The organism is Ruegeria sp. YTSC230, from assembly GCF_059609665.1.
Genome location: NZ_JBXWMC010000001.1, coordinates 741,652 through 839,258 on the forward strand (window position 1 = coordinate 741,652; position 97,607 = coordinate 839,258).

Consider the following 97,607-nt stretch of genomic DNA (forward strand, 5'->3'; position numbering starts at 1 on the left):
ATTCACATCGCGTTCGACCTTTTGAATCTCATCCCCGCTCAGCGCCTTGGAATGGCTAAAGTCAAAGCGCAACCGGTCGGCCGCGTTCAGCGAGCCGCGCTGTGCAACATGATCGCCCAGCGTTTCACGCAACGCCTCGTGCAGCAGGTGCGTGGCCGAGTGGTTTGCGCGAATTGCCGTGCGCCGCGCGTGGTCGACCTCAAGCTCGACCGCGTCACCTTTGGACAAAGCGCCCTGATCAACGGTCACTTTGTGGGCATAGATTTTGCCATCGGCGAATTTTCTGGTGTCTTCGACCCGCGCCATGTCATCGCGTTCTTCAAGACGACGGATTTCGCCAGTATCACCGATCTGACCGCCAGCTTCGCCATAAAACGGCGTCTGGTTGACAATCACCCAACCGGATCCGCCCTTTTCAATTGTGTCGACCAATGCACCATCGACCACCAAAGCGGCAATCTGCCCTTCGGCCTTTTCCGTGTCATAGCCCAGAAAATCCGTAGCTCCGGCAGTATCCAGCACATCAAACCACACTGCCTGATCTGCAGCCTCACCCGAACCGGCCCATGCCGCACGGGCCTTGGCTTTTTGTTCGGCCATGGCCGCGTCGAATCCGTCCGTGTCCACGGAGCGACCCTTTTCGCGCAGGGCATCCTGCGTCAGGTCCAGTGGGAATCCATACGTGTCGTACAATTTGAATGCCGCATCACCCGGAAGCGCCGCGCCCTCGGGCAAGCCTGCAACTTCATCATCCAGGAGTTTCAGACCACGATCGAGGGTTTGCTTAAACCGCGTTTCCTCCAACAGCAGCGTCTCTTCGATCAACGGCTGCGCCTGTCCCAACTCGGTGTATTGCGCTCCCATCAGCTGCACCAGACTTGGCACCAGCTGATACATAACCGGATCTTTCGCCCCCAGAAGATGCGCATGACGCATAGCACGACGCATGATCCGGCGCAGCACATAGCCACGCCCGTCATTGGACGGCATCACGCCATCAGCGATCAGGAAGGATGTCGCGCGCAGGTGGTCCGCAATTACCCGGTGGTGCACATTCTGGTCGCCATAGGGGTCAACCCCGGTGGCATGAGCAGACGCTTCGATCAATGTCTTGAACAGGTCGGTGTCATAGTTGTCATGGCTGCCCTGCAACAGCGCGCCAATCCGTTCCAGCCCCATGCCGGTGTCGATCGACTGCATGTCGAGTTCGACCATCGAGCCGTCCTCGAATTGCTCGTTCTGCATGAAAACGATGTTCCAGATTTCAATGAACCGGTCGCCGTCTTCGTCGGGCGATCCCGGAGGACCACCCCAGATGTGATCGCCATGGTCGTAGAAAATCTCGGTACACGGTCCACACGGACCAGTCGGACCCATCTGCCAGAAATTGTCGCTAGTGGCGATGCGGATAATCCGGTCTTCGGGAACGCCGACCTTTTTCCAGATCTCGAACGCCTCGTCATCCGTGTGATACACCGTTGCCAACAGGCGGTTCTTGTCGATGCCGAATTCCTTGGTGATCAACTCCCACGCAAACGGAATCGCCTCGTGTTTGAAGTAATTGCCGAAGGAAAAGTTGCCCAGCATTTCAAAGAAGGTGTGGTGCCGCGCGGTATAACCAACGTTATCGAGGTCATTGTGCTTACCGCCGGCGCGCACGCATTTCTGTGCCGTCGTGGCGCGCTGATAATCACGGGTTTCAACACCGGTAAACAGGTTCTTGAACTGCACCATGCCCGAGTTCACGAACATCAATGTCGGGTCATTGCGCGGAACCAGCGGGCTGGACGCGACAATTTCATGCCCCTGTTTGGCAAAATAATTCAGAAAGGTTGAGCGGATATCATTCAGCGTGGGCATATGGCTCTCTCGGCGCGCAATCTCAGTGTTCTAAAATGGTTTATCCCCGTCCCAAAGGATAGTCCACAAAGATAAACCGGCCTTATTTTTGAAGGGCTAGAAAACCCGTCAACAAGATCCGTACACACCAATAGTACAAGGTCACCGTATGCAGAACGAGTTAAGGCGGCCACGCGGACCGCCTAGTTTCGAGTATTCTCAATTCTTGCAAAACCGGGGGATTTTTGCGGCCCCCAATTGGGCTGTTACGCCTCGAGGATGTCATCTTCCTCGGCAGAACCGGGTGGCATGTCGAACTCCAGGCCGTGCGCGGCCCGAATCTTGTCTTCGATATCCAGCGCAATGCGGCTGTTGTCGCGCAGGTATTGCTTGGCATTCTCACGCCCCTGCCCGATCCGTTCGTCGCCATAGCTGAACCACGAGCCCGATTTCTCGACCACTCCAGCCTTGACGCCGAGATCCAGCAACTCACCCATCTTGCTGATGCCTTCGCCATACATGATGTCGAATTCCACTTGCTTGAAGGGCGGCGCCACCTTGTTCTTGACCACCTTGACGCGCGTCTGGTTGCCGACAACCTCATCACGATCTTTGATCGCGCCGATGCGGCGAATATCCAAACGAACCGAGCTGTAGAATTTAAGCGCGTTACCACCAGTCGTGGTTTCGGGGCTGCCGAACATAACGCCGATTTTCATGCGGATCTGGTTGATAAAGATCACCATGCAATTCGAGCGGCTGATTGAGCCTGTCAGTTTACGCATCGCCTGGCTCATCAATCGGGCCTGCACGCCAACACTGCTGTCGCCCATGTCGCCTTCGAGTTCCGATTTCGGCGTCAAAGCCGCAACTGAGTCGACGACAACCATATTCACAGCGCCCGAACGCACCAGCGTATCGGTGATCTCAAGCGCTTGTTCACCGGTGTCAGGCTGCGAGATCAACAGTTCATCAAGATCGACGCCCAGCTTACGGGCATATTGTGGGTCCAGCGCGTGTTCGGCATCCACGAATGCGCACACACCGCCACGTTTTTGCTGTTCTGCAATGCAATGCAGCGTCAGCGTGGTCTTGCCCGAGCTTTCCGGGCCATAAATCTCAACAATCCGACCCATCGGCAGACCACCAATACCCAGCGCGATATCCAGGCCCAAAGACCCGGTCGAGCTTGCATCGATGTCCTGCTTGGCATCCTCGCCCAGCTTCATGATCGAGCCTTTGCCGAACTGCCGTTCGATTTGCGCCAGCGCGCTATCAAGCGCCTTTTGCTTGTCTGCGTTTTTCTTGTCGCTCATTGTCAGAAGATCCGCCATTGTCCTGTCGCCTTCTCTTTTGTCACACCCATGATCGGGCGGCAATCACTGCTTTGTTCGCCTCTTGTTCCTTATGGGACCAAAAAGAGAACATTTCAACTAAAACTTACAATACTTACTGTTCAGCAATTGTGTTAAAGAGTCGTTTACGCCAATCTGCGACTACTAAATTAGGCGGCGAAGGGCGAATAAATGCTTGTTTTCTATAAGGAACGCCTTGCGTTTCTGGCAGTTCCAAAAACAGGCAGCACAGCCTATCACACTGCCCTGAGCGCGCGGGCCGACTTTGTCGTCACCGGCCCGCCCGAATTGAAACATGCGCCTGTTCGCCGTTATGACAGGTTTTTTCAAAACATTTTTCGCAAAATGTATGACACCGAAATGGAAATCATGGCCGTCGTGCGCGAACCTATCGACTGGCTCGGCAGTTGGTACAAATACCGCAGCCGGGACGACCGCATTGGGCACCCGCATTCAACCCGCGACCTGAGCTTTGATGATTTTGTTCAGGGTTACATGCAAAACCCCCGCCCGGAATTCGCAGATGTCGGCAGTCAGAGCCAGTTTTTCCGCACCCGAAACAACGGTTTCGGTGCGACGCATGTTTTTAAATACGAAAATCAAGATAAGATACTGAACTTTCTTCAGGACCGGTTGAACATGGAAATCACCCTGCAGCGCGAGAATGTCTCACCAAAGCGCGACCTATTCTTGTCGCCGGAAACGGAAAAGAAGTTCCGCAAGCACCACGCCGAGGAGTTTTCCTGCCACGACGCGGCGCGTTAGTCAGTTCAGTTGGTTAAACACAGCCTCGGTCAACTGCGTCAAAGAGAATGGCTTGGGCAAAAAGGTGGAATTCGCAATCTCAGGGCCTGAATCGCCAAAGGCGCCTTCGGTATAGCCAGACATAAAGATCACCCGCACATCCGAGCGGGTCTCCATCGCTTTGCGCACCCAGGTTGGCCCATCCATGCCGGGCATAACTACGTCTGTCACGAAAGCATCCACATGCACCGACCCATCCTCCAGCAGGTGCAGCGCCTCTTCGGCGGACCCGGATTCGAGCACGGTGTAGCCCTTCAATCGCAATGCACGCGTGGCAAAGGCCCGGACCGGGGCCTCATCCTCGACCAGAAGAACCACGCCTTCACCCTGCCGGGACGTCGGGTTTTCCGGAAGGCTGGCGATATCCTGCTTGATTTTCTGCGGTGTGGTTGAAACCGGCAGATACACGGTAAATTCGGTTCCCTTGCCCTGAATGCTATCGACAAAGATGAACCCTCCGGTCTGCTTGACGATGCCGTAGACCGTCGACAATCCAAGTCCAGTCCCCTCACCGGTGCGCTTGGTGGTATAGAATGGCTCGAAAACTTTTTGCAGCTTGTCTGTTGGGATGCCCGTGCCACTGTCGATCACTTTAACGGTGACGTATTCGCCGGGTTGTACCGTTGCCCGGTCCCGCTGGAGCGGTTCGGTCAGAGACACAACTTCGGTCTCGATACGTACCTCGCCACCTTCAGGCATCGCGTCCCGTGCGTTCACGACCAGGTTCATAAAGACCTGTTCGAGCTGCCTTTTGTCTGCGCGCACAGGCTTAAGCACGGGATCATGGCTTAACGTCAAACGAACCTTTTCGCTGACCAAGCGGTTCAAAAGATGGATCAGATCAGAGATCGTATCCCGGAGGTCCAAAACCTCGGGCTGCAGGGTCTGCTGTCGCGAGAATGCGAGAAGTTGACTGACCAACGCCGCGGCCCGGTTTGCGTTCTGGTTGATCTGAACCAGGTCACCATAGTTCGGATCATTCTGATCATGCCGCAGCAGCAATAGATCGCAATGCCCAGAAATCGCAGTCAGAAGATTGTTAAAATCATGCGCCACGCCGCCCGCCAATTGCCCGACGGCCTGCATCTTTTGCCCCTGCACGAACTGAGCTTCCAGTGTCTTCAACTCGGTCGCATCATTCACGACAGCGATCAGACAAATCTGTCCCTTGCACGTCACTCGGTTCAGCGTGACCTGCACGAAAACCTCTTTATCCTGTCGTGACAGGCGCAGAAATTCCGACCGGGGAACGGCATTCTCTTCGGTCGCGATGCGGGTCAACCAATCCAGAATGGGATAGCCCAGCCCGTGCATGATTTCGGCCACGTTCGACTTGCCCGGCTGGATCTCTCCGATCAGCTTAATCGCCATCCGGTTCGCATCCAAAATTTCGCCTTCGGGGGACAAACACATCACCGGCACGGGCAGTTCAGCGAATGGGGCATCGCCACCGGATGGGCCCGCAGATTTCATCGGCAACAAAAGCAGATCACGCACAGTGCCTGAGCGAGACAGCTCGGACACGGTCACAGGCACTTGCCCGTCCGAAGTTTCCGCCAGCGAGATTTCACCCGGTTGCGGGATGTCATTGGGAAATATCTTACCCATAACGTCGGGCCTGTGACCGATCATGGCCTCTGCCATTCCGTTCACACGCAGAATTGCCCCGTTGCGACCCTCTGTCAGCACTGGGACAGGGGCGTCATCCCATTGCCCGTCTTCATCCAGATGGAACCGCCAGCAGAATACATCCTGCCCCACGCTGAACACCGAGATCGGGATTGTCGAACCAACGGTCACGATATCTTCGCGGGCGCGTTCGTGGATTTCCGCGATAGATTGCAGGCGCAGCAGGATCGCTGCGGGATTAGCGAATCTGGATTTCAGGCAATGCTGTAATCGCGCACCCGGAAAAGCACTTATCTGCGCCCTTGCTCGTGTGTTCGCGCTCAGAATATCGCCATTTGCGTTGGCGATCACTGTCGGACACAAGTCCTGTTCAGTGAATACAGCCATCACTTCTGCCGAACTACGCGCCGTCCGGTCGGCCGTAAACCCCCGAAAAACAACCAGAAGACCTGCGGACAACAATGACACACCAGCAACAACAAGACCCGTATTCCAAGCGGTAGGCAAAACGTCTGTCACCGGTGTTAAACTCAGCAATGCGCCCAAAACAACGAGTGGCACAAGGCGCGAGAAGGCCGGTGTTTTTCGCGAGGTCGGCTCAGAAAAGATCTCTGCAATGTCGGACATTAACAACTCAGGTCAAAAGGCTTTGTCACACTCAGCCCGAATTTGGTTAACGCCCCCTTAAGGACAGCGGAAACTTCTACCTAAGGTTGTTATTCAATGACGCGCTATCGCGTCAAGTGCGACGTAAAGAACCCGTCTGCACCGTGTGTCACAAGCCACGACTTTCGCAGCGTTTCGGTCCAATCAGGATTCAGTTTCAGAAATCCGTCGACAATTTCGCCGTTTTCATCATCCAACATGGAACAGGTCGCATAGGCCAGAATTCCACCCGGTCCAACCAGTTGAGCGGCGGAATTCAGGATGTCGGACTGAAGTACATTCAGCGCGTTCAACCCCTCTTCGGACAGCGCCCACTTGCCTGCCGGGGCACGCCGCCACGAACCGCTGCCCGAGCATGGCGCATCCGTCAGGACAATATCGAACGGAGCCTGACGGGCCACATCTTCCGGCTGCAGGCAGGTTACACCCACACCAGCCCGTTTTGCCCGCGTCGGCAGATCGCGCATGCGCCCTGCGTTCACATCATGCGCAAAGACCTCGACACCCGAATGGGCCGCCAGAGCCAGCGACTTGCCGCCACCGCCTGCGCAATAATCCAGAACACGCAGACCTGGCTGGAGATCGAGCGCTGCAACGACGGCTTGGCTGGCTGCGTCCTGCAATTCAACCAGACCTTCGGAATAGGCGCGGCTTTGGGCAACTTTTCGGGCCCCTTCAGTGACCTCTAGGGCGGTTTCACACGCCGGATGGTGCTGCGCGCTGATTCCGTCAGCACTCAAAGCAGCATCCGCACCAGCCCGATCGGTTTTGGCAAGGTTAGCCCGCAAATGAACAGGTGCACGGGTTTGCAATACCTGTGCCGCCGCCTCTGCTTGATCCCCTAGCGAGGTTTGAAAACGCGGCCAGAGCCATTCGGGGATGTCGCACCGCTCGGCACCCGAGCCGAACGCGCGCGGCGCATCGGCGGCGGTTAACGGCTCCGGCGTATATCGTTCGCCTGTAAACAGCGTCTCTGGATCACCGCCGTTTGACCGGATCGAACCGATCATCAGCCCGCGCCCGGTTTCTGCCCCGCCCAAGGCCGAGAACGACCGTTTGCAACGCAACGCTTCGAACACGTGATCGCGCACGGCGGCACGGTCTTTCGAGCCCGCAAACCGGCTTCGGCGCGCCCACCCCGTCAAAGCCTTTTCAACCGGAGCCCCTGCGAGGATATCATCAAGGATTTCAATCGAAGCCTGAACGCGCGCTGCTGGGGTCATAGGATACTTCCGATTTCTTTGCTAAGCCCAAAAAACGCAAAACGGCGCCCGCGTTGGGGCGCCGTGCTGCAAACTCTGTTGCGTCACATTACCCGGTAGTTCGGGCTTTCACGCGTGATCTGAACGTCATGCACATGGCTTTCTTTCAGGCCAGCGCCGGTGATTTTGACGAAGTTACAGTTCTTGCGCATTTCTTCGACCGTGGCACAGCCGGTATAGCCCATCGCTGCGCGCAGGCCGCCAACCAGCTGGTGAACCACCGCACTGGCCGATCCCTTGTAGGGCACCTGCCCTTCGATCCCTTCGGGAACCAGCTTGTCGCTGGCTGCGTCTTTCTGGAAATAGCGATCCGCCGACCCGCGTGCCATGGCGCCAAGGCTGCCCATTCCGCGATAAGATTTGAACGAACGGCCCTGGTACAGGATCACCTCACCCGGGCTTTCATCCGTTCCCGCGATCATCGAGCCAACCATTGCACAGGACGCGCCTGCCGCAATGGCCTTGGCGAAATCGCCTGAGAATTTGATGCCACCATCAGCGATTACGGGAACATCCCCGGCAGCCGTCGCGCAGTCCATGATCGCCGTCAGTTGGGGTACGCCGACGCCTGCCACCATTCGGGTTGTGCAGATGGAGCCCGGCCCGATGCCAACCTTGATTGCATCCGCTCCGGCATCGATCAGCGCCTTGGTGGCCTCGCTCGTCGCTACATTGCCCGCAATGATCTGGACCTCGTTCGAGAGTGTCTTGACCCGCCGCACCGCGTCCAGAACGCCCTGCGAATGCCCATGAGCAGTGTCGACCACGATGATATCAACGCCCGAATCCACCAACTGCTCGGACCGTTCGAAACCAGAATCACCAACAGAAGTCGCCGCAGCGACTCGCAGGCGTCCCAGCCGGTCCTTACAGGCGGTCGGGTTCAGCACGGCTTGCTCGGTATCTTTCAGGGTCAGCAGGCCTGTCAGCTTGCCCTCACCATCGACCACCAGCAGTTTTTCGATCCGGCGGGCTTTCATAAGGCTCTTGGCCTCCTCCAGATCTGCAGGTTCCTGCAGCATCGCCAGATTGTCCGAAGTCATCATCACGTGAACTGGCGTCTCGTCCGAGGTCGCAAAGCGCATGTCGCGATTGGTCAGGATACCCACGACACGACCGCTTTCATCGACGACCGGAAAGCCGGTAAAGTTATAGCGCTGCACCAGCGCCTTCGCGTCCGCCAGCGTCTGGTTCACGCTCAGCGTGACCGGGTTGTACACGATGCCCGACTCAAACCGCTTCACGCGACGAATTTCTCGGGCTTGCTCTTCGACAGTCAGGTTCTTGTGAACAACGCCGATACCGCCTGCCTGCGCCATTGCGATGGCCATGCGCGCCTCGGTCACCGTGTCCATAGCCGAGCTGAGCAGCGGGATGTTCATCGTAATTTCACGCGTCACACGCGTGGCCGTATCCGCCGTCGCCGGCAGCACCGACGAGGACGCCGGAACCAATAAAACATCGTCAAAGGTAAGTGCCTCACGAATCTGCATCTGTTAACCCCATGCAAAAGCCCGTTTGGCGGTGACCCTATTACATGGATTTAACCTAAGGAAAAGCCCCTGACCTAAACTAGTTTCCCTTCGCTGTCCGATACTGCGGCAAAAAACGACGCAAGACGTTCAAAACGTGCCGCTGAATGGCCTTTCCCTTTGCGCACAAACCCATATCTTGCCGGGCATACGTGCGAATACAAAAGGCAGGCCAAAAATGACCACCGACCCCCTTGTTGTCTTTACTCCGTCAGGCAAACGCGGGCATTTCCCCGTGGGTACCCCGGTTCTGACTGCTGCACGGCAGTTGGGTGTGGATCTGGATTCGGTCTGCGGCGGCCGTGGGATTTGTTCGAAATGTCAGATCACACCCAGCTATGGCGAGTTTCCTAAACACGGCGTAACAGCATCCGAGAACGCGCTGAGCGAATGGAACGCGGTCGAACAGCGTTACGATGACAAACGCGGTTTGAAATCGGGCCGTCGCCTGGGCTGTCAGGCGACAGTTCAGGGAGACATCGTGATCGATGTCCCACCCGAAAGCCAGGTCCACCGTCAGGTTGTTCGCAAGGCCGCCACCGCGCGGGCCATTACGATGGACCCGGCAACCCGGCTGTATTTCGTAGTGGTAGAAGAGCCCGACATGCACTCGCCAACAGGCGATCTGGAACGGCTGGAACGCGCGCTGCGCGAGCAGTGGAACATTGACGCCATCACCGCCGATCTTTCGCTGATGTCCAAGCTGCAGCCCGTCCTGCGCAAGGGCAAATGGGAGGTCACTGTTGCCCTCCAAAAAGGCCACAAGGATGAAGCGGCGCGCGTGGTCGAAATCTGGCCCGGATTGCATGAACATGGGCTTTATGGTCTGGCCATCGACCTCGGCTCGACCACAATTGCGGCGCACCTGACCGATCTGGAGACCGGCGAGGTCAAAGCGTCCTCGGGCCTGATGAACCCGCAGATCCGCTTTGGCGAAGACCTTATGAGCCGCGTTTCATACTCGATGATGAACCCCGGCGGTGATCAGGAGATGACCAAAGCCGTACGAGAGGCGATCAACGATTTGACCACCTCAATTTCTGAGGAAGCCGGGATTAGTTCCGAGCTGATCGTGGAAACGGTTTTCGTCTGTAACCCGGTGATGCACCATCTGCTGCTGGGTCTGGACCCGGTTGAGTTGGGTCAGGCCCCCTTTGCCTTGGCAACCTCGGAAAGCATGTCCCTGCCTGCGCGTGAGATGGACCTGACAAATATGAACCCGCGCGCGCAGGTCTACATCTTGCCGTGCATTGCGGGCCACGTCGGCGCCGACTGCGCCGCGGTGGCACTGTCGGAGGAACCGGGAAAGTCCGAAGACCTTGTGCTTATCGTGGACGTGGGCACCAACGCTGAAATCCTGCTGGGCAATACCAGCCGAGTCTTGGCGTGTTCCTCACCCACCGGCCCGGCATTCGAAGGCGCGCAGATCAGTTCCGGCCAGCGTGCCGCCCCCGGGGCGATTGAGCGCATCGAAATCGACCCTGTCACCAAGGAACCGCGCTTTCGCGTGATCGGGTCCGAAAAATGGTCCGACGAGGAAGGCTTTGATCAAGAGATTGCCACAAGCGGCATTACCGGCATCTGTGGCTCGGGCATTATCGAAGCGGTCGCCGAAATGCGCGTCGCCGGATTGCTGGACGAAAGCGGCTTGATCGGGTCTGCAGACCAGACCGGCACGCCTCGTTGTGTACCCGAAGGTCGCACCCACGCCTATCTGATCCACGACGCCAGCGCCGAAGGCGGTCCGCGCATCACGGTCACGCAGGGCGATATCCGCGCCATCCAGCTGGCCAAATCCGCGCTCTATGCCGGTGCACGCCTGTTGATGGATGAAATGAACGTCGACACGGTGGATCGCGTTGTGCTGGCCGGGGCGTTCGGCGCGCATATTTCGACCAAGCACGCGATGGTTCTGGGTATGATCCCCGATGCGCCCTTGAACAAAGTCTCAAGTGCAGGCAACGCGGCTGGCACCGGTGCGCGGATTGCCTTGTGCAACATTGGTGCCCGGTCCGAGATTGAGCGTGTCGTGCGTGAGATCACCAAGGTCGAAACGGCCATTGAGCCGAAATTTCAGGACCATTTCGTTGCTGCCAATGCCATCCCGCACAAGACGGATCCGTTCCCGGAATTGTCGCAAGTGGTCACTCTGCCCTCGCCCTCCTTCAATGCCGGTGGTGGAGAAGAAGGCTCTGGTCGCAGACGGCGCAGGCGGTCATAGTCACCCCTGACATAAGGGAGGCGACATGCAGATCGCAAACGAGGAACAGGCGGAATATTGGGGGAAATCCCCGTCTGGAGCAAAATGGCTGACCTATGAGGACCAGCTGGATCAACTGATGGCCCCGGTCCTTGATCTGGTGCTGGAACGTGCCGGATTAAAACCCGGCATGCGTGTTCTGGATATCGGCTGTGGTACGGGTGCAAGCGCGATCGCCGCCGCACATTCCGTGGGGCCAGAAGGCCACGTTCTGGCTGCAGATGTCTCGCAGCCATTTCTGGACCGCGCATCGGCACGGGCATCCGATGCCGGATCGCAAAACATCACCTTCCAGTTCGCCGACGCCCAGACCTACGCCTTTGAAGCAGCGGACCGAGACACCATGATCTCGCGATTTGGGGTCATGTTTTTTGAGGATACGGTTGCCGCCTTTACCAACATGACCCGCGCGCTAAAGCCCGGCGGCACGATGACCTTTGCCGCCTGGGGGCCATTGCCCGGAAACCCATGGTTCAGAATGCCCCATATCGCGGCCTCGGAACGGCTGGGCACGCCGCCCAAGGTCGACCGGAATGCACCGGGCCCCTTGGCGTTTCATGATCGTGAGCGTGTTACCGGGTTGCTGGAAAAGGCAGGTCTAAGCAATATTCGTGCCGATTCTGTTAACCTTATGTTGGACTTTCAAGGCTCTTTGCTGGATTGCGCCGCCTTGTGTACCCGTGTTGGCCCCGCCGCCCGTGTTATTACCCATTTCGACGGTAAACCCGAAGACGTGACTGCGATCCAACACGCCGTCGCCGAAGCGTTTCACCCCTTTGCCAAAAATGGTGCGGTGCACATCCCGGCTGATATCAACCTATTTCAGGCGCGTCGCCCGGAGTAAATGACCACAGACGTAACCACGCCCAAAGCGCTGATTTCTAAGCTTTTCCGATGGCAAACTGAGTTCTGGAGCGGGTAGCGGGAATCGAACCCGCGCGTTCAGCTTGGGAAGCTGACAGGCTACCATTACATCATACCCGCCGCGTTTTTCACCGATATCACCAGAGGCTTATCGACTTCAAGAACCCATCATCGGAAAAGCGGCATCGCCTTGTTCCGTCCTGACACACCCCAACCTTCGAACAGGACAACGCACCTGGCTCCGTGAAATAGAAAAATCTTCTGCCTCAACGCCAGTTGCGCTTGCAGATCGACCAGCTCCTCGAAATTTTCTTTTTTCCCAAACGCTTGCTTAAGTCAGCGTCTGCCTGTGTTGGGCGATGATGTTGGCTCATCTTCGTACGTGACGACTATCGCGATATCGCCACTAATCTAGCGATCTTGTCAGGTTCCGGCGGCGATCAGCACCAATACGAAAAAAGGCCGGACACATGGTCCGGCCTTTTTTCTCTAGAAGTGATTGGATCATGCGCGACGACGACGCCCGCCACCACGACGGCCACCAACAGCGCCCGCTGCGCCGGCCTCTTCCGGGGATTTGTTGAACCGGATCCACTCACCACCATGCGGGTCATTATTGGTCAGCAGGTTGGCGGCACGGATGGCTTCCATTTCCTTACCGGCACGCGGTTTGGTCGAACCCAGACCGAACAGCTGACAGAAGGTTTCGTCATCCATGTCCGCAGGCAAAATGATCCCCTTGGCTTCGACCTCGGCCTTTTTCTCGGCCAGCTTTTTGGGACCCACAGGCAGCGCCACCGGGTTCATGATTGCCGACGTCATGCCTGCGCCCATTGCCATCGGCAGGAACGCATTGTTGATCCCGTGGCGGTTTGGCAGACCAAAGGACACGTTCGAAGCACCGCAAGTGGTGTTTACGCCCAGTTCTTCGCGCAGGCGACGGACCAGCGCAAAAACCTGCTGCCCAGCGGTCGCCATTGCACCGATGGGCATCACCAGCGGGTCAACGACGATGTCATGCGCCGGGATACCGAAATCGGCGGCCCGCTCAACAATCTTCTTGGCCACTTCGAAGCGCACATCGGGATCTTCGGAAATACCGGTGTCATCGTTCGAGATCGCAACAACCGGCACGTTGTATTTTTTGACCAGCGGCAGAACCAGTTCCAGACGATCTTCTTCGCCGGTGACCGAGTTCAGCAACGGACGGCCCTCAGCAGCTTCAAGACCAGCTTCCAGAGCGCCGGGAACGGACGAGTCGACACAAAGCGGCACGTCAACCAGACCCTGCACCAGCTCGACGATCTTGCGCATCAGTGGTGGTTCGGTCTCGTTCGGGTTGGGGTTCGAGTTGTAGACAACTCCTGCGTTGATATCCAGAACGGTTGCGCCTGCAGCAACCTGCGCCAGCGCGTCTTTCTCGACAGTCGAGAAATCGCCGGCTTCCAGCTCGGCCGCCAGTTTCTTACGGCCCGTCGGATTGATCCGCTCACCGATCACGCAGAACGGTTCGTCAAAGCCCAGAACAGCAGTTTTTGTTTTTGATTCTACGACTGTACGCGTCATGTCCGTTCCTTAGGAGTTTGCAGGCTTTGCCGAAGCGCCGCCGTTATTGATGGCCCAGTTGGCGTTGGTCTTGATGCCGCCAAGCGGGAAGAAGTGTACGTTGGTGATGTTGAAATCCGGGTTGGCCGCCTTGTGGTTGGCCAGCTCAGTCACAACATCGGTCGGCTCATAAGGCAGCAACAGCTTGGAGACATCCATGGCGCGCTTCTGCAGAACTTTCAGCGATGGGCCAACGCCGCATGCAATAGCGAATTTGATCAGGGTCTGCAGCTTTGCCGGACCTGCGATACCGATGTGGATCGGCAAGTCGATACCCGCTTCTTTCAGGCTGTCGGCCCATGCGATGATCGGCTTGGCGTCAAAGGCAAACTGGGTTGCCAGCGCCATTTCGGCATCGGTAGTTTCGTTGAATTTCTGCTTCCAACGCAGCGCGTCGTCAACATTTTTAGTCGAGCCATCCGGGTCAATGTCTTTGTTGCCCTCGGGATGGCCCGCGACGTGCAGACGCTTAAAGCCCGCCTTGTCGAACAGACCGGTTTCCAGCAGCTGCATCGAGCTGTCGAAATCACCATGCGGAGTCGTGACACCACCGGCTAGCAGCAGCGCCTGATCAACGCCTGCCTCGCCCTGATACATCGAGATCCAGTTTTCCAAAGTCGCCGCATCCTTGATGATCCGCGCCGGGAAGTGCGGCATCACTGGATAGCCTTCGTCGGCGATCCGCTTGGCGGTTTTGACCATATCCTCGATGGGCGTGCCTTCGATATGAGCAATGTAAACGCGGGTGCCTTCTGGCAGCAGCGCGCGGAAATCTTCGACCTTTTCGGCGGTGCGCGGCATCACCTCGATCGAATAGCCTTGCAAAAAGGCTTCGACGGTCGGGTTTACAGGGCCGTTTTCGACCGCATCACGTTTCTTGAAGTTCAGCAAAGCCATTGCGGCCTCCCATAGATGTCTCGGGCTCATGCCCAACCGTCATTGGCGATCAGGGCTTTGATGCGGTCCTGATCGTATTCTGTTTCCAAACGCGTGGCTTCGGCCTCGGCAATCTCGGACGGGTCGCCGTCGACTGCAAAGGGGGCCGCCTTGCGCCACTCGGCCAGATAGGCATCGCTATCCTTGGCGTTCACCTTCATGGCCGCGCGGTCGATGGCTTGTTCGAACCGTTCCTCCAATTGCCGCTTTGCGCCACGACGGCCTTTGCCGACGATGACTTGGGCGGGAATATCGCGCCAGTAAACAATGGTGACGTCAGGCATTGCGTTTGATTCCTCCTAACCAGATGGACCGGTTCTAAACGTCTATGTGGGGGCAAGTCGGTCGATTTTCGACACACGGCGCATTTCCAGCGACGTTTTTGCCCGTGATGGGATACCGGGGTTGTAACGAAGACTGAACCAAACGCGCATATCAAAATTCTCATCACTTTAATGAGCGTCTTGCACGACGCAATCGCCCGACCTATGGTCGGGGTAACTCGAAAATCGGAGGGCGTTTAATATGGCGCCCAAGCGTCCCAAAGGTGCGGGCGCGTTCCCGAAGGCGGTCGAAAGCCCCGCGCCGGCAAGACCCGATCCAGATGCGTTGTATGCGGCGCTGGATTTGGGAACCAATAGTTGCCGCATGTTGATAGCCCAGCCCAAGGGCAGCGGCTTCCATGTGGTCGACAGCTTTTCCAAATCCGTGCAGTTGGGCGCGGGTTTGGAACGAACCGGACGGTTGTCTCGGTCCTCCATGGCGCGCACCATTCAGGCGCTGCGCATCTGTCAGCAAAAGCTGAAACGCAACAAGGTCAGACGCATGCGTCTGGTCGCGACCGAGGCGTGCAGGCGTGCCAAAAACTCACGCGAATTTATCCGGCAGGTAAAACGCGAAACCGGACTGACGCTTGAGATCATCCAACCCGAGGAAGAGGCGCGCTTGGCCGTGATCTCCTGCGCGCCGCTGGTGTCCACCAAGACCGACCAATTGCTGGTCGTGGATATTGGTGGCGGATCAACAGAACTGGTGTGGATCGACATCTCATCGGTGCCGCGCCGGGACCGTCCAGCGGCGATCATGCGGTTGCATCACGGGTTTCACACCACAGATAGCCCCTTCCCCGCGGCAAAAGTCGTCGACTGGATCAGCGTTCCTCTGGGTGTTGCAACGCTGCGCGACCAGTTCAACGACGTCGAAGACGACTCCGCCCGTTTTGCCTTGATGAGCTGGTTTTTCGAAGAGAACCTTGCCGATTTCGCGCCTTACAAGGACGAACAGGCACGCTTGGGGTTCCAGATCGTCGGCACCAGCGGCACGGTTACAACCGTTGCAGCCTCACACCTTGGGCTCAAGCGCTATGACCGGACCAAGGTCGATGGTTTGCGCATGACAAGCGATCAGATTGACAAAGTCATACGAGGGTATCTAGAACTCGGCCCTCAGGGTCGCCGACGTGATCCCCGGATTGGGGATGACCGGCAGGCGCTGATCATGTCCGGCTCGGCCATTTTGCAGGCGCTGTTAAGATGCTGGCCCACCGACCGCCTTTCCGTGGCGGACCGGGGGCTGCGCGAAGGCCTGCTTTATGCGCAGATGAGCGCGGACGGCGTACTGGAAGACGGACCGTTCTGATGGCGAAGACACCAAGTGGCAAAAACAACTCGGGGCGCGGGCAGCGTGACCTGAAGGTCAAGGTAAAGACTGCACGCGGGCGTAAGCTCAGCTCGACCCGTTGGCTCGAGCGGCAGCTGAACGACCCCTATGTGAAACGTGCGCAGGTCGAAGGGTACCGTGGGCGCGCAGCGTTTAAGATATTGGAGCTGGACGAAAAGTACCGGTTCCTCGTGCCGGGTGCACGTGTCGTCGACCTGGGCTGTGCGCCGGGTGGATGGTTGCAAGTCGCGGTCAAACGAGTGAACGCGCTGGGCGAACGTTCCGGCAAGCGGATCGGCACAGTTCTGGGTGTCGACCTGCAAGAGGTCGAACCGGTCGCAGGTGCCGAGGCACATGTGCTGGACTTCATGGAAGACGATGCCGACGACAAAGTCAAAGAGTGGCTGGGCGGCAAGGCTGACGTGGTGATGTCCGACATGGCCGCGTCGTCATCTGGGCACAAACAAACCGACCACATGCGCATCATGGCTCTGTGCGAAACGGCGGCCTATTTCGCCTTTGACGTACTGGAAGAAGGCGGCACGTTTGTTGCCAAGGTTCTGGCCGGTGGCGCCGAAGGCGATCTGCAAAAGCTGCTGAAGCAGAAATTCGACAAAGTTGCGAATGTGAAACCACCCGCGTCGCGTTCGGACAGTTCCGAGAAGTTCGTTGTCGCAACCGGGTTCCGGGGCTAGATCAGTCGTCCAGCGAAATCCGATCCTCTGTCAGCACCTGTTCGCGCAGTGAAGCGGCGGCAATACCTTGTATCAACAACGCTTGGCCGTGATTGATGTATTCCGGTGGTCGGGCCCGCAATTCCTCGATCCGTTGCGACAAAGCCAGTGGCTTTTTGAGCTTGGACGTGTGGACCGGTTTGAGAAACATGTGTCACCTATAAGCTGGGGCAATTCTTGCCTCAGCTTGATCGGTAACTGTAAAATTTGCCGGGAAAATGACGGAAACCGGGCCAAGCCGTGCCGTTTCAGCGGCCCAGTTGCTGCTTCAACTGCAAAAGGTTTGGGTCCTCTGGGATGATCTCTAACCCCTGCTCCAGAACATCGCGTGCGGCCTGAGGCCCACGATTGATCTGCGCCAGCTGCACCAGCATTGGCCATGCTTCGGCGCGTTGCGGGTCAAGGGTAACCACCTCTTGAAACGCCCGCTCAGCCGCTAGCGCATTGCGGAACGTTAGGGCCATCCCGCCAAGCACAAGATGCGTTTCAGGAAAATCCAGTCGGTTGGAAATCGCCGACTGCCACTCGGACATGCCCTGCCCCGACAATTGCTGTTGTTCCGCAGTCAGGGCCTGAGGCGGAATGTTCAGAAACTCTTTTGCCGCCGAAATGCGGACGTTTCTCAACGGGTCGGACAGCAGCGGCTCAAGCCGTTGAACTTGATCGGGCAAACTGGCCTGACGCTGCAGCGGAGCCGCATTTGCCCGAACCAAAGCGTCTTCGTCCACCAACAGCTCTGCAGTTCTGGCCGCCACATCTGCGGACCCAAAAGATTGCAGCAGATAGGCAGCCGTGGCGCGCACGATGCCGGGTTGCTTAGGGTCGGTTGCGATGTCCAGTAGCTCGTCTGGCCCATCCGCACGACCAAGCGTTGCTGCTTGAAAGGCCGATCCAAAATGCGGTTCTCGATGCGCGCTGTCAGGAAACCAGCCTTCGATCTGTTGGGCGGCCCATGTCTGATCCTGATCCGAATGGCAATCCGTACAGGCATCCTGCCCCAGCCCCAAATCGGGACGAGGTACACGGAAACTGTGATCGCGCCTGCCGTCGACACCCATATAGACACGCTCGATCATATGGCAGGACTTGCACTGCGCACCCTCGCTATTCTCTGGGTGATTGTGATGTTCCGGCACGTCGTACTCTTTGGCAGCCAGGGTTGGAAACTTGGGATTCGCGGCAGGCGAGTGACACTGCGTACACACCCCGTTTCCATCTGCCCTCAGACCTGCGCTATGCGGCTCGTGACAATCCATGCAACCCACGCCGCGGTCATACATCTTGGATTGCAGGAACGAGCCGTACACATAGACTTCATCCAAAATCTGACCGTCCGGGTGGTACAATCCCGGACGCAGGACCGCCAGATTGTAGGCGTCATGATAGGGCGTTCCGGGCAGCGGGTTGCCATCTCCATGCGCCTCACGACGGGAATGACACCCGGCGCATTGCTGAATCTCGGCCTCGGTCTGGCCTTTACCCCAATCCATCAGGAACCCGGTGTCGCCAAGACCCTGCGGCAGGCTTTGCCCCCCGACCCACTCGATATGCGCAGAACCCGGGCCATGGCAGCTTTCGCACCCTACGCCGATCTCGGCCTGTACCGAGTCGTATGTTCTGGTTTCAGCGTTGTACTGTTTCTCAAAACCGGTCGCATGACATTCCGCACACCGCGCATTCCAGTTCTTGTAGGGTCCGGTCCAGTGCAACCCGTCGTCAGGGGGTAAGTCCTGATCGGGATAGAGGTGAAACCACTGCTTGTTTTCGGTATCCCAAACAACATCAAAGCTCTGTAACCGGCCGGGTTCTGTTTCGAACAAGTATTGCTGCAACGGCTCAATGCCGACGACGGAATGTACGCCGTATTCGGTGCTCACCCCGTCTTTTTCCGTGACTTTTGCGCTCAGCTCGTCTTCGGTGTCGGTGAATTCCACTGTCATTCCGTCATGGTCGAACCGCGTTCCGTCAAAATCGGCAACTACAGCCCCGTCTTCAACCTCGGTCCAGGCCAGCGCGTGGTGGGAATTGGACCATGCCGCCGCCTCGTCCTTGTGGCAATCGGCACATTGATCCGACCCAACATAGGCTGGAGCCTGGCCAAAGGCGGCCACAGGAACAAACAGCCCGACACACAACGCCAGAAATTTCACTGAGAACCCCGATCCTGATTGTCTTCCAGATCCATCAAAGCGCCGTTGTACTCGGCGCCAAGGATCAGAATTGCCGCGCACAGGTACAAAAAGATCAGCGCCGCCATGACGCCAGCCAAACCTGCATACGTGGCGCTGTAGCTGGCGAATTGCGCGATGTAGATCGAGAACCCCCACCCGCCGGCCGCCCACAAGGCCAACGTCAGAACAACGCCCGGCAGAATTTGCATCAGCTTGTGCCGCCGCGTCGGCAGGATCAGATGTGCTAACAGGACAGTGCCAGCCGGAACCGCAACCGTGAAGGTCCAGCGCAACCTGTCCACCGACAACCAGTCCGACACGTTCACATCAGTCTTTTCGCTTACCAATTGAGTGTATGCGGGCAAAACAACTTCGACCGCGGCAATGGCCAAAATGGCAACGCCACCAACGATCACGAGCCCCAGGCACAGCAATCGGGTTTTCCAGAACGGCCAGACGTCCCTGTCGTGATATGCTTGGTTCATGGCCGCGCGAACCGCCAGGACACCGTTTGAGGCAAAGAAGATCGCTAACAGACCACCCAGCGTTATAACGCCCGAGCCGGATTCCTGCAGGACGGCCCGCAATTCAGCCACGATTGGCCCCGCGACGTCTTTGGGCCACGCCCCGAACACAAGCTCGATCAGTTCATCGGTGACATAGCCCTGGGACAACGACCCCGCCAAAGCCACTGTGAACAACACAAATGGAAACAAGGCCATCATCAGAGACATGGCGACGTGGCTGCTCATCACGAACCCGTTTTTGTTGTTGAACCGCACTACGGCCAGCCACAGGGCTTGAACCGGTCTACCAACGAAAGGAATCACACGTGCGCTCATGCGCTCAGCCTAACCCGCCTCTCCTTTGCTCTGAAATGGCAAATCCCTTCAGAACGTAAATTATCTCGCCCAAATATTTGGGCACATTGCAGAATCTCGCCCAGCGGTGCAGGATCATCTTCCAGAGCGACCACCAATCGTTGTAACGTGCCACGCGGCATCACAGGCGGGCTAAGCAATGACTTTGGAACCTGATCAGAACACGGGCAGCCCGCGACTGAGGCTATCGGTTGTCCGGGACACGACAATTGTTGCCACATTGATTGTGCTGGGACTTTACGCGGGCTCAGCATTCTTGATCCCGCTGACTATGGCTTTGTTAATCAATGTTTTGATTATCGCGCTGAGCGACCGGGTAATCTCAATGGCGCGGGTGCCCGTGTGGTTGGCCAACATCGCCGCTGTTACAGTTGTTTTGGCTGGCTTGTTCGTGATCATGTACATCCTCGGCAGTCAGGCGACGCAGTTCGCCCGATCCATCAGCACGTATGAAACCCAATTCGACGGCGCCGTGAACCGGGTCACGGGGCTGGTTGGCAATGACGTCACCACGTTTATCCGTGACAATCTGGTCAGTATCGACATGTCCTATGTCGCGCGCGTGTTGCTCAGCAGTGCAACATCGTTGCTGAACCAGTTTTTCCTGATCAGCCTGTACGTGGCCTTCCTGATGGCCGAGCGTCTGGCGTTTCGCAAAAAGATACAACTGGCGGCGGGCAATCCCGAAACCGGGGCGGAATTCACCACAATTCTGGATGCGATCACCGACAGCCTGCAGCGCTATGTCGGGGTAAAAACCTTCATCAGCCTGGTCACGGCGGGCATCAGTTACTCGGTCTTCAAGGCGCTTGGGCTTGAATACGCCGAAACATGGGCCGTGCTGACTTTTGCGCTGAACTTCATCCCGTCTATCGGTTCGATCATCGCCGTAATCTTTCCGGCCATGATTGCCCTCGTTCAATATGAAACGATCGGGCCTTTCCTGATCATCGTGTTCGGTTGCGGCACCATCCAGTTTCTGATCGGCAATTTTGTTGACCCTGCCTTGCTGGGCCGGTCGCTGAACATGTCTACGTTTCTGGTGATCCTCGCGCTAACGTTCTGGACAACCGTTTGGGGGCTGATCGGTGCATTCCTGAGTGTTCCTTTGACTGTCTGCATTCTGATCATCTTCAGCCACATTCCTGCCCTTAGGCCAGTGGCTATTCTGATGTCTCTTGATGGCCGCCTTGGTGATGACAACGCACCCGCACGGACCCAATAATCTGTGCAAAACCCGATCTTCATAGGGTCCGAGATCTATCGCCATTCGACCTATGGTTCAAAACACCCGCTGGCTATCCCGCGCGTCTCCACCGTCATGGACCTGTGCCGCGCGCTGGGCTGGATCAATTCGGAAAATTACAGGGTCAGCCCCCGCGCAAAACCCGGCGCGCTGCACCGCTTTCACACGCCGGACTACATAGATGCGCTGCAGGCCGCGGAAAGAGCTCAAAGCGTCTCGGATGATGTACGCTCGACCTATGCGCTGGGCACGCTGTCCAACCCGGTATTCCCAGAGATGTACAGACGCCCCGCCACTGCGGCCGGAGGATCAATGTTGGGCGCTGAACTGATCCGCGATGGCGGCATCGTTTACAACCCTGCGGGCGGAACACATCACGGCCTGCCCGACCGTGCCAATGGGTTTTGTTATCTGAACGACCCGGTTTTGGCGATCCTGACACTGTTGCGAATGGGCCTGGACCGGATTGTCTACGTCGATATCGACGCCCATCACTGCGACGGGGTCGAGGCCGCCTTTCAGGGTTTGGAAACGGTTCGGATGATTTCCATTCATGAAGGCCGACGGTGGCCGTTCACCGGCAAGCTTGATGATGATGCAGGCGGCGCGGCGTTTAACCTTCCGGTGTCCAGAAACCTCAACGATGATGAATTTGGCGCCATTCTCGACCAGCTGATCCTGCCCGCGGCTGAGGCCTTCAAACCGCAAGCCCTTGTCCTGCAATGCGGCGCCGATGCGGTTGCCGAGGACCCGCTGTCGCGCCTGGCGCTGTCCAACAATTCTCACTGGAAAGCCGTCGCCGCACTGAAAGGTCTTGCGCCCCGCGTTCTGGTCCTGGGCGGAGGCGGTTATAACCCGTGGTCAGTTGGCCGCTTGTGGACTGGTGTTTGGGCCACCTTGAACGACTTCGACATCCCCGAAATGCTGGAGGCGGACGCGCAAGCCATCCTCGACGCATTGACCTGGAACCGGGCAGCTGGCCGAAATCCTCCGATTCACTGGCTTCGAACGCTGCGCGACGCGCCAAATCACGGACCTATCCGACCAGAACTGAAGGAAGATTTGCGCCGACTGACCGCGCGGATTTCACAGTAGATCGGCGAAATAAAGGCTGCTAACATACCGCTGTTACGACACATTTTCTAATTTCCGCACAAAATCACAAAGTCAGTTTGGAAAATTGACGTCGATTGGACCCACCAAATGAATGCACTTAATCAGATAAATGATCTCAAAGCCCGAATGGGACAATCCATTATCGGACAGACTGACGTGATCGACCGCCTTCTGATCGGGATGTTGGCCAACGGAAACTTGCTGATCGAAGGGCTTCCCGGTTTGGCCAAGACCCGCGCGGTCAAGGCAATGGCCCGCAACCTGGATGCACGTTTCAGCCGGATTCAGTTCACTCCGGATCTGCTGCCATCGGACGTCACCGGGACCGAGGTGTTTCAGCAGACCGATGACGGTGGCACATTCCGGTTCGAGCCAGGCCCCATCTTCGCCAATATCGTTCTCGCGGACGAGATCAACCGCGCCCCCGCCAAAGTTCAGGCTGCGTTGCTTGAAGCGATGGAGGAACGGCAGGTAACCGTCTCAGGAACCACACATAAAATGGAACCGCTGTTTATTGTGATGGCGACCCAGAACCCGATTGAACAGGAAGGCACCTATCCATTGCCCGAAGCGCAAATGGACCGGTTCCTGATGCATGTTCAGATCACCTACCCGCCGGTCGAGGATGAGGTTGAGGTGATCCGTTTGGTCCGAGGCGAAGAAATCGCTGCGGGCAAAGGCGCATCCAAGGAAACACCGCCGGCAATCCCTCGGGACGCTGTATTTGCGGCACGGGCCGAAATCGGCCAGATCCACGTATCCGACGCAATGGACCGCTACATGGCCGATCTGGTGCAGGCCACGAGAACGCCCGGCGCGCTCAGTGAAAAACTGGCCAGCTGGATCGACATCGGTGCCAGCCCGCGCGCCTCGCTTGCCTTGGACAAATGCGGTCGCGCGCATGCCTGGATGAACCAGCGCGATTATGTCGACCCGGCAGATATTCGCGCCATCGCACATGATGTATTCCGCCACCGCATCACCCTGAGCTTCGAGGCACAAGGCAGCGCCAAATCTGCGGATGATGTGATTTCGGAAATCCTGCAGCTTGTTGCGCTGCCCTGAATCAAAGGAACGCCGCGTGTCCCAGACCGCCGCATATCCCGACGACCCACGCATACACGTTGATGCGGACCACCTTTTAAAGCTGGGTTCAAAGTCCCGCGCGATCAGCCTGCTGCCCCGCCAACCTGCCCATTCGATCCTAAACGGCCGGCATGCCTCACGCTTGCGCGGGCGCGGTCTGAATTTTGAAGAACTGCGTAACTACTTGCCCGGGGATGACATCCGTACCATCGACTGGAAAGTGACCGCGCGCACCGGAGAGCCCCATGTTAGGGTCTATACCGAGGAACGCGACCGCCCCGCCCTTTTACTTGTGGACCAGCGCGTTTCGATGTTTTTCGGCACGCAAGTCTACATGAAATCGGTCATCGCGGCCGAAGCCGCGGCGATCTCTGCACACCGGGTGCTGGGGCAAGGCGACCGGGTCGGCGGGATCGTCTTTGGCGATTCCGATGTGGCAGAACACCGACCCCAACGCCGACCCGCTGCCCTGACACGGTTCCTGTCATCCGTGGGCGCGCTGAATTCAAACCTACGCGCAACGTTGCGGGATGAGCCAACCGTGGCGTTGAATGATGTGCTGAAGCAGGCCGCGCGGATCGCGAATACCAATACTTTGGTGTGCGTCTTTTCCGATTTCGATGGGCTGAATGAGGTGTCAGAGAAACTACTTAGCAGACTTTCTGCCTCGAATGATCTGATATTGTTCAATATTTCTGATCCCAGTTCGCGTGAACTTACCCCGAACCTTCGGCTTACGGTGTCCGATGGCGACCGCCAGATTGAACTCGACAGCTCGGACCCCGATTTGTCGCACCGAATAAGAACAGCGCTGGAAGATCGACTTGCCCAGCTACAGACGTGGTCGCGCCGCTATGGATTTCCCGTAGTACCGCTGACCACGGCGGAGCCGACGCTCGACCAGTTGCTCAAGCTATTTGGTCATCCCGGAGGCCGAAGATGAGCGTCGATGTCGAAGGCAAATCACTGGTTGACCTGCTGGACATGCTGGAACCTGCCCCGGTGCCCGAGCCTATTTCCATGATGCCGCAGACCTGGGGATGGGGCGTTTTGGCCTTAATCCTTGCTGGGATTATCATCCTTGGCGTTTACGCCTTTCTTCGCCACCGACAGTTTAATGCATACCGACGTGAAGCGTTGATCGAATTGGCCGCGTCAGACAACAACGCCGCAAAGATAGCCGAAATACTCCGCCGCACGGCTCTGATCGCGTATCCACGTCGGACAGTCGCTGCATTGCATGGAGAAGAATGGACCAACTTCCTAAACCAAACCTCTGATAATGTTACCTTTACTGATGGCGCTGGCCGCCAACTTGTGGAAGCTCCATACAGAGATGTAAAAGCCGATCCTGATCTGGAAATCCTCGCGCGAAATTGGATCAAGTCCCATAAGCGGGAAAGGACAGCGTGATGTTCTCCTTTGCCGCGCCTTGGGTTTTCCTCCTGCTCCCGTTGCCATTTTTAGTGTATCGACTTGCCCCACCGTATCGCGAAAAAAGCAGCTCGATCCGTATCCCATTCTTTCGCCATGTCGCACTGGCCGCTGGGGTTGAACCCAAGTCAGGATCCGTCATTCCCCACCGAGCACGGTTTCAGGCCGCCGCAATCGCATTGATCTGGCTTTTTCTAGTGGCTGCCATGGCCCGCCCGGAAAAACTTGGTGAACCATTGGTTATCGAAAAGTCGGCGCGCGACGTGGTGCTTGCCTTGGACATTTCAGGATCAATGGACCAGCGGGACTTCACAACAACGGACGGCGCTCCAAAGCAACGACTGGCCGCGGTTAAGGATGTGCTGCGTCAATTTATTGCCGAACGCCAAGGCGACCGGATGGCTTTGATCATCTTTGGTACTCAGGCCTTTGTTCAAGCCCCTTTCACCGAAGATCTGAACAGTTTGAATGGGTTCCTGGATCAAACTCAAGTTGGCATGGCCGGTCCCAATACCGCGTTGGGGGATGCAATTGGTCTGGGCATACGCACCTTTGACTCCAGCGAGGTCGACCAGCGCCTGATGATCGTTTTAAGCGACGGGGCGGATACGTCCAGCCGCATGACGCCGGTAAACGCCGCAGCAATCGCGGCCGAGAAAGGCGTCGTCATCTACACGATCGGCGTTGGTGATCCAGACGCCTCGGGCGAGGACCGGGTGGATCTGGATGCCTTGAAGGACATTGCAGACCGTACGGGCGGCGAATACTTTTTTGCAGACGACGAAGAGGCATTGGCTGACACATACGCACGCATTGACGAACTCAATCCCCGCGTCGTGGAAACACAAAGCTATAGACCACGTGAAAGCCTTGCACATTACCCGCTTGCGTTGGCATTGCTGACAATGCTCGTCACTATGACCGGTCAACTTGTAATCCAGCGGCGCCGAGGTGCAGCATGAGCGACGCGTTGGCGGATTTCCATTTCTTGCGAGCCTCTTGGCTGCTGTTCCTCATCCCTATTGCGATACTCTGGTGGGTGATGCGGCCCAAACCCAATTCGCACTCCCAATCCATAACCGGCATCGCGCCGCACCTTGCCGCCGCCCTGACCCTGGGGGCAGAAAACAAGAAGCGTGTGTACCCGATAGACGTCGCGATGATCGCAGCAATCTTTGTCACCTTAGCCGCGGCCGGACCGACATGGTCACGGGCCCCGAACCCTTTGGTCGCGGACACGGCACCGCTGGTAATAGCACTGAAGGTCACGGACAGTATGGAGGACCCGGACCTGCCACCATCCCGGCTGGATCGGGCCAAGTTCAAAGTGACTGATCTTATCAATGCGCGTGTCGGAGCACAGACGGCGTTGATTGCCTACGCCGGAACCCCACACAGCGTTGCGCCCCTGACCGAAGACGCCAACATCCTGCGCCCGCTTTTGGAGGGCCTCGCGCCAGCAGTCATGCCAAAACAAGGGGATGCAGCCGCAGATGCACTGACCCTTGCCGAAACGATCCTGAACGACAGTGATACACCCGGCGCAGTTTTGTTTGTTCTGGACGATCTGGACCCGTCTCAACTCTCTGCTTTTGAGAACACGACCGTACCGGTGTTTTTTCTGACAATGCTGCCGAACGGTCAAAACATCGCTCAGTTAAACGACCTGAGGACCGCGACGGTCGTGCCGTTCTCTAACGATGAACGTGATATCAATCGCTTAGAGCGTCAAATTCAATCCGCTTACACTGCGGCGCTGGACGACGATGATCGATTGGACTGGCAGGACAGAGGGTGGATGTTGGCCTGGCCCGCCGCGTTTTTGTCGTTGCTTTGGTTCCGGCGCGGTTGGGTGATCCGTTTGTTGTTGCTGGCTGTGATTTTTGGGGCTCCATCAGGACCCGCAAAAGCCGATGGTTGGCGAGATTGGTTCCTGACCCCGGATCAACAGGGGCAGATTGCGATGAGCCAGAAACGCTACGCTCAGGCGGCAGAGCTGTTTGGAGACCCATATCACAAGGGGTATGCGCAGCTGAAAGCAGGTCAGTACGCCGAAGCCGCGGCAGTCTTTGCCGAACTGGACACACCCGAGGCCGCCTTTTCCGAGGGAATGGCGCGCATTCGAAACCGCGAGTACAGGCCGGCCATAGCAGCGTTTGAAACAGCTTTGGAGCGTCGACCAGACTGGTCCGAAGCGCAGCACAACCTGGAAGTTTCCAAAGCCATCCTCGACTTCGTTGAAACAACTCGGGAGCAGTCGGACACAGGCGAAGAAGCGGGCATCGGGGCCGATGACACAGTCTTTGACAATGAAGCCGGGCGCGGCGAGGACACGACCATTCAGGCCCCGACCGAAGGTGCGCAGGCTATGTCTGCCGATCAGTGGATCAGCACGATCGACACAGATATGCAGGACTTTCTGCGAAATCGATTCCTGTTGGAAAATCAGGAGCAGCAGCAATGAGATACCTCATATTCCTCATGCTGTTTTTCCCGCTACAACTGGGGGCGCAGACAGGTGTTCAACCGCAGGTCACAGCCGAGGCACCTACCGATCCGGTTACTGTCGGGCAACCGGCAATCGTACGGATAAAGGTACTTGTCCCCACATTCATGCCGTCCCCGCCGGTGTTTCCGTCGCTCGAACAAGAGAACCTGCTTGTTCGCCTGCCTGAGCGTGCTTCCGGCCCAATCAGCGAAACTGTGGATGGCGAGACCTGGTCCGGTGTTCAACGCAGCTACCGTCTGTATCCGCTTCAGGCTGGGCCGATTGAATTCGGCAAGCAAGAGGTTGTGGTGACCTTTGCCGATCCCGAAACGAATGCTCCAACGACGGTCAGTGTTCCCTTGCCCGAAATGGCCTTGAACGCCGTTGTACCAGAGGGCGCTCGCGATTTGGACCCGCTGATCCTGGCCACGGGGTTCACGGTCGACCAGCAGATCGACGGATCAACCGAAATGGAAAACGGGGGTGCCATCACTCGACGCCTGACTGCCAAAATTACCGGCACGACGCCCCTTCTGGTGCCTGAATTGATCCCCGACATGCAGGACGCGCTTCTGAGCGCCTATCCGAAAGAGCCGCGTTTTACCGAACGCGAGGACCGGGGTGTTCTGTCTGGCCAGCGCGTTGATGAGATCGTCTATCTTGCGCAACAAGGTGGCCAGACCCAACTGCAGCCTATCACGATCCGGTGGTACAATCTGGACACCAATCAGGTTGAGAAAATTGATGTCGACGCGGTTGATCTAACGCTTGCTCCACCGAAGTGGCAGCCACCGGATGCGGATACGATTTTCAGGTTGCTTGCCTTGGCGGCCGCGTTGACGCTGGTTCTGTGGGCTCTGGCGCGGTTCCTTGGTCCGCGTGTCACAAGTTTGAAACAGGCGCGGCACGACAAATACCAAAGATCCTCTGACTATGCGCTGTATGCGTTGACTAAAGCCTTGCAAACGCGTGATTTATCAAAGTCTTATTCTGCCTTAGAGATGTGGAAACTGCGCAGCGACACCCCCGACAAGGCAATTGGTCTGGAAAACCAACTGGCTATGATCGGGGCCGCAAGATACTCATCCCGCACCGGCTCAAGCCCCAAGAATTGGGCTGCGGCATTGTCCGAACTCAAGGGTATGAAACAGGCGAAACACCGCGCTCGGAACCCGTTACCGCCGCTTAACCCGTAAGGTCAGCACTGGCAGGCGGCGATCAACTTGCGCCTATCCTTAAGCCGTACGCGGCCATACCCAAGCTCGATCAATCCCAGCTCGGCCAGGTTGTGCAGTTTACGGTGCAATGTCGGCAGCGATACGGCCACCATTTCGGCCAGTTCATCCTGTGACACGACGATCCACCCATCGGATTTTGAGGCCCCTTCATCCAGGTGCAAAAGGCGCAGAACCAACCGTTTTTCCGCTCCGGTCACTGCCAGATTTGCCATGATGCGCAGCGCAGTTTGCATGTTCTCATGCGATAAAGCATAGAAATCTCGAACATATTCGGGATTGTCACGAACAAGTCGGTCCAGGCGCCGAGACGGAAAAAACAATGCTCGCGTTTTCTGTGTCGCAACAACACTTACCAGTCGGTTGGACTCGGCTAACAACGCAAGATCACCGATCCAGAACCCGCCACCCTGCCTGTGGACAACGAAGTCCTGCCCGTCATCCGCAGGTGCAGTGATTTGAACGGAACCCTCTAGAACCGCAAAGACCCCGTTGGCGGGATCTCCGTAGTTATACAGCGCCTCACCCTCATCGAAAGATTTTGCGACCCCACATGCAAGCAAATCCGATTGAAAGCTTGCGCCTCGCGCCCCGAACCACCCTGAGGCAAGCAGTACCTGTCGGTCACGCGGATTTTCAAACATTAGTATTCATCAATCTCATCATATGATAGGTTTCCGAGCATTGTCATAGCCTAAGGTAAGGCTATTCGATTCTCGACGTAATGTGAATTTTTCCTACCGGGAATCAATACGTTGTTGGCGGAAAAGATAGTCGCCGCCATCAATTACTTTTAGATCAACGGATCATTAAGATCCGGCCAATTCAGGAGTAGACCATGTCACCACCCCTATTGATTACAGATAGTTGGCGCGGCACATTGCGCAAATTCGCCGTAGCTACTGTCGCGGTTGCGCTGGCCCTGCCCGCCTGGGCCCAGGATCAAAAGCCCAATATTCTTGTGATCTGGGGCGACGACATCGGACAATCCAATATCTCGGCCTATACGATGGGCCTGATGGGATACCAAACGCCGAACATCGACCGCGTCGCGAATGAGGGCATGATATTCACCGACTATTATGGTGAGCAATCCTGCACCGCCGGTCGATCATCTTATATCATGGGCCAATCGGTATTCCGCACGGGCCTGTCAAAGGTCGGTCTGCCGGGTGCAAAAGAAGGTATGCAGGTCGAGGACCCGACCATTGCCGGTCTCCTGAAAGCTCACGGCTATGCAACAGGTCAATTTGGTAAAAACCACCTGGGCGATCGGGACGAAATGCTTCCGACCAATCATGGTTTCGATGAGTTTTTCGGCAATCTCTATCACTTGAATGCAGAGGAAGAGCCCGAGAACGAAGACTATCCCCAAAACGCTGAATTCCGCGAGCGGTTCGGTCCGCGTGGGGTCATCAAATCCAGTTCCGATGGCATGATCGAAGACACCGGCCCGCTTACCAAAAAGCGGATGGAAACCGTGGATGACGAAACAGTTGCGGCCGCGCTCGACTTCATCACGCGCAAAACCGAAGAAGGCGTACCGTGGTTTGTCTGGTGGTCGGGCACTCGGATGCATTTCCGTACGCATGTCAAAGACGAAATGCGTACAAAGGCTGACGAAATTGCCGGCAAGCATATGGACGAGTACCAAGCGGGTATGATCGAGCATGACATGCACATCGGTCAATTCCTTGCTCTGCTGGATGAACTGGGGATCGCAGACAATACCATCGTTCATTATTCCACCGACAATGGCCCTCATATGAACACTTGGCCAGATGCGGCCATGACGCCGTTCCGGGGTGAAAAGAACACCAACTACGAAGGTGGGTGGCGCGTGCCATCCATGGTACGTTGGCCCGGTAACATTGAGGCCGGTTCGGTCAGCAATGAAATCATGCATCACATGGATTGGTTGCCAACTTATCTGGCGGTCGCCGGAAATCCGGACATCAAGGAGCAACTTCTGGAAGGGATCACCGTTGCCGAAGTGGGCGGCGGACGAGACTACAAAGTGCATCTCGATGGATACAATTTCCTGCCATACCTGACCGGTGAGGCCGAAGAAGGCCCACGGCACGAGATTTTCTACTTCTCGGATGATGGTGATTTGACTGCGCTGCGCTATGACGATTGGAAGGCCGTGTTCCTCGAGCACCGCTATCCGCAGACTCTGCGCGCCTGGGCCGAACCCTGGACCGAACTGCGCATTCCATTGCTGTTCAACCTGCGCCGCGATCCCTACGAGCGGGCCAATATCACCTCGAACACCTATTGGGACTGGTACATTGACCGAGTCTACCTGCTGTTGCCAGCGGCTGAATATGTAGGCCAGTTCCTTGATACTTTCGAAGAGTTCCCACCGCGGCAGAAGCCCGGTAGCTTTACGATTGGCGATGCCAAGGACAAGATCTTCAGTCAGGTTGGATCGAAGTAAAACCGAAAAAGCAGAACCCGCAGTACCCATCTGGCACTGCGGGTTTTTTTGATTTGTTTGCAGCATTTTTATTGCCGCAAGATGCGTCAAAGGTAATGAACCATGACACGAACACTCTCTGCTCTTGCTGTGGCAGTCGCTCTGAACAGTTTCGGAAATTTCACCGCGTCAGCGGACCCGCTGCCCTCTTGGGCGGAATCGGATTCGCGGGACCGCATTATCGAGTTTGTCGCCGCCGTGACCGACCCACAGCGCCCTGAATACGTGACGCCGGCAGAAAGGATCGCCGTTTTCGACAATGACGGCACGCTTTGGGCCGAACAGCCTGTGTATTTTCAACTGATCTTTGCTATGGACCGGCTGGCTCAGATGGCCGGTGATGACCCTTCGATCCTGACTACGCCCGTTTTGCAGGCCGCTGCGACAGGCGATCTGAAGACGGTCGCGGAAGGTGGTCATGATGCCTTGATCGAGGTGTTGAATGCCTCTCATTCCGGCGTCACGGTCGACGAGTTCCAAAGCGCCGTCGCCGACTGGCTGGAAACCGCTCGGCACCCGGAAACAGAGCTGCCCTATGACCAGATGACCTATCAGCCGATGGTCGAGTTACTGCGGTATCTGCGAGACGAAGGGTTCAAGACCTACATCGTCTCAGGCGGTGGGGTGCACTTTATGCGCGTCTTCGCCGAAGACGCCTATGGCATTCCGCCCGAACAGATTCTGGGTACATACATGGACACCACTTATGACAGCGCGGACGGTGGACCGGTCATTACCAAAGCTGATGGCATCGCTTTTGTGGACGACAAGGAAGGCAAACCGATCAACATTGAGCGGACGATCGGTAGACGCCCGATTCTGGCTGGGGGAAATTCGGATGGCGACTTTGCCATGTTGGAATGGACCACCGCAGGCGATGGGCCACGGTTGGGTGTTTTGATTCACCATACCGATGCAGAACGTGAATGGGCCTATGACCGGGAAAGCCCAATCGGCAAACTTGTCGATGGACTGGACAAAGGGCCAGACATGGGTTGGGTGATTGTAGATATGGCGCAAGACTGGTCGCGCATCTACACTGGGGCGAACTGAACCACCACGGAGCCCGATAACCCTATGTGGACACTGCTTGTTTCCGCCTTCGTCTTTGCGCTTTACACAACAGCAGTATTCTTTTCTGTGCGCGCGGCCCAAACCGCGCGGACACCTCAGGGCGCGGTCGGTTGGGTGGTCTTTCTGATCTCGGCCCCGATGTTTGGCGTGCCGCTTTACCTGTTTTTGGGACACCATAGATTTCGGGGCTACCGTATCGCGCGCAAGGAAAGCCAGCGCGTGGTTCAGGGGATCAAGACCTTCGCCGACTACTCAACCCCCGATGCCGACAAATTGCTTATCAACCCCAAACCGTTCGAGGCGCTGGCGCATATGCCCGTGTCGCGCGGCAACGGGGCAGAGTTGCTGGTGGATGGGCAGACCACCTTTGATGCGATTTTTGAGGCCATCGACGCGGCCAAGACTTACGTTCTGATCCAGTTCTACATCGTACGCGCCGATGCGTTGGGTCAGAAACTGAAAGACAAGCTGATCGAAGCAGCCAAACGCGGTGTCAGCGTCCGGTTCATGATGGATGCCGTAGGCAGCTACGCCCTACCCAAGGACTACATCGAAGAGATGCGCGAGGCCGGTATCGCCGTTTCGGATCCACATGAACAACGCGGACCAAAATTCCGTTTCCAGTTGAACTACCGCAACCACCGCAAAACCGTTGTTATCGATGGCGAAACGGGATTCATCGGTGGTCACAACATCGGGGTCGAGTATCTGGGCCAGGACCCGCATTTCGGACATTGGCGCGATACCCATGTCAGGTTGACCGGTCACATTGTCCGGCAATTGCAGTTGATCTTTATCGAAGACTGGCATTGGGCGCATGAAGAAGATCTGATCGACCAATTGGATTGGGCCGGGTCCGAGGCGGACCAGGACATCAATGCGCTGCTGGTCGCGACAGGCCCCGGCGATGAAACCGAAACCGGGTCGATGATGTTCTTCGCCGCCATCACTGAGGCACGAAACCGGATCTGGATCGCATCGCCGTATTTCGTACCCGACATCGATATCATGACCGCCCTGAAACACGCGGCTTTGCGCGGTGTCGATGTGCGCATTCTTGTTCCAGATGTCATTGATCACCGCTTGCCGTGGCTGGCGGCTTTTGCCTATTTTGATGAAGTTCGCGCCTGTGGTGCACAAGTCCTGCGCTATACGGACGGGTTCATGCATCAAAAGGTCTTCGTTGTGGATGACTCACTGGCCGCAGTAGGCACGACCAATCTGGACAATCGATCATTTCGGTTGAATTTCGAGGCAATGGCCCTGTTCTTTGATCCCCAGACCACAGCCGCAGTCGATGCGATGCTGCAAAAAGACTTTGCCAAAAGCTATGAGCTGACGCGCTATCTGGAACAGCAACCAGTGCACATACGCCTCGGCGCTCCGCTGGCGCGATTATTCTCACCCATCCTTTAGGCCATGAACCTTTCCTGAAACACCCGGGTCATAAGGGCGACCATGTAGGCCGTGGACAACCCAAAGGCCAACAGGCCTGTAACTGCAGCAAAAGTACCGAAAATCCGCAGGTCTTCGCCCAAGACGATGTCGCCGTAGCCAAGCGTTGTGAAGGAAACCAGCGAGAAATACAGCGCCGTGTTCCAGTCGGGCAATACATCGCCGAACACCCAGACGATGGCCCAAATCCAGACCTGAATGGTGTGGGTCGCGACGATAAAGGCCAGCGCGGTAGCAATTGGTCCGGCCGTTGCCAAAATTGCACCTCTGGCTTCCCAACGCTCGATCAGCCTGTTGATGGCCAGCGTGCACATTGTCAGAAGAAAGATTTCGACCAGAAAGCAAAGCCCGAGAAACGTGCTGCCCCAAAGGATCTGCTGTGACAAGGTCATGTTTTCGCATCCTGAATAGTACCGACGACAGATCGCCTCACAATGACCTGCACTTCCGGCTGAGACAACCCGATCACCCATGTTCATAGTGCGGCGAAAGGAACCTATGGCGCGTCAACGCTGGACAGTTGGCGAAACTGTTGCAAATCCTTGTAAAAATGAGGGCGAACATGCTTGTGACATTTGACAAGGTTCAAAAATCCTATCCCGGTGGTCGGCCGGTCCTGCGCGACGTGTCATTGTCGCTGGATCGCGGCCAAACGCTAGCCCTGACCGGCGAAAGCGGCAGCGGTAAAAGCACCCTGCTGAACCTCGCTGCCGCATTGGACACTGTGGACAGCGGGGAAATCACACTGGACGGCGTAGCCCTGTCGCAACTGGATGATCCGGGCCGGGCCGCCCTGCGCCGCACGTCCTTATCGCTGGTGTTTCAGCAATTTAACTTGATCCCATCTTTGACAGCAGGTCAAAACCTGTCGTTTCATGCCCGGTTGGCCGGATGCCACGACCCCGATTGGTGCGCCCATCTGGCCCAGCGGCTGGGCCTTTCCGATCTGCTTGATCGATATCCCGAGAACCTGTCGGGCGGACAACAACAGCGCGTTGCCATCGGTCGTGCCATGGCCGCCCGGCCCAAATTGCTACTGGCGGATGAACCTACGGGAAACCTGGACGAAACCGCCAGCGCCACCGTTCTTGACCTTATGTTGGCTCTTGTTGCGGATACCGGGGCCGCGCTGCTTTTGGTCACCCATTCGCACGAGATTGCGGCCCGTTTGGATCGGCGTGTGCATCTGTCTGGCGGGCTTATCGCATGACGCTGACCGTCATTCAGGCGCTGGCCTCTCATTGGCGGGCACACCGGCTGCAACTGGCGACCCTGCTGATCGGCCTGGCCCTTGCAACCGGTCTTTGGTCGGCGGTGCAGGCCATCAATGCCGAGGCCCGCGCCAGTTATGATCGTGCCGCCGATCAACTGGCACTGGGTCGGTTTGACGAATTGCACAACCCCGCCGGTCCAATCCCCCTGTCGCGTTACGTCGAGCTGAGGCGCGCGGGCTGGCAGGTTGCTGCGGTACTGGAAGGCCCATTGCGGGTTCAGGGTCAGACATTACGGGTCCTTGGCGTTGATATGGTGGCCTATCCCGCCCTGCCCGCCGTCACGCAGATGGAACAAAGCGTCACGCCACCCGACCCTGCCGATATGTTGACCGCGCCGGGGCGATTGCTGACGACCCCGGTTTTGGAGCCGCTATTGGCCGGCCAGACAGGTTTGCCTCCGATCCTGATCAGCGATGCCTTACCGCCCGATCTGATCCTGACCGACATCGGTGTGGCCGAGACGTTACTGAAGAAGTCGGGAGAGATTTCGCACCTGATCATTTTGCCGGATCAGCCCGGTTCAATTCCACCGCTGTCGACTATTGCCCCCGAACTGGAGCGGGTCCCGGCACAGGAACAACTGGATACCGCACAACTGACCGACAGTTTTCACCTGAACCTGTCCGCCTTTGGCCTGCTGTCCTTTGCGGTGGGTCTGTTCATCGTGCACGGAACCGTGGGCCTGGCCTTTGCCCAACGGCGCGGCATGATCCGAACCTTGCGCGCTTTGGGTGTTTCGATGCGACGGCTGGTTTGGCTGATCATGGCTGAGCTTTCCGTGCTGGCGATTGTCGGCGGAATACTCGGTTTGGTGCTTGGCTTTTTCCTCGCAGGCGCGCTGTTGCCGGATGTGGCTGCAAGTTTGCGCGGACTTTACGGCGCACCTGTCAGCGGCCAGATCTCATTGCAACCACAATGGGCACTGTCCGGGTTGGCGATGGCCTTGGGTGGCACTTTTCTGGCCAGCGGACACGCCTTGTATCGCCTATCGCGAATGCCGATTCTAAGCGGCGCAGGCTTACAGGCCTGGCGCAGCGCGGCCTCGGGTAGCTGGGTCGTCGCCCTTGCTGGTGTCGCCGCTATTGTCGGGGGCATTCTGGCCCTGTTGTTGTTCGGCGGGTTGGTCGCCGGCTTCGTCATGGTGGCCGGGTTGTTGGTCGGGTCCGCGTTGGTATTGCCCTATGCCTTGTCGCGCGTCCTGATCCTGTTTCAGCGTTCGGCGAAAGGGCCAATAGCCCAATGGGTCTGGTCGGACATGCGCGCCCAACTGCCCGGCCTGTCCCTGGCGCTGATGGCCCTGTTGCTGGCGCTTGCCGCGAATATTGGCGTGGGCACGATGGTTTCCAGCTTTCGGTTGACCTTTACCGGCTGGCTGGATCAGCGCCTGACATCCGAACTCTACGTTACGGCTGCCACCGATCAGCAGGGTCGGAACATTGCAGAATGGCTGAACCCGCAGGTAGATGCCATCCTGCCGATCCGAAGCGTTGAACTGGCGAAATCGTCGGGGCCTCTGTTTCTCTATGGTATCATCGACGATCAGACTTATCGTGAGAAATGGCCGCTTATCAGTTCTTCGAAACGTGTTTGGGACCGGGTCCACGACGGAACCGCTGTGCTGATCAACGAACAACTTGCCCGCCGGGAAAACCTTTGGCCCGGAGATACTCTGGCCATCACATCCGCTGACACATTGACCATCGCAGGTGTCTATTCGGACTATGGCAACCCAACCGGTCAGGCCATCGTTTCCATGGCCCAACTTGATCAGATCGCGCCCGGCGCTGAGGCGCGCCGGTTTGGCATTCGTGTCGCACCTGATCGGGCCACAGATCTGGCCCAGGCCCTGCGCAACCAGTTCGACCTGCCCCGCCGAGCAGTCGTCCAGCAAGCCGCAATGAAGGCGCAATCCATGCAGGTGTTCGAAAAGACATTCGTTGTGACCTCTGCCTTGAACATCCTGACGCTGGGGGTTGCAGGGTTCGCCATTCTGACCAGTCTGCTGACATTGTGGACCCAGCGCCTGCCCCAGATTGCTCCCATCTGGGCACTTGGCCTGACCCGTGCAGAACTGGCCCGGCTTGAGCTTTTGCGCAGCGTGCTGCTGGCCGCTTTGACCGCCTTGCTGGCTCTGCCGCTGGGGTTGGCTTTGGCGTGGACCTTGCTGACGGTCATCAACGTCGAAGCGTTTGGCTGGAGGCTGCCGATGTACCTGTTCCCTGTCGACTGGGTCTATCTGTTGGGTCTGACCCTGCTTGCGGCAACCGTTGCCGCGGCCCTGCCTGCCGCCCGTTTGCTGCGCCTGCCGCCTGCGGATCTACTGAAGGTGTTTGCCAATGAACGTTAGGATCTGGCTGATCGTCTTGCTGCTGGCCGTGCCGGGCATTGCCCGCGCACAGGGATACGCAGGCCTGGGCGGTTCGGCTGAAGGGTTCACTGTGCCCCAGCCGGAGTATGCGTTTCAATTCCCGCAGGATCATGGCCCCCACCCGGACTACCGGATCGAGTGGTGGTATCTGACAGCAAACCTGAAAGGTGAAGACGGGCGTGATTATGGTATCCAGTGGACGCTGTTTCGGTCGGCCCTGAAACCGCATGAGGTCGAGGGGTGGCAAAGTCCGCAGATATGGATGGGCCATGCTGCGGTGACCACGCCCGACAAACACTATTTTGCGGAGCGTCTGTCGCGCGGCGGCATCGGTCAGGCAGGGGTTACGGCAGCGCCATTCGAGGCGTGGATCGACGAATGGCACATGCGCGGGTCAGACCCAAACGTGGTCAGCCTTTCTGCGAACGGCGCGGATTTCGGCTATGACCTAAAACTCGAAGCCAACGGGCCGTTCGTGTTTCACGGCGAGGACGGATATTCGGTGAAATCCGGCGACGGGCAAGCCAGCTATTACTATTCCCAGCCGTTTTACGAGGTACAAGGCGTTTTGCGGCTGCCAGATGGCGACGTGGCGGTCAACGGGCAAGGCTGGCTGGACCGCGAATGGTCATCACAACCTTTGGCCGCAGATCAAAGCGGCTGGGATTGGTTCTCGCTCAGCTTTGACGATGGCGACAAGATGATGGCTTTTCGGTTACGCGGCGACCGAGGTGATTTCACCGCGGCAACGTGGATCGCCGCCGATGGTACGACGACTGCGATCCCCGATGGTTCGGTCGCGTTCGAGCCGCTGACGACCGCGCCCGTTGCTGGCCGCGACGTACCTGTCAGATGGCGCGTCACATTGCCTGACCGGGATTTGGACGTCGAGGTATCAGCGCTGACACCCAACGCGTGGATGGCCACCCGGTTTGAATACTGGGAAGGTCCCGTCCAGATCAGCGGTAGCCATTCCGGACGGGGATATCTTGAGATGACCGGGTACTGATCCGCCCAATTTTCTTAGCGCACCACGTAGACAGAGACGTCTGAATGCCGCACGACCCGTGCAGCATTCGGGCCCAGCAGATAATCTTTCAAGTCGGGTTTGTGCGCACCGATCACGATCAGATCGCTACCAGCACTGTCCGCAGTTTTCAGGATTTCCTGATAGGCAGTACCCGTCGCGACCACGTGGCGGATCTTTTCATTCCGATCCGCCCCCAGTGTGGACACACACATCTCGGCCAGTTTGGTATGTGCCTCTTCCAGAGCCTTGTCGTGAAAATCACTTTCGAAAAAGCCAGACACCCAGCTTTCTCCGAAATCCGGCAGGACCGTCACCACATCCAGTTGAGCACCTTCCTGATCGGCCAGCTTCGCAGCTTTCTTCAGGACATGCGTATCAAGATCGCCGTTGCTGATATCGACGGCACAGAGAACAGCGTTTGTCATGCGGTCACCTCTTGTCTGGCGGCACGGCCGCGCTGAAGGAAAGCGATCAGTCCCAGCAAGAGCATTGCCGGAATGTAGATCAACTGCTTCGGTGGCTGGCTGGCTGGCAAGCTGACCGAGGTCAGGCGCACGGCCTCATCTCCGTAGTAATCGAAGATATCCAGATCATCCGCGACCGGAGTTCCGAACAGCGGCTCTTCCAGTTTGACCAGGCCGTCTTCTTCAAGCAGCAGCAGGCCCATCGCGTCGACACGCGCTTGCCCACCCTCTTCGCTGCCAACGGGAACGACAACCGTGGTGTCCGTCATCTCAAGCGTGTCAAAGTCCGGCCCGCTGATGACCATACGCACCTCGGTACCCGGAGGCGTTTCGCCGATGGTTTCCACAAAAGCAGCAGGCTCGACCGAGGTAAACGGCGGCGCGATGCGGTTCATGAAGAAGTCGGGCCTGAACAGCGCGAACGCCACCAAGATCAGTGCGATGCTTTCATAGATCCGGCTGCGGGTCAGGAAATAGCCCATTGTGCCGGCCGTGAAGACGAGAATGGCGATTGTCGCAAATATCGCCACCGTTATCCCCTCGACCCACGTCACATCAATCAGCAGCAGGTCCGTGTTGAAGATGAACACGAACGGCAAGGCCACGGTGCGCAGGCTGTAAAAGAACGCGATGAACCCGGTTTTGATTGCGTCACCACCGGATACTGCAGCGGCCGCAAAGCTCGCCAACCCAACCGGCGGGGTCACGTCTGCCATGATCCCAAAGTAAAAGACGAACAGGTGCACTGCGATCAGCGGCACGATAAGTCCGCTTTGCGCACCCAACTCAACAACCACGCCAGCCATCAGCGAACTGACCACAATATAGTTTGCGGTGGTCGGCAGGCCCATGCCCAGGATCAGGCTCAGCAGGCCGACCATAATCAACATCAGGATCAGGTTGCCGCCTGACAGGAACTCAACCAAGTCGGCCATCACTTGTCCGACACCCGTCAGGGTCACAGTGCCCACGATGACGCCGGCTGTTGCCGTGGCCAGCGCGATACCAATCATGTTCCGCGCGCCGTCGATCATGCCCTGCCAAAGGTCAGCGACACCATCAATGAACGTGTTGTAGACGTTGCTTTGCCCGCGGAATATCGCCTTGAGCGGCTTCTGCGTCAGCAGGATCACGAAGAGAAGCGTCGTGGCCCAGAAAGCCGACAGACCCGGTGACTTCTGCTCGATCATCAAGAAGTAGACCAGCACGATAATCGGCAACAGGTAGTGCAGCCCAGCTTTGTAGATGTCGGCAATGACCGGCAAGGTCACTTCTTTGGCGTTTGGATCGTCCGGCTCAAGATCCGGCACCTGAGCGGCCAGATACAGCAATGCCACATAGATGGCACAGATGATCAGGCTGAGGACCAGCCCAGCCGATGACGGCACCCAGTTTGTCACCGCTTCGACCGGGAATTGAGAACCGTAGCACAGCCCGGCAAAGACCAGGAAGAAGGACAACATACCGACAACTGTGCGCGCCAGCTTTACGTCGCGGTCGCCCAGCGTGGGCATGTTCCGCTTCACAGCCTCAAGGTGCACGATGTAGACCAGCGCGATGTAGGAAATCGCGGCAGGCAGGAAGGCGTGGGTGATCACCTCGACATATGAGATGCCCACATATTCGACCATCAGGAAGGCCGCGGCCCCCATCACCGGGGGCATGATTTGCCCGTTCACGGATGAGGCAACCTCGACCGATCCGGCTTGTTCGCTGCTGAACCCAACACGCTTCATCAGCGGTATGGTGAATGTACCCGTTGTCACAACGTTGGCGATGGAAGAACCCGAGATCAGGCCGGTCGCGGCCGAACCCACGACGGCCGCCTTGGCAGGACCACCACGCAGGTGCCCCAAGGCACCGAAAGCCATCTTGATAAAGTAGTTCCCTGCCCCGGCCTTATCCAGCAAGGCCCCGAACAGAACGAACAGGAAAACGAATTTGGTCGAAACCCCAAGCGCGATGCCAAACACGCCCTCGGACGTGATCCACATATGGCTCATCGCCTTTTTCAGGCTTGCGCCTTTCCAGCGAATAACCTCGGGAACCCAATCAGAGGATCCGAAAAACACATATACCAGAAAGATCGTCGCAATGATCGCCATTGCGGGGCCAAGCGCACGACGCGCGGCCTCGAACAACAACAGCAGACCAACCAGGGCGACCCATTTGTCGGTGTCATCCGCAAGACCGCCTGCATCGACGATCTTGTTGTAAAAGAAATAGCCATACAGCGCGACAAACGCGCCCAGCAGCCCCATTATCCAATCCTGAACCGGGATATAGTTGCGCGGGCTTGATTTCAGCGCCGGATAGGCTGCAAAGGCCAGAAACAACGCAAAGGCCAGGTGAAACTGCCGCGCGTTGTTCACAACGCTGCCGGGCAGCACATAGTTCGCAAGTGGCGAGGCCAGGACGACCTGAAAGATCGACCAGATCGCGGCCACCACGGCCAGGAATATCCCGACATTACCGACCGGATTACGTCCACCCGCATCGGATGAGGCCACAAGATCCTGTAGCTCTTCTTCGGATAGCGGACGATTGGATTGTGTGTCGGAACTCATGAAATGTCTCCCCGTCGCGGCCATTTTTGGCCTTCTGAACCACCCGATTTGTTCGGGTTTTGGTTGCAGGGCGCCCGTTGGGCACCCTGCTTTAGGTCTGGCTTACTGAACCCAGCCTTTTTCTTTGTAGTACTTCTCAGCACCCGGATGCAGCGGAGCCGACAGGCCATCTGCAATCATCTCTTCGGGCTTGAGGTTGGCAAACGCAGGGTGCAGCTTTTTGAAGTCGTCGAAGTTTTCAAAGACCGAGCTGACAACCGCATAAACCGCGTCATCCGACACGTCTGCCGAGGTCACGAAGGTCGCGCCAACACCAAAGGTCGAGGTGTCGCCATCCGAACCACGGTACATGCCACCGGGGATCGTCGCAGTGCGGTAGAACGAGTTGTCGTCAACCAGCTTGCTGACGGCGTCGCCGCTGACGTTCACCAGAACCGAGTCACAGGCTGTAGTCGCTTCCTGGATCGAGCCCGACGGGTGACCAACGGTGTAAACCATCGCGTCGATCTGGTTGTCACACAGAGCCGCCGACTGTTCAGCCGCTTTCAGCTCGGTCGCCAGTTCGAAATCGTCGGTGGTCCAACCCATTTCGCCCAGCAGGACTTCCATCGTGCCGCGCTGACCGGAACCGGGGTTACCGATGTTGACGCGCTTGCCCTTCAGGTCCTCGAAGTTGGTGATGCCGGAATCGGCACGTGCAACAACGGTGAACGGTTCGGGGTGTACCGAGAAGACGGCGCGCAGGTTTTCAAAGGGGCCAGCCTCTTCGAATTTCGAGCTGCCGTTATACGCGTGGTACTGCCAGTCCGACTGGGCAACACCAAACTCCAGCTCGCCTTCGCGAATTGTGTTGATGTTGTAGACCGAACCACCAGTCGACTCGACCGAGCAACGCACGCCGTGCTCTTTGCGGCCTTTGTTCACCAGACGGCAGATCGCACCACCGGTCGGATAGTAAACGCCGGTCACGCCGCCGGTACCAATGGTGATAAACTCTTCTGCATAAGCGGCCGGAGCCATAAGAGCAGCGGTAACGACCGCGCCCAGGCTAAGCTTGCTGCTATTTTTCATTTTTGAGAACTCCCAACTCTTATTGTGGATGAGAGACAGTTCAGCGGCCCCCATCCAGGGACCTTGCCGGTACGGCAAGCGAACCCGTCTTGCAACGGGTCAAGCATCTGAAATTTAAAAGTCTCCCAACGCCTTTGACGTTTCATTCAGACACTCCGCTTGTCAACCCCTGCGCGGGGTATGAAGGCCCCGATCCGCAGATGTGAGGAGATTTCCGAAAGTTTCCCCCTTTAACGGGGCGGTTTCGCACAGACCGGCGCCACTGGGCCGGATCATGAACAACCGTGCCAGCTAAATATCCAAAAACACTTTGAAAGTTTGGATTCCGCAACCTAGGTTTGACCTAACGACCCGATGTTTCATGAATTTACGCGGAAGGGTTCTGGACAGTGGACGGAAAATCACCCAGTCCGATGCTTGTGATCGCCCTAGCCCTTAGTGCGGCCATCGCAGTCTGGGGCATTGTTGACCCGCAAGGCTTGGGTCGCATTGCTGCATCGGCGGTTGAGACGCAATTCAACAGCCGCGGCTGGTTCATCATGCTTGAGGTCAGCGGGCTTTTGTTTGTGGTCCTCTTTCTGGCCCTGTCACGATTTGGAGATATCCGCCTTGGCCCTGACACAGCCGAACCAGAGTTTTCAACGACCGCATGGATCGCGATGCTATTCGCCGCAGGAATGGGTGTCGGTCTACTGTTCTATGGCGCAGCCGAGCCGCTGACCCACTACGAAGTGCTGCGTCAATATAATAGCGACGCAGAAGCGGCCAGTTATGCGATGTTCGTGACCTACTTGAACTGGGGGTTCCACGCCTGGGCGATTTACGGAATCGTCGGATTGGTCATCGCCTATTTTGCCTATCGCCGAAATCGCACTTTGTTACTGAGTGCCCCAGTCACCGACGCACTTGGCGAAGCAGGTTGGACAAAAGCGCTGGGGTGGGTTTTCGACTTGCTCTCGATCGTCGCAATTGCCGTCGGGTTGGCGGGCTCAATGGCAATGGGGGTATTTCAGATCCAAACCGGATTGGCAGGCCTGTTGGGTATAGAAACCCCAGGCGTGCTGACTCTGCCCGTTTTTGCCGCGCTTTGTATTGCGTTCATCATACCGTTGCGTCGCGATCTGGGCGACGGAATGGCCCTGTTGTCCAACGCAGCAATGCTGATCGCCGTCGGGATGATGGTCTATCTTCTGGTGCTGGGCCCAACCTCTTATCTGATGGATGGCATCGTTTCCGGATTCGGACGCTATCTGTTCGGTGTCCTACCAGCAGGATTCTCGACCGCAGAATTCTTCGATGACCTGTTGGTCGACTGGTTCCACGGCTGGACGCTGAACTATATGATCTGGTGGCTGGCTTGGTCACCCTTCGTGGGCATTTTCATCGCCCGGATTTCCCGCGGACGCACGATCCGAGAGTTTCTGATCGGAGTCGTCGTCACTCCCACACTGTTCTCTATCCTGTGGTTCGGCGTTTTTGGCGGCTTGGGTTTTTTCGATGCTTTGCGTCAGGACGGAGCCCTATCAGCCGTCAACGCAGAGAACCTCGACGCAACAACATTTGCGTTGCTTGAGCGCTTCCCGCTGGACGGCATCACTAGAATAGCAACAATCCTGGCCGCGTTCCTGTTTGTGGTTACCAGCGTCGTAAGCGCCGGATTCACCCTTGCGATGATAGGGACCGGAGGCGACGACAACCCCTCCCCCCGAATTCGTACGATTTGGGGCATTATCCTTGGCGCGTTAGGGATGGCGATGATTCTGGTGGGCGATATCTCTCTGGTAAGGTCCATAATAGCGCTGTCAGCCATCGCCTTCGTGTTTATCGTGCCAATTCTTGTTGTCTGTCTGTTCAAACGTCTGGCGCAGGAGGACCGATCATGAGTGGCCAACTGATCGACACCGCACTAAACCTAAGCGTTTTCGCCTATATCGGGTTTCTGGCGTGGCTGATCCTGCGACGCAGTAAGTGAGCGCAGGAAATGGAAACAGATTCGGCTTGAACAGCCCAAGTCTGTTCGCTTTTTCCTGAGTTTGCCGGAAAACTCGCTCTAAGAAACTGCCCGCGCGCACCGCGGCACTCAGATTTTCGTCAAGCTTTCCAAGGACCGTCACAAACCCAACGTTTTCGATACCCTGGTCAAAAGTGGCAACATGAGCATTTGAAACGCCAAAAAAGAAAAAACAGAGAGCAGGTTCCCCTTACCCTCTGTTTTTACCTTGGTACCCAAGGCCGGACTCGAACCGGCACGTCCGTTAGGACGGGGGATTTTGAATCCCCTGCGTCTACCATTCCGCCACTTGGGCCACGAACACTGGATTAGCGCTCATAATCGGGAAGGTCCAGAGGCAAAAAACAACCGATATTCAGTTTGTTTTCTTCAGGCACGGTTGACGACCCATCAGGCGCATGGTTTGGCTGACGCAACAAGAGAACGGGATTTTAGCATCTGATGTTGCGATCGCTCTATGACTGGACCATTCGTCTGGCCGAACACCCGCACGCGCTTTGGGCTCTGGCCATTGTGGCATTTGTCGAAAGCTCGTTCTTTCCGATTCCCCCGGACGTTCTGATGATTCCCATGATTCTTGCGCGCCCGTCGCGCGCCTGGCTGATCGCGACCGTTGCCCTGGTGGCTTCGGTGCTGGGGGGCATGCTGGGATATGCGATCGGCGCGTTTTTCTATGAAAGCATCGGCCAACCCATCCTCGAATCCATGGGCAAAGCGCATGCCATGGAAGAGTTCAACACCAAGTTCAATGACTTCGGATTCTGGGCCGTGTTGGGCGCAGGTATTACCCCTTTCCCGTACAAGGTCATCACCATCATGTCCGGCTGGACGGGCATGCCGCTGGGCACATTCATCGCCACGTCGATTTTGGCCCGCGCGCTCAGGTTCTTTGTTGTTGCCGGACTGCTTTGGGGTTTTGGTGAACCCATTCGCAACTTCATCGAAAAGCGTCTGGGGTTTATGTTCACTCTGTTTGTCATCCTGCTGTTCGGTGGGTTCTTAGCGGTGAAGTTCTTATGACACGCAAAAAACTGTTGATCCTGATTGCGGCAGGCGGTTCCGCTGCACTCTTGCTGGGCGCGTGGGCGTTTCAACACCTGGGCGGCATGGCCCCGTGCAAAATGTGCATCTGGCAACGCTACCCCCACGGCGCGGCCGTTCTGATTGGCGTGTTGGCCTTTGCCTTTCCGGGCATCCGCCCCCTGCCCCTTTTGGGTGCAGTTGCTGCGATGGTGACTGCCGGGATTGGCATGTACCACGCAGGTGTCGAGCAGAAATGGTGGGAAGGTCCAACCAGCTGCACGTCGGGTGATATTGGCGGGTTGTCCGCTGAAGAATTGATGGATCAGATCATGTCCGCGCCACTTGTGCGCTGTGATGATATCCCGTGGGAGATGTTCGGCCTGTCGATGGCCGGGTGGAACGCTCTGCTATCTGCTGGCCTGGTTTTGGTCTGGCTGGCCGCGTTCCGTGCGAAATAAGCGTTACTACGCGTCCAGTTCGGCATCCCAATACAGAAAGTCGATCCAACTGTCATGCAGGTGGTTCGGGGGGAACTTGCGTCCGATGTTTCGCAGTGCCTCGGCATCTGGCTGACGCGGCGGTTTGCGCAGCGACATGCCCGCCTGCCGCAGCGACTTCGATCCCTTCCTCAGGTTGCAGGGGCTGCACGCCGCCACAACGTTCTGCCAACTGGTCACACCCCCGGCAGCCCGCGGAACAACATGGTCAAAGGTCAGGTTGTCCCGGCTTCCACAATACTGGCAGCGGAACTCGTCCCTTAAAAATAAATTAAAGCGCGTGAAGGCCACGCGCTTTCTGGGTTTTACATAGTCTTTGAGGACAACGACCGACGGTATTCGGATCTCGGTACTGGGGCTTCGGACGACCTCGTCGTATTCGGCGACGATATCCACCCTGTCCAGCCAGGCCGCCTTGATCGCTTCTTGCCAGGGCCACAGGGACAGTGGGTAATAGGATAAGGGGCGATAATCGGCGTTCAAAACCAATGCCGGATGGTGCTTTAGGGCACCCGGTTCCCTGACAAATTCGGTCCTGAATTCTCCGTCCATATCGGAATCGCTCCTCGCTCTGCTCTGCCCGTTATTGACACCAGAGCGGGGAACACCCGCCCCGGCCTTAACTTAACTATATATCGTGTTAAAACTCTGACAAGCCCTGAGTTTCCACAACATCTCGGGTATTGAGTATGCCTGCTCCGTAACAAAGACGTGACAGTTATCCACAGGTTGCGTTCTCTGCCTCTGGCAGGCTATGGCGGGATCATGAGCTGGTTCATACGATTCAACAAACCCTTCGATGTGTTGCCGCAGTTTACCGACCGGGCAAATGCAGAGACGCCGCGCAGCACTTTGTCGGATTTCATCGACCTGCCCGGTGTGTATCCGGCTGGGCGGCTGGATCGCGACAGCGAGGGCTTGATGCTGCTGACTGACAACGGCCGGCTACAGGCGAAAATATCGGACCCCAAGCACAAGATGCCCAAAACCTATTGGGTTCAGGTGGAAGGTTCACCCGATGCTGCCGCCCTCAAGGCTCTACGCGACGGGATTGATCTGAAGGACGGACCGACGCGCCCGGCCAAGGCCCGGTTGATGGATGAGCCCGAAGACCTATGGCCACGAAACCCACCTATCCGCGTACGCCAAACAGTACCGGACAGCTGGATTGAGCTGACCTTGCGCGAAGGCCGCAACCGGCAGGTTCGACGCATGACGGCAGCGGTCGGCCATCCCACCCTGCGCCTGATCCGCGCTCGGATCGGGGACTATACGCTAGAGGGATTGGCGCCCGGTCAATGGGACAGCCTGACAGCTCCTACATTGGATTCCGCACCGAAGCGCAAACGGGACCGCCGACCGCGCAGGTGACAAAAACGTCCTTTTGTGATAGGGTTAAGGCATGAAAGTCACCCGAAGCACACCATCCCCAGAGGGGATCCTTGAGGCCGCGCTTTATGTTGGTGATCTGGACGCGGCTGAACGATTCTATGGTGAAATACTGGCGTTAGAGTGTATTCAGCGCGTCGCGAACCGGCATGCATTTTTCCGTGTCGGCGGATCGGTGTTGTTGCTGTTCAACGCTGATGAGACGGCAAAACCGCCGGAAAATCCGAACCTGCCGGTCCCACCGCATGGCGCACGCGGGCCCGGTCACGTCTGCATGACTTTATCGCGGACAGAGATAGACGAAATGCGCAAGCATCTGCTGGAGTGGAACATCCCCATAGACGCCGAGTTCGATTGGCCAAGCGGGGCACGATCGCTGTATGTTCGGGACCCCGCCGGAAACTCGGTGGAATTCGCTGAAGGTCACCTGTGGAACTGATCGCTTAGCGCAGCGGTTTCTTTTCTCCCCCGACAATCCGGTAGATGTCACTCGAGATAACGCCCACTTCGCCCAGAATAGCCTGAAACTGGGCCATATGCGGGGCTGCGAAATGCGCCTCGAGCGCGGCCTGATCCTGCCATTCTTCATACACGCGGAACTTGTTGGATTGCCCGAGTATCTGGCTGAATTCATAGATCAGGCAGCCGGACTCTTTTACGGTCTCGGCGACCATTTTCTGTGCGGCCTCAATGGCTTTGTCGACACTATCTAGCGAAACTTCAACCGTTCCGGTGATTATCAACATGTCGTTTCCTTCTTCAATTCAAACCGTTTCGAAATCCTGTCGACTGGCGTTCCGTCTTGCAGAGAAACAGCATAAGTGACCGAGTAGTCGCGGAAACCCATCTTGTCGTAATAGCTAAGCCCCTGCCGGTTGTCGGCCCGGATCGTCGCGTTGAGCGCGCTGAACCCAAGGGCCGCGGCATAGGTCGCGGTTTCAGAGAACAACGCCCGCCCTGCCCCTTTCAACACCGGCTCTCGCCGGGTGAAAGTCGCTATATCCGCGCAATCTTCCGGCAGGTTCTCATTCGTGCCAAGCCATTGAAACCCGGCCACCTCGCCCTGTTCATCAAGGGCAACGTGGCAACAGATTTTGTCTGCGCTATTCAGGTAGACTTGGGCAAACAGCGCCTCAGAAAACGGTGTTTCAAACGCGGTCGTCCCGCCGATGGCTATGATTTCGTTGAGAATTTGGCAGGCAACTGCCACGTCCTCAGGCATCATGGGACGAACCGCGATCATCGCTACAGGCTCAGCTTGTCGCGCATGAAGGCTAGCGCGACACTAAGGCCGTCGGGGGCAATCCCGTGGCCGGTGCCTTTCATGACATGCGCATATACTTCTTTGAAATCTGCAGCCTGCAGTGCTTCGGCAGCTTCGGGCAGAGATTGCGGTGGAACCACATCGTCGGCATCACCATGCACCAAAAGGATCGGCATTCGGCTGACGGTTTCGTCGGGCAGTAGGTCCGGTTCCAACAACCGGCCAGAGAACGCAACAATCCCAGCCACCGGGTCTTCGCGGCGCGGAGCGACGTACAGGCTCATCATCGTACCTTGCGAGAATCCAAACAGAACCACCTGCTCTGGCAGCACATCCTCATCCACCATAAGCGCATCGAGGAAGGCGTTGAAATCGTCGGCGGCCATTTCCATGCCACGGCGTGCTTCTTCTTCGGACGACCCGTCAATCCATGGGATAGGAAACCACTGATATCCGTTGGGCATTCCGGGAATCTGTTCCGGCGCATCGGGTGACACAAACAACGTGTCTGGCAGATGTTCCCCCAGCGGATCGGCCAACCCCAGCAAATCGGCCCCGTTGGCGCCATAGCCGTGCACGAACACCACGACCGAGCGTGTATCGCCCGAAACCGGCTCTTTTCGGAGCGCATTCAAAACCCGTGTCATCTGATCCCTTCTCGTTCTTTTGCCACCCGGTAATAGGCCCACAAAACCCGCGCCGCAACCGACCGCCAAGGCGACCAGGCTTCGGCCATCTGGCGCAGCTGTTTGTCGGTCGGCCGATCGGGCAAATCAAAGAGGATGCGCGCAGCTTCTTGCAGCGCCAGATCGCCCGGCGCGATCACGTCAGCGCGGCCAAGCGAAAACATGGCGTAGATCTCGGCGGTCCAGACGCCAATACCCGACACCTCGGTCAGGATCGCCACTACGTCATCGTTTGAAACGTCCCGCAAGGCTTTGTAGTCGATGCGCGCCTCAGCCAAAGCGCGGGCGTAGCGGATTTTTTGCCGGCTCAACCCAACTGCACGCAGATCATCGTCGGTGGCCCTCATGATTTTGCGCGGGCCGGTCAGTTTCGCATCCTTCAACCGGTTCCAGATCGCATTGGCCGAGGCCACACTCACCTGCTGACTGACTATGGCGCTAAGCAGTTGCGCAAAACCGTCCGGGCGACGGCGCAAGGGCAACGGACCGGTCTGTTCCATCGCATAGGCCATGCGCGGGCAGCTTTCGGCCAGCCACGTCGCGCCTTCTTCCACACAGTCGGGTGTTTCTATGATCCGTCCAACGGACATGTGCTCTCCGGCCTCGATGATCGACTGCACGTTAGGCTGCTTTGCCGCAGATGCAACCCGCTTGTGCACAATCGTTTTCGACATTACGCATGTGCTCATGACGATGACCGCCACCCCCTCCGACAACAGTCAGGCCAAACGGAATGTCGCCGTTCTGGTGGCCGCGCAGGCCTTGCTTGGCGCACAGATGCCGATGATCTTTATCGTCGGTGGGCTGGCCGGCCAATCATTGGCAACCAATCCCTGCCTGGCGACTCTGCCCATATCATTGATCGTCCTTGGCTCAATGCTGGCGGCGACGCCGATCTCGGCCATTATGCAACGCTGGGGTCGCCGTGCTGGATTTCTGGTGGGGGCAACGGCAGGGGCTTGCGGCGGGCTTGTCGGTGCATATGGCTTGTTTCTGGGGTCATTCCCAGTGTTTCTTGCTGGCAGCCTGCTGACCGGCATCTACATGAGCGCGCACGGTTTCTACCGCTTTGCCGCCGCTGACACCGCATCGGACGATTTCCGTCCCAAAGCGATTTCCTACGTCATGGCGGGCGGTCTGGCAGCGGCAATCATCGGGCCTCAGATCGTCAAACTGACCTCGACCGCGTATGTCATCCCTTTTCTCGGCACGTATATCGCTGTTATCGCGGTGAACGTCATTGGCTCGGCCCTGTTCTTTTTCCTCGACATTCCGACCCCGCCCAAGCCTGCGGCTGATGCCCCCAAAGGCCGGTCCCGGATCGAGCTTCTGAAGACGCCGCGTATTGCGGTCGCAATCATCTGCGCCATGGTGTCCTACGCGCTGATGAACCTTGTGATGACGTCGACACCGCTGGCCGTCGTGGGCTGCGGGTTCAGCGCCAATGACGCGGCGGATGTCGTCACCAGCCACGTGTTGGCGATGTACATTCCCAGCTTTTTCACCGGACAATTGATTGCCCGCTTTGGGGTCGAACGGATTGTGGCACTGGGCCTTCTCATACTAGCTGCGGCCGGAGTGGTGGCTTTGCAGGGCGTTGAACTAGGTAACTTCTTTGTCGCGCTGATCCTGCTGGGCATTGGCTGGAACTTTGGTTTTATCGGCGCAACCACCATGTTGGCTGAATCGCACGACGTCAGCGAGCGCGGACGCATGCAGGGGTTGAACGACCTGCTGGTGTTTGGTGGCGTCACGTTTGCCTCACTGGCTTCCGGCGGGCTAATGAACTGTTCTGGCGGCTCTCCAATCGAAGGTTGGACCGCGGTGAACGTCGCGATGATCCCCCTTCTGACTTTGGCGGGCGGCGCGCTTTTGTGGCTGACGATGCGGCCCCGAACGGCCTAATCGTTAAGGTTCAGTATCGGTGCAAAGGCACCTAATTTCTGTGCCTCGGCGATCCCCTCATCAATGTGCTTGCGGTAGATATCCCACATCTGCCGCCTCAGGGTGCGACCTTCGTCTGTAATGCGAAGAACCTTCCCCCGCCCATCCCCAGCTGCAGCATGGCGTGTCAGCAACCCGTCTTCCGCCATCCGTGCGACCTGACGAGAAAAGCTGGACTGATCAAACAGAAGTTGCTGCTCTAGTTGCTTGGGGCGCAGACCGTCCGGCGATCTCTCTAACTCCCACAGAACATCATACCAGTGCAGTCGTGGATATCCGGCTGCCACCAGCGCGCGCTCAGCCCGGGAAAAGATCCGGGTGCGTGTCTGGTTCAGTGCGATCCAAGCCGCCTCTCGTTCTTCAAATCCGCTCATCACGCCTCCGCGAGGATTGTGGTTTTTCTTTGCTCATCATTTTAGATGCATTTACATGTTAATCATCAACCCTGCAAATCAGAGAAATGTCATGAAGCTGTTTACCGCATCTGCCCTCGTTTTGGCACTGGCCACGCCAGCCTTTGCCGAAACCTATCACTTTGATCAAAGTCACACGGAAATCCGGTTCTACTACAACCACGCGGGACTGACCGAACAATCCGGCGAATGGACCGCCGTATCCGGCACCGTCGAGTTTGATCCCGAAAATGTCACCGCAACCAGCGCGGATATCACAATCGACGCCTCAAGTGTCGAAACCGGTTGGGGGCCGCTCAACGATCACCTCAAAAGCGGTGATTTCTTCGACGTCGAGGCTTACCCAAACATCAAATTCGTCTCGACCTCGGCGGTGCAAACCGGTGCAAGCACCCTGCAAATGATCGGAGATTTGACAATCAAGGATCAGACCAAGCCCGCAACGCTTGAGATCGACCTGACCTTCATGGGTGAACATCCCCTGGCTGGATTCTTCGATTACTACAAAGGTGACTGGGTTGCCGTCGAAGCCGATGGCCAACTTTTGCGCAGCGAGTATGGCGTCGGGATGTTTGCCCCGGGAACGTCGGACTTGGTGCAACTGAAAATCTCGGCCGAAATGCGCGCCGGCGGCTGGGAGTAACTACCAGCGCCCCGTTGCCGCCTGCACCATCAATGACAGGCGGCGGCGGATTTCACCCGGCCCAAGGGTTCCTGAGGCGACCTTATCCGGGCGCGCAATGACCTGCTTTAGAACCAATTCGGTTTGCCAACCGGCATGCAGAGCGGCAGCAGCTTTTGCCGAAACCGAGTATCGCTGAGTACGTGCCCGTTTCAACCGCCCGTGCGCTTTTTCAGCCAGACGCTGAACACCCGCAGGCGTTCCATCCAGCAGCGGAATTCGCCCGCGTGCTTCGAGGTCTGGGATGGCGCGCAACCAGTTGGCTACCCCAACGGCATAGCCAAAGTCCCGCACGACATCCTCATCCGCCGACCCCAGCGCCTGTGCCGCTACTACCGTGAGCGTGCCTGCGCTGTGGTTTATGTACGCGTCGAAATGATCTTCGTCCTCGAACGGGTCGCGATAAATATCCCAACGCCTTACAGCCACATATTCATCCATCATCGACGCAAGATGAGGGGACAAGACACGCGACAGCGGTGTGACGACCTCGTGCCGGCGAACAGTCGGACCCTCGGCAATCTCCTGCAAGGCATCGCGCCACCATTGCAGGCGCATCTCGGCAATCATCGGCTCTTGCGTCACCCAGGGTGCCCGGGCGACTTCGATGTTCAGCGCATAAATCGGAAACAACACCGCCCGTGCGGAAACCGGGGCCGCCATGGCAGCCATGAACCGGTCGGGATCGGCCTTGTGTAACAGCGCTGCACAGGCCTTGACGTCATCGTCAAATGGAGCACTCACTCGGCGACTGCCGACTGTGGGCCGCAATCACGCACCAGTTTCCATTGGATCGCGTCCAGCAACGCCTCGAACGAGGCATCGACTATGTTCGCGCTGACGCCAACGGTGGACCACCGGCGACCCTGCCCATCTTCACTGTCGATGATAACGCGGGTTACAGCCTCGGTGCCGCCCTGCGTGATACGCACCTTGAAGTCGACAAGATGCATGTCGTCCAATATCCGCGAGTATTGACCAAGATCCTTGGCCAGCGCCTTGGCCAGCGCGTTCACCGGACCCCGGTCGCCGCCGGACCCATCCAGAGACTCGCTGACCGACAGTTTCTTTTCGCCGTCGACCTTCACCACAACAACGGCCTCGGACAAGCTGACCATTTTGTTGTACTTGTTCTTGCGCCGTTCAACGGTGACCTTGTACCGCTTTACCTCGAAGAACTCGGGCAGTTGACCCAGTTCGTCCCGCGCCAGCAACTCAAAGCTGGCCTGCGCGGTGTCGTAGGAATAACCTTCTGCCTCGCGCAGCTTGATCCGTTCGAGGATGCGGCCCAAGGCCGGGTCACCGGATTCGACCGACAAACCGGCCTCGATCAAGCGCTGGCGCAGGTTCGACTGCCCCGCCTGGTTCGACATCGGAATGATCCGTGTGTTCCCAACCGACGCCGGATCCACATGTTCATAGGTCGTCGGGTCCTTAAGGATCGCGCTGGCATGCAGCCCAGCCTTGTGCGCAAAAGCCGACGCCCCGACATAGGCGGATTGTTTGCTGGGCACCCGGTTCAGGATCTCGTCCAGCATGCGGCTGACGCGGGTCAGACCCGCCAGCGCCTCGACACTGACGCCGATGTCAAAGCTTGATGCATAAGGTTCCTTCAGCAGCAGCGTCGGGATCAATGAGGTTAGGTTCGCATTTCCGCAACGCTCTCCCAATCCGTTCAAGGTTCCCTGAACCTGCCGCGCGCCCGCATCGACAGCCGCCAAAGAACAGGCCACCGCGTTTTCCGTATCGTTGTGGGTATGGATACCCAGCCGGTCCCCCGGCAGGCCCGCCGCGACCATCTCGGACACAATCCGAGACACTTCCGCAGGCAAAGCCCCCCCATTGGTGTCACACAAAACAACCCAGCGCGCACCGGCATCCATCGCGGCCCGACAAACCTCAAGCGCATAGGTTGGATTGTCCTTGTAGCCATCAAAGAAATGCTCGGCATCAAACAGCGCCTCGCGCCCCTGCGCTACGATATGTGCAACAGAGGCACGGACGTTCTCGACATTCTCCTCAAGCGAGATGCCAAGCGCATGGGTCACGTGGTAATCGTGCGACTTTCCCACCAGACAGACCGCCCGCGTACCCGCGTTCATCACCGCCGCTAGAACATCGTCATTCTCTGCCGACCGGCCCGACCGTTTGGTCATCCCAAAGGCGGTCAAACAGGCCGACGTTTTGGGAGCTGCATCGAAAAACGCACTATCCGTCGGGTTCGCCCCCGGCCAGCCGCCCTCGATATAGTCTACGCCTAACTCGTCCAGAGCCTGCGCGATCTGCACCTTCTCAGCGGTCGAGAACTGCACACCCTGTGTCTGCTGCCCATCGCGCAGAGTAGTGTCGTAGAGGTAGAGGCGTTCTTTGGTCATAGCTTGCTCCCGCTGGCGCTCAGTCATCGGTTACGTCTGCTTCACACGACAGGTATTACTAAGATCAGCCAATTCAGACATTCTCCAACTTTGCCGCATCAAAGCCCGCACCGGGCACCAGCTCCACCCCCTCCTTGCTCATGCGAACCTCAACTCCGGCATCTACCAGCAACCCTTTCAACCGATCGACTTCCGAGAAATCCTTGGATTCCATAGCGGCCATCCGCAAGGTTGTCAGGCGATCTGCAAAGCTAGATAGATCGACATCGGGCGTTACCTCCCAACCCCCGAGCTCGGGTGTCAAAAGACCAAGGAATTGCGCACCGCGCAATAATGCTGGTGCGTTTTCGTCTTTGGCAAGGACACGCAGAAAATACATGGCGCTTCCGAAGTTGAGATCATCGCACAAGCTCTCGAAGAAGCGCGTCGGCATCTCTTCTTGTGGCTCAACACCTTCACAGAGTTTGCGCCATTTCCGCAAAGTCCTCTCCGCCTGTGCTCTCTTCTTTTCAGTCCAGTTCATTGGTTTACGATAGTCAGTGCTAAGCAGCACAAAGCGGATCACCTCTCCTGGAACACCCTGTTCCAGTAGATCATGAACGGTGAAGAAATTGCCCAGGGACTTGGACATCTTCTTGCCTTCAACCTGCAACATCTCATTGTGCAACCAGTACCGCGCGAACTCACCGTGCGGATGGGCGCATTTGCTCTGGGCGATCTCGTTTTCATGGTGCGGGAACATCAGGTCGTTTCCGCCACCGTGAATATCAAAGCTCTCGCCCAGCAGCTCATAGCTCATGGCCGAGCATTCGATGTGCCACCCCGGACGACCGCGACCCCAAGGCGAGTCCCACCCCGGCAACTCATCGGTCGAGGGCTTCCACAGCACGAAATCCATCGGGTTCCGCTTGTAAGGCGCAACCTCAACCCGGGCACCGGCGATCATGTCATCCACCGACCGACCAGACAAAGCGCCGTAGTGCTCCTTCCAGCTGTCAACCGCGAACAGAACGTGCCCTTCGGCCGCGTAGGCGTGACCCTTCGCGATCAAATCCTCAATCATCGCAACCATTTGCGCGATGTACTGAGTCGCACGCGGCATCTCGTCGGGCTCAAGCGCGCCCAACGCGCCCATGTCGTGCAGATACCAGCCGATGGTTTCATCTGACCGCTCCTGCACCAACTGCTCCAGCGTGCCCTCAGCGCCCGCTTTCTGGCGTGCCAGCGCGGTCGCGTTGATCTTGTCATCCACGTCGGTGAAATTGCGTACATAGGTCACGTGATCCGCGCCGTAGACATGGCGCAGCAACCGATAGAGCACGTCAAACACCACCACGGGTCGCGCATTGCCCAGATGGGCGCGATCATAGACCGTGGGGCCACAGACATACATCCGCACGTTATCGGCACTAATCGGAACGAAATCCTCTTTCGTCCGTGTCCGGGTGTTGTGCAGTTTGATCGTCGTCATCGGTCGGCTCCTAAAGACAGCAAATGCTTGCGCTTGGCGCGGGCTTAGCAACTTGTCTCAGGGATGAAAACGAAAGAAACCGGCCCGCTTGATAAATCAGCAGGTAATGCAGCAGATAATGATGCAGGTCATACGGTTCATGTCCTTCCCCTAGCATGGACAACGCGTTCAGCCAAGACTTGAGTTCAATCTCAAGGTGACGCACCCTTTCGACCATGAGCCGAGAATTTGTCAATTCCATCTGCCGCACGTTCCCAGGCGCTGACCTTTCCGACCCTTGGGGCGGAGGCCATGATGCCTGGAAGGTTGGCGGTAAGATGTTTGCCTGCATCGGCACTGCCAACGATGGCGTGTCCGTCAAAACGCCTGATATCGAGACAACTCAGATGCTGATCGAAGCAGGCGTCGGTACCAAAGCCCCCTATTTTCATAGCAGCTGGATCCGCCTGCCGTTTGACTGTGACGAGGATGAGATGCGTCATCGGCTGGCCACATCTTACGATCTGGTGCGGTCTACCCTGACGAAAAAAGTACAGTCCACTCTGCCCCCACGAAGCTGATTGACATTTTCCAATGCCTCTGGCCCATTCTGCGCTGAAGACAAGATCGGAGCGTGCCATGAAACTGTCGCAGCGTATCACTCATCTGACCGGAGGTGGCAGTGATGGGTGGGATGTATTTTACCGTGCGCGCCGGATGATCAGTGAAGGGCACGTCATTTCTGAACTCACCATTGGTGAGCATGACATTCGCACGCACCCGACCATTTTGGATGCCATGGATCTATCGGCGCGTCAGGGAAACACCGGCTACGCTGTGGTGCCCGGATCGGATTTGCTGCGCGATACCGTTGCGGCGCGCATTCAGGCCCGCACTGGTCAGAAGACAAGCCGAAATAACGTGTTGATCACTCCGGGCGGCCAATCTGCGCTATTCGCAGCCCACGTAGCGGTGTGCGATCCCGGTGATGTCGGCCTATATCTCGATCCCTACTACGCGACTTACCCCGGCACGATCCGGGGCGCCGGTGCGACAGCCCGCGCCATCCAGACCACCGCCGAGGATGCATTTCAGCCGCGCGCGCAGCAGATCGATGCGGCGGCAGATGGTGCGGTTTCGCTGTTGATCAACAGCCCGAACAACCCCACTGGTGTCGTATATTCCCGCGAGACGCTGAACGGTATCGCAGATGTTTGCCGTGCCCGCGACCTGTGGCTGATCTCGGATGAGGTTTATGACACGCAGGTCTGGGAAGGTGAGCATATCTCACCACGTACCCTGCCCGGAATGGCCGAGCGTACTTTGGTCGTTGGTTCGATGTCCAAGTCGCATGCGATGACCGGGTCCCGATGCGGTTGGGTGGTCGGCCCCGAGGAGGTGATCGCCCATCTCATCAATCTGGCAACGCACACAACTTACGGCGTGCCCGGGTTCATTCAGGACGCCGCCAGTTTTGCTTTGAGCGCGGGTCATGATCTTGAAGAGGAAATCGCCGCTCCGTTCCGGCGTCGTCGCGCGTTGGCGGTCGAGATTCTTGCCACCCAGAACACCATTGGCCTCGTGCCGGCACAGGGTGCAATGTACCTGATGCTGGACGTCCGCGCAGCGGGGCTAAGCGGTGAGGCATTTGCCAACGCATTGCTGGATACACACGCAATTGCCGTCATGCCCGGTGAAAGTTTTGGCACAGCGGCGGCAGGACACGTGCGTGTTGCGATGACAATTGATGACGACCGCTTTGCTGCAGCACTGAGAACGATTTGCAATTTCGCCGCCGTTCTGGCGGAAAGTCACGCGGCAGAATAGACGGCCTTAAAATCGGAAGGTTGTACGCAGGTTGAACACGTTGGCGTCAATATCGCCCTGACTTCGTGTGACGTCGTTAAAATCCTGACGCAAGGCCTCACCGCTGATGACGAAACTGTCGCCGATGGGATAGGCAATTCCGATGCCGTACACTGCGGCGGTGTCATTTTCCGGTGACGCATCCAATCGGGCCGCGCCCACGACGACATAACCCAAGGCCGGTCCGAAATCATAACCCCCGCGCAACTTAAGGCGGGTCAGACTGTCCACGCTGCCTTCACCCTGCCCCAGATCCAGAGAAAGTCGATTGTATTCCAGCTCACCGCCAAGAACGAAATTACCGAAGTCATGGTCATAACCGACAAGCGGGCCAAAAGTCGTGTCGTTTCCGCCAGAATTATTTGGGCCATCAACATCCGCATAACCAAAGCTGAAGCCCGCATACGCCCCCGTCCAATCCTCTGCATACACCGGTGCAGTGCCGATTGTCAGGCAAGTGGTCATGAGGGCCATCAGGGCTTTCATCAACCTCTCCAAAATTCCTTGCAGCGCGCCCACCAAACGATGGGCTTCATCACATAAAACTTGGTCTGCAATCGTTAAAAATCCATTGAGATCACGGACCACTCTTAAATAAGTGATAGAACCTTAACAGATTTTCCCACATTCGGGAAAAAACTTTACCCCACGGCAAGAACGTGATGCCGACAAGGCACAACACTTCGTTTTTGGCCCCTCAGGTCGCAAACAGGACAGATTGTGCGCCTTCGTATTGAGAAAGTTTGCATCACCAATTGAGGACCCGCATGCAAAGTGACGTTTGGAAGATTCGCCTGATCAGCCGTACCATTGGTGCGGATCGCGGGCGTGCCGCACGGGGGCGACCGGTTGTGGTCTGAGTACACTCACCCTGAACGTACTTTTTCGACCGGACCTTAAAATATGAACGAACAAACCCGAAATTCATCGCGCAGCGGCGGTCGTGCCGCGCGCCGTGCGGCCCGTGCCACAGCGCTGCCCGAACATCTGCGCCCGATCCGCCCCGGCATGGAGGGCGGCATGCTGAAAGTGCTGACCCCGGCGCAGATCGAGCGTATTCACCAAGCCGCGCTGACCGCGCTGGAAACCATTGGTCTGGCGGACGCCCCACAAAGCGGGATCGACTATCTTGTGGGCGCTGGCTGTATCTTGGGTGACGACGGGCGTATCCGCTTCCCCCGCGCCTTGGTCGAAGACACGATCGCTAAGGCCAATCGCTCGGTCACCTTGCATTCAAGAGATGGTAACTCCGATCTGGAACTGTCGGGCAACCGCGTCCACTTTGGTACTGCCGGCGCGGCTGTCAGCATGGTTGATGTTCACGGGCAGGAATACCGGGATTCGACACTTCAAGACCTGCACGACGCGTCCCGAATCTGTGAACAACTTGAAAACATTCACTTTGTTCAGCGCCCGATGGTGTGCCGCGACATCGCCGACAACCTCGAGATGGATTTGAACACGGTCTACGCCACCACGTCAGGAACGTTCAAACATATCGGCACGTCCTTCACCGAACCCAGCCATGTTGCCCCCGCGATCGAGATGCTGCACATGATCGCTGGTGGCGAGGATAAGTGGCGTGAACGGCCCTTTATGTCGAACTCGAACTGCTTTGTTGTTCCGCCGATGAAATTCGCAACCGAAAGCTGCGAAGTCATGGAGGAATGCATCAAAGCGGGCATGCCCGTTCTGCTGCTATCGGCCGGAATGGCCGGCGCCACCGCGCCTTCGACAATCGCCGGTGCTATTGCGCAGGCCACCGCCGAATGCCTGGCCGGGTTGGTTTATGTAAACGCCGTAAGTCCGGGCGCTCCCGCGATTTTTGGCACTTGGCCTTTTGGCCTTGATCTGCGTACAGGTGCGATGTCCATCGGGTCTGGCGAACAAGCACTCCTGACAGCGGGCTGCGCCCAAATGCACCACTTCTACGACTTGCCGGGCGGCGCGGCCGCCGGTGCATCGGATGCGAAACTACCCGACATGCAAGCCGGGTGGGAGCAGATGTGCTCGAACGTCATGGCCGGGCTTTCGGGTTTGAACATGGTGTATGAGTCCGCAGGCATGCATGCCTCGCTGCTGGGATTCTGCCATGAAAGCCTGATCCTCAGCGATGATTTAATCGGGCAAGCGCAACGCTGTGTTCGCGGCATCGAAGTGACGGACGAAACGCTGGCACTGGATCAGATGGCCGAAGTCTGTATCGGAGGACCCGGTCACTATCTGGGAACCGATGCAACGCTGAGCCGCATGCAGGCGGACTATGTCTACCCGACTTTTGGCGACCGGTCGTCTCCGAAGGAATGGGTCGAAATTGGCAAGCCCGATTTGATCGAAAAGGCGGTGAAGCGGAAGGAAGAGATTCTCTCGACGCCGTCTCCCGCCAGATTCGATCCGCTTTTGGATGCCGAACTGCGCGGCAGGTTTAACATTTACTTGCCGGCGTAACCCATTGAAATATGGCGGCCCGTGGGGGTACGGGCCGCCGATGCCTTCGCGGGATTAACCGTTGCTGGGCGGTAGCAACCCTGCTTCCTGCGCGATGGCAATTTCATCTGCGTCCAGCGACCCGTCGCCGTTGGCGTCCATCGCCGAGAAACCATCGGCGTCAACCTCGGGCAGAACGGCCTGAACTTCTTCTATGGTCAGAACTCCATCGCCATTGGTATCCGCCGAGGACTGCGCGGCAGCCATCGCCGGCAGGCCCAATACGAATGCGGAAATGATTGCCAGGTTTTGCGGTTTCATTGTGATGCCTCCTAAGTGGTATTTGTGTGTGTTTTCGTCCGGACAGGCACCACAGACACCAAACCGATGAACGTCGTCACCCCAACCCGGCAACACGCGCTGTTTCGCGCCATTCTCCGCGTGTTTGTCCGAGTCGCGTCTGCAATCAACCGCTGGGCGAAACGTACAATCCACGTTTCGGCGGTTCTTGCCCGATGCGCCTGTGCCGTTCCGGCAAGGCCCTGCCTAAATCACCGACTCGGGGGGCAAAAAGAAAGGGGGCCGAAGCCCCCTGTCAGTTTCGCCATCCAGGCTCCATTCGTTGACCGCCCGGTGTTTTGTTTGCCTGCGGCCTGGACGTCGCATGGGACGAGCGCACCCGTCCCGTGAGAGAGTGGGAAAGAGCAAATATTCCGCCCCACCCTGTTCCCGGTCGACACGGGCATGTCGACCGAGTGGACCAAGGCGTATTTGGTAAGTCTCAACGCCTTGCTCCGTGTTCGTCGGGATCGGACGTCCGAGGGGAAACCCTGATCCCTACACCCCGCCTGACGGGGCGTTTTCCTTAGCTACACCCGCTGGTCGCCCCGCAGGTGTTGCACTTCATGCAGGTGCCATTGCGCACCAGCGTGTAATTTCCGCATTCGCCGCAAGGATCGCCCTCGTACCCCTGCATCTTGGCCTTGGTCCGTGCGTCCATCCCCGTGGCAACGGCAGTTTCCGCAACCGGAGCTTCAAATTGCGCGGCCGGTTCTGCCATGCCGTTCACTTCCGGTTGGCCGCTGTTGAACACCACCAGATCCTGCGGCAGACGTTTGCGCAGATATCCGGTCGAGCTGATTTGTTTCAACACCTCCAAGGACTTGGACGCGGCGCTGTCACTGATTTCTGATACGTTGGACAGTCCGTCTTCTTCGCCGCGGCCCAGATCGTCGAAGGTTGCGCCTTCGGGTTTCACATGGGCCAGATCGGTGCGATCCAGATAAGACACGGCCAGTTCGCGGAAGATGTAATCCAGGATCGAGGTCGCGTTCTTGATCGAGTCGTTGCCCTGCACCATTCCCGCCGGTTCAAACTTGGTGAAGGTAAAGGCGTCGACGAATTCTTCCAGCGGCACACCGTATTGCAGGCCAACCGACACTGCGATGGCAAAGTTGTTCATCATCGCCCGGAAGCCAGCGCCTTCCTTATGCATGTCGATGAAGATCTCGCCCAGCTTACCGTCTTCGAACTCACCTGTTCGCAGATAGACCTTGTGGCCACCGACGATCGCTTTCTGGGTGTAACCCTTGCGGCGATGCGGCAGTTTCTCACGATGGCTGCGGATGATTTCCTTGACGACGACCTTCTCAATAACCTTTTCGGCGAGAACGACGGCTTTTTCATGGGCAGTACCGCTCTCCAGCACCTCTGCCGCCTCGTCGTCATCCTCGACCAGTGCGGCTGCCAGCGGCTGCGACAGTTTCGAACCGTCACGATACAGTGCATTGGCCTTCACACCGAGCGACCAGCTGAGCTCATAAGCCTTCTGGCAATCCTCGATGGTCGCGTCATTCGGCATGTTGATCGTTTTGCTGATAGCACCCGAGATGAAGCTTTGGGCCGCGGCCATCATGGTGATGTGGCTATCAACCCCAAGGAAACGCTTACCTTTCTTGCCGCACGGGTTGGCGCAGTCGAAGATCGAATAGTGCTCTTCCTTCAGGTGCGGCGCGCCTTCCAGCGTCATGGTTCCGCAGACATGGTCGTTGGCCGCGTCGATATCCGCCTTGGTAAAGCCCAGATGGCGCAGCAGATCGAAGGTCGGATCATTTAGCTTGGTCGCCGGGATGCCCAGAACGCCGGTGCAGAAATCCTCGCCCAGTGTCCACTGGTTGAAGACGAACCGGATATCAAAGGCGCTTTCCAGTGCGGCATCCACCTTGGCCAGCTCATTTGGGCCAAACCCGTGACCGGTCAGCGAGGTGTGGTTGATCCCCGGCGCGTTGCCGATGGTGCCGTGACCAACCGCGTAACCCACGATCTCTTCAATCTGAGACGAGGAATAGCCCTGCTTTTCCAGCGCCGACGGCACCGAGCGGTTGATAATCTTGAAGTAACCGCCACCCGCGAGCTTTTTGAACTTCACCAGAGCAAAATCCGGCTCAATCCCGGTCGTGTCGCAATCCATCACCAGACCAATGGTGCCGGTGGGCGCGATCACCGTGGCTTGCGCGTTACGATAGCCGTTCTTTTCGCCAAGGCTCAGCGCCTCGTCCCAAGCCGACATCGCCAGATCGACCAGACGCTTGTCCGGGCAGTTGCCATGGTCCAGAGGCACCGGCTTCACGGCCAGTTTCTCATACCCATCGGTCACACCTTGCGAGGCACGGCGGTGGTTGCGGATGACGCGCAGCATGTTGTCTGCGTTGCGCTCATAGCCTTTGAAGGGTCCAAGCTCTCCGGCAATCTCGGCCGAGGTGGCATAGGCCACACCGGTCATGATCGCGGTCAGTGCGCCACAGATCGCCCGACCCTCATCCGAGTCGTAGCTGTAACCCATGTTCATCAGCAGACCGCCGATGTTGGCATAGCCCAGACCCAAGGTGCGGAAATCATAGGACAGTTGCGCGATTTCCTTGGATGGGAACTGCGCCATCGTGACCGAGATTTCCAGCGTCAGGGTCCACAGGCGCGAAGCGTGCATGTAGTCTTCCGCCTGGAACTCACCATCCTTGAGGAAGGTCAGCAGGTTCATCGACGCCAGGTTACAAGCCGTGTCATCAAGGAACATGTATTCCGAGCACGGGTTCGAACCGCGAATCTCACCATCTTTGGGGCATGTGTGCCATTCATTGACGGTGTCGTGGAACTGAATGCCGGGATCGGCACAAGCCCATGCGGCGTGGCCGACTTTTTCCCAAAGGTCGCGTGCCTTGACGGTCTTGGCAACTTTGCCATCGGTGCGGTTGATCAGTTCCCAATCGGCATCTTTCTCAACTGCGGTCAGAAATGCATTGGTCACGCGGATCGAGTTGTTCGAGTTCTGACCCGAGACTGAGCTATAGGCTTCCGAATCCCAGTCCGTATCGTAAGTCGGGAACTCAATGCTGTCGTGACCCTGCTTGGCATAGTCCAGAACGCGCTTGATGTAAGTTTCTGGGATCGCGACCTTTTTGGCTTCGCGAACCGCGTCCTTCAGGGCGTCATTCTTCTTGGGATCATACGCGTCGTCTTGCGCGCCGTCCCATGTGCGGATGGCCTCGAAAATGCCGTTCAGCATCTTCTCGTGCATCTTCGATCCGGCTACGATCGAGGCCACCTTCTGCTCTTCGATCACCTTCCACTCGATGAATTTCTCGATGTCAGGGTGATCAGCATCGACGATTACCATCTTTGCTGCTCGACGGGTTGTTCCGCCTGATTTGATCGCGCCAGCGGCGCGGTCGCCGATCTTGAGAAAGCCCATAAGGCCTGAAGACTTGCCGCCACCCGACAGCGCCTCGCCTTCTGCGCGCAGATGGCTAAAGTTAGTCCCGGTACCCGAGCCGTATTTGAACAGGCGCGCCTCGCGCACCCACAGATCCATGATGCCGCCTTCGTTCACCAGATCATCGTCGACAGACTGGATGAAGCACGCGTGCGGCTGCGGATGTTCATACGCGGATTTCGATTTGGTCAGCTTGCCGGTCTTGTAGTCGACGTAGTGGTGACCTTGCGCGGGACCGTCGATTCCATATGCCCAGTGCAGACCGGTGTTGAACCACTGTGGGCTGTTCGGCGCGGCGCGCTGGGTCGCCAGCATATAGCGCATTTCATCAAAGTAGGCGCGCGCATCCTCTTCCGTCGAGAAGTAACCTCCCTTCCAGCCCCAATAGGCCCAGGCGCCCGCCAGGCGGTCAAAAACCTGCTTTGAAGACGTCTCACCATCGAACTCCGCGTCATCGGCCGGGACCGAGCGCCACAGAAATTCGGGGACGTCTTTCTCTTTTACTTTCTTCAGCTTAGTCGGCACGCCCGCCTTACGGAAATACTTCTGCGCGATGACGTCGCTGGCAACCTGGCTCCAACGCGTGGGCACTTCGATGTTGTCTAGGCGAAAAACGATGGTGCCATCGGGGTTTCGGATCTCAGACGTCGCTGAGACAAAGTCCAGTTCCGCATAAGCGTCCTGCCCCGGTTTCGTAAATTTCCTGTCAATCTTCATGTCCGCACGCCCTAGATTCAATCAACTTGTCTTTCAGCGTCAGGTCCTCAAGACGCGGACCGATCGCCATGCCGTATAAAATTGGGCGCAATAGACCAGCCGCTGCATTCTGCAGCGCAAAACCGATCAAACGGTTGCACGTTACTATGATGTGCTTTCCGACCCTCGCCCTGTGCCCTATTCTAGCTTTGATACCAGATTTTGTGGCAACCCTTCCGGCCCATACAACTTGGCGTATCGACCCATAGATCGTCAACGCCATTTTTAAGTCATTTTTGATATCTTTTGTGTTGACCCATTTCTGACAACTTGCATCCGGACACCCTGTTCTGATTCCTCCACAGGTTCATCCACCGGGTACACGCAGCGATTTCAAAAACCCGCAGGTTAATTAACTGTGTTTCCCGGCACAGTTATCGGAATTTGATAATCTAACGCTAAGATGTCTAAGTTGGATGAGAATCACGAAGCGGTCATTTTGATCCGCGGCGCTGGGTAAACAGCCAGGCGCGATCACACAAAGGGGAGCGGACAGATGTCGTTGTTACGTTTACTTCCGATTCTGGCCCTGATCGTGGCCTGCACACCACAAGATGTGCGCCCTCCGGCACGCAGCGCCCAGTTCGATGATTTCCCCAAAAGGCTGTTCGACACGTTCAAGATAAGCTGCGACGGCCCGGGTGAACGCTTTGAAAGTACCGGGAATCGGGTTTTCGAATGCACCGAACTTCTACCTCCGGACATGACCGCTTTTCTGATTCTCAACTATGACGGTTACCCTCAGGATCTGCCCAAAAGCGTGATGCGGCTGACAACGATCAAGAACAACTCGGGCTACCGTGTCGATGCCGAGCTGTATTTCAACGTCCCACGCAAAAGCGGCCCGTCGGTCAAAGTACCAGTGGAAAGCGAAACGCTGGATAAGGCGCTTGGCGCGCTTTACCAAGCGTTGGGTGGATCACCAACATAAGTGAAAGAAGTGGTCGGGGCGGCAGGATTCGAACCTACGACCCCCTGTACCCAAAACAGGTGCGCTACCAGACTGCGCCACGCCCCGAACCGTGCGCCTTCCTAACCATGCCAATCTGATTTGAAAAGCCCTAACAGGACCAAATTGCAGGACCTTGCGAAAAAATTTCGTGCCGCATGACGGTTCCGGGCTTAATCGAGTAGCGCGCGGCCAGTCCGGCGTTGATTTCGAGAACCGCAAAGACGGAATCGCCACCCTCGATTGGCGTCAGATCACCGGGAATCGCACCTTGGTGGACATGCGTTACCGTACCGGCCCGATCGAGGAAAATGATGTCCAGGGGAATCAGCGTGTTCTTCATCCAGAACACCACGGGCTGCGGCGGGTCAAAAACGAACAGCATGCCCGAACGGTTTGGCAGCGACTCGCGGAACATCAATCCACGCGACCGATCCTGCGGACTAATCGCCAATTCGATATTGAAACGGATCTGCGCCGAGTCGTTCTTGATGTCGATCTGATCAGGCTTACACGCAGCCCAGGTCATCCCGGACCAAAGCAACAAAACCGCTAAAAGACCCGAAAAAAACTTAGGCATGAAACACTCAGTCGTCCAAAGCAGCTTCCCAGGCCAGTACCTGAGCCGCCATACGTCCACGCTTGCCACTGATGACACGCATCGCGAGGGCCTCGCCCGGCTGCAGATCCGACAGACCAGAGCGGCGCAGAACTTCGATATGCAGGAACACATCTTCACCACGGCCAAAAACATTGGCGAACCCAAAGCCTTTGCCTTTGTCGAACCATTTGACTCGCGCGGCCTCTAGCGGGGCAGCGGCGATCTCAACCGGATCAAGCTCGGCAAAATCAGCCAGCATCATCGTGTCCGTCCGCGCGGGCGGATCGACACTGATGACCTCGACCGCCTGAACACCACGGTCCGTGCGATGGGTCATGATTTCTATGCCCGCACCATCTGCGACCGAACTTTGGCCGAAGTTGCGCAACACATTGACGTGCAACAAAATATCCGGACCGCCCTCATCAGACACAACAAATCCGAAGCCCTTTGCAGGGTCAAACCATTTCACGTGTCCACGGACGCGGTACATGTTGTTCAGATCTTCTGGCACGGCGTTCCCATCGCGAAAATTGTCATTTCGTTAAGGGTCCGATGTGTATGGGAATGGCTCGCAAATTCAAGCTGAAAAAACCTTTTGTTTTCGGCTTCTTGCATTTCACGATACGCGAACGTCATGGATTTAACCTCTGTATCTGCCAGTCGGAACCCACTTGATCCCGCTGCCATCGGAACCTGTCGTGCAACCGAAAGGCCCCATCGGCCCAGAATTCGATTTCGGTTGGCACCAGCCGATAGCCGCCCCAAAACGGCGGGCGTGGCGGGTTCGGGCCCAACTTGGCCGTCACCTTGGCCACCTCGGCCATCAGAACCGAGCGACTGCTGAGAGGCTGAGACTGCTTGGACGCCCAGGCCCCCAATCGGCTTTTTAGCGAGCGGGACGCATAATACTCATCCGCCTGCGGCCCGCTTTCTCTGGTTATTGTACCACGAACTCGGATTTGCCGCCGCAGAGATTTCCAATGCATCACAAAAGCAGCTTTTCCAGCGCCGTCCAACTCGGCCGCCTTGGCACTTTCGTAGTTGGTGTAGAACACAAAAGCTGCCGGTTCGATCTCTTTCAGAAGAACCATTCGCACATTCGGCATACCGTCCGAATCGACGGTCGCCAAAGCAATAGCGTCCGGATCGTTCGGTTCATTCTCTTTGGCCTCAGCCAGCCACCGCCCCGCTATTTCAAACGGATCGGTGCCGGCAAATATGCCGCTACGTTCGCTCATTCCCATCCCCTGGAAACTAATAAAGCCCACCCTAGGGCGAGAACCCGCCACGGGCAAGAGCGCGCGGCCTTGATGCAGCGCACCCAATGGCATAAACCATCCCAACATAACGCGAAGACAGGCGGAGAACCAAACATGTCAAATCAGTTGATGGCCGGCAAACGCGGCCTCATCATGGGACTGGCCAATGATAAATCAATCGCATGGGGAATAGCCCGTGCCTTGTCCGAATCCGGAGCAGAGCTGGCTTTTTCTTATCAAGGCGACGCACTTAAGAAACGCGTTGATCCACTGGCGGCACAACTTGGCAGTGAAATTGTTCTGCCCTGCGACGTCAGTGACGAAGAATCGATTGATGCGCTGTTCACATCTCTGGAAGAGAAATGGGGCAAGCTGGACTTTGTTGTTCACGCCATCGGTTTTTCGGACAAGAACGAACTGCGGGGCCGCTACGTCGACACGTCGCGCGCGAACTTCAAACTGACCATGGACGTGTCGGTCTATTCCTTTACCGCTGTGATGCAACGGGCCGAAAAGATGATGTCCGAAGGCGGCAGCGCAGTCACCCTGACCTATTACGGTGCTGAGCAGGTGATGCCGCATTATAATGTGATGGGTGTCGCCAAAGCTGCACTTGAGGCATCGGTCAAATATCTGGCCGAGGATTTGGGCAAGGACGGTATCCGCGTGAACTCGATCTCGGCCGGTCCGATCAAGACGCTGGCCGCCAGCGGCATCGGCGACTTCCGCTATATTATGAAATGGAACGAGTATAACTCGCCCCTGCGTCGCAACGTGACCATCGATGATGTTGGTAAATCGGCACTGTATCTGCTGTCGGACCTCAGCAGCGGTGTAACAGGAGAAAACCTGCACGTGGATTCGGGTTATCACATTGTCGGCATGAAAGCCGTCGACGCACCTGACGTCGAAAAGGGTTAATGACATGAGCGCCAAGGATCGCCTGCCCCACGAAAAAGGGTTTCACATCAGCTGGGATCAGATCCACCGTGATTCCCGCGCCTTGGCCTGGCGTCTGGACGGGCAAGGCCCGGATGACGGCGCATGGCGCGCTGTTGTGGCCATCACCCGTGGCGGTATGGCGCCTGCGATGATCGTCAGCCGCGAGCTGGACATTCGCACCGTCGACACAGTCAGCGTGCGCTCGTACCACCATCAGGACCAAGGCGAAGCCGAGGTGTTGAAAGCCCCCGATGCCCAGCTGATGCGCGACGGCGAAGGTATTCTGATCATCGACGATCTGGTCGACAGCGGCAAAACGCTGGAGCTGGTGCGCGCAATGTACCCCAAGGCGCATTTCGCGACAGTTTACGCCAAGCCCAAGGGTCGTCCGATGGTGGACACGTTCATCACCGAGGTCAGCCAGGACACCTGGATCTTTTTCCCTTGGGATATGGCCCTGCAATATGTCGAGCCCTACCGCGGGACCGACTAAAAGAACCCTCTCAACCCACAAAGAGTGAGGCAAAGCCTTACAAAGGACAGGCCCGTCATGACCCAGTCCCGTACCACCGCGACATTTGCCCCTCCGGTCATGGAGGCGCGGCGCTGGTTGGAGGGGGTGGAGTTTCCTGATGACCGTCCCCTGATCAACGTCAGCCAGGCGGCCCCGGTCGATCCACCGCCCCTGGCGTTGCGCGAAGCGATTGCTAGCTTTGCCGTGACCGAAGACAGCGCCCATCTTTACGGGCCGGTTCTGGGCAATCCTGCCCTGCGATCTGAACTCGCCCTTCAGATCGGGTCGCATTATGACACGCTGGTGTCCAGCGATCAGGTGGCAATCACCTCGGGCTGCAATCAGGCATTTGCGGCTGCGGTCACAGCGATCACCGATCAGGATGACGAGGTGATTGTTCCAACGCCCTGGTACTTTAATCACAAGATGTGGCTGGACATGGCAGGCGTCCGAACCGTGGATCTGCCAACCGATGACGCTCTGCTGCCCGATCCGGACGCAGCCCGTGCTCTGATCACTGACAAAACCCGCGCTATCGTTCTGGTGACCCCGAACAATCCCGGCGGAGTGGAATACCCTGCCCCTTTGGTGCGCGCATTCTTTGATCTTGCGCAAGAGGTCGGCATCCGGCTGATCGTGGACGAAACATATCGGGACTTCGACAGCCGCAGCGGCCCACCGCATGACCTGTTCGCCCAGCCTGACTGGGATCAAACCCTGATCCACCTCTATTCCTTTTCCAAAGCATACAGGCTGACCGGCCACCGTGTCGGCGCGATTGCGACCGGCACTGACCTGCTATCCGAGATTGAAAAGTTTTTGGACACAGTCGCCATCTGCCCAAGCCAGATTGGCCAGCACGCAGCCCTTTGGGGAATGCAGAACCTGTCGCAATGGCTGGCAGGTGAACGGGATGAGATCCTCGACCGCCGCGCCGCAATTGCCGAGCTGTTGCCAAGCCTGACGGACAAGGGTTGGCGGCTGCTGGGTCTGGGCGCTTATTTCGCCTATTTCGAACACCCGTTCGATATCCCATCGGACGAACTGGCCCAACGACTGGTCCCCGAGGCCGGCATCCTGCTGCTGCCCGGCACAATGTTCATGCCCGAAAATGATGCGGCCGGAAAACGTCAGGTTCGTATCGCATTTGCCAATCTGGACCGCGCCGGATTGGGGCAATTGTTCGAACGGCTGGCTGCTCTGTCCTTCTGAGCTTGCTCCCCGACGGTGCGCGTCGTATTCAGGGCCGCAACCGACAGGGCAGTTACCTGCCGACAAAAGCACGAAGAGGGCACAATGGCCGCAGGCGTAAAAAAGTTATCAAAGACCTTTGTCTGGATTCTCATGGGCCTTTTGATGCTCGGACTTGCAGGGTTTGGCGCAACCAGCCTCTCTGGCACCGTGCGTTCGGTGGCCCAAGTCGGGAATGAGGATATCTCGGTTGATGACTATGTCCGCGAGCTGCAGCGCGAAATTCGCGCGGTTGAACAACAGACAGGCCAGCCTTTGCAAATGTCGCAGGCCATTGAATTTGGTCTGGATCGTCTTGCCTTGTCGCGCCTGACGGCTTTAGCAGCGCTGGACAATGAGGTCGGTTTGTTGGGTATCTCGATCGGTGATGAGAACCTGCAGGAAGAAATTGTTGCGATTCCGGCTTTTCAGGGCGTCAACGGCACATTTGACCGCGACGCGTATCAGTTCCAACTGGAACAGGTCGGCATGTCAGACACCGAGTTCGAATCGGACCTGCGCAAGGAAACATCCCGCACAATCGTGCAGAGTGCCGTGGTTAGCGGTGTGAAGATGCCCGAAACCCTCACGCAGGTGTTGACCGACTACGTTGGTGCCCGCCGCAGCTTTACCGTCGCAACTTTGGCGCCTGACGCCCTGCCCGCACCTGTTGCCGCCCCGACCGACGAGCAGGTCCAAACGTTTTATGATGAGAACACCGAGCTGTTCGCCCTGCCGCGCACCAAAAAGCTGACGTATGCGATCCTGTCACCCGAAATGCTGCTCGACGACGTGGAAGTCGACGAGGATTCGGTAAAGCGTTTGTACGAACAGCGCGCAACTGAATTCCAACAGCCCGAGCGTCGCCTAGTTGAACGCCTGACCTTTCCGGATCAAGAAGCAGCACAAACTGCCATGGCTCAGCTAGAGGTCGGCGGAGCAACCTTCGAACAACTGGTTCGGGATCGCCAACTTGAGCTCAGCGATATCGACCTTGGCGACGTCACCCGCGAGGATCTGGGCGAAGCAGCCGATGGTGTCTTTGCTGCCGATCTGGACGCTGTTGTCGGCCCGCTGCCTTCCACCTTCGGACCGGCGCTGTTCCGCATCAATGGCTCGCTTGCCGAAAACAACACGTCGTTTGAAGATGCCGCCCCTGCCCTGCGCGAGGAATTGGCAGCCGATCGCGCCCGCCGCCAGATTGAGGCGCAGGCCGAGGATATCAATGACCTGCTGGCCGGTGGCGCGACTTTGGAAGAACTGACCTCCGAGACCGAAATGGAGTTGGGCCAAATCGACTGGAGCGCGCAAACCGGTGAAGGCGTGGCCGCCTATGACGGGTTCCGCAGCGCGGCCGAAGCCGTACAGGACGGCGACTTCCCCGAGGTTGCGTTCCTCGAGGACGGCTCGATCTTTGCTCTGCGTCTGAACGAGGTTCTCGAACCCCGGCCGGAACCGATTGATTCTGCGCGTGACCGCGTTGTTGCCGCCTGGACCCAGGCCGAAACCAACAAGGCGCTGGAAGAACAGGCAAATGCTGTTCTGGAGCAGGTGCAGACCGATGGTGAGTTTACGGCTACCGGATTGCCGTTCCGCGTCGAAAACGCCCTGACCCGCACGGCCTTTTTGGAAGATGTACCTGCAGACTTCATGACTCAGGTCTTTGAAATGGAGCAAGGTGACCTGCGCGTCATTCCCGGTGCCGGAACCGCGTTTATCGTGCGTCTGGATGAACTGTTGCCACCTGCCGAAACAGATGAGCTGCGTCAGGTCCAAGCGGCCCTTACCGCGCAGCTGGATCAGGCTTTGGCACAGAACATCTTTGATGCGTTTGTCCGCGATGCACAGGTCCGTGCCCGTCCCGTCGTAGATCAGCAGGCCCTGAATGCTGTTCAGGCGAGCTATTAAAAGAGACTGAATATGGCGCTGACCCCCGACTTTGACCGCTTCGCCCGCGCCTATGAGGCAGGCGAGAATCAGGTTGTCTACACACGCTTAGCCGCTGATCTGGACACGCCGGTTTCCTTGATGCTCAAGCTGACAGGCGCGCAGAAAGACGCGTTCATGTTGGAATCGGTTACCGGTGGTGAGGTTCGTGGCCGCTATTCGATCATCGGGATGAAGCCGGACCTGATCTGGCGCTGCCAAGGCGAGACGTCCGCGCTGAACCGTTCGGCCCGGTTCGACCCCGATGCGTTCTCGCCCGAAACGGGCAACCCGATGGATAACCTGCGGGCGCTGCTGGCGGAAAGTAAGATCGACCTGCCGGACGACCTACCCCAAGCCGCAGCCGGGCTGTTTGGCTATCTCGGCTATGACATGGTGCGGCTGGTGGAATACCTGCCTGATGTGAACCCTGATCCGCTCGGCCTGCCTGATGCCATCATGCTCAGACCCTCGGTCATTGCTGTGCTGGACGGCGTCAAGGGCGAGGTCACGGTTGTGTCGCCCGCATGGGTCAGCGAAGGGCAATCGGCCAAGGCTGCTTATGCACAGGCCGCAGAACGTGTTATGGACGCAGTACGCGATCTGGAACGCGCCATGCCCGCCGAAACTCGCGATCTTGGCGATGCGTCCGAGGTCGCGGCACCGGTGTCGAATTTCACCAAATCCGGGTATTTGGAAGCGGTCGAAAAGGCCAAGGAATACATCCGCGCGGGCGACATCTTTCAGGTTGTTCCGGCACAGCGCTGGACTCAGGACTTTCCGCAACCTCCTTTCGCGCTCTATCGTTCGCTTCGGCGCACGAACCCGTCGCCCTTCATGTTCTATTTCAACTTCGGCGGCTTTCAGGTCGTGGGCGCAAGCCCCGAGATTCTGGTCCGCGTTTTCGGAGATGAGGTCACGATCCGCCCCATCGCCGGCACTCGCCCGCGCGGCGCGACCCCCGAAGAGGATAAGGCCAACGAGGTTGATCTGCTGGCCGACAAGAAAGAGTTGGCAGAACATCTGATGCTGCTGGATCTGGGCCGCAACGACACCGGTCGTGTCGCAAAGATCGGCACTGTGCGCCCTACCGAAGAGTTCATCATCGAACGCTACAGCCACGTGATGCACATCGTCTCCAACGTTGTTGGTGAGTTGGCCGAAGACAAAGACGCACTGGATGCCTTCTTTGCCGGAATGCCTGCAGGCACCGTTTCAGGCGCGCCAAAGGTTCGTGCAATGGAGATCATCGACGAGCTCGAGCCCGAAAAGCGCGGCGTTTACGGCGGTGGTGTGGGGTATTTCAGTGCTGGCGGCGACATGGATATGTGTATCGCCCTGCGTACGGCCATCGTGAAAGACCAGAATCTTTATATTCAGGCAGGCGGAGGCGTGGTCTATGACAGCGACCCCGAGGCCGAATTCATGGAAACCGTCCACAAATCGAACGCCATTCGGCGTGCGGCTGCAGACGCGGCCCGATTCACCGGCTCTGGCAACTCTTAAAGAATAGCGGCTGACCTCATGGTCAGCCGTTTTTCATCTTCAGCCTTACTGAGCTTCTTGCGTCATGACCGCTGAAATCGGGGCCATGGCCACGCGGCCACCGCGATCTTCCAGCCCCCATAGCAACAGGGCCGAGATCGTGTCCGGGCGCAGCCGTCCCAACATGACGACAGTTCCCTGCTGACCAGCCCGGAATGCCGCCTGATCCAAGAAACGTCGCATGATCGTGGGGTCCTGGCGGGCACCGTCGATGTCGCGAAAGATGACTCCGGAAGGGATGCCATTGCGAGCGGCCAGTTTCTGGACAGTGTTCAGGCCATTATCCTGGGTGATAAGCCCGCGCCCGGTATCACCGGCAATTGCGGCCACCTGATCGGCCAATTTGCGATTGCCCTGAATGCCGGTTCCCACGCCTTCCAGAATACCAACGGTTTCCGGCAGAGTGTCCAGCCACACAGCCATCGAAACCTCAGCATCTTGTGCGCTGGCCGCCTTGGGCAAGTCGGCAAGGGCCAGAACCTCGAAACCCGCTGCGCGATGGCGGGCCATTTTTTCGGCCGCATCGGGGTCAGACGGGCTGACAGCAAAGCTCAATGGGTATGGGAAGTCCTTCAACGCCTCTGCCCCAAAGGCCCCTTCATCATCAATCAGAATGATCGACATAAGCGGTTTGGCTTCGGGGTTTTCGAATTTGGCGGCATAGGCATCAATTGGCTTACCGGGCAGAAGTATCGCGGGTTGCTCGTCCGCTGAAACCGGCGCGTCATCGCGTTCAGTCAGCGGGACGACTCGTTTACCAACGGTCAGACCGTCAGTATCCGCTTCTTCACCGCCAATCTGTGGGACCGCTGCGATCCGTGGCAGCTTTTTAAGCTGCGGGTCTTCTTCCCCTTCTACAGCGATCGGGTTGTCCTCAAGCGGATCGACCTCGGGCTCCAGGGGTTCGATTGCCGTGGGTTCAGGCTGCGGCTCGGGTTCCGGTTGAACCGCTGCGACCTCGGGCTCGGGCTGAGGTTCTGGTTCGATTTCCGTTTCGGTGACTTCCGGCAACGGCTCTGCGATTTCAGGCTGGGTCTCTGTCACCTCGGGCTGCACCTGTTCCACTTCCGGCTCGGGCAGTATTTCCAGGACTTCGGGCGCGGGCTGCGGCTCAACCTCGGCAATGGTCTCTTCTTGCTTGGGTGCAACCGGCGGTTCCGGCGCGGTTTCCGAGATGATCGGCTCACCTTCGGTGCTGGGCAATGGCTGCAATTGCGCAGGCGACTGCGGCACGACCGGAGCCTCGTTTGATGTGGTTACCTCAACCGTTTCAGGTATTTCGACCCCTTCGACCTGCGTGACGACCTCACTGATCGTCGGCTCAGAGTCTGGCACAGTCTCCACGTCCGCCAGCCCGGCAAGATTGTCCGTTTGATCCCCGGACGCATCAGATGTCACCGGCGCCGCGGTTACCAGATCGGCATCTGCCACCGTCTCAGCCGCTTCGGCGCTGACCTCGGGGGTCGCAGCCGGTGCCGGCTCGGGGGCCTCGGCGTTTACAACCGGTTTCCGGGTCAAAGGGGTATTCAGGGATAGTATCACACCAAGCAGACCAACAACGACCGCCCCTGCGATCATCCCGCCTAAAAATCCGCCCATCTTAACTGCCTCTCGCCTTCATCCTGCTTCGATCGCCTCAACGCCGTTTACCGCGCCTTTGGCCTGCGATTGCGCCCTGAACAGGATGTCCTCTTGACGCTGCCCCGCAAGCCTGAGCATGTATGTCCCGACATTATACCGTGGCCAAGGGCTGTATCGCCAGTCCGAAATGCCCAAGCCGAGACAAGTGCCCAAATGCTGCTGCTGATCGACAACTACGACTCGTTTACCTACAATCTGGTACACTATTTAGGCGAACTTGGCGCCGAAATGGTCATTCGGCGGAATGACGCCCTGGATGTACAAGAAGCCATGGCGATGAACCCTGCAGGAATTCTCCTCAGCCCTGGCCCGTGCGATCCTGATCAGGCCGGTATTTGCCTTGCGCTGACAGAAGCAGCAGCCGAAACAAAGACACCGCTTCTGGGGGTCTGTCTTGGTCATCAGACGATTGGGCAGGTGTTTGGCGGCAATGTTGTCCGCTGCCACGAGATTGTCCACGGCAAGATGGGTATGATGCACCACACCGGTAAAGGCGTGTTCGCTGGCCTGCCCACCCCGTTTGAGGCGACCCGCTATCATTCGCTTATCGTGGATCGGGACACGTTGCCAGATAGCCTTGAGATCACAGCAGAACTGGAAGACGGCACCATCATGGGCCTGCAACACAAAGAATTGCCCATTCACGGCGTACAGTTCCACCCGGAATCAATCGCCTCTGAGCATGGCCACGCTCTGCTCAAGAATTTCCTGTCCGAGATGAAAGTTCCTGCATGAGCGACGCTCTGAAGCCACTGATCGGAGCCGCTGCCGATCGTCCCTTAACGCGTGCCGAGGCTGAACAAGCTTTTAGCATCCTGTTTGATGGCGAAGCCACGCCCAGCCAGATTGGCGGCCTGCTGATGGCGATGCGCACACGCGGTGAAACGGTAGACGAATATGCAGCTGCTGCCGCCGTGATGCGCGCAAAGTGCAACGCGGTGAAAGCACCGGCGGGTGCGATGGATATCGTTGGGACGGGCGGCGACGGTAAAGGCACTCTGAACATTTCAACCGCCACGGCGTTTGTTGTGGCTGGGGCTGGTGTCACTGTCGCCAAACACGGCAATCGAAACCTGAGTTCCAAATCAGGTGCCGCGGACGCCTTGGGACAGCTGGGCATCAACGTTATGGTTGGCCCGCAAACCGTTGAAAAGGCTCTGCAAGAGGTCGGCATCGGCTTTATGATGGCACCCATGCACCATCCTGCGATTGCGCATGTCATGCCCAGCCGGCAAGAGCTTGGGACGCGTACGATTTTCAACATTCTTGGCCCGTTGACCAACCCCGCTGGTGTTCGGCGTCAACTGACCGGTGCGTTCAGTCGCGACCTGATCCGCCCAATGGCGGAAACGTTGGGACTGCTGGGCGCTGAACACGCCTGGTTAGTGCACGGATCAGATGGCACGGATGAGTTGACGATCACCGGCGTAAGCTGGGTCGCCGCGCTGGAAGATGGCGTTGTGAAAGAGGTCGAGCTGCATCCTGAAGACGCAGGGCTGCCGGTCCACCCGTTCGAGGATATCATCGGCGGAACGCCCGAGGAAAACGCCGTGGCCTTCCGCGCCTTGTTGGACGGCGCGCCATCGGCCTACCGCGACGCTGTTCTGTTGAATTCCGCTGCGGCCCTTGTGGTTGCTGGCTCTGCTGATGACTTGAAAGACGGTGCTGCCAAGGCGCGGGAAAGCATCGACAGCGGAAAAGCTAAAGACAAAATCGCGGCCCTGGCCCGAATTACGCAGGAGGCCGCATGACCGAGACGGTTCTGGACAAGATCAAAGCCTATAAACTTGAAGAAGTTGCGGCAGACAAAGCGCAGAAGTCGCTGGAAACGCTTGAAAACGAGGCTCGTAACGCGCCCGAGGTTCGCGGTTTTGCCTATGCGCTTCGAACAGCGGCGCGTCGGGGTTACGGCCTGATTGCCGAGATCAAGAAAGCCAGCCCGTCCAAGGGTCTGATCCGCCCGGATTTCGATCCACCCGCTCTGGCCAAAGCCTATGAGGAAGGCGGCGCTGCGTGTTTATCGGTGCTGACCGACACGCCGAGTTTTCAGGGTGCAAAAGAGTACCTGACCGAAGCCCGCGCTGCCACCGAGCTTCCGGCGCTGCGCAAGGATTTCATGTACGACCCCTATCAAGTGGTCGAAGCGCGTGCTTTGGGCGCAGATTGCATTCTGATCATCATGGCATCGGTCGACGACGCGCAAGCCGCCGAACTGGAGCAGACGGCATTCGACTGGGGTATGGATGTCCTGATCGAAGTTCACGACCAGGAAGAGTTGGAACGTGCAGCCGAGCTAAAAAGCTCACTGATTGGGATAAATAATCGTAATCTCAAGACCTTCGAGACATCTCTTGATACTACCCGGCACCTGTCGAAGCTGGTGCCAGCGGGCCGGATGATCGTCTGCGAAAGCGGTCTGAGCACGCCTGAAGATCTGGCCGATATCGCTCGCTACGGCGCGCGCAGCTTCCTGATCGGTGAAAGCCTGATGCGTCAGGACGACGTAGCAGCAGCCACCCGCCACCTTCTGGCAAGCCCTCTGATCCCCGGAGTCATGTGATGCCCTTGACCCATTTTGATGCTCAGGGACAGGCCCATATGGTCGATGTCTCGGATAAGGAAGTCACCGACCGTGTCGCCGTGGCGGCTGGCCACATCAAAATGGCGCAGGACACCTTTGATCTGATTTCCGAAGGCCGCGCTAAGAAAGGTGATGTTCTGGGCGTGGCACGTCTTGCGGGCATCATGGGCGCAAAGAAAACGCCTGATCTGATCCCTTTGTGTCACCCGCTGCCAGTCACCAAGGTCGCTGTCGAGCTGACGCTGGATCCGGACTTGCCCGGTGTGCAGGTACAGGCCACGGTCAAAACCTCAGGCCAGACTGGGGTCGAGATGGAGGCGCTGACCGCCGTTTCTACGGCTGCCTTGACGGTCTATGACATGACCAAGGCTGTGGACAAAGCCATGGAAATCGGCGACATCCGTGTATTGCTGAAAGACGGCGGGAAATCAGGGCGTTACGAGGCGAAATGATCACTGTCGAAGAGGCTCGCGCACTGCTGTTTGATCTGGTCTCGCCACTGACAAGCGAGACCGTTGCTTTGTCGGACGCGGCGGGCCGTATTCTCGCACAAGATGTCGAGGCCACCCGCGACCAGCCGCCATTTGAAGCGTCCTCGATGGACGGCTACGCGCTGAAATCGACCGAGGTCGAGCTGCACGCCATGTTCAAGGTCATCGGCGAGTCGGCAGCCGGCAACCGCTACACCGGTTGCGTCGGGCCCGGACAGGCGGTGCGCATATTCACTGGTGCCCCGGTTCCCGAAGGTGCTGATTTCGTTGTCATACAAGAAGATACCGAACGTCGCGGCGACCTGATCACAATCTCGGACCTGCCCGGCCCAAAAACGAATATCAGACCTGCGGGCGTCGATTTCAAAGCAGGAACAAAGATCTCGGCCCCCCGTCGTTTGCGCGCAGAAGACATCGCGCTGATGGCGGCGATGAATGTTGCGACCGCTCCAGTGACTCGAAAGCCTGTTGTCGCTCTGATCTCCACCGGTGATGAGCTGGTAATGCCGGGTGAAACCCCCGGCCCCGATCAGATCATCGCATCCAATACGTTTGGCTTGAAAGCACTGTTAGAGGACGTTGGCGCGCACGTCCGCATCCTTCCGGTCGCGCGCGATACGCTCTCATCGCTTGAAACAGCCTTCGGACTGGCCGAAGGAGCAGATCTGGTTGTGACCATCGGCGGCGCATCGGTTGGAGACTACGATCTGGTGTCAGATGTCTCAACCGGGCTGGGAATGGAGCAATCTTTCTACAAGATCCGAATGCGCCCCGGCAAACCCCTGATGGCGGGTCGATTGGGACAAACGGCAATGGTCGGCTTGCCCGGAAATCCTGTCAGTGCAATGGTTTGTGGCTATCTCTTCCTGTTGCCAATGGTGCGTCGGATGTTGGGTGTCGAACAGGTTCTGCCCCCATTGCGAACCGCAAGGCTTGCTGAACCGCTCGGCGAAAACGGTCCGCGTGAGCATTACATGCGGGCTATGCTGGATGAAACCGGCATTCGCGCATGTTCCGATCAGGACAGTTCACTGCTCAGCGTTTTGGCGCAGGCAAATGCTCTGTTGGTGCGGACTCCGCATGACCCCGCCCGACCTGCCGGGGATGAGGTTCATTACCTGCCGATCTAAATCCCGCTCAAATCCGTTGACACAAAACGTGAACATGCGTAGAACAAAAGAAAACGCATGACCGATGAGGTGTGAGCAATGTTGACCAAGAAGCAGTTGGATTTGTTGGAATTCATTCACAAACGCGTTCAGGCGGACGGTGTTCCGCCCAGTTTCGATGAAATGAAGGCCGCGTTGGACCTCAGGTCCAAATCCGGCATCCACAGATTGATTACGGCACTAGAGGAACGCGGGTTCATTCGGCGTCTGGCGCATCGTGCGCGGGCCATTGAAATCGTCAAACTGCCGGAAAGCCTGGGTGGAGAACCCACAGTGGCCTTCAAGCCGCGTGTGATCGAAGGCGACAAGCCTTCCGGTCCCCGCCCCGCGAACTTTGAGCCGGTGACCGTCGATGCGATGGAATTGCCAGTGATGGGCCGCATCGCCGCCGGTGTTCCAATCGAAGCGATCAGCCACGTCTCGCACCGCGTCGCGGTACCCGGAACAATGGTTTCCGGAAAAGGAGAGCACTACGCGCTGGAAGTGCGTGGCGACTCGATGATCGACGCGGGTATCAACGATGGCGACGTGGTGGTAATCCGGGAAACCTCGGTTGCCGACAACGGCGATATCGTTGTTGCTCTTGTCGAAGATCAGGAAGCCACCTTGAAGCGGTTCTTCCGCCGCGGGCAGGCGATTGCGCTTGAGGCCGCGAACCCCGCCTATGAAACCCGCGTTCTGCCGGAAGATAAGGTTAAGGTGCAGGGTCGTCTGGTTGGCCTGATCCGCAGCTACTAAAACTGCTTGGTATCCCGGTTCCCGGATGTGTTCGGGGACCAGAGCCTGTCGCCCATCACCTCTTTAGACGTTGTGATCTTGCCGCCCGACAGGGACAGGCTTCCCGTTTCCAGCAGCCGTTTCGGATCAAAGACTTCACAGCCACCGGACAGTTGCAGCGCCACGGCAGAAATCACGATCTGATCGGCATTGCAGGCACTGATCCCGCGCGCCGCGCGTTTGCCTGTAACGTGCAACACCTCTTTGCCCTGCCAGTTATACCGTTGAATGGTGCCGGAATCATGCGGCCAACGGCTGGCCGCATGCAGCTGATCTGCCCCGTCCCCATCATTTTCCAGCCAGACGGTTGCGACAAACCCGCTTCCCTTTTTCTTACTCAAGGCGCGTCCTTGTTCGGTCATCACGCCAACAAGACCACCACTATCCGCAACCAGTATTTCAGGGCGATTTCCGTGCCCCCATAATATCAACGCCACGGCCATTGGTGCCACCCCAACCCATTTGGCCCGTCCTTGCCACAGCGCAAGCCACAGGCCGCCAAGCGCAATTAGCGGCAGGACAGGGTGCGGCGGGCTGACAACATATCCTTGCGCGCCGTCAAATCCCGATACCCATTGAGAAACCGCAAGAATCCACTCTAAACCCAGCCCCATCACTGCCAGCGGCACCATCTCAAGGCCGAATGGCGACAGCAGTGCTGCCACCACGGCCGAGGGGACGACAACCATGCCCATGACCGGCACCGAAAGCATGTTGGCCAGAAGGCCATAGTGAGACAATGTGTTGAAATGCGCCGCACCAATTGGCGCGGTTGCAAATCCCGCGATAGCCGAGGACATCAGCAGGCCCGCAACAGGTTTCAGCCACTTTGGCCCCGGCATCGGTCCCAATTTACGCAACGCTCCGAACACCGCCACAAGCGCTGTCGTTGCGGCAAAAGACATTTGAAACCCTGGGCTAAGCAAGGTTTCGGGGCGCAGAATGAGCACAATAAGGGCGGCGACTGCAACGGCCCGTAGGGAAATCGCGTGTCTGTCAATCAGAATGGCCATCAACATGACACTTGCCATGACAAAAGCGCGTTCCGTGGCGACGTTTCCCCCAGACAGCAGCAAGTAGATCGTGGCCGAGACCATCGCACAGACAGCCGCCAGTTTGCGCACAGGCAATCTGAGAGCCAGCGCAGGAATGGTTGAGAAAAAAAGCCTGCACATCAAGTAGACGAACCCGGTCAGCAGGCCCATGTGGAGGCCCGAAATCGCCAACAGATGCGCCAGGTTGGATGCGCGTAGTGACTTCAGCGTTTCTTGCCCCATACCGCTGCGATCACCCGTTGTGACGGCGGCCGCAAACCCGCCAATCTCGCCCGGCAGGATCGTGCGGACATGGTGGGAAATCGCCATTCGCCATGCCGTAATGCGGATGCCTTCGGGCTGCGGGGGCGCAGCGATCAGCACCGGAACTCGGGTGTATCCCACGGCCCCCAGCCGTTGAAACCACGCGTGTCGCCGAAAATCGAACCCTCCCGGTTCCACCGGGCCTTGTGGAGGCGACAAATGGGCAGTGGTCATGATCCTTTGGCCGGGCGCTAGTGAGCGTGCGTCGCCGTGCAAGGAAAGCCGGACGCGCTGCGGCCGCCGGTCACCGGGCACATCCCCTATACGCACCCGATCCAGCGTAATCCGCAGCGCATCCGACGCAGAGCGGTCCATGGCTACAACCCGCCCCTCGACCGGGCCGTAATAACGCCAGGACAGGACCGGCTCTGCCACCGTGTGGGCGCGCCCGCCCGCCAGGATAAACCCGGCAGCGATCAGCGCCCCCCCTGTTGTCAACGCAGCCCAGCCAGACGGAAGCCAGTGCACCAAGCCTAAGCAAATCGCGATCACGGCAACGAGGCCTGCATAGACCATCCACCCCGGTTCAAACCGCAGGCTGAAATACAGACCAATACCGACTGCCAGACACACCGGAGACCACTGAAACAAATACCCTGTTTGGTTCAGTAATGCGGTCTCGACCCGTGCCAGAACACGCATGGTTGCCCCCGTCCTTCCGGCTCGTTAGACAGGCGCCAATCTATGCCCGACACGGTTACCAAAAGGTTAATCCACACAATGTCCGATCAGGTCGTCACTCGTTTCGCCCCGTCCCCAACCGGTTTCCTGCATATCGGCGGGGCCCGTACGGCGCTGTTCAATTGGCTTTATGCCCGCGGCCGCGGCGGCAAGTTCCTGTTGCGGATCGAAGACACCGACCGTGAACGTTCGACCCCCGAAGCAACGGCTGCGATCCTGCAAGGGATGGAGTGGCTGGGCCTTGATCACGACGGCGATGTAATCAGTCAATTCGAGGGTGCCGAACGTCACGCCGAAGTGGCGCATCAGTTGCTGGTTGAGGGCAAGGCGTACAAGTGCTTTTCAACGCAGGAAGAGATCTCGGCCTTCCGCGAACAAGCGCGGGCCGAGGGGAAATCGACCCTGTTCCGCAGCCCTTGGCGCGATGCAGAAGCGTCCTCCCATCCGGACGCTCCGTTTGCGATCCGCATCAAGGCGCCTCAGGACGGTACGACGGTAATCCGCGATCAGGTTCAGGGTGACGTGACCATTCGCAACGATCAGTTGGACGACATGATCCTGCTGCGGTCGGACGGCACTCCGGTCTACATGCTTGCAGTTGTGGTCGACGATCACGACATGGGCGTGACCCATGTAATCCGTGGCGACGACCACCTGAACAACGCCGCGCGGCAGATGATGATCTATGAGGCGATGGGCTGGGACGTCCCGGTCTGGGCGCATATCCCTCTGATCCACGGGCCGGATGGTAAAAAGCTGTCCAAGCGCCACGGTGCTTTGGGCGCGCAGGAATATCAGGCCATGGGCTATCCAGCCGCAGGTATGCGCAACTATTTGGCGCGTCTGGGTTGGAGCCACGGCGATGATGAATTCTTTACGGACGCGCAGGCCAAAGAGTGGTTCGATCTTGACGGAATCGGCAAAAGCCCTGCCCGTTTCGACCTGAAAAAACTGGAAAATCTGTGCGGGCAGCATATCGCCATCGCGGATGATGCTGCATTGCGGCAAGAGATCGAAGCCTATCTGGCAGCGGCAAATTTACCTAACCTCACGGAAACACAATCCGGTGATCTGGAACGTGCGATGTATTGCCTCAAGGATCGCGCGCGGATGTTCCCGGAACTTCTTGAAAAAGCTCACTTTGTGTTGACATCTCGGCCAATTGACCCCGATGAAAAGGCTGCAAAAGCGCTGGCCTCAGTATCCGATGGTATACTGAGTGAATTGACGCCGCACGTGCAAAATGCTAGCTGGACGCGAAACGAACTGGAGCAAACCCTAAATTCGTTTGCAGAAGCGAAAGAGGTTAAGTTCGGCAAACTGGCGGGCCCGTTGCGGGCGGTGTTGGCAGGTCGGGCAGTGACGCCTTCAGTTTTTGACATGATGCTTGTGCTGGGGAAGGAAGAAACCCTGGCCCGGCTTTCTGACGCAGCGACGTAAACCCAATCTTCATATTTGGGTAACGCTGCTCCGCTAACACCCGGACTGCGCGCCCGCGCGCAGCCGTTGCCCGCAAGGTCGGACAGCGATTCGACATGCGTAAGAATGAGGAAGGGACACTATGACCGACAGCAATAAAACAGCCACTCTGACAGTCCATGGTGAAACGTACGAGTTGCCGGTTCATTCTCCGACCGCTGGACCTGACGTCATCGACATCCGTAAACTGTACAGCGATGCCGGAGTGTTCACCTACGACCCCGGTTTTACGTCGACCGCAAGCTGTGACAGCACCATTACCTATATTGACGGCGAAAAAGGCGAGCTGCTGCACCGTGGCTATCCGATCGACCAGCTGGCCGGAAAATCGCATTTCCTAGAAGTTTGCTATCTGCTGCTGTACGGAGAGCTGCCGCAAGCCAAAGATCTAGAGCAGTTCGAAACCACCATCACCCGCCACACCATGCTGCACGAACAGATGCAGTATTTCTATCGCGGCTTCCGTCGGGATGCGCACCCGATGGCGATCATGGTGGGTGTCGTTGGCGCAATGTCGGCGTTCTATCACGACTCGACCGACGTATCTGACCCGCATCAGCGCGAGGTCGCCTCGCATCGTCTGATCGCCAAGATGCCGACAATCGCCGCATGGGCCTATAAGTATCACATCGGTCAGCCCTTCGTTTATCCGCGCAACGATCTGGACTACGCGTCCAACTTCCTGCGCATGTGCTTTGCGGTTCCCGCCGAAGAATATGAGGTAAACCCGATCCTCAGCCGTGCGATGGACCGGATCCTGACTTTGCACGCGGATCACGAACAAAACGCGTCTACCTCGACCGTGCGTCTGGCATCTTCGTCGGGCGCCAACCCGTTCGCATGTATCGCGGCGGGCGTGGCCTGCCTTTGGGGCCCTGCCCATGGTGGCGCAAACCAGGCGTGTTTGGAGATGTTGGAAGAGATCGGTTCCGTCGATCGTATTCCGGAATACATCGACCGCGCCAAGGACAAAAACGACCCGTTCCGCCTGATGGGCTTTGGCCACCGCGTCTACAAGAACTTCGACCCGCGCGCGACTGTGATGAAGCAATCAGCCGACGAAGTGCTTGAACTGCTTGGCGTCGAGAACAATCCAAAGCTGCAGGTTGCCAAGGCACTGGAAAAGCAAGCGCTGGAAGATCCGTACTTTGCCGAAAAGAAACTGTTCCCGAACGTGGACTTCTACTCGGGCATCATCCTCGAGGCGATGGGTTTCCCCACCTCAATGTTCACGCCGATCTTCGCGCTGTCGCGCACCGTTGGCTGGGTCAGCCAATGGAAAGAGATGATCGCAGATCCACAGAACAAAATTGGTCGTCCGCGTCAGCTGTATCTGGGCGAAACGACCCGCGATTATGTGGACATCGAAAACCGCTGATAGCCGGTTACAATTTCGAAACGCCCCGGAACCCTGTTCGGGGCGTTTTTTTGTTTTAGAATAATGTCAGTTGATCCCCGGCCTGCGCGGGCCTGGAAAACAGATCACATCGTAGCGGCGGTGTTTTTGTGGCCAACCTCAAACGTTTGACCGCGAGGCTGAACCGCTTGGCCACCAGCCCGGCATACTCACCCTCCCCCCGCATGCGGTGCCCCCAACGCGGGTCATAGTCACGACCACCGTGCATTTCGCGCAGTTTGGACATGACCTTTTCAGCTCGCGCCGGCTCATGCTGATGCAGCCAGGATTGCCACAGCTCAGAGACTTCGCGCGGAAGGCGCAGCATGATCCAGGTTGCGGAATCAGCGCCCGCGTCTCGCCCGGCTTCCAGCATGGATTCCAATTCGTGATCCGTCAGACCCGGTATCAAAGGCGATGTCATGACGCGTACCGGCACTCCTGCATCGGTCAACCGTCGGATCGTCGCCAGCCGTCTTACAGGGGATGGCGCGCGTGGTTCCATACGTCGAGACAAGCCTGGGTCCAAAGTTGTCAACGAAATGCCGACCCGAACCAATCCAAGTTGCGCCATAGGGGTAAGGATATCCAAGTCCCGCTCGATCATCGCACCTTTGGTCACGATTGCGACCGGGTGCTGGAACTCTTGCAAGACCTGCAGGCAAGCCCGTGTGATTTGGTGGTATTTTTCGATCGGCTGATACGGGTCGGTGTTTGTTCCCATCGCAATGGTCGCCACTTTGTACCGGGCTGAGGACAGTTCTTTCCTAAGGACCTCTGCCGCGTTTGGCCGTGCAATCAGCCGGGTTTCAAAATCCAATCCCGGTGACAATCCCAGATAGGCATGTGTCGGGCGGGCAAAACAGTACACGCACCCATGCTCGCACCCGCGATACGGGTTAATCGAGCGGTCAAACGGCAGATCGGGCGATCGGTTGTAGGTGACCACACTGCGCGCTACCTCTTCTCGGACCTCGGTTCTGAGCTGGGGAAGTTCTTCTTCCATCTCCCAGCCATCGTCACAGGCCTCGGTCGCAAAGCGTTCGAATCTGCCTGATTCATTGCTGGCCACGCCGCGGGCCCTTATGTTGAGTGCAGGCATATTTGTTCCCGTTATGTTCTTGCTCATGAATCAATAGACCCTGAATCGCCATGCGACAAGGAAAACTGCGCGAACCGCCCTATTCGCCCCCGATCCTGGACGACCGGTTTTTCCCCGGTTGTGAACAGATTGCAGGATGTTGTTGCAGATAATTCCATCGTGATCGCAAACAATTTGACGTATAGGTCGGTCCCGGAACTGCCAAGGTCGCAATCGTAACAGTCTAACTGCGACGAAATGGCCAAAACGGAAAAAATGCCACCACGGGCCGATGGCCCGCCCAGCACAGGGAAATGCCCCATGTCCGATGAAGAAGACATCGTCCTGTCCGAACTCAACGACGACGAACTTGTCGAGCAGATGTTCGACGATCTTTATGACGGCCTGAAAGAAGAGATCGAAGAAGGTGTGAACATCCTGCTTGAACGCGGATGGACACCATATGACATCCTGACCAAAGCATTGGTCGGTGGCATGACCATCGTGGGCCACGATTTCCGCGACGGCATCCTGTTCGTGCCGGAGGTTTTGCTGGCGGCCAACGCGATGAAAGGTGGGATGACGATCCTCAAGCCGCTGCTGGCCGAAACCGGCGCGCCGCGGGTCGGCAAGATGGTGATCGGCACCGTCAAAGGCGACATCCATGATATTGGCAAAAATCTGGTGTCAATGATGATGGAAGGAGCCGGTTTTGAGGTCGTGGATATTGGCATCAACAACCCGGTCGAAAACTATCTGGAAGCACTGGATTCCGAACAGCCAGACATTCTGGGCATGTCGGCCCTGCTGACCACAACGATGCCCTACATGAAAGTGGTCATCGACACGCTGATCGAACAGGGACGGCGTGAAGATTACATCGTACTGGTTGGCGGTGCCCCTCTGAACGAGGAATTCGGCAAGGCCATCGGCGCAGACGCCTATTGCCGTGACGCCGCTGTGGCGGTGGAAACGGCCAAAGACTTTGTTTCGCGCAAGCACAACCAGCTTGCCGGCTGATCCTGCTCACAGGGAAATGATCAAGGCCGCCCTTTAAAGGGCGGCTTTTTTCGTTTTTGGGCTTGCTACTCATGGAAATTTGGACAAATTAAGCCTGTAGTTAAGGCCCAGTTTGTTACGCGGGTTTGGTTAAAGAGTTTTTGGGGTACGGAATGCCGACGACATTCAATGCTATTTTTCTTGGTAATCTTGCAATCATCGACCCGACTGAGGGTAACAACACCGCTGAAAACGCGGGCGCTTTGGTTGGACAAACTTTTGGTGGTCCGGGTGATCCATTACTTGACGACGCTGTCGTTTGGACACCGGTAGGAAACCCTGGTGGAACCTACGAAAACAACGCCAACTCTGACGTGGATTTTTTTGTGATGGCGCTGCGACCACTTTCGATGCAGCTGTCGCCTACAATGCGACAATTACGTATGTCGACGGCACAACGGCAGACATAACGGCAGTCATCGCGCAAGACACGCTCGGGAACACTTTTCTGGTTCCAGAATTCTCAGCCAACAGCGATCAGGCCGCATTGGAATTTGCGGGCATCAGGTCACTAACGCTCAACAGTATAAACACCGCCACAACTACGGGTTTGAACGCTGACCGTGAATCCTGGGACATCGCCAGATGTTTCGCAACCGGCACTCTGATCAAAACGGAACGTGGTTTGGTCGAGGTCGAGAATTTGCGCGTGGGTGACAAAATTCCGACGCTGGATCATGGGTTGCAAACACTGCGTTGGATTGGCTCTCAGACCGCGCGTGCCGCAGGCGTGTTCACGCCTGTGCTGATCAGGGCGGGTGCGCTTGGCAATGATCGCGATCTCTTGGTCTCGCAACAGCACAGGATGCTGATCAGCGACTGGCGGGTCGAGCTGCATACGGGCCACGCTGAGGCGCTGGTGCCTGCCAAGCATTTGGTGAATGGCCGCGATATCGTGATGAAGCCCGGCGGTCTTGTGACCTATTATCACCTAATGTTCGATCAGCACGAACTGATCTGGGGCGAAGGGTGCCTGAGCGAGAGCTTTCACCCCGGAATCCAGGCGTGGAACAGTTTTGAGCATGAAACACGGCAAGAGATCCTGTCGCTGTTTCCGGAACTGGCCAGTCACGGGATCACCGCCTATAGTCCCCCTGCCCGCCCATCGCTTCAGTCTTTTGAAACGCGTGCGTCGGTGGCCTGACACGGGATGTCGGAAGCGGGCTTGCCTTGATCCGGCATTCATTCTTTGATGCTGCAATCCTTCAGGGAATTGACGATGCAGCAGAACACCACACCGGATGACGCAAGCCTGACGACAAAAGGCTATACCGAAGACACTCGGCAAGGCGGCATACTGCTATTGGCATGCGGTGCGTTGGCGCGCGAAATCCTGCATCTAAAAAAACGCTATGGCTGGGATCATATGACCCTGACTTGCCTGCCCGCCATACTGCACGTCCACCCCGAACGGATTACGCAGGCTGTCGCAGAAGCTGTTGCCAAGCACCGCGGTAACTTTGATCAGATCTTCGTCGTCTATGCCGACTGTGGCACCGGAGGGTTGTTGCAGAAGGCTTGCGAAGAGATGGGCATTGAGATGATCAAAGGCCCGCACTGCTATTCCTTTTTCGAAGGAAATCAAGCCTTTGAAGACCATGGCGATGATGAAACGACGGCCTTTTACCTGACAGATTTTCTGGCCCGTCAGTTTGACGCCTTTGTGTGGAAACCGCTTGGCCTAGATCGTCACCCCCAGTTGCGGGACATGTATTTCGGGAACTATACCAAGCTTGTCTATCAAGCCCAAACAGACGACCCGGACCTGACGGCCCGCGCACAGGAATGCGCCGAACGCATGGGTTTGACGTTTGAACGGCGCTTCACCGGCTATGGCGATCTTGAAACCACCCTGACCGAGTGGGCCACCCGCAAGCCGACAGCCTGATCGTCAGGCGTTCTCTTGCGCGACTTCGCGGATACGCTCGATCATCGACCGCAAACCATTTGACCGCTGCGCGGACAGGTGATCATTCAGCCCAAGGCGCGCCAACTCGCCGCCCGCGTCGACCTGTGGGACTTCGCCTACGGGCAGGTCATTATACAAAGACCGAAGCACCGCAATCAGCCCGCGCACGATCAACGCGTCGCTGTCGCCGTCGAACCGGAAAACACCGCCGTCGATCATGGGGTGCAGCCACACCTGACTGGCACAACCATGCACCTTGGTGGCCGGCACTTTGAGCGCATCATCCAGCGGCTCCATCGCCTTGCCCTGATCGATGACGTGGCGATACCGGTCTTCCCAGTCATCCAGAAACTCAAAATCCTCGACGATTTCCTCAAAGGCGGGCGTTGCCATTTCGCAGCGGTCCTTTTTGTTGCGATCACATTTGTGACCTATGCCTCTGTTGGGCACCTGTCCAGCCCCGGTGTGGGTTTTCAATCTTTGGAATTTACGATAACCCATTGCTGAAAATACTTCTCTGGGCTTTGGGACCATGAAAAAATCAACACCTCTTCTATTGGTCAGCACTCTGGCACTGGCGGCCTGCAGCGGCTGGAGCGAGTCGCGCGTGAATCCGACCAATTGGTTCGGGTCCAGTACACCTGCCCCTACTGAAGTATCCGTAAACGAAGCCGATGCTCTGGTGCCCGAAGGGCGTGACGGCCCGGGCCTGTTTTCGCGACCTGAGAAGGAAGTGATCGGCTTTGCCATAACCAAGGTAGATGAGCTACGCATCGACCCCACACCAACTGGGGCAATCATCTATGTCAAAGGTACCGCCTCAAGACAGGGGGCTTACAATGCGCGCCTTGTACGCGTGGAAAGCGAAGAGAACGAAAAGAACGGCATTCTGGAATACACGTTCGAAGTCAGCTACCCAAGCTACGCAACCAATCTGGGCTCCGAAAGATCGCGTGAGGTCAATGATGCCACTACGGTTGGCCGAGCCGAGCTGCGAAACATCCGTCTGGTTCGCGTTCGCGGCGAACAGAACACATTGGAATCCCGGCGGCGCTAACGGTCGCTAAAGCGACACGACTTGTACGGATTGCCCCTTGGCGGCCAGAGCGATCTTGCCGTCACACAGTTTCAGGGCATCTTCGCCAAACACCTCAAATCGCCAGCCTGACATTGAAGGCAGCTTGCGCTCGCCCGCAGCCAATTGGTCCAGTTCGGAACTTGTTGCGATCAGCTTCGCCGCCACGCCTGAGCTTTCGGTTTTGGACTTGAGCAACACGCGCAGCAGATCGGCAAGCGCCGGGTTGATCTTTAGCTTGTCACGGCTGTTATCGACGCGCGGCATTTGATCGGCAGGGCAGTTTACCCCGCGTTTCACCGCCGCCAGAATACCATCGGCAATCGCGCCTTTGCGCGCCTCGCGCAGCAGCAGGCGAGAACCACCAAGGTCCGATGGAGATTTGGGCTTGGTTGAGGCAAGCTCGATCAGGGCGTCATCCTTGAACACACGGCTGCGCGGGACGTTGTTCTCCTGCGCATAGGCCTCGCGGAACTGCGCCAATTCGCGCACGACGGCCAGGAACTTGGCCGAATTCGTCCGGGTTTTTACCCGCCTCCATGCATCTTCGGGACGGATGTCGTAGGTTCCGGGCTGCGTCAGGGTGCGCAACTCTTCGGATACCCAATGGCTGCGCTGCGACTTGTTCAACTGGGACGCCAGATATTCGTAGATCTGCCGCAAATGCGTGACATCTGCCAAGGCATAGGTCTTTTGCGCATCTGTCAGCGGCCGACGTGACCAATCGGTAAAACGCGAGGTTTTGTCGACGCCTTCCTTGCAGATTTTACGCACCAAAGTCTCGTAGCCCACCTGCTCACCAAAGCCGCAGACCATCGCGGCGACCTGGGTGTCGAACAGAGGTTGCGGGAACACGGACGCCTCGACCCAGAAAATCTCAAGATCCTGCCGCGCGGCGTGAAACACTTTGACCACGCTTTCATCACGAAACAGCTCATAAAGCGGATCCAATGACAGGCCATCGGCCAATGGGTCCACCAGAACGGCACTGCCTTCATCATCAGATGGAACCGCAAGCTGCACCAAACAGAGTTTTGAATAGTAAGTCCGTTCGCGCAGAAACTCGGTATCTACGGTGACATAGTCATATTCCGCCGCGGCCTTGCAGAAATCGGCCAGCTCTTGCGTCGTCGTCAGGGTTTTCATGCGCGGTGCTGTTCTTGCTCTTGTTCTGTGCGGCCGATTATCAGTTTCATTCCGTACCCAGCCGTATTGCGGACCATAGGATGAATTTGACGCGGGTGTAAATCATCCTGAGACGTTCAGGGCAGCAACACCGGAGTCCGATCCCCACTGGCGTAACGGCGCAACACTGTAGGGTAGAGTTTGTGTTCCCACACCAGCACCCGGGCGGCCAATCCCTCGGGCGTATCACGCGGTTCAATATTCACCCGCGCCTGCCCAAGGATCGGTCCGTCATCCAAAGCTGCGGTGACTTCGTGGACCGAACATCCATGTTCGGCATCCCCGGCTTCAATAGCGCGCGCGTGGGTATTGAGACCCTTGTATTTCGGCAGAAGCGAAGGGTGGATATTCAGCATCCGCCCCTGAAAGCGCGAAACGAAATCACCGGTCAGAACGCGCATGAACCCTGCAAGGCAAACGATATCGGGTTGCGCCTCTTCCAGCGGTTTCAGCAACTCTGCCTCAAACGCGGCGCGGTCACCCTTGAACGGTCTGTGATCCACCGACGCGGTTGGAATGCCACGCTCTGCCGCCTTTGTCAGCCCACCCGCGTTCGCATCATTGGACAGAACCAGGCTGGGCCGCGCAGGGTGATCGCCGGTCATGCTGTCGACCAGCGACACCATGTTCGACCCCCCACCAGAGATCAGAATTGCGACGCGTTTGTGGCTCACAACAGGGTGCCCGAATAGGCCATGCCCGCTGTCCCGGTCACAGTGCCGATCCGCGCAACCGTTTCGCCCGCGTCGGCCAGTAACCCCGCCAGATCATCCGCGCGATCCGCGTCACATGCGACGATCATGCCAATGCCGCAGTTGAAGGTTTTCAGCATCTCGGCCTCGACGATTCCACCGGTTTCCGCCATCCAGCGAAATACAGGCGGCAAGTCCCATGCATTCAGGTCAATCTCGGCGCCCAACCCCTCGGGCAACACGCGCGGCAGGTTTTCGGTCAGGCCACCGCCAGTGATATGAGCCAGTGCATGAACGCCCCCTGCCCGGATCGCCTGCAACGCAGGTTTCACATACAGACGCGTTGGGGTCAGCAGCGCCTCACCCAGAGAACCGTCGCTGAACGGGGATGCTGCATCCCAGTCCAGGCCCGAAATTTCGACAAGTTTCCGAACCAGCGAGTAGCCGTTGGAATGCACACCGTTCGACGCCAGCCCCAAAAGCACGTCGCCGTCCTGAACGCCGGCCGGCAGATGCGCACCACGCTCCATCGCGCCGACCGAGAACCCGGCCAAATCGAAATCACCATCCGGGTACATGCCGGGCATTTCAGCAGTTTCACCGCCGATCAAAGCGCATCCGGATTGGACACAGCCTTCAGCAATGCCTTCGATGATCCGCGCGGCTGTGTCGGTCTCCAGTTTGCCGGTCGCAAAGTAATCCAGGAAAAACAGCGGCTCAGCACCCTGACAGATCAGGTCATTGACGCACATGGCCACAAGGTCGATGCCCACACCGTCGACAACACCGGTATCAATGGCAATGCGCAGCTTGGTGCCCACCCCATCGGTGGCCCCAACCAGAATCGGGTCCTGATATCCGGCATCCTTTAGATCGAACAGAGCGCCAAAGCCGCCCAGCCCGCTCATCACACCCGAGCGGTTGGTTCGTTTTGCGGCCGGCTTGATCCGGTCGACTAGGGCATTCCCCGCATCAATATCAACGCCTGCATCGGCATAGGTGATTCCGTTCTTGCCCGTGGTCATGGCCAGCCCCTTATGAATGGTTCCCGCGCGGGTTAGTCGATTGTGCGACTTGTTGCAACGGTCAGGCTTGACGCGGCCGTTCACCATGGTACTCAAAGCGCTCAGGCGGGCCTGTAGCTCAATTGGTTAGAGCAGAGCGCTCATAACGCTTTGGTTGCGGGTTCAAGTCCTGCCGGGCCTACCACCGTCTACTTGTACATTGTTATCAGTTTCAGATGCTTGCCAGACCAGCGATGCATGGTGTTTCTACTGTCCTGCCCAAACATAAGATGCATTCTTCTAAATCTGCAGGATTGCCCAGTAACTCTGAACCTTATTCAAACCCCTAGAGTTCGGAGTCCCCGCTCAAGCGGAAGTGCCATTTGGTACATTCAAGAGAAATGACACATCCGCATACTATACTTTTGGATATATCACCTATTCGAATGGGTTTTTGGCTATCCCATTTCCATTTAGTGAAACTTGAAAATTCATGTTTTTATGATCTTGCACGTCCCATACATGTGCATCCCAGCCTCCGACCCGCACCCAGTAGGAGGAAATTGACCGGCTTCGCGACCCCTCCGCTCACTCGGACCGCGAAGCTGGTTTTTTTTGTGCCGTTTTTTGATTGTAAAGAGCTTTCAAAGACAAAGCGCACCGGCAAACCTCCAATTGAAGTCCCTACCTACTTTGGAGGTTCTCCGAAGTATCCACCAAAGTATCCAACCATCGCACCCAAAACGCCGACTATGATGACAATCGAGATTAATGCACCACTGCTTTTTGAGTAATATCCAAGCGTCAGGAGCCCAACGACAAATATACCAACCAAGAAATACAATACAGTGTTGTCCATACCTAAACCTATGCCGCAAAAGACGTTCTGTAACGTTACGATAGAAATGCGCCTCAAGTCTAATGGGGGAGTTACACCCCGTTAAACACCAGGGTAGCCACTCGTTCCCGCTCCAAAAAACCCGCGTTGTTCGGAGGGAAACCGTTACAAACAACGCGGGCGGCAGTTGGGGTAGTGAAGGCGATACGGAGCGGGTCAAGAATTGGACCAAAAAACCCCGGAAAAAGCCGTTCGGTCTAATATGAGGCGGTAACTTTACGCTTCAACGCTTCAGGATCTGTCGCTTCAGCCTTTTGGAAAACTGCCAAGGTGACAAACAACCCCCCGATCAGAAGCAAATGGCCCAATGCGGTTACACCGAAAACAAAATAGCTACCAACCATCAGCGAGAAGATTGCGCTCCACATCCATGCCAACATCTGCATCAGCATGTGTGCTGTGGATAGAGAGTATTTCTTTAGTGGGTTTTTCGTTTCATCCATTACCGATACCCACGATGATTTCACGTCGAAACTATTGGTCATGACTTCCTCCCATTCTAAAGGTTGTACGGGGTGATCGGTGCTTTAGACCAAATAAAAAATGCGCGCCGCTTGTGGTTGCGACACAAAACGTGAATTCCGATCTCACCAAAATCATCGCCCAACAATGATATCCGCGCAAAGACCGCCCAGCCTTTCACTTTTGCCAAGTCGCAGGACGCCTCCATGTGCGCGGGCAATATCCGCAACAATCGCCAATCCTAGACCAACGCCACTGCCCTGATTCTGATTTCGCGCGGGATCAAGGCGCGAGAACGGTTTTACAGCCTCAGTGCGCTGCTCTACCGGAATACCCGGTCCATCATCTTCGACCCGGATGCGCATGGTTTTGGGCGTCAGGGACAAGCTGACCTCGGCCCGGTTGCCATATCGCACCGCATTGCCAATCAAATTTTCGACCGCGCGGCGAATGGCCATGGGGCGCAGCATCGCCGTGCCGTCACCTTCGACTGAGACTAATTCGGCCTGATGACCTGCCCGGCGCGCGTCTTCGACGATCTGACGCAACAACAAAGCAGGTTCGATCGCCTCGGCTGGCCCCTCGGCGACACCACGTGAGAAATCAAGGAACGCATCCAGCAGCAATTGCATTTCGTCCACGTCCTGTTTCAGCGGTGCCGCCTCATCCTCGGGCAACATGGAAAGTCCCAGCTTCAGGCGCGTCAGCGGTGTTCTCAGGTCGTGGCTTACACCCGACAGCATCATAGTACGCTGTTCCATCTGTCGCTCGATTCTAGCCCTCATTTCCAGAAATGCACTGCCAGCAGCGCGCACTTCTATTGCGCCCCCCGGCGTATATGGCACTACCCTGCCCCGACCAAAGGCCTGCGCAGCGTCAGAAAGGCGGGTAATAGGCCGCAGCTGATTGCGCATATAGAGGAATGAGATCGTCGTCATCACAACGGCAAAGAACATCATGGTCACAATCAACTGATGCGGCGCCGTGGGCGACAGGCGGCGGCGATCTATCGTCAGCTGAAGCAGCCCCAGATCGGTTTCAAGATACAACCGAGCTTCATCACCCGAAGGCAAAGCGACGGCGACCAGATTGGGCAGCCCCGCTCGCAAATGATATTCGACCTGTGGTGCGATAAAATCGTACCATCGACGCCTGTCCGTCATCAGGTTTTCGTCGCCGTCAACAAAACGGGCTTTCATATCAAGCACCGACAAATCCAGGCGTATCGCTGCCAGCGCCTGCTGCTGGGTCTCGGCCTTTTTCATGGTTTCCAGCACCAACGTCACTTCGCGCGTGGCGGTCTTGGTCATCTGCGCGGTGACGTCTTCGAGATGCTTTTGCAAAAAGGCAATCCCCACCACCAACAGCAGCACGACAACTGGAAGAACCAGAATTAGTGCGGCCCGGGCATACAGGCTGCGCGGCATATATTGTTTGAGCCATCGACTGAACATGCGCTAAACCTAACGGGCTGATCCGCCAAGAGAAAGAGCTCAGAATGCAGGCGCCTGACGATTTCAACCCGCCCCCCGGCCTGGCGATCGACTTACAACCCGGGCTGCGGCGGATACTAGCCTCGAATCCGTCCGCGATGACCTATCGCGGTACGAACACGTACCTTTTGGGAGAACGTAATTTGGCGGTCATTGATCCCGGTCCTTTGAGCGATGCTCATCTTGAAGCGATTCTGGATGCGGTGCGCCCCGGACAGCGGATCAGCCATATTATTGTCACGCACAGCCATCTGGACCACTCGCCGCTTGCGGCACCATTGGCAGCACGCACCGGCGCGCCGATTCTGGCCTTTGGCGGACCGCAGGCCGGACGCAGCGAAGTGATGGCGCAACTGGCGCGGCAGGGTCTGGCCGGAGGTGGCGAAGGAATCGACACGGCGTTCCGCCCGGATATCGGGGTGGCAGATGGTGAGATTATTGCGGGCGATGACTGGCAGCTTGAGGTCATCCATACGCCTGGTCACTTGGGCAATCATATCGCTTTGGGCTGGGGTGATGTTTGCTTTACTGCCGATCATGTCATGGGATGGGCCAGCTCGCTGGTTTCTCCACCGGATGGGGACCTGACAGACTTTATGCAGGCGTGCCACAAGTTGCGTGCGCGGGATTGGGCTGTGTTTCACGCGGGTCACGGTGCAGAGATCACCAACCCTTCTGAACGGTTGGATTGGCTGATCACTCACCGGCTGTCCCGCGAGGCGCAGATACTGGCGGCACTGGAGGAGCAGCCCGGAAACGCCCGACATCTGGCCGAGCGCGTCTATACCGGCACGCCAGCCGCGCTTTTGCCCGCGGCTGAACGCAACGTGTTCGCACATCTAGTTGATCTTTATAGAAAATCACAAGTTTACACTTTCGACGCACTTTCAGTCGATGCCATGTTTTCAAGGTCAGCCTGAACAGGCAGAACTTTTTTCCGTTTGATGCAGTTCCCCTCTGGACGGGCAAAAAACGGCTTGTTATACGCCCCTCAGTTCCGGCGTAGCTCAGCGGTAGAGCAGTTGACTGTTAATCAATTGGTCGTAGGTTCGATCCCTACCGCCGGAGCCA

Annotated in this window: 89 protein-coding genes and 5 tRNA genes (1 of these 94 running past the window's edge); 51 read left to right on the forward strand and 43 right to left on the reverse strand. The window is 57.4% G+C overall.

Annotation, left to right across the window (positions count from 1 at the left end):
* Positions 1-1,860, reverse strand: partial view of an alanine--tRNA ligase gene (gene alaS / locus AC2FD9_RS03615; protein WP_282168281.1) — the 5' portion only. The gene continues 810 nt to the left of window position 1, outside the view; only the first 1,860 of its 2,670 coding nucleotides appear in the window; the start codon lies at positions 1,858-1,860; the stop codon falls past the left edge of the window.
* 245 nt (positions 1,861-2,105) lie between these two features.
* Positions 2,106-3,173 (reverse strand): recombinase RecA, encoded by a 1,068-nt coding sequence (gene recA / locus AC2FD9_RS03620; RefSeq protein WP_108858591.1) that lies wholly within the window; start codon positions 3,171-3,173, stop codon positions 2,106-2,108.
* A 192-nt stretch (positions 3,174-3,365) separates the two neighbouring features.
* Here recA and AC2FD9_RS03625 point away from each other — a divergent pair, with 192 nt between their 5' ends.
* Positions 3,366-3,959: a sulfotransferase family 2 domain-containing protein gene (locus AC2FD9_RS03625; RefSeq protein ID WP_496835418.1), complete on the forward strand. Its 594-nt coding sequence runs from the start codon at positions 3,366-3,368 to the stop codon at positions 3,957-3,959.
* On the opposite strand, the gene AC2FD9_RS03630 is transcribed toward AC2FD9_RS03625, so the two are convergent.
* The 3 genes from AC2FD9_RS03630 to guaB form a co-directional block, all read right to left on the reverse strand.
* A complete protein-coding gene (locus AC2FD9_RS03630; RefSeq protein ID WP_496835420.1) occupies positions 3,960-6,254 on the reverse strand; it encodes an ATP-binding protein in 2,295 nt (764 codons plus the stop codon). It lies immediately after the preceding gene.
* Between the two features lie 104 nt (positions 6,255-6,358).
* Complete coding sequence (locus AC2FD9_RS03635; RefSeq protein WP_496835422.1) at positions 6,359-7,516, reverse strand: RsmB/NOP family class I SAM-dependent RNA methyltransferase; 1,158 nt, start codon at positions 7,514-7,516, stop codon at positions 6,359-6,361.
* Between the two features lie 83 nt (positions 7,517-7,599).
* Positions 7,600-9,048 (reverse strand): IMP dehydrogenase, encoded by a 1,449-nt coding sequence (gene guaB, locus AC2FD9_RS03640; protein WP_058271691.1) that lies wholly within the window; start codon positions 9,046-9,048, stop codon positions 7,600-7,602.
* A gap of 217 nt (positions 9,049-9,265) precedes the next feature.
* Here guaB and AC2FD9_RS03645 point away from each other — a divergent pair, with 217 nt between their 5' ends.
* Positions 9,266-11,308: an ASKHA domain-containing protein gene (locus tag AC2FD9_RS03645; protein ID WP_496835424.1), complete on the forward strand. Its 2,043-nt coding sequence runs from the start codon at positions 9,266-9,268 to the stop codon at positions 11,306-11,308.
* A 25-nt stretch (positions 11,309-11,333) separates the two neighbouring features.
* Complete coding sequence (locus tag AC2FD9_RS03650) at positions 11,334-12,191, forward strand: class I SAM-dependent methyltransferase (protein WP_496695553.1); 858 nt, start codon at positions 11,334-11,336, stop codon at positions 12,189-12,191.
* Positions 12,192-12,257: 66 nt separating this feature from the next.
* Here the strand turns inward: AC2FD9_RS03650 and AC2FD9_RS03655 are convergent.
* The 4 genes from AC2FD9_RS03655 to AC2FD9_RS03670 all read right to left on the reverse strand — a co-directional run bounded on the left by AC2FD9_RS03655 (position 12,258) and on the right by AC2FD9_RS03670 (position 15,036).
* A tRNA-Gly gene (locus AC2FD9_RS03655) sits at positions 12,258-12,331 on the reverse strand.
* A 384-nt stretch (positions 12,332-12,715) separates the two neighbouring features.
* The gene (locus tag AC2FD9_RS03660) at positions 12,716-13,777 is read right to left on the reverse strand and encodes a methyltetrahydrofolate cobalamin methyltransferase (protein WP_058277989.1); all 1,062 of its coding nucleotides are present in this window, start codon (positions 13,775-13,777) and stop codon (positions 12,716-12,718) included.
* A gap of 9 nt (positions 13,778-13,786) precedes the next feature.
* The gene (locus tag AC2FD9_RS03665) at positions 13,787-14,713 is read right to left on the reverse strand and encodes a methylenetetrahydrofolate reductase (protein ID WP_282118392.1); all 927 of its coding nucleotides are present in this window, start codon (positions 14,711-14,713) and stop codon (positions 13,787-13,789) included.
* 26 nt (positions 14,714-14,739) lie between these two features.
* On the reverse strand, positions 14,740-15,036 hold the full coding sequence (locus AC2FD9_RS03670; RefSeq protein WP_058271696.1) for a virulence factor: 297 nt from the start codon (positions 15,034-15,036) through the stop codon (positions 14,740-14,742).
* A gap of 241 nt (positions 15,037-15,277) precedes the next feature.
* Between AC2FD9_RS03670 and AC2FD9_RS03675 the strand changes: the two genes are divergently transcribed.
* Both AC2FD9_RS03675 and AC2FD9_RS03680 read left to right on the forward strand, forming a co-directional pair.
* Positions 15,278-16,390 carry a Ppx/GppA phosphatase family protein gene (locus AC2FD9_RS03675; RefSeq protein ID WP_109311858.1) on the forward strand — a complete coding sequence of 371 codons (1,113 nt, stop codon included), beginning with the start codon at positions 15,278-15,280 and terminating at the stop codon, positions 16,388-16,390.
* Positions 16,390-17,106, forward strand: a complete 717-nt coding sequence (locus AC2FD9_RS03680; protein WP_058271698.1) for an RlmE family RNA methyltransferase — start codon at positions 16,390-16,392, stop codon at positions 17,104-17,106. The genes AC2FD9_RS03675 and AC2FD9_RS03680 overlap by 1 nt, the downstream gene beginning before the upstream one ends.
* 1 nt (position 17,107) lies before the next feature.
* On the opposite strand, the gene AC2FD9_RS03685 is transcribed toward AC2FD9_RS03680, so the two are convergent.
* The 3 genes from AC2FD9_RS03685 to AC2FD9_RS03695 all read right to left on the reverse strand — a co-directional run bounded on the left by AC2FD9_RS03685 (position 17,108) and on the right by AC2FD9_RS03695 (position 20,158).
* A complete protein-coding gene (locus AC2FD9_RS03685) occupies positions 17,108-17,296 on the reverse strand; it encodes a hypothetical protein (RefSeq protein WP_058271699.1) in 189 nt (62 codons plus the stop codon).
* Between the two features lie 97 nt (positions 17,297-17,393).
* Positions 17,394-19,295, reverse strand: a complete 1,902-nt coding sequence (locus AC2FD9_RS03690) for a multiheme c-type cytochrome (protein WP_496835432.1) — start codon at positions 19,293-19,295, stop codon at positions 17,394-17,396.
* Positions 19,292-20,158 (reverse strand): YihY/virulence factor BrkB family protein, encoded by an 867-nt coding sequence (locus tag AC2FD9_RS03695; protein ID WP_282168272.1) that lies wholly within the window; start codon positions 20,156-20,158, stop codon positions 19,292-19,294. The genes AC2FD9_RS03690 and AC2FD9_RS03695 overlap by 4 nt, the downstream gene beginning before the upstream one ends.
* 178 nt (positions 20,159-20,336) lie before the next feature.
* Between AC2FD9_RS03695 and AC2FD9_RS03700 the strand changes: the two genes are divergently transcribed.
* From AC2FD9_RS03700 to AC2FD9_RS03735, 8 genes are all read left to right on the forward strand, one after another.
* The gene (locus AC2FD9_RS03700) at positions 20,337-21,422 is read left to right on the forward strand and encodes an AI-2E family transporter (RefSeq protein WP_282168271.1); all 1,086 of its coding nucleotides are present in this window, start codon (positions 20,337-20,339) and stop codon (positions 21,420-21,422) included.
* Between the two features lie 3 nt (positions 21,423-21,425).
* On the forward strand, positions 21,426-22,538 hold the full coding sequence (locus AC2FD9_RS03705) for an acetoin utilization protein AcuC (protein ID WP_496695561.1): 1,113 nt from the start codon (positions 21,426-21,428) through the stop codon (positions 22,536-22,538).
* Between the two features lie 108 nt (positions 22,539-22,646).
* Positions 22,647-23,624 carry an AAA family ATPase gene (locus AC2FD9_RS03710; protein ID WP_496835435.1) on the forward strand — a complete coding sequence of 326 codons (978 nt, stop codon included), beginning with the start codon at positions 22,647-22,649 and terminating at the stop codon, positions 23,622-23,624.
* A 16-nt stretch (positions 23,625-23,640) separates the two neighbouring features.
* The gene (locus AC2FD9_RS03715) at positions 23,641-24,588 is read left to right on the forward strand and encodes a DUF58 domain-containing protein (protein ID WP_496835436.1); all 948 of its coding nucleotides are present in this window, start codon (positions 23,641-23,643) and stop codon (positions 24,586-24,588) included.
* A complete protein-coding gene (locus tag AC2FD9_RS03720) occupies positions 24,585-25,058 on the forward strand; it encodes a DUF4381 domain-containing protein (RefSeq protein WP_496835438.1) in 474 nt (157 codons plus the stop codon). Before AC2FD9_RS03715 ends, AC2FD9_RS03720 begins: the two co-directional genes overlap by 4 nt.
* 53 nt (positions 25,059-25,111) lie before the next feature.
* Positions 25,112-26,041, forward strand: coding sequence for a VWA domain-containing protein (locus tag AC2FD9_RS03725; protein ID WP_496835439.1), 930 nt, complete (start codon positions 25,112-25,114; stop codon positions 26,039-26,041).
* Positions 26,038-27,543, forward strand: a complete 1,506-nt coding sequence (locus AC2FD9_RS03730; RefSeq protein ID WP_496835440.1) for a VWA domain-containing protein — start codon at positions 26,038-26,040, stop codon at positions 27,541-27,543. The genes AC2FD9_RS03725 and AC2FD9_RS03730 overlap by 4 nt, the downstream gene beginning before the upstream one ends.
* Positions 27,540-28,763, forward strand: a complete 1,224-nt coding sequence (locus AC2FD9_RS03735) for a hypothetical protein (protein WP_496835441.1) — start codon at positions 27,540-27,542, stop codon at positions 28,761-28,763. The genes AC2FD9_RS03730 and AC2FD9_RS03735 overlap by 4 nt, the downstream gene beginning before the upstream one ends.
* Before the next feature lie 2 nt (positions 28,764-28,765).
* On the opposite strand, the gene AC2FD9_RS03740 is transcribed toward AC2FD9_RS03735, so the two are convergent.
* Positions 28,766-29,446, reverse strand: a complete 681-nt coding sequence (locus tag AC2FD9_RS03740; RefSeq protein ID WP_496835442.1) for a Crp/Fnr family transcriptional regulator — start codon at positions 29,444-29,446, stop codon at positions 28,766-28,768.
* A 194-nt stretch (positions 29,447-29,640) separates the two neighbouring features.
* Here AC2FD9_RS03740 and AC2FD9_RS03745 point away from each other — a divergent pair, with 194 nt between their 5' ends.
* The 3 genes from AC2FD9_RS03745 (at position 29,641) to cls (ending at position 33,771) form a co-directional block, all read left to right on the forward strand.
* A complete protein-coding gene (locus AC2FD9_RS03745; RefSeq protein ID WP_496754125.1) occupies positions 29,641-31,242 on the forward strand; it encodes an arylsulfatase in 1,602 nt (533 codons plus the stop codon).
* A gap of 102 nt (positions 31,243-31,344) precedes the next feature.
* The gene (locus AC2FD9_RS03750) at positions 31,345-32,334 is read left to right on the forward strand and encodes an HAD family hydrolase (protein WP_496835444.1); all 990 of its coding nucleotides are present in this window, start codon (positions 31,345-31,347) and stop codon (positions 32,332-32,334) included.
* Positions 32,335-32,358: 24 nt separating this feature from the next.
* Complete coding sequence (gene cls / locus AC2FD9_RS03755; protein WP_496754129.1) at positions 32,359-33,771, forward strand: cardiolipin synthase; 1,413 nt, start codon at positions 32,359-32,361, stop codon at positions 33,769-33,771.
* On the opposite strand, the gene AC2FD9_RS03760 is transcribed toward cls, so the two are convergent.
* Positions 33,768-34,202: an ion channel gene (locus AC2FD9_RS03760; RefSeq protein ID WP_109311846.1), complete on the reverse strand. Its 435-nt coding sequence runs from the start codon at positions 34,200-34,202 to the stop codon at positions 33,768-33,770. The genes cls and AC2FD9_RS03760 overlap by 4 nt on opposite strands.
* Before the next feature lie 170 nt (positions 34,203-34,372).
* Here AC2FD9_RS03760 and AC2FD9_RS03765 point away from each other — a divergent pair, with 170 nt between their 5' ends.
* The 3 genes from AC2FD9_RS03765 to AC2FD9_RS03775 are packed head-to-tail and all read left to right on the forward strand — an operon-like array spanning position 34,373 to position 38,461.
* Entirely contained in the window at positions 34,373-35,020 is a 648-nt protein-coding gene (locus AC2FD9_RS03765) for an ABC transporter ATP-binding protein (RefSeq protein ID WP_496835445.1), read from the forward strand.
* Complete coding sequence (locus AC2FD9_RS03770) at positions 35,017-37,431, forward strand: ABC transporter permease (protein ID WP_496835447.1); 2,415 nt, start codon at positions 35,017-35,019, stop codon at positions 37,429-37,431. The genes AC2FD9_RS03765 and AC2FD9_RS03770 overlap by 4 nt, the downstream gene beginning before the upstream one ends.
* Positions 37,421-38,461 (forward strand): lipocalin-like domain-containing protein, encoded by a 1,041-nt coding sequence (locus AC2FD9_RS03775; RefSeq protein WP_496835448.1) that lies wholly within the window; start codon positions 37,421-37,423, stop codon positions 38,459-38,461. Before AC2FD9_RS03770 ends, AC2FD9_RS03775 begins: the two co-directional genes overlap by 11 nt.
* Before the next feature lie 14 nt (positions 38,462-38,475).
* Here the strand turns inward: AC2FD9_RS03775 and AC2FD9_RS03780 are convergent, their stop codons facing one another.
* The 3 genes from AC2FD9_RS03780 to AC2FD9_RS03790 all read right to left on the reverse strand — a co-directional run bounded on the left by AC2FD9_RS03780 (position 38,476) and on the right by AC2FD9_RS03790 (position 42,584).
* Positions 38,476-38,907: a universal stress protein gene (locus AC2FD9_RS03780; protein ID WP_058271716.1), complete on the reverse strand. Its 432-nt coding sequence runs from the start codon at positions 38,905-38,907 to the stop codon at positions 38,476-38,478.
* Positions 38,904-41,513: a TRAP transporter permease gene (locus tag AC2FD9_RS03785; protein WP_472723826.1), complete on the reverse strand. Its 2,610-nt coding sequence runs from the start codon at positions 41,511-41,513 to the stop codon at positions 38,904-38,906. Before AC2FD9_RS03785 ends, AC2FD9_RS03780 begins: the two co-directional genes overlap by 4 nt.
* A gap of 102 nt (positions 41,514-41,615) precedes the next feature.
* Positions 41,616-42,584 (reverse strand): TAXI family TRAP transporter solute-binding subunit, encoded by a 969-nt coding sequence (locus tag AC2FD9_RS03790; protein WP_058271718.1) that lies wholly within the window; start codon positions 42,582-42,584, stop codon positions 41,616-41,618.
* Between the two features lie 413 nt (positions 42,585-42,997).
* Here AC2FD9_RS03790 and AC2FD9_RS03795 point away from each other — a divergent pair, with 413 nt between their 5' ends.
* Complete coding sequence (locus AC2FD9_RS03795; protein WP_496704188.1) at positions 42,998-44,467, forward strand: BCCT family transporter; 1,470 nt, start codon at positions 42,998-43,000, stop codon at positions 44,465-44,467.
* A gap of 337 nt (positions 44,468-44,804) precedes the next feature.
* Here the strand turns inward: AC2FD9_RS03795 and AC2FD9_RS03800 are convergent.
* A tRNA-Leu gene (locus AC2FD9_RS03800) sits at positions 44,805-44,890 on the reverse strand.
* A 146-nt stretch (positions 44,891-45,036) separates the two neighbouring features.
* Between AC2FD9_RS03800 and AC2FD9_RS03805 the strand changes: the two genes are divergently transcribed.
* Both AC2FD9_RS03805 and AC2FD9_RS03810 read left to right on the forward strand, forming a co-directional pair.
* Positions 45,037-45,615, forward strand: coding sequence for a YqaA family protein (locus AC2FD9_RS03805; protein ID WP_496704186.1), 579 nt, complete (start codon positions 45,037-45,039; stop codon positions 45,613-45,615).
* Positions 45,612-46,076, forward strand: coding sequence for a disulfide bond formation protein B (locus tag AC2FD9_RS03810; protein ID WP_058278011.1), 465 nt, complete (start codon positions 45,612-45,614; stop codon positions 46,074-46,076). Before AC2FD9_RS03805 ends, AC2FD9_RS03810 begins: the two co-directional genes overlap by 4 nt.
* A 6-nt stretch (positions 46,077-46,082) precedes the next feature.
* Here the strand turns inward: AC2FD9_RS03810 and AC2FD9_RS03815 are convergent, their stop codons facing one another.
* Positions 46,083-46,667, reverse strand: a complete 585-nt coding sequence (locus AC2FD9_RS03815; RefSeq protein ID WP_058278012.1) for an HNH endonuclease — start codon at positions 46,665-46,667, stop codon at positions 46,083-46,085.
* Between the two features lie 213 nt (positions 46,668-46,880).
* On the opposite strand from AC2FD9_RS03815, the gene AC2FD9_RS03820 reads away from it, so the two are divergent.
* Together AC2FD9_RS03820 and AC2FD9_RS03825 are read left to right on the forward strand one after the other, a co-directional pair.
* Positions 46,881-47,486, forward strand: coding sequence for an rRNA large subunit pseudouridine synthase E (locus AC2FD9_RS03820; protein ID WP_496835452.1), 606 nt, complete (start codon positions 46,881-46,883; stop codon positions 47,484-47,486).
* Between the two features lie 31 nt (positions 47,487-47,517).
* Positions 47,518-47,943, forward strand: a complete 426-nt coding sequence (locus AC2FD9_RS03825) for a VOC family protein (RefSeq protein WP_496754142.1) — start codon at positions 47,518-47,520, stop codon at positions 47,941-47,943.
* A 4-nt stretch (positions 47,944-47,947) separates the two neighbouring features.
* Here AC2FD9_RS03825 and AC2FD9_RS03830 read toward each other — a convergent pair whose 3' ends face one another.
* The 4 genes from AC2FD9_RS03830 to AC2FD9_RS03845 are packed head-to-tail and all read right to left on the reverse strand — an operon-like array spanning position 47,948 to position 50,044.
* Positions 47,948-48,250, reverse strand: a complete 303-nt coding sequence (locus tag AC2FD9_RS03830) for a putative quinol monooxygenase (RefSeq protein WP_496835454.1) — start codon at positions 48,248-48,250, stop codon at positions 47,948-47,950.
* Entirely contained in the window at positions 48,244-48,726 is a 483-nt protein-coding gene (locus AC2FD9_RS03835; protein ID WP_496835456.1) for a GNAT family N-acetyltransferase, read from the reverse strand. Before AC2FD9_RS03835 ends, AC2FD9_RS03830 begins: the two co-directional genes overlap by 7 nt.
* A 23-nt stretch (positions 48,727-48,749) precedes the next feature.
* Positions 48,750-49,415, reverse strand: a complete 666-nt coding sequence (locus AC2FD9_RS03840; RefSeq protein WP_058271726.1) for an alpha/beta hydrolase — start codon at positions 49,413-49,415, stop codon at positions 48,750-48,752.
* Positions 49,412-50,044: a DNA-3-methyladenine glycosylase family protein gene (locus AC2FD9_RS03845; protein ID WP_496835506.1), complete on the reverse strand. Its 633-nt coding sequence runs from the start codon at positions 50,042-50,044 to the stop codon at positions 49,412-49,414. Before AC2FD9_RS03845 ends, AC2FD9_RS03840 begins: the two co-directional genes overlap by 4 nt.
* A gap of 97 nt (positions 50,045-50,141) precedes the next feature.
* On the opposite strand from AC2FD9_RS03845, the gene AC2FD9_RS03850 reads away from it, so the two are divergent.
* On the forward strand, positions 50,142-51,359 hold the full coding sequence (locus tag AC2FD9_RS03850; protein WP_058278017.1) for an MFS transporter: 1,218 nt from the start codon (positions 50,142-50,144) through the stop codon (positions 51,357-51,359).
* On the opposite strand, the gene AC2FD9_RS03855 is transcribed toward AC2FD9_RS03850, so the two are convergent.
* Entirely contained in the window at positions 51,356-51,772 is a 417-nt protein-coding gene (locus AC2FD9_RS03855) for a MarR family winged helix-turn-helix transcriptional regulator (protein ID WP_472723833.1), read from the reverse strand. The two genes, AC2FD9_RS03850 and AC2FD9_RS03855, sit on opposite strands and share 4 nt — an antisense overlap.
* A 91-nt stretch (positions 51,773-51,863) precedes the next feature.
* Between AC2FD9_RS03855 and AC2FD9_RS03860 the strand changes: the two genes are divergently transcribed.
* Entirely contained in the window at positions 51,864-52,454 is a 591-nt protein-coding gene (locus AC2FD9_RS03860; RefSeq protein ID WP_496721752.1) for a YceI family protein, read from the forward strand.
* Here AC2FD9_RS03860 and AC2FD9_RS03865 read toward each other — a convergent pair whose 3' ends face one another.
* The 3 genes from AC2FD9_RS03865 to cysS all read right to left on the reverse strand — a co-directional run bounded on the left by AC2FD9_RS03865 (position 52,455) and on the right by cysS (position 56,339).
* Positions 52,455-53,237: a squalene/phytoene synthase family protein gene (locus tag AC2FD9_RS03865; protein ID WP_496835460.1), complete on the reverse strand. Its 783-nt coding sequence runs from the start codon at positions 53,235-53,237 to the stop codon at positions 52,455-52,457.
* Positions 53,234-54,868, reverse strand: coding sequence for a citramalate synthase (cimA, locus tag AC2FD9_RS03870; RefSeq protein WP_496835462.1), 1,635 nt, complete (start codon positions 54,866-54,868; stop codon positions 53,234-53,236). Before cimA ends, AC2FD9_RS03865 begins: the two co-directional genes overlap by 4 nt.
* A gap of 73 nt (positions 54,869-54,941) precedes the next feature.
* The gene (gene cysS, locus AC2FD9_RS03875; protein ID WP_496835464.1) at positions 54,942-56,339 is read right to left on the reverse strand and encodes a cysteine--tRNA ligase; all 1,398 of its coding nucleotides are present in this window, start codon (positions 56,337-56,339) and stop codon (positions 54,942-54,944) included.
* A 215-nt stretch (positions 56,340-56,554) separates the two neighbouring features.
* Here cysS and AC2FD9_RS03880 point away from each other — a divergent pair, with 215 nt between their 5' ends.
* Both AC2FD9_RS03880 and AC2FD9_RS03885 read left to right on the forward strand, forming a co-directional pair.
* The gene (locus AC2FD9_RS03880) at positions 56,555-56,899 is read left to right on the forward strand and encodes an MmcQ/YjbR family DNA-binding protein (RefSeq protein ID WP_496835466.1); all 345 of its coding nucleotides are present in this window, start codon (positions 56,555-56,557) and stop codon (positions 56,897-56,899) included.
* Between the two features lie 58 nt (positions 56,900-56,957).
* Entirely contained in the window at positions 56,958-58,145 is a 1,188-nt protein-coding gene (locus AC2FD9_RS03885) for a pyridoxal phosphate-dependent aminotransferase (protein WP_496835467.1), read from the forward strand.
* Positions 58,146-58,151: 6 nt separating this feature from the next.
* On the opposite strand, the gene AC2FD9_RS03890 is transcribed toward AC2FD9_RS03885, so the two are convergent.
* Positions 58,152-58,670 (reverse strand): outer membrane protein, encoded by a 519-nt coding sequence (locus AC2FD9_RS03890; RefSeq protein WP_282118362.1) that lies wholly within the window; start codon positions 58,668-58,670, stop codon positions 58,152-58,154.
* Positions 58,671-59,087: 417 nt separating this feature from the next.
* On the opposite strand from AC2FD9_RS03890, the gene AC2FD9_RS03895 reads away from it, so the two are divergent.
* Complete coding sequence (locus AC2FD9_RS03895) at positions 59,088-60,632, forward strand: trimethylamine methyltransferase family protein (protein ID WP_058278025.1); 1,545 nt, start codon at positions 59,088-59,090, stop codon at positions 60,630-60,632.
* Positions 60,633-60,686: 54 nt separating this feature from the next.
* Here AC2FD9_RS03895 and AC2FD9_RS03900 read toward each other — a convergent pair whose 3' ends face one another.
* Entirely contained in the window at positions 60,687-60,932 is a 246-nt protein-coding gene (locus tag AC2FD9_RS03900) for an EF-hand domain-containing protein (protein ID WP_108859061.1), read from the reverse strand.
* A gap of 544 nt (positions 60,933-61,476) precedes the next feature.
* Entirely contained in the window at positions 61,477-65,097 is a 3,621-nt protein-coding gene (locus AC2FD9_RS03905; protein ID WP_496835471.1) for a vitamin B12-dependent ribonucleotide reductase, read from the reverse strand.
* A 535-nt stretch (positions 65,098-65,632) separates the two neighbouring features.
* Between AC2FD9_RS03905 and AC2FD9_RS03910 the strand changes: the two genes are divergently transcribed.
* A complete protein-coding gene (locus tag AC2FD9_RS03910) occupies positions 65,633-66,067 on the forward strand; it encodes a hypothetical protein (protein WP_496835473.1) in 435 nt (144 codons plus the stop codon).
* 10 nt (positions 66,068-66,077) lie between these two features.
* Here the strand turns inward: AC2FD9_RS03910 and AC2FD9_RS03915 are convergent.
* The 4 genes from AC2FD9_RS03915 to pdxH all read right to left on the reverse strand — a co-directional run bounded on the left by AC2FD9_RS03915 (position 66,078) and on the right by pdxH (position 67,927).
* Positions 66,078-66,154 (reverse strand) — tRNA-Pro (locus AC2FD9_RS03915).
* Positions 66,155-66,197: 43 nt separating this feature from the next.
* Positions 66,198-66,665, reverse strand: a complete 468-nt coding sequence (locus AC2FD9_RS03920) for a DUF192 domain-containing protein (protein WP_472723842.1) — start codon at positions 66,663-66,665, stop codon at positions 66,198-66,200.
* A gap of 7 nt (positions 66,666-66,672) precedes the next feature.
* On the reverse strand, positions 66,673-67,179 hold the full coding sequence (locus AC2FD9_RS03925) for a cold-shock protein (protein WP_369934646.1): 507 nt from the start codon (positions 67,177-67,179) through the stop codon (positions 66,673-66,675).
* A 142-nt stretch (positions 67,180-67,321) separates the two neighbouring features.
* Positions 67,322-67,927 (reverse strand): pyridoxamine 5'-phosphate oxidase, encoded by a 606-nt coding sequence (gene pdxH / locus AC2FD9_RS03930; protein WP_109311823.1) that lies wholly within the window; start codon positions 67,925-67,927, stop codon positions 67,322-67,324.
* Between the two features lie 135 nt (positions 67,928-68,062).
* Between pdxH and fabI the strand changes: the two genes are divergently transcribed.
* From fabI to trpE, 5 genes are all read left to right on the forward strand, one after another.
* Positions 68,063-68,869 (forward strand): enoyl-ACP reductase FabI, encoded by an 807-nt coding sequence (gene fabI / locus AC2FD9_RS03935; protein WP_108858520.1) that lies wholly within the window; start codon positions 68,063-68,065, stop codon positions 68,867-68,869.
* 4 nt (positions 68,870-68,873) lie between these two features.
* Entirely contained in the window at positions 68,874-69,383 is a 510-nt protein-coding gene (gene gpt, locus AC2FD9_RS03940; RefSeq protein ID WP_058271741.1) for a xanthine phosphoribosyltransferase, read from the forward strand.
* A gap of 57 nt (positions 69,384-69,440) precedes the next feature.
* On the forward strand, positions 69,441-70,616 hold the full coding sequence (locus AC2FD9_RS03945; RefSeq protein ID WP_496835475.1) for an aminotransferase: 1,176 nt from the start codon (positions 69,441-69,443) through the stop codon (positions 70,614-70,616).
* An 84-nt stretch (positions 70,617-70,700) separates the two neighbouring features.
* Positions 70,701-72,542: a peptidyl-prolyl cis-trans isomerase gene (locus tag AC2FD9_RS03950; protein ID WP_282118357.1), complete on the forward strand. Its 1,842-nt coding sequence runs from the start codon at positions 70,701-70,703 to the stop codon at positions 72,540-72,542.
* Positions 72,543-72,554: 12 nt separating this feature from the next.
* Positions 72,555-74,066 (forward strand): anthranilate synthase component I, encoded by a 1,512-nt coding sequence (trpE, locus tag AC2FD9_RS03955; protein ID WP_496754173.1) that lies wholly within the window; start codon positions 72,555-72,557, stop codon positions 74,064-74,066.
* Positions 74,067-74,111: 45 nt separating this feature from the next.
* Here the strand turns inward: trpE and AC2FD9_RS03960 are convergent, their stop codons facing one another.
* Entirely contained in the window at positions 74,112-75,704 is a 1,593-nt protein-coding gene (locus tag AC2FD9_RS03960; RefSeq protein WP_496835476.1) for a divergent polysaccharide deacetylase family protein, read from the reverse strand.
* Positions 75,705-75,899: 195 nt separating this feature from the next.
* Between AC2FD9_RS03960 and AC2FD9_RS03965 the strand changes: the two genes are divergently transcribed.
* From AC2FD9_RS03965 to lexA, 6 genes are all read left to right on the forward strand, one after another.
* Positions 75,900-76,481: an anthranilate synthase component II gene (locus AC2FD9_RS03965; protein WP_058271745.1), complete on the forward strand. Its 582-nt coding sequence runs from the start codon at positions 75,900-75,902 to the stop codon at positions 76,479-76,481.
* A complete protein-coding gene (gene trpD, locus AC2FD9_RS03970; RefSeq protein ID WP_058271746.1) occupies positions 76,478-77,497 on the forward strand; it encodes an anthranilate phosphoribosyltransferase in 1,020 nt (339 codons plus the stop codon). Before AC2FD9_RS03965 ends, trpD begins: the two co-directional genes overlap by 4 nt.
* Positions 77,494-78,306 (forward strand): indole-3-glycerol phosphate synthase TrpC, encoded by an 813-nt coding sequence (gene trpC / locus AC2FD9_RS03975; protein WP_108858513.1) that lies wholly within the window; start codon positions 77,494-77,496, stop codon positions 78,304-78,306. The genes trpD and trpC overlap by 4 nt, the downstream gene beginning before the upstream one ends.
* Positions 78,306-78,779: a cyclic pyranopterin monophosphate synthase MoaC gene (gene moaC, locus AC2FD9_RS03980; RefSeq protein ID WP_108858512.1), complete on the forward strand. Its 474-nt coding sequence runs from the start codon at positions 78,306-78,308 to the stop codon at positions 78,777-78,779. Before trpC ends, moaC begins: the two co-directional genes overlap by 1 nt.
* Positions 78,776-79,948, forward strand: coding sequence for a molybdopterin molybdotransferase MoeA (locus AC2FD9_RS03985; protein ID WP_108858511.1), 1,173 nt, complete (start codon positions 78,776-78,778; stop codon positions 79,946-79,948). The genes moaC and AC2FD9_RS03985 overlap by 4 nt, the downstream gene beginning before the upstream one ends.
* A gap of 78 nt (positions 79,949-80,026) precedes the next feature.
* A complete protein-coding gene (gene lexA, locus AC2FD9_RS03990) occupies positions 80,027-80,725 on the forward strand; it encodes a transcriptional repressor LexA (RefSeq protein WP_058271750.1) in 699 nt (232 codons plus the stop codon).
* Here lexA and AC2FD9_RS03995 read toward each other — a convergent pair.
* Entirely contained in the window at positions 80,722-82,764 is a 2,043-nt protein-coding gene (locus AC2FD9_RS03995) for a ComEC/Rec2 family competence protein (protein WP_496835479.1), read from the reverse strand. The two genes, lexA and AC2FD9_RS03995, sit on opposite strands and share 4 nt — an antisense overlap.
* A gap of 78 nt (positions 82,765-82,842) precedes the next feature.
* Between AC2FD9_RS03995 and gltX the strand changes: the two genes are divergently transcribed.
* Together gltX and gltA are read left to right on the forward strand one after the other, a co-directional pair.
* Entirely contained in the window at positions 82,843-84,243 is a 1,401-nt protein-coding gene (gene gltX / locus AC2FD9_RS04000; protein WP_496695651.1) for a glutamate--tRNA ligase, read from the forward strand.
* A gap of 121 nt (positions 84,244-84,364) precedes the next feature.
* Positions 84,365-85,660, forward strand: coding sequence for a citrate synthase (gene gltA, locus AC2FD9_RS04005; RefSeq protein WP_109311809.1), 1,296 nt, complete (start codon positions 84,365-84,367; stop codon positions 85,658-85,660).
* A gap of 55 nt (positions 85,661-85,715) precedes the next feature.
* Here gltA and AC2FD9_RS04010 read toward each other — a convergent pair whose 3' ends face one another.
* Positions 85,716-86,807 (reverse strand): PA0069 family radical SAM protein, encoded by a 1,092-nt coding sequence (locus AC2FD9_RS04010; RefSeq protein ID WP_496835481.1) that lies wholly within the window; start codon positions 86,805-86,807, stop codon positions 85,716-85,718.
* Positions 86,808-87,080: 273 nt separating this feature from the next.
* On the opposite strand from AC2FD9_RS04010, the gene AC2FD9_RS04015 reads away from it, so the two are divergent.
* From AC2FD9_RS04015 to AC2FD9_RS04030, 4 genes are all read left to right on the forward strand, one after another.
* On the forward strand, positions 87,081-87,779 hold the full coding sequence (locus tag AC2FD9_RS04015; RefSeq protein WP_058271755.1) for a corrinoid protein: 699 nt from the start codon (positions 87,081-87,083) through the stop codon (positions 87,777-87,779).
* Positions 87,780-87,931: 152 nt separating this feature from the next.
* A complete protein-coding gene (locus AC2FD9_RS04020; protein ID WP_496835483.1) occupies positions 87,932-88,228 on the forward strand; it encodes a hypothetical protein in 297 nt (98 codons plus the stop codon).
* A gap of 140 nt (positions 88,229-88,368) precedes the next feature.
* On the forward strand, positions 88,369-88,962 hold the full coding sequence (locus tag AC2FD9_RS04025; RefSeq protein WP_496835485.1) for a Hint domain-containing protein: 594 nt from the start codon (positions 88,369-88,371) through the stop codon (positions 88,960-88,962).
* Positions 88,963-89,037: 75 nt separating this feature from the next.
* Positions 89,038-89,706, forward strand: coding sequence for a DUF1638 domain-containing protein (locus tag AC2FD9_RS04030; protein WP_496835486.1), 669 nt, complete (start codon positions 89,038-89,040; stop codon positions 89,704-89,706).
* Positions 89,707-89,709: 3 nt separating this feature from the next.
* Here AC2FD9_RS04030 and AC2FD9_RS04035 read toward each other — a convergent pair whose 3' ends face one another.
* A complete protein-coding gene (locus tag AC2FD9_RS04035) occupies positions 89,710-90,120 on the reverse strand; it encodes a SufE family protein (protein WP_282118347.1) in 411 nt (136 codons plus the stop codon).
* Positions 90,121-90,259: 139 nt separating this feature from the next.
* Here AC2FD9_RS04035 and AC2FD9_RS04040 point away from each other — a divergent pair, with 139 nt between their 5' ends.
* Positions 90,260-90,784 carry a hypothetical protein gene (locus tag AC2FD9_RS04040; RefSeq protein WP_109311805.1) on the forward strand — a complete coding sequence of 175 codons (525 nt, stop codon included), beginning with the start codon at positions 90,260-90,262 and terminating at the stop codon, positions 90,782-90,784.
* 6 nt (positions 90,785-90,790) lie between these two features.
* Here the strand turns inward: AC2FD9_RS04040 and rnd are convergent, their stop codons facing one another.
* From rnd to purM, 3 genes are all read right to left on the reverse strand, one after another.
* Positions 90,791-91,948 (reverse strand): ribonuclease D, encoded by a 1,158-nt coding sequence (gene rnd / locus AC2FD9_RS04045; RefSeq protein WP_282118346.1) that lies wholly within the window; start codon positions 91,946-91,948, stop codon positions 90,791-90,793.
* Positions 91,949-92,064: 116 nt separating this feature from the next.
* A complete protein-coding gene (gene purN / locus AC2FD9_RS04050; protein WP_282118345.1) occupies positions 92,065-92,661 on the reverse strand; it encodes a phosphoribosylglycinamide formyltransferase in 597 nt (198 codons plus the stop codon).
* Positions 92,658-93,704 (reverse strand): phosphoribosylformylglycinamidine cyclo-ligase, encoded by a 1,047-nt coding sequence (gene purM, locus AC2FD9_RS04055; RefSeq protein WP_496835488.1) that lies wholly within the window; start codon positions 93,702-93,704, stop codon positions 92,658-92,660. Before purM ends, purN begins: the two co-directional genes overlap by 4 nt.
* A 107-nt stretch (positions 93,705-93,811) precedes the next feature.
* Here purM and AC2FD9_RS04060 point away from each other — a divergent pair.
* Positions 93,812-93,888: transfer RNA gene (locus AC2FD9_RS04060), tRNA-Ile, on the forward strand.
* An 890-nt stretch (positions 93,889-94,778) separates the two neighbouring features.
* Here the strand turns inward: AC2FD9_RS04060 and AC2FD9_RS04065 are convergent.
* Complete coding sequence (locus tag AC2FD9_RS04065; RefSeq protein ID WP_282151308.1) at positions 94,779-95,066, reverse strand: hypothetical protein; 288 nt, start codon at positions 95,064-95,066, stop codon at positions 94,779-94,781.
* Positions 95,067-95,177: 111 nt separating this feature from the next.
* The gene (locus tag AC2FD9_RS04070) at positions 95,178-96,497 is read right to left on the reverse strand and encodes an ATP-binding protein (protein WP_472723855.1); all 1,320 of its coding nucleotides are present in this window, start codon (positions 96,495-96,497) and stop codon (positions 95,178-95,180) included.
* A gap of 44 nt (positions 96,498-96,541) precedes the next feature.
* On the opposite strand from AC2FD9_RS04070, the gene AC2FD9_RS04075 reads away from it, so the two are divergent.
* Complete coding sequence (locus AC2FD9_RS04075) at positions 96,542-97,456, forward strand: MBL fold metallo-hydrolase (protein ID WP_496835491.1); 915 nt, start codon at positions 96,542-96,544, stop codon at positions 97,454-97,456.
* Between the two features lie 76 nt (positions 97,457-97,532).
* Positions 97,533-97,607 (forward strand) — tRNA-Asn (locus AC2FD9_RS04080).

Coding starts and splice junctions, on each gene's coding strand:
- recA (WP_108858591.1), bottom strand. CDS start 3,173: ATGGCGGATCTTCTGACAATGAGCGACAAGAAAAACGCAGACAAGCAA.
- AC2FD9_RS03625 (WP_496835418.1), top strand. CDS start 3,366: ATGCTTGTTTTCTATAAGGAACGCCTTGCGTTTCTGGCAGTTCCAAAA.
- AC2FD9_RS03630 (WP_496835420.1), bottom strand. CDS start 6,254: ATGTCCGACATTGCAGAGATCTTTTCTGAGCCGACCTCGCGAAAAACA.
- AC2FD9_RS03635 (WP_496835422.1), bottom strand. CDS start 7,516: ATGACCCCAGCAGCGCGCGTTCAGGCTTCGATTGAAATCCTTGATGAT.
- guaB (WP_058271691.1), bottom strand. CDS start 9,048: ATGCAGATTCGTGAGGCACTTACCTTTGACGATGTTTTATTGGTTCCG.
- AC2FD9_RS03645 (WP_496835424.1), top strand. CDS start 9,266: ATGACCACCGACCCCCTTGTTGTCTTTACTCCGTCAGGCAAACGCGGG.
- AC2FD9_RS03650 (WP_496695553.1), top strand. CDS start 11,334: ATGCAGATCGCAAACGAGGAACAGGCGGAATATTGGGGGAAATCCCCG.
- AC2FD9_RS03660 (WP_058277989.1), bottom strand. CDS start 13,777: ATGACGCGTACAGTCGTAGAATCAAAAACAAAAACTGCTGTTCTGGGC.
- AC2FD9_RS03665 (WP_282118392.1), bottom strand. CDS start 14,713: ATGGCTTTGCTGAACTTCAAGAAACGTGATGCGGTCGAAAACGGCCCT.
- AC2FD9_RS03670 (WP_058271696.1), bottom strand. CDS start 15,036: ATGCCTGACGTCACCATTGTTTACTGGCGCGATATTCCCGCCCAAGTC.
- AC2FD9_RS03675 (WP_109311858.1), top strand. CDS start 15,278: ATGGCGCCCAAGCGTCCCAAAGGTGCGGGCGCGTTCCCGAAGGCGGTC.
- AC2FD9_RS03680 (WP_058271698.1), top strand. CDS start 16,390: ATGGCGAAGACACCAAGTGGCAAAAACAACTCGGGGCGCGGGCAGCGT.
- AC2FD9_RS03685 (WP_058271699.1), bottom strand. CDS start 17,296: ATGTTTCTCAAACCGGTCCACACGTCCAAGCTCAAAAAGCCACTGGCT.
- AC2FD9_RS03695 (WP_282168272.1), bottom strand. CDS start 20,158: ATGAGCGCACGTGTGATTCCTTTCGTTGGTAGACCGGTTCAAGCCCTG.
- AC2FD9_RS03700 (WP_282168271.1), top strand. CDS start 20,337: ATGACTTTGGAACCTGATCAGAACACGGGCAGCCCGCGACTGAGGCTA.
- AC2FD9_RS03710 (WP_496835435.1), top strand. CDS start 22,647: ATGAATGCACTTAATCAGATAAATGATCTCAAAGCCCGAATGGGACAA.
- AC2FD9_RS03720 (WP_496835438.1), top strand. CDS start 24,585: ATGAGCGTCGATGTCGAAGGCAAATCACTGGTTGACCTGCTGGACATG.
- AC2FD9_RS03730 (WP_496835440.1), top strand. CDS start 26,038: ATGAGCGACGCGTTGGCGGATTTCCATTTCTTGCGAGCCTCTTGGCTG.
- AC2FD9_RS03735 (WP_496835441.1), top strand. CDS start 27,540: ATGAGATACCTCATATTCCTCATGCTGTTTTTCCCGCTACAACTGGGG.
- AC2FD9_RS03740 (WP_496835442.1), bottom strand. CDS start 29,446: ATGTTTGAAAATCCGCGTGACCGACAGGTACTGCTTGCCTCAGGGTGG.
- AC2FD9_RS03745 (WP_496754125.1), top strand. CDS start 29,641: ATGTCACCACCCCTATTGATTACAGATAGTTGGCGCGGCACATTGCGC.
- AC2FD9_RS03750 (WP_496835444.1), top strand. CDS start 31,345: ATGACACGAACACTCTCTGCTCTTGCTGTGGCAGTCGCTCTGAACAGT.
- cls (WP_496754129.1), top strand. CDS start 32,359: ATGTGGACACTGCTTGTTTCCGCCTTCGTCTTTGCGCTTTACACAACA.
- AC2FD9_RS03760 (WP_109311846.1), bottom strand. CDS start 34,202: ATGACCTTGTCACAGCAGATCCTTTGGGGCAGCACGTTTCTCGGGCTT.
- AC2FD9_RS03765 (WP_496835445.1), top strand. CDS start 34,373: ATGCTTGTGACATTTGACAAGGTTCAAAAATCCTATCCCGGTGGTCGG.
- AC2FD9_RS03770 (WP_496835447.1), top strand. CDS start 35,017: ATGACGCTGACCGTCATTCAGGCGCTGGCCTCTCATTGGCGGGCACAC.
- AC2FD9_RS03775 (WP_496835448.1), top strand. CDS start 37,421: ATGAACGTTAGGATCTGGCTGATCGTCTTGCTGCTGGCCGTGCCGGGC.
- AC2FD9_RS03780 (WP_058271716.1), bottom strand. CDS start 38,907: ATGACAAACGCTGTTCTCTGTGCCGTCGATATCAGCAACGGCGATCTT.
- AC2FD9_RS03785 (WP_472723826.1), bottom strand. CDS start 41,513: ATGAGTTCCGACACACAATCCAATCGTCCGCTATCCGAAGAAGAGCTA.
- AC2FD9_RS03790 (WP_058271718.1), bottom strand. CDS start 42,584: ATGAAAAATAGCAGCAAGCTTAGCCTGGGCGCGGTCGTTACCGCTGCT.
- AC2FD9_RS03795 (WP_496704188.1), top strand. CDS start 42,998: ATGCTTGTGATCGCCCTAGCCCTTAGTGCGGCCATCGCAGTCTGGGGC.
- AC2FD9_RS03805 (WP_496704186.1), top strand. CDS start 45,037: ATGTTGCGATCGCTCTATGACTGGACCATTCGTCTGGCCGAACACCCG.
- AC2FD9_RS03810 (WP_058278011.1), top strand. CDS start 45,612: ATGACACGCAAAAAACTGTTGATCCTGATTGCGGCAGGCGGTTCCGCT.
- AC2FD9_RS03815 (WP_058278012.1), bottom strand. CDS start 46,667: ATGGACGGAGAATTCAGGACCGAATTTGTCAGGGAACCGGGTGCCCTA.
- AC2FD9_RS03820 (WP_496835452.1), top strand. CDS start 46,881: ATGAGCTGGTTCATACGATTCAACAAACCCTTCGATGTGTTGCCGCAG.
- AC2FD9_RS03825 (WP_496754142.1), top strand. CDS start 47,518: ATGAAAGTCACCCGAAGCACACCATCCCCAGAGGGGATCCTTGAGGCC.
- AC2FD9_RS03830 (WP_496835454.1), bottom strand. CDS start 48,250: ATGTTGATAATCACCGGAACGGTTGAAGTTTCGCTAGATAGTGTCGAC.
- AC2FD9_RS03835 (WP_496835456.1), bottom strand. CDS start 48,726: ATGCCTGAGGACGTGGCAGTTGCCTGCCAAATTCTCAACGAAATCATA.
- AC2FD9_RS03840 (WP_058271726.1), bottom strand. CDS start 49,415: ATGACACGGGTTTTGAATGCGCTCCGAAAAGAGCCGGTTTCGGGCGAT.
- AC2FD9_RS03845 (WP_496835506.1), bottom strand. CDS start 50,044: ATGTCCGTTGGACGGATCATAGAAACACCCGACTGTGTGGAAGAAGGC.
- AC2FD9_RS03850 (WP_058278017.1), top strand. CDS start 50,142: ATGACGATGACCGCCACCCCCTCCGACAACAGTCAGGCCAAACGGAAT.
- AC2FD9_RS03855 (WP_472723833.1), bottom strand. CDS start 51,772: ATGAGCGGATTTGAAGAACGAGAGGCGGCTTGGATCGCACTGAACCAG.
- AC2FD9_RS03860 (WP_496721752.1), top strand. CDS start 51,864: ATGAAGCTGTTTACCGCATCTGCCCTCGTTTTGGCACTGGCCACGCCA.
- cimA (WP_496835462.1), bottom strand. CDS start 54,868: ATGACCAAAGAACGCCTCTACCTCTACGACACTACTCTGCGCGATGGG.
- cysS (WP_496835464.1), bottom strand. CDS start 56,339: ATGACGACGATCAAACTGCACAACACCCGGACACGGACGAAAGAGGAT.
- AC2FD9_RS03880 (WP_496835466.1), top strand. CDS start 56,555: ATGAGCCGAGAATTTGTCAATTCCATCTGCCGCACGTTCCCAGGCGCT.
- AC2FD9_RS03885 (WP_496835467.1), top strand. CDS start 56,958: ATGAAACTGTCGCAGCGTATCACTCATCTGACCGGAGGTGGCAGTGAT.
- AC2FD9_RS03890 (WP_282118362.1), bottom strand. CDS start 58,670: ATGAAAGCCCTGATGGCCCTCATGACCACTTGCCTGACAATCGGCACT.
- AC2FD9_RS03895 (WP_058278025.1), top strand. CDS start 59,088: ATGAACGAACAAACCCGAAATTCATCGCGCAGCGGCGGTCGTGCCGCG.
- AC2FD9_RS03900 (WP_108859061.1), bottom strand. CDS start 60,932: ATGAAACCGCAAAACCTGGCAATCATTTCCGCATTCGTATTGGGCCTG.
- AC2FD9_RS03905 (WP_496835471.1), bottom strand. CDS start 65,097: ATGAAGATTGACAGGAAATTTACGAAACCGGGGCAGGACGCTTATGCG.
- AC2FD9_RS03910 (WP_496835473.1), top strand. CDS start 65,633: ATGTCGTTGTTACGTTTACTTCCGATTCTGGCCCTGATCGTGGCCTGC.
- AC2FD9_RS03920 (WP_472723842.1), bottom strand. CDS start 66,665: ATGCCTAAGTTTTTTTCGGGTCTTTTAGCGGTTTTGTTGCTTTGGTCC.
- AC2FD9_RS03925 (WP_369934646.1), bottom strand. CDS start 67,179: ATGTACCGCGTCCGTGGACACGTGAAATGGTTTGACCCTGCAAAGGGC.
- pdxH (WP_109311823.1), bottom strand. CDS start 67,927: ATGAGCGAACGTAGCGGCATATTTGCCGGCACCGATCCGTTTGAAATA.
- fabI (WP_108858520.1), top strand. CDS start 68,063: ATGTCAAATCAGTTGATGGCCGGCAAACGCGGCCTCATCATGGGACTG.
- gpt (WP_058271741.1), top strand. CDS start 68,874: ATGAGCGCCAAGGATCGCCTGCCCCACGAAAAAGGGTTTCACATCAGC.
- AC2FD9_RS03945 (WP_496835475.1), top strand. CDS start 69,441: ATGACCCAGTCCCGTACCACCGCGACATTTGCCCCTCCGGTCATGGAG.
- AC2FD9_RS03950 (WP_282118357.1), top strand. CDS start 70,701: ATGGCCGCAGGCGTAAAAAAGTTATCAAAGACCTTTGTCTGGATTCTC.
- trpE (WP_496754173.1), top strand. CDS start 72,555: ATGGCGCTGACCCCCGACTTTGACCGCTTCGCCCGCGCCTATGAGGCA.
- AC2FD9_RS03960 (WP_496835476.1), bottom strand. CDS start 75,704: ATGGGCGGATTTTTAGGCGGGATGATCGCAGGGGCGGTCGTTGTTGGT.
- AC2FD9_RS03965 (WP_058271745.1), top strand. CDS start 75,900: ATGCTGCTGCTGATCGACAACTACGACTCGTTTACCTACAATCTGGTA.
- trpD (WP_058271746.1), top strand. CDS start 76,478: ATGAGCGACGCTCTGAAGCCACTGATCGGAGCCGCTGCCGATCGTCCC.
- trpC (WP_108858513.1), top strand. CDS start 77,494: ATGACCGAGACGGTTCTGGACAAGATCAAAGCCTATAAACTTGAAGAA.
- moaC (WP_108858512.1), top strand. CDS start 78,306: ATGCCCTTGACCCATTTTGATGCTCAGGGACAGGCCCATATGGTCGAT.
- AC2FD9_RS03985 (WP_108858511.1), top strand. CDS start 78,776: ATGATCACTGTCGAAGAGGCTCGCGCACTGCTGTTTGATCTGGTCTCG.
- lexA (WP_058271750.1), top strand. CDS start 80,027: ATGTTGACCAAGAAGCAGTTGGATTTGTTGGAATTCATTCACAAACGC.
- AC2FD9_RS03995 (WP_496835479.1), bottom strand. CDS start 82,764: ATGCGTGTTCTGGCACGGGTCGAGACCGCATTACTGAACCAAACAGGG.
- gltX (WP_496695651.1), top strand. CDS start 82,843: ATGTCCGATCAGGTCGTCACTCGTTTCGCCCCGTCCCCAACCGGTTTC.
- gltA (WP_109311809.1), top strand. CDS start 84,365: ATGACCGACAGCAATAAAACAGCCACTCTGACAGTCCATGGTGAAACG.
- AC2FD9_RS04010 (WP_496835481.1), bottom strand. CDS start 86,807: ATGAGCAAGAACATAACGGGAACAAATATGCCTGCACTCAACATAAGG.
- AC2FD9_RS04015 (WP_058271755.1), top strand. CDS start 87,081: ATGTCCGATGAAGAAGACATCGTCCTGTCCGAACTCAACGACGACGAA.
- AC2FD9_RS04020 (WP_496835483.1), top strand. CDS start 87,932: ATGCCGACGACATTCAATGCTATTTTTCTTGGTAATCTTGCAATCATC.
- AC2FD9_RS04030 (WP_496835486.1), top strand. CDS start 89,038: ATGCAGCAGAACACCACACCGGATGACGCAAGCCTGACGACAAAAGGC.
- AC2FD9_RS04035 (WP_282118347.1), bottom strand. CDS start 90,120: ATGGCAACGCCCGCCTTTGAGGAAATCGTCGAGGATTTTGAGTTTCTG.
- AC2FD9_RS04040 (WP_109311805.1), top strand. CDS start 90,260: ATGAAAAAATCAACACCTCTTCTATTGGTCAGCACTCTGGCACTGGCG.
- rnd (WP_282118346.1), bottom strand. CDS start 91,948: ATGAAAACCCTGACGACGACGCAAGAGCTGGCCGATTTCTGCAAGGCC.
- purM (WP_496835488.1), bottom strand. CDS start 93,704: ATGACCACGGGCAAGAACGGAATCACCTATGCCGATGCAGGCGTTGAT.
- AC2FD9_RS04065 (WP_282151308.1), bottom strand. CDS start 95,066: ATGACCAATAGTTTCGACGTGAAATCATCGTGGGTATCGGTAATGGAT.
- AC2FD9_RS04070 (WP_472723855.1), bottom strand. CDS start 96,497: ATGTTCAGTCGATGGCTCAAACAATATATGCCGCGCAGCCTGTATGCC.
- AC2FD9_RS04075 (WP_496835491.1), top strand. CDS start 96,542: ATGCAGGCGCCTGACGATTTCAACCCGCCCCCCGGCCTGGCGATCGAC.